General features: G+C 43.8%; 100 protein-coding genes and 1 tRNA gene (2 of these 101 cut by a window edge). 48 read left to right on the forward strand and 53 right to left on the reverse strand.

The window, feature by feature from the left end; translation table 11 throughout:
* Positions 1 to 438, reverse strand: partial view of an oxidoreductase gene (locus ACTJKG_RS03450; protein WP_440738361.1) — the 5' portion only. Its footprint begins 219 nt before the window's first position; 438 of the gene's 657 nt are visible here — the first part of the coding sequence; it begins with the start codon at positions 436 to 438; the stop codon falls past the left edge of the window.
* An 85-nt stretch (positions 439 to 523) separates the two neighbouring features.
* Here ACTJKG_RS03450 and ACTJKG_RS03455 point away from each other — a divergent pair, with 85 nt between their 5' ends.
* The 4 genes from ACTJKG_RS03455 (at position 524) to ACTJKG_RS03470 (ending at position 3682) form a co-directional block, all read left to right on the forward strand.
* Complete coding sequence (locus ACTJKG_RS03455; protein ID WP_440738362.1) at positions 524 to 1234, forward strand: pirin family protein; 711 nt, start codon at positions 524 to 526, stop codon at positions 1232 to 1234.
* Positions 1235 to 1327: 93 nt separating this feature from the next.
* Entirely contained in the window at positions 1328 to 2104 is a 777-nt protein-coding gene (locus ACTJKG_RS03460; RefSeq protein WP_172334229.1) for an MlaE family ABC transporter permease, read from the forward strand.
* Position 2105: 1 nt separating this feature from the next.
* A complete protein-coding gene (locus tag ACTJKG_RS03465; protein ID WP_172334228.1) occupies positions 2106 to 2897 on the forward strand; it encodes an ABC transporter ATP-binding protein in 792 nt (263 codons plus the stop codon).
* Positions 2894 to 3682, forward strand: a complete 789-nt coding sequence (locus ACTJKG_RS03470; protein ID WP_172334227.1) for an MlaD family protein — start codon at positions 2894 to 2896, stop codon at positions 3680 to 3682. The genes ACTJKG_RS03465 and ACTJKG_RS03470 overlap by 4 nt, the downstream gene beginning before the upstream one ends.
* Before the next feature lie 186 nt (positions 3683 to 3868).
* Here ACTJKG_RS03470 and ACTJKG_RS03475 read toward each other — a convergent pair whose 3' ends face one another.
* The 5 genes from ACTJKG_RS03475 to ACTJKG_RS03495 form a co-directional block, all read right to left on the reverse strand.
* Entirely contained in the window at positions 3869 to 4384 is a 516-nt protein-coding gene (locus tag ACTJKG_RS03475; RefSeq protein ID WP_172334226.1) for a glutathione peroxidase, read from the reverse strand.
* A gap of 43 nt (positions 4385 to 4427) precedes the next feature.
* The gene (ybeY, locus tag ACTJKG_RS03480; RefSeq protein ID WP_172334225.1) at positions 4428 to 4859 is read right to left on the reverse strand and encodes an rRNA maturation RNase YbeY; all 432 of its coding nucleotides are present in this window, start codon (positions 4857 to 4859) and stop codon (positions 4428 to 4430) included.
* Positions 4859 to 5284 (reverse strand): ATP-binding protein, encoded by a 426-nt coding sequence (locus ACTJKG_RS03485; RefSeq protein ID WP_172334224.1) that lies wholly within the window; start codon positions 5282 to 5284, stop codon positions 4859 to 4861. Before ACTJKG_RS03485 ends, ybeY begins: the two co-directional genes overlap by 1 nt.
* Before the next feature lies 1 nt (position 5285).
* A complete protein-coding gene (locus ACTJKG_RS03490; RefSeq protein WP_440738363.1) occupies positions 5286 to 8615 on the reverse strand; it encodes a DUF4175 family protein in 3330 nt (1109 codons plus the stop codon).
* A 454-nt stretch (positions 8616 to 9069) separates the two neighbouring features.
* Entirely contained in the window at positions 9070 to 10671 is a 1602-nt protein-coding gene (locus tag ACTJKG_RS03495; RefSeq protein ID WP_440738364.1) for a serine hydrolase domain-containing protein, read from the reverse strand.
* 180 nt (positions 10672 to 10851) lie between these two features.
* Between ACTJKG_RS03495 and ACTJKG_RS03500 the strand changes: the two genes are divergently transcribed.
* From ACTJKG_RS03500 to ACTJKG_RS03520, 5 genes are all read left to right on the forward strand, one after another.
* A tRNA-Pro gene (locus tag ACTJKG_RS03500) sits at positions 10852 to 10925 on the forward strand.
* Positions 10926 to 11469: 544 nt separating this feature from the next.
* The gene (locus ACTJKG_RS03505; RefSeq protein WP_440738365.1) at positions 11470 to 12411 is read left to right on the forward strand and encodes a hypothetical protein; all 942 of its coding nucleotides are present in this window, start codon (positions 11470 to 11472) and stop codon (positions 12409 to 12411) included.
* 15 nt (positions 12412 to 12426) lie between these two features.
* Positions 12427 to 15699: a hypothetical protein gene (locus ACTJKG_RS03510; protein WP_440738366.1), complete on the forward strand. Its 3273-nt coding sequence runs from the start codon at positions 12427 to 12429 to the stop codon at positions 15697 to 15699.
* Positions 15700 to 15730: 31 nt separating this feature from the next.
* Positions 15731 to 19387 carry a DUF6443 domain-containing protein gene (locus tag ACTJKG_RS03515; RefSeq protein ID WP_440738367.1) on the forward strand — a complete coding sequence of 1219 codons (3657 nt, stop codon included), beginning with the start codon at positions 15731 to 15733 and terminating at the stop codon, positions 19385 to 19387.
* Positions 19387 to 20046: a hypothetical protein gene (locus ACTJKG_RS03520; protein ID WP_440738368.1), complete on the forward strand. Its 660-nt coding sequence runs from the start codon at positions 19387 to 19389 to the stop codon at positions 20044 to 20046. Before ACTJKG_RS03515 ends, ACTJKG_RS03520 begins: the two co-directional genes overlap by 1 nt.
* Before the next feature lie 110 nt (positions 20047 to 20156).
* On the opposite strand, the gene ACTJKG_RS03525 is transcribed toward ACTJKG_RS03520, so the two are convergent.
* The 4 genes from ACTJKG_RS03525 to ACTJKG_RS03540 all read right to left on the reverse strand — a co-directional run bounded on the left by ACTJKG_RS03525 (position 20157) and on the right by ACTJKG_RS03540 (position 25747).
* Positions 20157 to 20678 (reverse strand): hypothetical protein, encoded by a 522-nt coding sequence (locus ACTJKG_RS03525; RefSeq protein ID WP_440738369.1) that lies wholly within the window; start codon positions 20676 to 20678, stop codon positions 20157 to 20159.
* Between the two features lie 177 nt (positions 20679 to 20855).
* Entirely contained in the window at positions 20856 to 21413 is a 558-nt protein-coding gene (locus tag ACTJKG_RS03530) for a histidine phosphatase family protein (RefSeq protein ID WP_440738370.1), read from the reverse strand.
* Positions 21414 to 21474: 61 nt separating this feature from the next.
* Positions 21475 to 22899 (reverse strand): hypothetical protein, encoded by a 1425-nt coding sequence (locus ACTJKG_RS03535; RefSeq protein WP_440738371.1) that lies wholly within the window; start codon positions 22897 to 22899, stop codon positions 21475 to 21477.
* 19 nt (positions 22900 to 22918) lie between these two features.
* Positions 22919 to 25747, reverse strand: coding sequence for a TonB-dependent receptor domain-containing protein (locus tag ACTJKG_RS03540; protein ID WP_440738372.1), 2829 nt, complete (start codon positions 25745 to 25747; stop codon positions 22919 to 22921).
* A gap of 337 nt (positions 25748 to 26084) precedes the next feature.
* Between ACTJKG_RS03540 and ACTJKG_RS03545 the strand changes: the two genes are divergently transcribed.
* The 11 genes from ACTJKG_RS03545 to ACTJKG_RS03595 all read left to right on the forward strand — a co-directional run bounded on the left by ACTJKG_RS03545 (position 26085) and on the right by ACTJKG_RS03595 (position 42184).
* Entirely contained in the window at positions 26085 to 26672 is a 588-nt protein-coding gene (locus ACTJKG_RS03545) for an RNA polymerase sigma-70 factor (RefSeq protein ID WP_440738373.1), read from the forward strand.
* A gap of 62 nt (positions 26673 to 26734) precedes the next feature.
* Positions 26735 to 27814, forward strand: coding sequence for a FecR family protein (locus ACTJKG_RS03550; protein ID WP_440738374.1), 1080 nt, complete (start codon positions 26735 to 26737; stop codon positions 27812 to 27814).
* Positions 27815 to 28037: 223 nt separating this feature from the next.
* Positions 28038 to 31379 carry a SusC/RagA family TonB-linked outer membrane protein gene (locus ACTJKG_RS03555; protein WP_440738375.1) on the forward strand — a complete coding sequence of 1114 codons (3342 nt, stop codon included), beginning with the start codon at positions 28038 to 28040 and terminating at the stop codon, positions 31377 to 31379.
* A gap of 11 nt (positions 31380 to 31390) precedes the next feature.
* A complete protein-coding gene (locus ACTJKG_RS03560; RefSeq protein ID WP_440738376.1) occupies positions 31391 to 32839 on the forward strand; it encodes a RagB/SusD family nutrient uptake outer membrane protein in 1449 nt (482 codons plus the stop codon).
* Between the two features lie 19 nt (positions 32840 to 32858).
* Positions 32859 to 33530 (forward strand): fasciclin domain-containing protein, encoded by a 672-nt coding sequence (locus tag ACTJKG_RS03565; RefSeq protein WP_172334209.1) that lies wholly within the window; start codon positions 32859 to 32861, stop codon positions 33528 to 33530.
* 83 nt (positions 33531 to 33613) lie between these two features.
* Complete coding sequence (locus ACTJKG_RS03570) at positions 33614 to 35308, forward strand: glycoside hydrolase family 28 protein (RefSeq protein WP_440738377.1); 1695 nt, start codon at positions 33614 to 33616, stop codon at positions 35306 to 35308.
* A gap of 115 nt (positions 35309 to 35423) precedes the next feature.
* Positions 35424 to 36845, forward strand: a complete 1422-nt coding sequence (locus ACTJKG_RS03575; protein WP_440738378.1) for a polysaccharide lyase 6 family protein — start codon at positions 35424 to 35426, stop codon at positions 36843 to 36845.
* A 15-nt stretch (positions 36846 to 36860) separates the two neighbouring features.
* Positions 36861 to 38915 carry a discoidin domain-containing protein gene (locus tag ACTJKG_RS03580; protein ID WP_440738379.1) on the forward strand — a complete coding sequence of 685 codons (2055 nt, stop codon included), beginning with the start codon at positions 36861 to 36863 and terminating at the stop codon, positions 38913 to 38915.
* Between the two features lie 118 nt (positions 38916 to 39033).
* On the forward strand, positions 39034 to 40461 hold the full coding sequence (locus tag ACTJKG_RS03585; protein WP_172334207.1) for an alpha-L-fucosidase: 1428 nt from the start codon (positions 39034 to 39036) through the stop codon (positions 40459 to 40461).
* A 3-nt stretch (positions 40462 to 40464) separates the two neighbouring features.
* Positions 40465 to 41265, forward strand: a complete 801-nt coding sequence (locus ACTJKG_RS03590; RefSeq protein WP_172334206.1) for a heparin lyase I family protein — start codon at positions 40465 to 40467, stop codon at positions 41263 to 41265.
* A 34-nt stretch (positions 41266 to 41299) separates the two neighbouring features.
* Positions 41300 to 42184 (forward strand): AraC family transcriptional regulator, encoded by an 885-nt coding sequence (locus ACTJKG_RS03595; protein ID WP_172334205.1) that lies wholly within the window; start codon positions 41300 to 41302, stop codon positions 42182 to 42184.
* Between the two features lie 520 nt (positions 42185 to 42704).
* On the opposite strand, the gene ACTJKG_RS03600 is transcribed toward ACTJKG_RS03595, so the two are convergent.
* The 10 genes from ACTJKG_RS03600 to ACTJKG_RS03645 form a co-directional block, all read right to left on the reverse strand.
* Positions 42705 to 43688: an NAD-dependent epimerase/dehydratase family protein gene (locus tag ACTJKG_RS03600; RefSeq protein ID WP_440738380.1), complete on the reverse strand. Its 984-nt coding sequence runs from the start codon at positions 43686 to 43688 to the stop codon at positions 42705 to 42707.
* A gap of 101 nt (positions 43689 to 43789) precedes the next feature.
* Positions 43790 to 44629 carry a hypothetical protein gene (locus ACTJKG_RS03605; protein WP_172334203.1) on the reverse strand — a complete coding sequence of 280 codons (840 nt, stop codon included), beginning with the start codon at positions 44627 to 44629 and terminating at the stop codon, positions 43790 to 43792.
* A 41-nt stretch (positions 44630 to 44670) separates the two neighbouring features.
* Positions 44671 to 44880 carry a hypothetical protein gene (locus ACTJKG_RS03610; RefSeq protein ID WP_440738381.1) on the reverse strand — a complete coding sequence of 70 codons (210 nt, stop codon included), beginning with the start codon at positions 44878 to 44880 and terminating at the stop codon, positions 44671 to 44673.
* Positions 44881 to 44923: 43 nt separating this feature from the next.
* Positions 44924 to 45385, reverse strand: coding sequence for a hypothetical protein (locus tag ACTJKG_RS03615; protein WP_440738382.1), 462 nt, complete (start codon positions 45383 to 45385; stop codon positions 44924 to 44926).
* Between the two features lie 170 nt (positions 45386 to 45555).
* The gene (locus tag ACTJKG_RS03620; protein ID WP_172334200.1) at positions 45556 to 46179 is read right to left on the reverse strand and encodes a response regulator transcription factor; all 624 of its coding nucleotides are present in this window, start codon (positions 46177 to 46179) and stop codon (positions 45556 to 45558) included.
* The gene (locus tag ACTJKG_RS03625) at positions 46172 to 48202 is read right to left on the reverse strand and encodes a tetratricopeptide repeat-containing sensor histidine kinase (protein ID WP_440738383.1); all 2031 of its coding nucleotides are present in this window, start codon (positions 48200 to 48202) and stop codon (positions 46172 to 46174) included. The genes ACTJKG_RS03620 and ACTJKG_RS03625 overlap by 8 nt, the downstream gene beginning before the upstream one ends.
* Before the next feature lie 171 nt (positions 48203 to 48373).
* On the reverse strand, positions 48374 to 48604 hold the full coding sequence (locus tag ACTJKG_RS03630) for a hypothetical protein (RefSeq protein WP_172334198.1): 231 nt from the start codon (positions 48602 to 48604) through the stop codon (positions 48374 to 48376).
* 77 nt (positions 48605 to 48681) lie between these two features.
* Positions 48682 to 49059 (reverse strand): response regulator, encoded by a 378-nt coding sequence (locus ACTJKG_RS03635; protein WP_172334197.1) that lies wholly within the window; start codon positions 49057 to 49059, stop codon positions 48682 to 48684.
* A 146-nt stretch (positions 49060 to 49205) separates the two neighbouring features.
* A complete protein-coding gene (locus ACTJKG_RS03640; RefSeq protein WP_440738384.1) occupies positions 49206 to 49835 on the reverse strand; it encodes an NAD(P)H-dependent oxidoreductase in 630 nt (209 codons plus the stop codon).
* A 108-nt stretch (positions 49836 to 49943) separates the two neighbouring features.
* Positions 49944 to 52190: a transglycosylase domain-containing protein gene (locus tag ACTJKG_RS03645; RefSeq protein ID WP_440738385.1), complete on the reverse strand. Its 2247-nt coding sequence runs from the start codon at positions 52188 to 52190 to the stop codon at positions 49944 to 49946.
* 117 nt (positions 52191 to 52307) lie between these two features.
* On the opposite strand from ACTJKG_RS03645, the gene ACTJKG_RS03650 reads away from it, so the two are divergent.
* The 3 genes from ACTJKG_RS03650 to ACTJKG_RS03660 all read left to right on the forward strand — a co-directional run bounded on the left by ACTJKG_RS03650 (position 52308) and on the right by ACTJKG_RS03660 (position 54542).
* A complete protein-coding gene (locus ACTJKG_RS03650) occupies positions 52308 to 53387 on the forward strand; it encodes an Mrp/NBP35 family ATP-binding protein (protein WP_440738386.1) in 1080 nt (359 codons plus the stop codon).
* Positions 53388 to 53513: 126 nt separating this feature from the next.
* Positions 53514 to 53792, forward strand: a complete 279-nt coding sequence (locus ACTJKG_RS03655; RefSeq protein ID WP_166095485.1) for a NifU family protein — start codon at positions 53514 to 53516, stop codon at positions 53790 to 53792.
* 60 nt (positions 53793 to 53852) lie between these two features.
* Complete coding sequence (locus tag ACTJKG_RS03660; RefSeq protein ID WP_440738387.1) at positions 53853 to 54542, forward strand: hypothetical protein; 690 nt, start codon at positions 53853 to 53855, stop codon at positions 54540 to 54542.
* A gap of 114 nt (positions 54543 to 54656) precedes the next feature.
* Here the strand turns inward: ACTJKG_RS03660 and def are convergent, their stop codons facing one another.
* Together def and ACTJKG_RS03670 are read right to left on the reverse strand one after the other, a co-directional pair.
* Positions 54657 to 55229: a peptide deformylase gene (def, locus tag ACTJKG_RS03665; RefSeq protein WP_172334193.1), complete on the reverse strand. Its 573-nt coding sequence runs from the start codon at positions 55227 to 55229 to the stop codon at positions 54657 to 54659.
* Between the two features lie 23 nt (positions 55230 to 55252).
* Positions 55253 to 56479, reverse strand: a complete 1227-nt coding sequence (locus ACTJKG_RS03670) for a M16 family metallopeptidase (RefSeq protein WP_172334444.1) — start codon at positions 56477 to 56479, stop codon at positions 55253 to 55255.
* Between the two features lie 153 nt (positions 56480 to 56632).
* Between ACTJKG_RS03670 and hpt the strand changes: the two genes are divergently transcribed.
* Positions 56633 to 57169, forward strand: coding sequence for a hypoxanthine phosphoribosyltransferase (gene hpt / locus ACTJKG_RS03675; RefSeq protein WP_440738388.1), 537 nt, complete (start codon positions 56633 to 56635; stop codon positions 57167 to 57169).
* Between the two features lie 123 nt (positions 57170 to 57292).
* Here hpt and mfd read toward each other — a convergent pair whose 3' ends face one another.
* On the reverse strand, positions 57293 to 60649 hold the full coding sequence (mfd, locus tag ACTJKG_RS03680; RefSeq protein WP_440738389.1) for a transcription-repair coupling factor: 3357 nt from the start codon (positions 60647 to 60649) through the stop codon (positions 57293 to 57295).
* A 283-nt stretch (positions 60650 to 60932) separates the two neighbouring features.
* On the opposite strand from mfd, the gene ACTJKG_RS03685 reads away from it, so the two are divergent.
* The 3 genes from ACTJKG_RS03685 (at position 60933) to ACTJKG_RS03695 (ending at position 62213) form a co-directional block, all read left to right on the forward strand.
* The gene (locus ACTJKG_RS03685) at positions 60933 to 61346 is read left to right on the forward strand and encodes a DUF4199 domain-containing protein (RefSeq protein WP_172334190.1); all 414 of its coding nucleotides are present in this window, start codon (positions 60933 to 60935) and stop codon (positions 61344 to 61346) included.
* On the forward strand, positions 61339 to 61647 hold the full coding sequence (locus ACTJKG_RS03690) for a DUF2752 domain-containing protein (protein WP_253952180.1): 309 nt from the start codon (positions 61339 to 61341) through the stop codon (positions 61645 to 61647). The genes ACTJKG_RS03685 and ACTJKG_RS03690 overlap by 8 nt, the downstream gene beginning before the upstream one ends.
* A 203-nt stretch (positions 61648 to 61850) precedes the next feature.
* Positions 61851 to 62213: a TM2 domain-containing protein gene (locus ACTJKG_RS03695; RefSeq protein WP_172334189.1), complete on the forward strand. Its 363-nt coding sequence runs from the start codon at positions 61851 to 61853 to the stop codon at positions 62211 to 62213.
* A gap of 129 nt (positions 62214 to 62342) precedes the next feature.
* Here the strand turns inward: ACTJKG_RS03695 and ACTJKG_RS03700 are convergent, their stop codons facing one another.
* Together ACTJKG_RS03700 and ppsA are read right to left on the reverse strand one after the other, a co-directional pair.
* Positions 62343 to 64001: a M28 family metallopeptidase gene (locus tag ACTJKG_RS03700; RefSeq protein WP_172334188.1), complete on the reverse strand. Its 1659-nt coding sequence runs from the start codon at positions 63999 to 64001 to the stop codon at positions 62343 to 62345.
* Between the two features lie 133 nt (positions 64002 to 64134).
* Entirely contained in the window at positions 64135 to 66585 is a 2451-nt protein-coding gene (gene ppsA / locus ACTJKG_RS03705) for a phosphoenolpyruvate synthase (RefSeq protein WP_440738390.1), read from the reverse strand.
* Positions 66586 to 66891: 306 nt separating this feature from the next.
* Between ppsA and ACTJKG_RS03710 the strand changes: the two genes are divergently transcribed.
* Positions 66892 to 67782 (forward strand): helix-turn-helix domain-containing protein, encoded by an 891-nt coding sequence (locus ACTJKG_RS03710; RefSeq protein WP_440738391.1) that lies wholly within the window; start codon positions 66892 to 66894, stop codon positions 67780 to 67782.
* Positions 67783 to 67921: 139 nt separating this feature from the next.
* Here ACTJKG_RS03710 and serS read toward each other — a convergent pair whose 3' ends face one another.
* Positions 67922 to 69193, reverse strand: a complete 1272-nt coding sequence (gene serS, locus ACTJKG_RS03715; protein WP_440738392.1) for a serine--tRNA ligase — start codon at positions 69191 to 69193, stop codon at positions 67922 to 67924.
* A gap of 129 nt (positions 69194 to 69322) precedes the next feature.
* On the opposite strand from serS, the gene rsmI reads away from it, so the two are divergent.
* From rsmI to ACTJKG_RS03730, 3 genes are all read left to right on the forward strand, one after another.
* On the forward strand, positions 69323 to 70066 hold the full coding sequence (gene rsmI / locus ACTJKG_RS03720; protein WP_172334184.1) for a 16S rRNA (cytidine(1402)-2'-O)-methyltransferase: 744 nt from the start codon (positions 69323 to 69325) through the stop codon (positions 70064 to 70066).
* Between the two features lie 256 nt (positions 70067 to 70322).
* Positions 70323 to 71951 carry an apolipoprotein N-acyltransferase gene (gene lnt, locus ACTJKG_RS03725; protein WP_440738393.1) on the forward strand — a complete coding sequence of 543 codons (1629 nt, stop codon included), beginning with the start codon at positions 70323 to 70325 and terminating at the stop codon, positions 71949 to 71951.
* A 142-nt stretch (positions 71952 to 72093) separates the two neighbouring features.
* Positions 72094 to 72288 (forward strand): hypothetical protein, encoded by a 195-nt coding sequence (locus tag ACTJKG_RS03730; RefSeq protein WP_172334182.1) that lies wholly within the window; start codon positions 72094 to 72096, stop codon positions 72286 to 72288.
* Positions 72289 to 72379: 91 nt separating this feature from the next.
* Here the strand turns inward: ACTJKG_RS03730 and ACTJKG_RS03735 are convergent, their stop codons facing one another.
* The 6 genes from ACTJKG_RS03735 to ACTJKG_RS03760 form a co-directional block, all read right to left on the reverse strand.
* Positions 72380 to 73234, reverse strand: coding sequence for a BadF/BadG/BcrA/BcrD ATPase family protein (locus tag ACTJKG_RS03735; protein WP_440738394.1), 855 nt, complete (start codon positions 73232 to 73234; stop codon positions 72380 to 72382).
* Positions 73231 to 73584: a response regulator gene (locus tag ACTJKG_RS03740; protein WP_440738395.1), complete on the reverse strand. Its 354-nt coding sequence runs from the start codon at positions 73582 to 73584 to the stop codon at positions 73231 to 73233. Before ACTJKG_RS03740 ends, ACTJKG_RS03735 begins: the two co-directional genes overlap by 4 nt.
* A gap of 95 nt (positions 73585 to 73679) precedes the next feature.
* Entirely contained in the window at positions 73680 to 74996 is a 1317-nt protein-coding gene (locus ACTJKG_RS03745; protein ID WP_440738396.1) for a TolC family protein, read from the reverse strand.
* 5 nt (positions 74997 to 75001) lie between these two features.
* Positions 75002 to 78127 (reverse strand): efflux RND transporter permease subunit, encoded by a 3126-nt coding sequence (locus ACTJKG_RS03750; protein WP_172334178.1) that lies wholly within the window; start codon positions 78125 to 78127, stop codon positions 75002 to 75004.
* A 138-nt stretch (positions 78128 to 78265) separates the two neighbouring features.
* Complete coding sequence (locus tag ACTJKG_RS03755) at positions 78266 to 79348, reverse strand: efflux RND transporter periplasmic adaptor subunit (RefSeq protein ID WP_440738397.1); 1083 nt, start codon at positions 79346 to 79348, stop codon at positions 78266 to 78268.
* A 34-nt stretch (positions 79349 to 79382) separates the two neighbouring features.
* Positions 79383 to 79817: a MarR family winged helix-turn-helix transcriptional regulator gene (locus ACTJKG_RS03760; RefSeq protein ID WP_440738398.1), complete on the reverse strand. Its 435-nt coding sequence runs from the start codon at positions 79815 to 79817 to the stop codon at positions 79383 to 79385.
* Positions 79818 to 80200: 383 nt separating this feature from the next.
* On the opposite strand from ACTJKG_RS03760, the gene ACTJKG_RS03765 reads away from it, so the two are divergent.
* Both ACTJKG_RS03765 and ACTJKG_RS03770 read left to right on the forward strand, forming a co-directional pair.
* On the forward strand, positions 80201 to 82003 hold the full coding sequence (locus ACTJKG_RS03765; protein ID WP_440738399.1) for a M61 family metallopeptidase: 1803 nt from the start codon (positions 80201 to 80203) through the stop codon (positions 82001 to 82003).
* 484 nt (positions 82004 to 82487) lie between these two features.
* Positions 82488 to 83813, forward strand: coding sequence for an APC family permease (locus tag ACTJKG_RS03770; RefSeq protein WP_440738400.1), 1326 nt, complete (start codon positions 82488 to 82490; stop codon positions 83811 to 83813).
* Positions 83814 to 83823: 10 nt separating this feature from the next.
* Here the strand turns inward: ACTJKG_RS03770 and ACTJKG_RS03775 are convergent, their stop codons facing one another.
* Positions 83824 to 84237 carry a hypothetical protein gene (locus ACTJKG_RS03775; RefSeq protein WP_172334174.1) on the reverse strand — a complete coding sequence of 138 codons (414 nt, stop codon included), beginning with the start codon at positions 84235 to 84237 and terminating at the stop codon, positions 83824 to 83826.
* Positions 84238 to 84638: 401 nt separating this feature from the next.
* A complete protein-coding gene (gene gltX, locus ACTJKG_RS03780; RefSeq protein ID WP_440738401.1) occupies positions 84639 to 86168 on the reverse strand; it encodes a glutamate--tRNA ligase in 1530 nt (509 codons plus the stop codon).
* A gap of 150 nt (positions 86169 to 86318) precedes the next feature.
* Here gltX and ACTJKG_RS03785 point away from each other — a divergent pair, with 150 nt between their 5' ends.
* Positions 86319 to 87539 carry a sensor histidine kinase gene (locus ACTJKG_RS03785; protein ID WP_172334172.1) on the forward strand — a complete coding sequence of 407 codons (1221 nt, stop codon included), beginning with the start codon at positions 86319 to 86321 and terminating at the stop codon, positions 87537 to 87539.
* Entirely contained in the window at positions 87517 to 88035 is a 519-nt protein-coding gene (locus ACTJKG_RS03790) for a DinB family protein (RefSeq protein ID WP_440738402.1), read from the forward strand. The genes ACTJKG_RS03785 and ACTJKG_RS03790 overlap by 23 nt, the downstream gene beginning before the upstream one ends.
* A 78-nt stretch (positions 88036 to 88113) precedes the next feature.
* Here the strand turns inward: ACTJKG_RS03790 and ACTJKG_RS03795 are convergent, their stop codons facing one another.
* Both ACTJKG_RS03795 and ACTJKG_RS03800 read right to left on the reverse strand, forming a co-directional pair.
* A complete protein-coding gene (locus ACTJKG_RS03795) occupies positions 88114 to 88488 on the reverse strand; it encodes a DUF6249 domain-containing protein (RefSeq protein ID WP_172334170.1) in 375 nt (124 codons plus the stop codon).
* Between the two features lie 236 nt (positions 88489 to 88724).
* Entirely contained in the window at positions 88725 to 89414 is a 690-nt protein-coding gene (locus tag ACTJKG_RS03800) for an SIMPL domain-containing protein (RefSeq protein ID WP_172334169.1), read from the reverse strand.
* Between the two features lie 316 nt (positions 89415 to 89730).
* Here ACTJKG_RS03800 and ACTJKG_RS03805 point away from each other — a divergent pair, with 316 nt between their 5' ends.
* Positions 89731 to 90312, forward strand: coding sequence for an RNA polymerase sigma factor (locus tag ACTJKG_RS03805; protein WP_172334168.1), 582 nt, complete (start codon positions 89731 to 89733; stop codon positions 90310 to 90312).
* Positions 90309 to 90818: a hypothetical protein gene (locus ACTJKG_RS03810; protein ID WP_440738403.1), complete on the forward strand. Its 510-nt coding sequence runs from the start codon at positions 90309 to 90311 to the stop codon at positions 90816 to 90818. Before ACTJKG_RS03805 ends, ACTJKG_RS03810 begins: the two co-directional genes overlap by 4 nt.
* A gap of 361 nt (positions 90819 to 91179) precedes the next feature.
* On the opposite strand, the gene dapF is transcribed toward ACTJKG_RS03810, so the two are convergent.
* On the reverse strand, positions 91180 to 91974 hold the full coding sequence (gene dapF / locus ACTJKG_RS03815) for a diaminopimelate epimerase (RefSeq protein WP_172334166.1): 795 nt from the start codon (positions 91972 to 91974) through the stop codon (positions 91180 to 91182).
* Between the two features lie 187 nt (positions 91975 to 92161).
* On the opposite strand from dapF, the gene ACTJKG_RS03820 reads away from it, so the two are divergent.
* Together ACTJKG_RS03820 and ACTJKG_RS03825 are read left to right on the forward strand one after the other, a co-directional pair.
* The gene (locus tag ACTJKG_RS03820) at positions 92162 to 93700 is read left to right on the forward strand and encodes a Do family serine endopeptidase (protein ID WP_172334165.1); all 1539 of its coding nucleotides are present in this window, start codon (positions 92162 to 92164) and stop codon (positions 93698 to 93700) included.
* A 174-nt stretch (positions 93701 to 93874) separates the two neighbouring features.
* A complete protein-coding gene (locus ACTJKG_RS03825; RefSeq protein ID WP_440738404.1) occupies positions 93875 to 95827 on the forward strand; it encodes a hypothetical protein in 1953 nt (650 codons plus the stop codon).
* Between the two features lie 370 nt (positions 95828 to 96197).
* Here the strand turns inward: ACTJKG_RS03825 and ACTJKG_RS03830 are convergent, their stop codons facing one another.
* The 4 genes from ACTJKG_RS03830 to ACTJKG_RS03845 all read right to left on the reverse strand — a co-directional run bounded on the left by ACTJKG_RS03830 (position 96198) and on the right by ACTJKG_RS03845 (position 100236).
* Positions 96198 to 97895 (reverse strand): STN and carboxypeptidase regulatory-like domain-containing protein, encoded by a 1698-nt coding sequence (locus tag ACTJKG_RS03830; protein WP_440738405.1) that lies wholly within the window; start codon positions 97893 to 97895, stop codon positions 96198 to 96200.
* 18 nt (positions 97896 to 97913) lie between these two features.
* Entirely contained in the window at positions 97914 to 98897 is a 984-nt protein-coding gene (locus ACTJKG_RS03835) for a FecR domain-containing protein (RefSeq protein ID WP_440738406.1), read from the reverse strand.
* Positions 98890 to 99477 (reverse strand): RNA polymerase sigma-70 factor, encoded by a 588-nt coding sequence (locus tag ACTJKG_RS03840; RefSeq protein ID WP_440738407.1) that lies wholly within the window; start codon positions 99475 to 99477, stop codon positions 98890 to 98892. The genes ACTJKG_RS03835 and ACTJKG_RS03840 overlap by 8 nt, the downstream gene beginning before the upstream one ends.
* 78 nt (positions 99478 to 99555) lie before the next feature.
* A complete protein-coding gene (locus ACTJKG_RS03845; protein ID WP_440738408.1) occupies positions 99556 to 100236 on the reverse strand; it encodes a DUF6134 family protein in 681 nt (226 codons plus the stop codon).
* A 272-nt stretch (positions 100237 to 100508) separates the two neighbouring features.
* On the opposite strand from ACTJKG_RS03845, the gene ypfJ reads away from it, so the two are divergent.
* The 4 genes from ypfJ (at position 100509) to ACTJKG_RS03865 (ending at position 102916) form a co-directional block, all read left to right on the forward strand.
* Positions 100509 to 101375: a KPN_02809 family neutral zinc metallopeptidase gene (ypfJ, locus tag ACTJKG_RS03850; protein WP_440738409.1), complete on the forward strand. Its 867-nt coding sequence runs from the start codon at positions 100509 to 100511 to the stop codon at positions 101373 to 101375.
* Positions 101376 to 101629: 254 nt separating this feature from the next.
* Positions 101630 to 101815 (forward strand): hypothetical protein, encoded by a 186-nt coding sequence (locus ACTJKG_RS03855; RefSeq protein ID WP_172334158.1) that lies wholly within the window; start codon positions 101630 to 101632, stop codon positions 101813 to 101815.
* 67 nt (positions 101816 to 101882) lie between these two features.
* Entirely contained in the window at positions 101883 to 102074 is a 192-nt protein-coding gene (locus ACTJKG_RS03860; protein ID WP_440738537.1) for a neutral zinc metallopeptidase, read from the forward strand.
* A gap of 8 nt (positions 102075 to 102082) precedes the next feature.
* Complete coding sequence (locus ACTJKG_RS03865) at positions 102083 to 102916, forward strand: N-acetylmuramoyl-L-alanine amidase (protein ID WP_440738410.1); 834 nt, start codon at positions 102083 to 102085, stop codon at positions 102914 to 102916.
* 16 nt (positions 102917 to 102932) lie between these two features.
* On the opposite strand, the gene ACTJKG_RS03870 is transcribed toward ACTJKG_RS03865, so the two are convergent.
* The 7 genes from ACTJKG_RS03870 to ACTJKG_RS03900 all read right to left on the reverse strand — a co-directional run bounded on the left by ACTJKG_RS03870 (position 102933) and on the right by ACTJKG_RS03900 (position 108583).
* Positions 102933 to 103193: a hypothetical protein gene (locus ACTJKG_RS03870; RefSeq protein ID WP_440738411.1), complete on the reverse strand. Its 261-nt coding sequence runs from the start codon at positions 103191 to 103193 to the stop codon at positions 102933 to 102935.
* Between the two features lie 124 nt (positions 103194 to 103317).
* Positions 103318 to 104976, reverse strand: coding sequence for a glutamine--tRNA ligase/YqeY domain fusion protein (locus tag ACTJKG_RS03875; RefSeq protein ID WP_172334155.1), 1659 nt, complete (start codon positions 104974 to 104976; stop codon positions 103318 to 103320).
* A 188-nt stretch (positions 104977 to 105164) separates the two neighbouring features.
* Complete coding sequence (locus tag ACTJKG_RS03880) at positions 105165 to 105599, reverse strand: VOC family protein (RefSeq protein ID WP_440738412.1); 435 nt, start codon at positions 105597 to 105599, stop codon at positions 105165 to 105167.
* Between the two features lie 111 nt (positions 105600 to 105710).
* Complete coding sequence (locus ACTJKG_RS03885) at positions 105711 to 105986, reverse strand: hypothetical protein (protein WP_172334153.1); 276 nt, start codon at positions 105984 to 105986, stop codon at positions 105711 to 105713.
* Positions 105987 to 105993: 7 nt separating this feature from the next.
* Positions 105994 to 106785: an SDR family NAD(P)-dependent oxidoreductase gene (locus tag ACTJKG_RS03890; RefSeq protein ID WP_440738413.1), complete on the reverse strand. Its 792-nt coding sequence runs from the start codon at positions 106783 to 106785 to the stop codon at positions 105994 to 105996.
* A complete protein-coding gene (locus ACTJKG_RS03895; protein ID WP_440738414.1) occupies positions 106773 to 107855 on the reverse strand; it encodes an NAD-dependent epimerase/dehydratase family protein in 1083 nt (360 codons plus the stop codon). Before ACTJKG_RS03895 ends, ACTJKG_RS03890 begins: the two co-directional genes overlap by 13 nt.
* 59 nt (positions 107856 to 107914) lie before the next feature.
* Complete coding sequence (locus tag ACTJKG_RS03900; protein WP_440738415.1) at positions 107915 to 108583, reverse strand: family 16 glycoside hydrolase; 669 nt, start codon at positions 108581 to 108583, stop codon at positions 107915 to 107917.
* Between the two features lie 206 nt (positions 108584 to 108789).
* Here ACTJKG_RS03900 and ACTJKG_RS03905 point away from each other — a divergent pair, with 206 nt between their 5' ends.
* From ACTJKG_RS03905 to ACTJKG_RS03925, 5 genes are all read left to right on the forward strand, one after another.
* On the forward strand, positions 108790 to 109158 hold the full coding sequence (locus tag ACTJKG_RS03905; protein WP_440738416.1) for a TM2 domain-containing protein: 369 nt from the start codon (positions 108790 to 108792) through the stop codon (positions 109156 to 109158).
* A 32-nt stretch (positions 109159 to 109190) separates the two neighbouring features.
* Positions 109191 to 110288 carry a Nif3-like dinuclear metal center hexameric protein gene (locus tag ACTJKG_RS03910; RefSeq protein WP_440738417.1) on the forward strand — a complete coding sequence of 366 codons (1098 nt, stop codon included), beginning with the start codon at positions 109191 to 109193 and terminating at the stop codon, positions 110286 to 110288.
* The gene (locus ACTJKG_RS03915) at positions 110288 to 111031 is read left to right on the forward strand and encodes a zinc ribbon domain-containing protein (protein WP_172334147.1); all 744 of its coding nucleotides are present in this window, start codon (positions 110288 to 110290) and stop codon (positions 111029 to 111031) included. The genes ACTJKG_RS03910 and ACTJKG_RS03915 overlap by 1 nt, the downstream gene beginning before the upstream one ends.
* 99 nt (positions 111032 to 111130) lie before the next feature.
* Positions 111131 to 111577, forward strand: coding sequence for a DinB family protein (locus tag ACTJKG_RS03920; protein WP_440738418.1), 447 nt, complete (start codon positions 111131 to 111133; stop codon positions 111575 to 111577).
* Positions 111577 to 111951: a DUF2809 domain-containing protein gene (locus ACTJKG_RS03925; RefSeq protein ID WP_440738419.1), complete on the forward strand. Its 375-nt coding sequence runs from the start codon at positions 111577 to 111579 to the stop codon at positions 111949 to 111951. The genes ACTJKG_RS03920 and ACTJKG_RS03925 overlap by 1 nt, the downstream gene beginning before the upstream one ends.
* On the opposite strand, the gene ACTJKG_RS03930 is transcribed toward ACTJKG_RS03925, so the two are convergent.
* The 5 genes from ACTJKG_RS03930 to ACTJKG_RS03950 all read right to left on the reverse strand — a co-directional run.
* Entirely contained in the window at positions 111948 to 113018 is a 1071-nt protein-coding gene (locus tag ACTJKG_RS03930) for a PA0069 family radical SAM protein (protein WP_172334144.1), read from the reverse strand. The genes ACTJKG_RS03925 and ACTJKG_RS03930 overlap by 4 nt on opposite strands.
* Before the next feature lie 29 nt (positions 113019 to 113047).
* Positions 113048 to 113692, reverse strand: a complete 645-nt coding sequence (locus ACTJKG_RS03935) for a response regulator transcription factor (RefSeq protein ID WP_172334143.1) — start codon at positions 113690 to 113692, stop codon at positions 113048 to 113050.
* Positions 113658 to 114488, reverse strand: a complete 831-nt coding sequence (locus ACTJKG_RS03940) for a sensor histidine kinase (RefSeq protein WP_172334142.1) — start codon at positions 114486 to 114488, stop codon at positions 113658 to 113660. Before ACTJKG_RS03940 ends, ACTJKG_RS03935 begins: the two co-directional genes overlap by 35 nt.
* Positions 114489 to 114539: 51 nt before the next feature.
* Positions 114540 to 115205 (reverse strand): hypothetical protein, encoded by a 666-nt coding sequence (locus ACTJKG_RS03945; RefSeq protein WP_440738420.1) that lies wholly within the window; start codon positions 115203 to 115205, stop codon positions 114540 to 114542.
* A 65-nt stretch (positions 115206 to 115270) separates the two neighbouring features.
* A protein-coding gene (locus ACTJKG_RS03950; RefSeq protein WP_172334141.1) for a hypothetical protein crosses the window boundary here: on the reverse strand, positions 115271 to 115343 show its final stretch. 293 nt of this gene lie beyond the right edge of the window; 73 of the gene's 366 nt are visible here — the last part of the coding sequence; its start codon lies beyond the right edge, outside the window; it ends in the stop codon at positions 115271 to 115273.

Raw genomic sequence — 115343 nt, forward strand, 5'->3', positions numbered from 1 at the left:
ATAAATATGCAACGAAGGAATACCGACCAACTGCATATCTGCTTCTATCTCGCCTTTTGTTTTAATATAAAACGTTGATGAAGCAGCATTAGCGCCAATAGAGGATACTAAATGATATTGCTCTACTCCATTCTTATGCGCCAATTGTGCCAACATCAAAGGATAGTCATGGTCAATTTTGCGGTAAACAGTTCTGTCTGGTGTTTTGTGCCGGGTTGTACCCAGACAGCAAAATATAGCGTGACCGGTTATAGCACTGGAATAACGCTCCAGCTGATCAAAATCCACTACCAATTGAGTCAATTTAGGATGTTGTATGGGTAATTCTTTTCTAACCAGAATTAAAACTTCATCATAAAAAGCCTCCCGTAGTAAAATATCCAATAAATTACTGCCAATTAGTCCACTTGAACCCGCAATAATAGCCTTATTTGACATGGTCTGCACAATTTTTTGCAAAAATACACATAAATAAATTGTGGAATAAAAATTGTGTGTTTAAACATATAAATAGGAGAACATCATGAAAACGATATTTTATCCCGAAAATGAACGTGGAAAAAATAACCTGGGCTGGTTAAAAGCCAACTTTTCATTCAGCTTTGCATCATATTATGACCCCAACAAGGTTAATTTTGGTGCATTAAGAGTATTAAACGATGATATTATTGCCAGCGGTACCGGTTTTGGGACACACCCGCATGATAATATGGAGATTATAACCATTCCGTTGGAAGGAGGCCTGGAGCATAAAGACAGCATGGGTAATACCGGTGTGATCCGTGCAGGTGAAGTACAGGTAATGTCGGCCGGAACGGGTGTTTATCATTCTGAATATAACGCATCACGTACAGAAGAGGCTAAAACCCTACAGATCTGGCTTTTTCCTAAAGAGCGTGACATACAACCACGCTATGATCAAAAGGATTTTAAACCACTTTTAAAAATAAATGAGCTCACTACACTCATATCCCCGGTAAAAGGGCCGGATACCCTTTGGTTAAACCAGGATGCCACTTTTAGCATGGGAGATTTTGAAGCTGGTAAAAGCTTAAATTATGATATAAAGACACCGGGAAATGGGGCTTATGTATTTGTTATTGAGGGTTCTGTTAAAATAAACAATATGGTTTTAAACAAAAGGGATGCGCTGGGTGTTTATGATACCAGTTCATTTACAATTGAACCCGAAGACTTTTCCCGTTTCCTGATCATTGATATACCAATGGCATAAACCCGCAAGCCGAACCTAAAGGTTGATTTTCTTGAACTGCAAAACAAATGAGTAAAATTTTGTTTTACTCCTGACAATTAGTTAACGTAACTTATGGCAGAACAAGCGATTACCGGATGGAGGAGATGGGCAGAAGGCATTGGTGAACAATGCGTTTTCTTTGCCAGGTTTTTCAGAAATATATTTGCCGGCGGCTTTGAATGGTCGGAATTTGTACGGCAGTGTTATGAAATAGGCTACCGCTCCATGATGCTGGTGGGTATTACCTCCTTTATCATGGGGCTGGTTTTAATTGTACAGCTCAGGCCATCATTAGTTGATCTCGGTGCTGCCAGTATGTTACCAAAAACCCTTACGGTTTCTTTTATACGCGAAATAGGGCCTGTTATCACGGCTATTATCTGCGCCGGCAAAATAGCCTCAAGTATTGGTGCCGAACTGGGCAGCATGAAGGTTACCGAACAGATAGACGCCATGGAAGTATCAGGCGCCAATCCACTGCAATATCTCGTTGTTACGCGCATTTTTGCCACCAGTCTCATGGTGCCCTTGCTTTCTATTATTGGCGATGCTATAGGCCTGTTTGGTGGCTTCCTGGCTCTGAATATTACGGATAGCATCAGCTTTTCACTGTATTTTAATAAATGTATCTCCTCTCTTGATTTTTCGGACTTTTTACCGGCTGTGGTAAAGACTGTATTTTTTGGCTTCGCGATAGGTTTTGTGGGCTGTTATAAAGGCTATCATTCCAACAAAGGTACCGAGAGCGTTGGTATAGCCGCCAATTCGGCTGTGGTTACTGCTTCCCTCTGGATATTTGTTATTGACGCTATCGCTGTTCAGATCACCAGTATATTATTTTATCATTGATATGAAAGCATCCGGCGAAAATAAAGAAATCAAAGAGCCCGCCTCATCAAAAAAGACTGAGGTAGTTATACATGCTAAAGGGATAGCCAAAGCTTTTGGTGATAAAGAGGTACTGAAAAATATCAATTTTGACTTGAAAAGGGGGGAGAATATGGTGGTATTGGGAAAGTCAGGTATGGGTAAATCAGTAACCATTCAATGCATTGTGGGTATGCTTAAACCGGATGCTGGTACATTGACAGTATTAGGCGAAAATGTTGCTGAAATGGGGGATGAAGAACTGAAACAGTTGCGAATGAAGATTGGCTTTCTGTTCCAGAGTGGGGCTTTGTATGATTCCATGACCGTACGGGAGAACCTGGAGTTTCCTTTAACCCGCGTGTTAAAGCTTACCGATCAGCAGGATATAGATAAACGGGTGGAAGAGGTATTGGATGGGGTGGGTTTGCTGGATGCTATTGATAAGCTGCCTTCAGACCTGTCTGGTGGAATGCGCAAACGGGTAGGCCTGGCCCGCACACTTATTGTAAAGCCCGAAATCATGCTGTATGATGAACCAACTACGGGGCTCGATCCGATCACCTCACGGGAGATCAGTGAGCTGATACTCCATATGCAGCAGAAATATAAAACATCATCTATCATTATCACACATGATATGGAATGTGCCCGCATTACGGCCGACCGGATTGTGGTGATGGATGACGGAGAATACATAGCCGAAGGCTCTTATAAAGAGCTGCAAAAATCGGATAATAAAATGGTTAGATCATTTTTTAACGAAACAACATGAAAACCACATCATCGCAAAAAATAAAAATTGGCCTGTTCACCTTCGCCGGACTGGTGGTGCTTGTATTGGGTATATTTTTTATAGGGAGTCAAAAGAGCCTGTTTAATTCCACTTTTAATGTTTATGGCACCTTTAAAAATGTGAGTGGCTTGCAGGTAGGTAATAATGTACGCTTTGCCGGGATTAACATAGGTGTAGTACAGTCAATTAACATTATTACGGATAGTTCGGTAAGGGTTGATCTGACGCTGAATAACAGCGTTAAAAAGTTCATCAAGACCGATGCGAAAATGAGTATTGGAAGCGATGGCTTAATGGGCGATAAGCTGGTTGTGATAGCCCCGGGAGGTATAACAAGTCAGCAGGAGGTACAGCCAGGAGGTCGTTTAGGATCCATTAATCCTGTTGATGTGGACAAGATCATCACCAAGCTTACCCGTGTTGCTGATAATGCAGAGACGTTGACAACAGATCTTTCACAGATTGTAGGAAAAATCAATAATGGAAAAGGAAGTATAGGACGCTTGCTAAATAATGATGCGATGGCTAAAAACATCGAAAGTACGGTTAAGCAAGCACAAACTACTATGAAAAAGGTACATACAACCACCAATACTTTAAATGAAGACTTGCAAGCAGCACAGCATAATTTTTTACTGAGGGGCTTTTTTAACAAAAAGAAAAAAGCTGCGAAGGCCAAACAGGATTCTATAAAAAAGGTACAAGAGCAGGCTCAAAAGGACAAGGAAAAAGCAGCCAAGGAGCAAGGCAATAAAGGGAATTAGCAAAAATGTTACGTGATAGTTTTGTAATATCTTTTTGCGATAAATCAACTAAATACAACTATATAGAATAACATACACCAACACTATACATTTAGCCCTAAAAAACAGGCATATTCGGTGAACAAAATGAACAAAAAAGCCGTAGGATACTATCCTACGGCTTTTTGCCTTTTTGAAAGTAAGATCTTAATTCAAATATTTAGTAATATCCGGTGATAATGGTGTTGTTTGTGATCTGAAACGATGTATCAGTTTACCATTTTCATCGATCAGGAATTTTTCAAAGTTCCATTTGATATCGCCTGTAAAATCAGGATTTGGTGCAGTGGTTAAATATTGGAATAATGGATCAATATCCAGGCCCAATACGCTAACTTTTCCGCTCATTGGGAAGGTTACTGAAAAGTTTTCTTTGCAAAAGGTTTTGATATCCTGATTGGTGCCAGGTTCTTGTCCGCCAAAATTGTTTGCCGGGAAACCCACCACTACTAATTTACCTTTGTATTGTTCGGATAATTTCTCCAGATCAGTGTATTGCTTGGTGAAACCGCATTTAGAAGCCGTATTTACAATAAGTACTTTTTTGCCTTTGTATTTGGCCAGGGTAAAATCTTTACCGTCAATACTTTTCAGCTTAAACTCATACACAGATGAGGGCGCTGCGATAAAAAGGAACGCGAATATTAAAGCGAGTAATTTCATTGTTTTTTATAATTGATGTTGAAACAAATTTCTTTGAGTAAAATTAACTATTAAAACTTCGTTTAGCCAAATACTCATCTTCTTTTTGTGTCATTTTCTTCTTTGTAACAACACTTTTATCTGTATAGCCTAAAAGATGTAAAGCACCATGGATAATTACACGGTGTAACTCATCGGTTTCTGTGATCTTAAACTTAGCAGCATTTTCACGTACGCGCTCAATAGAAATAAAAATATCACCTACAATTTCGCCCTCAGCCTCTGAATTATCGAAAGTAATAATGTCGGTATAGGTATCATGGTCAAGATACTGCTGGTTCATGGGTAACAAATACGCGTCTGAACAAAAAACGTAGGTAAGTTCTTTCAATTTAAAACCCTCGGCGATGATGGTATCTTTGATCCACTGGCGCACAAGGGTTTTATTTTTAAGTTTATAACTGATGTCTTCTTCAAAAAACTGAATAGCGGGCATTATATTTTAAAATGTAGTTCGATAGTATTGCCCGATGCATTAAAAATGCATTGGTCGGCCAAATGCTTGATAATAAAAACGCCTCTGCCGGTCAAATTCTCCAGATTCTCAGGAGAAGTTGGATCGGCCAGGTTTACATAATCAAAACCCGGGCCTTCGTCGGTAACGGTCCATATAATGCGCTTAGGCTCTACCTCGGCGTTAATAATTACTTTTTTTGTTTCGTCGAGCTTATTGCCATGAATAATGGCATTGATGGTGGCTTCGTTAAGGCAGGTCATCATGTTAGCGAAGGTATCCTCGGCTACATGATATTTATCAGCAATTTCTTCAATCAGCTGCTCAAGTTGCGCTATACTTTCCGTTTTTGACGGTAGTTGTAACGTAAACAATTCGCTGCTGGTATGAACATTTGCCTGTTCCATGTTATTTGGCATTAAGTTGATCAAAGTAAGATTTAATTTTTTGTTTATAATACAAATTAAGTGCCGGAGACACTGTTTTTATTTGCTCCGTTTGTTTGCTTTTTTGTTGCTGGTATCCCTGCAGTGCTTTTATATAACCAGGAGGTACATCCTTACCGGCATGGCTTTCTCTTTGCTGATCCTGTTCACGCTCCTGTTCTGCCTTTTCAGCCTCCAATAACCGGCTCCGGATTTGTTCCTGTCTTTTTAACGCTTCATCTGTAATCTTCCTGTTTACGAGATCATGCTCAGTTTGTTCCATTTCTTTAGAAATTTTATCCAAATTTCCTAATCCGCTTTTCCCGTCCTTGTTTTGCTCCCGGTTTATCTGTTCAAGAGATTCCCTGATCATTTGCTGCTGACGCGCCATCCGGGCCAGTTGTTCGCTCATATTACCCTGTTTGCCCTGTGCGCTTTTACCTTGGTTGCCTTGCTGTTGCATCTGCTCGCGAGCCTTCTGCATGTTTTGATTAAGCTGTTCCTGCATTTTTGCCAGTTGCGATACAGATTGCTTTTTACCCTTGCCTTTTCCGCCTTTATTCATCTGTTTTTGCAGTTGTTCCAATGCTTCGCTTAGCATCAGGGCAAGGTTATTCATGGCAGTCATGGCATACTGCTGATGACGGTTGGCCTCGGCTGTACGACGATCTCCCAGGTTATCCAATGCCTGGTCGATATGACTGTTTACACCACTGATCTCCTGGTTCACGGTCGACTGTATTTGAGGGATACGCCGGCTGATGGCATAAAGACTGTCCTCGGCTGTTTTCAGGTTATCCTTAATATCTTTTTGTTTTTGTGAAAGCGAAATGTAAGAAGGATCAGTAGGATTAGTACCTTTTAAGGTTTGCATCACCTTTTCCTGATCGAATGAACTGTTCACCAAGCTTTTTAATAACTCGCGCAGTTGCTGGGCATCAATAGCATTTTCTTTGCTTTCGCCCTCTTCATTATCCTGCGATAATTTGGCGGCCAATTGCTGCATTTGCTTGGCGGCCTGTTTTTGTGATTTTGAGGCACCATCTTTATTATTTTTTTGCAATTCGCCGGCGCTTTGATCCATTTGCTGATCAATGCTTTGCGTTTCTTTTTCGGGGTTTTGAAAATCCTGTTTGTGTTCTGCCTGTTCGTTGGTTTTTTGCAGATCTTCCAAGCCCTTTTTGATATCATGAAAATCATTTTTCAGATTTTCCTGTTCCTGCTGTAACGCTTTTTGATCAGCCCCCTGTTGTTTGGTTTTATCAGAGAGTTGCTGCTGCTTATCGGCCAGTTTATTTAGCTGATCAACGCTTTGATTCAGCTTTTGATCAAATTCAAGCTTTTTATAAAGCTCCAGCATGCGATCAAGCTCTTTTTTGAGCGATTTATTATCCATTTGCATTTTTGATAATTCATCGCGGGTAGCATCTTTTTGTTCCTGATCTAAAAGCTTTTGGAGGTTTTGCAGGAGTTCTTTTGTCTTTTGATCAAGCACATTATTAAACAGGTCTTCAATTTGTTTTTGCTTTGCTAGCAACTCTTCGTTTTGTTGCTGATTTTCTTTGCGGTTATACAGGTTTTTCTGGTTCTCGTCTTTTATTTCTTTTACCAGATTCTCCAGGTCCTGCCGTTTTTGCAGCAGATCTTCTACCTGTTTTTTTTCATCAAAGGATAGTGTGTTTTTATTGAGCAGTAACTGATTGAGTTTTTGCGAATCATGCTCAACCTGACCAGCTAATTTTATGGCCGACTGCATTTTTTGTTTTACCGCCTGGGTACCAGCATTCAATTGTTCATTAATGGCTTTGGCATCGGGCAAATTAAGTGTGCGCTCTGCAGTTCTGGCTCTTTTAGGTCCGTTTACTCCGTCGTTATCGGCAACCTCAAAAAAATAGCTTACACGTGCCCCTGGTTCTATACCCAACGCCTTCAAATTCCAGAAATAAAAGAAGTTTGACTGTGTTTGGTTCATCGCGGCATCAATTCGTTTGGTAAACGTTTTTTGAGGGGCCTTATTGCCAGCTCTTTGTACGCTATAATGAAAAATGAGTGATGAAAAACCATGGTCATCCTGCATTTTTCCGCTGAAATACAATGCGTTAGTGCTTACTGAATCCGATTTTTCCTCTACGGTAATGGTTGGGGATTCGTCAGCTATTACATTAATATGATAAGCAGAAGAGTCGCTGTGGTTAACCTGTGGGTTTACGGGGTTAAGTTTGTAAACGGCACTTTTAAAGATTTTTTCGTTATACTCAAACAAGTCAGTCCCGCTTAATTTGGCGCTATGCTTAATCCCATTTAAATAAAACTGCAGGCCAGAAGCATGTTGGGTGTGTAGGAGCCAATTTACCGTGGTACCTTCCGGAATTACCAGGTCGCCGGCATTGAGCAGTTTTTCTGCTTTTTTATGCAAATAGGCCGGATAGTTCAATTCTACATCAAAATGCAATAGAGCTGGTTTCTGGTTTACCCTTATTTCGTAAGGAACCGAAGCAAAGCCATTCCCCAGCAGCCGGAACGTTGTATTTTGCTGCAGATTGCTGAACAGGTAATGAAACTTGCTGATATTTTCCTTATCGAGCTTAAAAGTATTGTTGGCTGTTTCTATATAAACATCGACAGGCAGCCGGTTGCCATCGAGTTTAAGATCAAGTTTAAGGTCATCTCCTTGAACTACGGATAGGGTTTTATTTAAAATATGGAAACGAAAAGGAGCTACCGGGGCAAAGTATTCATTGTGCCTGATGAGTCTTTTTGTACTTTCGGTAAGTATAGATGGAGCGGCAAAAGCGATGACGATGATGACTGCAGCAGGGGCCAGCACCCATTTTAAGTATTTATTGTTTTCCCGGATATTGATAGCCGAAGGAAAACTAACCGGTTTTAGGGCTTCGATCTTTTGATCGATACTGGCCTCAATAAGAACCCGGTGTTTTTCGTCGGCAGCTGCCAGTTTTTTAAGCTGTAGTGTATTTAGCAATTTATCATTAACATCGTGAAAATGTTTACCGATGATCTCGGCTGCTTCATCATGGGTTAGGGAGTGACCCAGCTTGAGCCATGACAGAAATGGTGGTAAAATGAGCCAGCATACCAGCCCGATATTTAAAACTATAAAAAAGTAGAAAAGGATACTACGGAAAACGACGTTAAAATTGCCGAAATATTCGCTCAGCGTAATAACTACATAGGCTGTAAACAGGCCGGCACCCAAAAAGATCAGTCCGCGTAGAAAATTATTGAAATAGTACTTCCGGATAAAGATGTTGATCTTATCAATAAGCACGTCATAATTTTCAGCAGAATTCATATACAGGTGCAAAAATTCCCAACACAATATTAAACGAAAAAACAGAACAATATATATAATACCCCAATTAAGTTAATACGAGGAGGAATAATAAACAATATGAATAATTTAAAATCAAGCGACTGCTCTAAACTGTGGATGTTTTATAAATTACTTGTTTGTAAATAAGTTGTCATATTGATTTGGAATTCATGCCAATTTAAGAATAGAAGCAAAATATATTTTGCAATGGATGTGTACTTCTGTGTATCGGTATACTATTGTTTTTTAAGATGTTAAGGGGAACATCTTATCTGCATTAAATATTTGCCTTGGTAACGAATATATGGCTACTATGACTTTTTCTGAAATTGAGCTGATGTCAAAATATATAAATTGTTTTAACAACTTTTTGTTGAATTAAGTTATAAGATTGAAGTAAGGTAATAGACTGGTTGTCATTAGGTCTTATTCTTTACTTAACCAGTTCCCCATGTAACGTTAATTTATTTTTGCCATAATTAAAGCTATATTCCACATCGGCATTTAACTGCTGATTGTTGAAATGGCAGGTGATGATTTCTGTATGTGGACTTTCAATATATCGTAGCCTTAATTGTAATGTTTGGTTATCACTCCATCCGTAACTGCCCTCTACTTTGTAAGGGACCAATAATGAAAAATCTTCCCTACCACCTGTAACTAAACCAGGGCCTTGCCTGTCGGTTTCGCCAGGCAACCATTTGCCTGTTTCAAAATTGAGCGTATAGCTTGCCGAATCTTTTTTCAAGGTCACATGGCAAACCTTATTAACTATATTAAAAGAAATTGAACTGATATGGAGCGCATTTGGTTGAATAGAAAAGGTTTTGGTGAAGGTGCTGTTTGCATTGCTGCGGGTATCCGTATTAGGAGGTAAACTTAAATCTGCTAAATGTTTCTCGAGCTTAACATCACTGGTCTTATCAAGCGATAATGCCTTCGGATGCATGGCCGGCAGTAAATATTTCCATACCAGGTTAAGCTCTCCCTGCATGTCGCTTGTTTCCGAGGTGATCGCGATCACCGCATCCTGTTCTGGCATCACAATAATGTACTGCCCGAAAGCCCCATCGGCTCTGAATGCGTTATGGCGACAGCGCCAGAACTGATAACAATAACCCTGCATCCAGTCGCTCGAATCTCTTTTGCTTTGAGCTACGCCCGGTGCCTGGTCAATTTTAAAGGTGGTAGCTTCCTCAACCCACTCCTTTGGCAATAGTTGTTTTTCGTTCCATACACCCATTTGCAGGTAAAGCTGCCCCAATTTAGCCAGATCTTCGGTCTTTACACGCAGGCCCCAACCACCGGTATTAATGCCTTGCCTATTAATTTCCCAATCCATGCCTTTTATGCCCAAGGGGTCAAAAAGACGGGGTTTAAGATAATCAACCTCTTTTTGCCCGGTTACCTTTTGTATAATGGCCGATAGCATGAACGTAGCCATAGAATTGTATAAAAACTGGCTGCCGGGTTTATGCGCTATAGGCAATGCCAGAAAAGCCTTTACCCAATTATCCTCTTTGGATACAATGGCAAAAGTTGGGTCGATAGCTTGGCCTACACTCATCGTCAAAAGGTCTTTTACTGTAAGCGTTGCAAGGTAAGGCGGTATAGTATCTGGTAAGCTGCCCGCAAAAAAAGAGACCACCTTATCATTTACCGATAAGCGTTTTTCACTAACGGCAAACCCGATAGCCGTAGAAGTGAAGCTTTTGCTACAGCTGTAGAGGCTATGTCTTAAAGTTGACTGGTACGGATCCCACCAACCCTGTGCTATCATTTTGCCATGCCGCAAAAACATAAAACTATGAAATTCATGCTTGCTCTGTGCCACCGCATTCAAAAAACTATCTATCCCGGCTGCGGAAACACCTTCCGCTTCGGGCGTGCTGATAGGAAAGGAGCTTGTTTTTTGGGCGTAAATTGAACCATTAAATAACAGAAAGTATAAAACTACAGCAAACAATTGCTTTACGCATGACCCAAACCATGATCTTGTGGCAATTCGTCCAGGAGGTAAATGAAGAATAGGCATTCCGATAATTTTGAGGATTTATAATTAAAACTAAAATAAGCTTTTTCGTGGATAATAATTTTTATAAATGAAGGTATCCTTTTCGTGGAATAGCCAATATGGTTAGTGAATTAGCTCAACTTTTATACAAATCATTTTGAGATAAGTGTCTACTTATTATATTTGCCTTTCCAACCTTTTCGGGATGTAGCGTAGCCCGGTATCGCGCCAGCATGGGGTGCTGGAGGTCGTGGGTTCGAATCCCGCCATCCCGACGAAAAAATAATTACAAGAGAGCATATCTGAGCAGTTTTAGGACTGATTGGATATGCTTTTTTTGCTTTTGTTTCCCACTGTTTTAATCGTACTGTCTTAACAAATTAATGGCAGTGACCATAGCAATAGTTCTTAAAGCCAAACAAACGCTTTTACTTTTAATTACGAAAAGTTTAAGCTAATAGTACTGTACCCGTATAACTCCAGACTTTTTTAAATTATGTCTTACTGACAAAGTAGCGTCACCGCTTAAATAACTTTAACCAGAGATATTTGTATGTGTTGGTTTTAACTTCACTGACAAAGTAGTGCCACCATTCAAACCTTTTTAACCAGGTACATTTGTGTATATCTGGTTTTAAAAGTGTTGAGCAACATTTTTTGATAATCTGTTATGGCGTTAATCGCGCTCTAAATTCCACCCCAACGGTTCATCATAATAAAGCGAACCAAATAGTATCAGTTTAGTTCAAAAAAACCATTACCGAACTAATACAGGTGGCCAAGGATATATTCCTAAACAAATTTTTAACCCCTTATATCATGAAAAAATTCATCCTTTCATTATCGCTATTTTTAAGCATCTCGTCTTTCGTAAATGCCCAATGGACGACCAGTGGCGCTGTTACATCAACCACCAATTCTATTGGTATTGGAACGCAGACTCCCATTGGTAAACTAGATGTCAACGGGGCTCTTTCCATTAAGGGAATTAATGTAAATGATTCCTCTCCGATTGGTGTTCCAACGGATGGCACCTATGTTATCGCCAGCGGTTCACGAATAAAAGGGGCATATACACTTACTTTTGAAGCTGCCAACCGGGTACAAACGGTAGAGTTACATGTGAATGCGAATCAGTATGATGGAGCCAGCTCTATTTCTGTTTTGAGTAATACCTCATATGGAGGTAATACTATTATGTCAAATTTTCGTACCCTCTTTAATGGCGATATGTCTACTGTTTATCTCGTCTTTGATGTTGCCAACAGGAACGGCGGAACTGTAGTTACTGCCTATTTTAGTGGTACAGGCACATATAACCCCAACTGGGGAGGCACATTGCCAGCGAATACAACACCCCAGGGGTTTTATCCATTGGCAATAAACGGTGGAAACGTAGGTATAGGAACCTTAACTCCCAAAGAAGCCCTATCTGTAAATGGTAATATCCGCGCCAAACAAATAAAGGTTGAAGCAACAAACTGGCCTGACTATGTTTTCCAAAAGGATTATCAACTACCCACACTTCAAGAAGTTAAAGCCTATATCGATCAAAACCAGCATTTACCCGAAATTCCATCTCAGCAGGAAATCGCAGAAGACGGTCTGAATTTGGGAGAGATGAATAAACTGCTGCTGAAGAAGGTAGAGGAGTTGACGCTGTATTTGATTGAGAAGGATCAAGAGCAACAAGAGTGGAAAGTAATCAACGGTGAGTTAATCAATAGAATAAAAAAACTTGAACAAAGTCTGAAACACTAAAACTGAAATTACATTATGAAAAACAAAAAAACAATATTACTTTGTTATTTAATGGTTCATTGCTTAGCATGTTTTGCTCAGAATTTGAATCCAGTAACATTGACGAATATAACCCCTGCCACACCCGAAATAGGAAGCTTGGGTAAGTATATTGATATGCCGGTAGGATACTCAACTGGGGTTCCCGAAATATCGATACCATTATATACCCTGAAGCAACGGGATCTCGAAGTGCCGATAGGGCTAAGTTATAATGCCTCTGGAATTAAAGTCGAAGAAGGAGCCACCTGGGTCGGTACCGGATGGAATTTAAATACAGGCGGCAGTATATCCCGTGTAGTGCATGGCTTGCCGGATGATTTAGGAGGCTCTGCTTCTTATATGAATACCACCAAAACAGCTAAATATATCTTGTCCTTGCCAGCAAATAGTTCAGAGAAACAGGATTTACTTTATAATCAGGCAAACTTTGGTTTGCTTGACATTGAGCCGGATATGTATTTTTTTTCTATCATGGGATACTCTGGCCAGTTTTATTTTGATCAGGAATTGCATGATTTTGTATTGGCACCCTACCAGCATTTAAAACTAAATTGTATCCGAGATAGCGGTGGAGAAATTGCCGGATGGACGGTTGTCTTACCTAATGGAACATCCGCCTATTTTGGCACATCGGCGGATGGATTGAGAACGGGCAGGGAACGCTTTTTGAATCAGTCCGATGTGGCTGTTACGGATGGAATCGCATCAGGACCGCCAAACACGAGCACCCAGGCCGCGCACAACACAGCCTGGCAGGTAATGGATATAGTTAGCCTTACAGGCGGGAGTATTAAATATGACTACGATAGTAGTAATGTAATGGATTTTGGCAATGGCGGGGAAACTACAGATATACGTGGTGATTCGGGCTGCCCCGAGGCAGATGGTAAGCGGCACGGCTCTTTTTATAAAATGCTTTCCAGTAAACCTATCTTAAAAAAAATAAGCACAGACCTTGGAGATGTTTTTTTTATACAATCGTCTTTGCAAAGAGCCGACGTTATAGGTGCTCCCTTATCCAGTTCGAAAAGTCTTGACAGTATCATTATAAAACGCAAGGATGGCACACGCCTTAAAACTATTTCTTTCTCCTATGATTATTATACTTCTTCACCGGTAAATACCCCAGGTATGGACGTTAGTGATATTGCCAGCAAACGGTTAAGATTAAACCAGGTAAAAGATGGGGATGCTACCGGAGCGATATTTAAAACATACCAGTTACAATACAACACGACCCCGATAGTAAGCCGGTTATCCCCACAGCAGGATTATTGGGGATATTACAACGGAAAGCCAAGCAACCCGGGTTTAACGCCATCCATTAAGGTGGGGAATGGTGCGGGTAATGCATCCGGAGCCGATCGTACGGTTGACTTAACATATGCACAGGCCGGGGTATTGAAAAAGATTATTTATCCAACAGGAGGGAGTTCTGATTTTACTTATGAAAGTAATATTGCGAATATCAATAATCTTAATGGGCTTGGCAATGGATACCAATATTCTGGATTACAAAACAGGAATTACACATTTTTTAAAAGCAGTGTCTTTGTTCAGCTTAATCCACGTGTATATATAGATTCTCTGACGATAGCTGATATGAAGGAGCCGGGTACAATAGTATTTCAGATATCGGGATATTCAGGTCCAATTAATTCGATTAATTGCCCGGTACGGGTGGTGATTTCGGGAATTACAAATCCATCGTATACTTTAAGGCTGAATGATATTCAGACACCTTTTATTTTTCAACCCGGGAAGTATAAAATAACGGCAACCATACAAGCTACGATCGATTTTCCTGATGCTGATTTTACAGTAAGTATGAACTGGAAAGAAAATACGGATCTGAAAAATATTATAGTGGGGGGATTAAGGGTTGCAAAGATCGTTGACTCAGACCCTTCCGGAAATAAGATAGCAAAATCATTTAAATATACTTACTTTAATGACCCGACCGTAAGTAGCGGTACTCTGGTTAATCTGCCTAATCATAATCCCTTAATCTTTTGTGGCGATGCAGATCCGAATAGCTTCACACCTAGCGTCGCAAGAATTATCAGTAGCAGTACAGCACCTTTAACAACTATAGATGGTCAATTCATTAGATATGAAAATGTAACAGAATATTATGATGAAAATAAATCTTCTTTCAAAACCGAGTTAACCTTTTCAAATGATAATTTATTTCTAACCATACCGAATAACACTTATCCTATTCCCGCGAACACAGGGAGAGCTTGGAGGAGCGGAATACTATTGAATAAAAAAGCCTATGAACAAAAAAGTGATTTGAGCTATAATTTATTGACTGAAGAAAGGAATTATTATAGCAATTACCTGACAAATTACAAAGAAACTTTTGGAATAAAGATTTCGCCGAATGTAAGTCAATCACCCATAAAGACATTTTCATTTCAAGGGGGCAAGTTTGCCACAGAGTGGTATTTGTTGGATTCGACAATAACACTCAATTATATTAATGGCAATACTTTAAAAAACCAATCAGTTAACTATTATAATAATAACTACCTGCTTGCTAACACCAGGTTTAATAATAGTGACGGAAAGATCACGGACAATAAAACATGGTATCCCAGGGATTATAATAATGTTCTGGGATTTAATATTGATGCATTAGTACAAGCGCAGGCTATAAGTATCCCGATTAGGAAAGAAATTTCCGTAAACGGGAAAATTACGGGCGGTCAGGCTATTCAGTATAACACTGCCGCCCAGCCCTTAACGATGTATGCGTATGAAAATGCCGCATTGGCTGATACGGCATTGCATGATATTAATTCAATAATTGGACCTAATTACAATAACAAAACCGTAGTTACTTATAATGCACAGAATAACATTTCAACGGTTAAAAATAATGATGGAGTAACAACTGTATTTTTATGGGGATATATGCAATCATACCCGGTTGCTAAAATTATCAATAGTGACTATGCAACAGTTGCTAGTGTAATCACGCAAGCACAGATTGATAACGCTGTTACCAGAGGTGACGTCTCATTGAGAGCATTATTAAATACATTGCGAACCGACAGCCGCTTAAAAAACGCCCAGGTTACCACTTACACCTATGATCCCTTGGTGGGCATGACAAGCTCAACCGATCCTAAAGGCGAGACGACGTCTTATGAATATGACGGTTTTCAGCGCCTGATGAATGTAAAGGATAAAGACGGGAACATTGTCAAGCACCTGGATTATCATTATCAAGGGCAGTAATCCGAAGTATCAACCCATAAGACTTTATCACATGAAAAATATAAAAAGCTTGCTTTTTACTTGCTACTCTATGCTCCTGACGCTCAGCAGCCAGGCGCAGATACAGGTAACAGCACCGATGACGGGCACACCTGCCCTGGGCTTGTATTTTAGCTACAATAGCATCACGCTGAACCCCGGTTTCAGTTTTACGGCAGCACCAGGCAGTAGCCTGAGCTTATACATTGCCAATCCAGACTGCCAGCAATTTGCGAACAGTTTTAACCAGAACCAGAATTACATCGTCACCTCTGTACCTCGGGTAGGGGGTATGAGAACGGTAGGCTCAACCCCAAACTCCGGGGATTTTGCAAACAGGAACACCTGCGAACTGATGCAGATGGTACAATACTTTGATGGCCTGGGCAGACCCCTGCAAACGGTACAGGTGAAAGGGAGCCCTCTGGGTAGTGATGTGGTACAGCCGTTCGCCTATGACCAATTCGGGCGCGAAGCACAGAAGTATCTGCCCTATGTTACCGCGAGCAATAATGATGGAAGCTATAAAACAGGTGCACTGAGCGGAGCTCAAAGCCAGTTTTATACAGCGCCACCTGCAGGAGTTGTGACAACAAACAGTCCTTTTTCTATCACGAATTTCGAGCCATCGCCCTTGAATCGGATGATAGAACAAGGCGCGCCGGGAACCGACTGGCAGCCAGTAGCGAATAGTATGACTGGTCATACTCAGAAAATAGCCTATACGACGAATAATGTTAAGGACATAACAGATACGGCAAATACCATGTTGGTAGCGCTTTATACCACAACCATCAACGCTAACGGGAGTCGGACATTAGCGAGAAGTGGCAATTACGGAGCCGGTCAGCTATATGTGACGATAACTAAGGATGAAAATTGGAAAAGCGGCCGTGGCGGTACCATCGAAGAATATAAAGACAAAGAAGGTCATGTTGTGCTGAAAAGGACGTTTAATTATTTACCCGCTAAAAGTAACCCGACAGTTGCTGCCACTTTGCAGATCCTATCTACCTATTATGTATATGACGACCTGGGTAACCTGGCATTTGTGTTACCACCAAGAGCATTGGCTGATATTGCCTTACCCTCAGCGATATTGCTCAATAACCTGTGTTACCAGTACCGTTATGACGAACGGAACCGGTTGACCCAAAAGAAGATCCCGGGCAAGGGCTGGGAGTTTACGGTATATAACCGTCTGGACCAGCCGGTATTGAGCCAGGATAGCCTGCAAAGACAAGGAAACCAATGGACGGTAAGCAAATATGACGCGCTGGGCCGGGTAATTATCACCGGACTGTGGAACGCGGGCTCCGCTAAAACGTTAAAAAGTTTGCAGGATAGTATCTATGCCAAACCCCAATGGGATACCCGTGACCAGACGAATAATACCACGGCCAATCCAACAGGATACGTGCTGGGCAGTTACCCGGTGCTGACCAAGAGGTTAACGATAAACTATTACGATGATTATAATGTCCCTAATCTTCCGGCAGGTTACCTGGTAACCAATGGCGTGAGTACCATGACCAAAGGTCTGCTGACCGCGAGTTTGACGACGGTACTGAACACAATTGCCAATGACAAACCGGACACACTTTGGGATGTGAGCTATTATGATGATAAAGGCAGAAATATCCGAAGTTATAAACAACACTATCTGGGTGGTACGGTAAACGCAGGCAACTTCGATGTCGTGCTAAACACGTATAATTTCAATGACCAGGTGACCAGCACCAACCGAAGACATTTTACCGTGGCTACAGGCGGCACAGCCAAACTGACGATCATCAACCAGTACAGCTATGACCATATGGGGAGGAAGCTGACCACACGGGAGCAGATCCAGAATGGGGGCCAGGCAGCGGATGTAAACCCGATCCTGTCGAAAACAGAGTATAACGAACTGGGACAGGTATGGAGAAAGAACCTGCACAGTACGGATAGTACCAACTTTAAACAAACCATCACCTATAGCTATAATGAACGGGGCTGGCTAAACACGAGTAGTGCGCCGCTATTTGCCGAGCAATTGTATTACAATACGGGAACAAATAAACAATATAATGGTAACATCGCCTACCAGTACTGGGGCACACCAGGCAACTTGAATAAAAACTATGCCTATAGCTATGACCAGCTGAACCGGTTAACCGCGTCCACAGCATCGACAGGGAATTATGAAAATGGAATCACGTACGATCTGTTGGGTAATATCACGGCTTTAAACCGTTATCGGGGAGATACCATCATCGATCAATTGACCTACACTTATCCAACAGGCAGCAGCCAGCTACAAGCCGTTACAGACGCGACAGCCAGTGATGTGGGGCAGAAACACGGCATAGCCAGCTATGCGTATGATGGTAACGGTAACCTCATCAGTGACAACAGTAAAGGGATCAGTAATATTGCCTATAACCTGCTGAACCTGCCGCAGACGATCACGGGCAAGAGCACGACCTATACGTATGATGCTGCCGGACAAAAACTGTCCAGGTTAATCAGTACAGCCAAGACGGATTATATTGGTGGCATCCAGTATGACGGCACGGCGGCATCATCGACAATCAGTTTTATCCAAACGGAAGAAGGGCGAGCCTTAGCCAAAGATGCGGCAAGTTATAACTACGAATACACATTAACTGATCATCTGGGCAATAGCCGGGTAAACTTTGATACGGGCACGGGCATAGCCAGGCAGGTTCAGGTAGATGATTACTACCCATTTGGAATGGAGATCAGCACGAGTACAGCCAGCCCCAAAAATGAGTATCTTTACAACAAGAAGGAGCTGCAAGAGAACCTTCAGTTATATGATTACGGCGCACGGTTCTATGATCCGGTTATTGCAAGATGGACTATTGTGGATCCATTGGTTGAAGCAGGACAGGAAAGCACAACACCCTATGGTTATGTGTTTGGAAATCCGGTTAAATTAACTGATCCTGACGGAAAGGCTCCTTGTTGTGGCGGTTTTAGCGATAACATAGACTTGGTGACTGGTATAACCCATGCCTACCTGTCGGATGTAACTACAGGCAATTTGTCACCAGCACAATATGGCAATTCATCGGTCGGTGGTTTCGGAGAAAAGCTTGGTCACGTAATTGCCTTTGGGCAGGGAATAAGTGAAATGGGATCTGGAGGTACCGGGGCCGTAGCTGGAGCTATTGGAGCTCCAGAAACATTTGGAGCCTCTTTGGTTGTCGAGGCACCTTCAATTGCTTTGGCCACACATGGCGTATGGACATCAAAAAACGCCTTGGTGGGACTTCTTGGAGGTAATGGAGTATTAAACGCATCAAGTAGTCAACCTGTAAATGATCAAACGCCGAATAAAGAGCCTAATGGTAATTCTCTTTCAAGTCAAAAAGAGCAACATGGTTATACAATACGGAATAAAAAGACTGATGAAATATTAGAATTTGGCATAAGTGGACAGACTGCCAAAAGAGATGCTACGGGAGGGTTCAAATCATCGCCTCGTATTGAACAAAAATTGAGAACTAAATATAAAGGTAATTCAGATGTATATGGCAAATTTGAAGCTTGGATTAAAAATCGTGCAAAAGCAAGTGTGTGGGAGCAAAATAATGTAACAGATTTTGCCACTCAGAATGGCCGAGCCCCACAAAATCAATTTCGACCCAAACCCAAACTTTGATGATAAATTCAATATCTATACACACCACTTATCAACATACCTATCAATTACAGTTTAATAAACAATGTTGGTGCATACAAGAACAATATTGGCGGTATTTGCAAAAGTACAGAGCAGGTGTATATAGAAAAATAATTGTTGAAGTTGATGATAACATTAATTTAGATGATTTTGACAATAAAATTAGGGAATCAACAATAGATGTAATAGTAATTAATAAATACTTTCCTATTGCTAAATTTCTTAATCAAAGCAAGATTGATAGAAAAGTGGCAATCCTTGAATTATTACACGCTAGTATGCTTTATTTAGCCCAATATTTTGACTGGGATAAACAACCATTAGTTAATTCATATACTCAATGTATGGACAATCATCTGGAGTATAAATTTAAAATTAAGAATAAAAATTTCAAGTCACCCACAAAAGAATTTATTGGCTATATCGAATGTAATTGGGATATTGATGTTTTTAGTGCATATATAATAATTCTTTTAGCCAAGGAGAATAAAATTATTAAGGAACGAAGAATTGAATTCCAACCGAACTTGTCAGAATTTATATATTATGTGAATTGCAAATGGGAATCGAATACAATTTTTAGTATGGTTGCTAAAGATGGTAGGCGGTGGTCTGTTAATATACTTTCTTTAGTATAGCTTTCTACTCTCCCGCTGATCACATATTAGTGTGTAATACAGATTAAGCATTTCCACTGCGAAAAAAGCCCAATCACAACGGTTGGGCTTTTCTCGTCTATAAACTTATCTTATTTAGCCCCACCAAATAACCCCGTCAGTTTTCCTAATATGCCTTCGCCGCCTTCTGCGTTGTTACCGCCTCCGTGGAAAAGATTAAGGGCATCGCTCATGTCAAATTTGACATCGGCGCCGCCTAGTGAATGTAAAATGCTTTGGATATCAAAAGAGCTGTCGCCGGCGTCATTTGTTTTGTTGGCCAGTTGTCCTAAAACCTGTGGTATCAGGCTGCTTGCTGTTGATTGGGCCGCATCGCCGTCAACCCCATAATTATTTTGGAGTTTACCGCTAAATTGTTGTATAATCTGACTAACAATGGGATTGCTGGTCAAGTCGCCACCACCGCCTTTAAGTAATGATAGTACACCAGATAATCCACTACCACCAGATGATAAGTGACTGCCTAATACATCCGTGATGGATGAGGAAGCATCCTGTACCGCGGCTTCGTTGTGTTCGTTTGGAATTTGGGGATTGTTGGTAATTGCTGCGCCTGCATTGTTTTGCACCAATTTAAGTAATTCGTCAAACATGTTTTTCTGTTTTTAAGGATATAATTGATTGATAAATATACGGTGTGATCTAAGGAAGGTATATAAAGATACACAACCCATCCTTATCAAAAAAGAAAAAAGCAGTGATAAGCAAAATCTTTATCCATAAAAGTTGATAAGAGCAAGTAGGATAAGTACTCTGGGTGGGACAAAGATTTAAAAACCGCAATCGACGGAAGGATGGATGTTTTCTTTATCAAAAGCAATCATAGCATTTCCGTTTTTAAAAGTCACCACCCAGATGCTGTCATAATCGTCGTCGGGCCATTTTAGGCCGGTTTCTTTTACGCCTAAGGCTCTTACAATGGGCACAATATTGTTGTGTTCCCAAACCACCAGGACGGTACCGGCCCTGCTTTTAAGATCGGCAGCCATACCTAACGAATCTTTTTCCTGACGGCTGCTGTTAACTGTTAGGTTGTACTTTGCCGCTAAAGGAATAATAGTTTGAAACATGCGGGAGTGTTTGGTGGCTTCACCCAGGCCCATGGCTGGTACAAAAAGATAAGCGGGCACACCAAATTTGGCATTAATAACGGCCGGAAGTTTTAACGATCTGTTCACTCCCTGGCAAGTCAAGTTATCGCCCTTCACCGGTTTTTCGGCATGGCGTATCAATATGATCTTTAAGTCGGAGGATTGAGAGAACGCCTTTGTCGTTATAAAACAGGCGCAGATCAGTAATATAAAGCAGCTTTTGATGAGTAAATTCATTTTATAATAGAATTATAAAAGGCCGGCTGAACGAAAGTTCAGCCGGCCTTGGTAGTTAAAATTAGTGTTGATTGCCCGTACCGTTTAACTGATAGCAGCCAAGGTCGGCACCGGGAGGTGTCGCGTCAGAAAGGCCATAAATTTTATCCAGCGGAACGGTGATCAAAGGTTTTATGCTGGTGTTCCCTTTTCCGATAAGTGGCGAGCTTGCCTGCAGATGAAAATTGAAATTTCCAACAGCGCTGTATTGAGAAAGAGCATGACCTGTTGTAGGTAAAGGAAAATTCAAAAATGCAGGATTATTTTTCTGAACCACATCGCTACCATCATAAACAGATCCCAGCGGGTAATTGGTTGGGAGATATTTTGCCGAAGTGGTAATTGATGGAATATCGGTAGTTTGTGGTTGGGTAATATAACCAGTTGGATAAAACTGGTTGGCCACGCTCAGTGAATCGGCCCATTGGTAATTATTACCGTAAGAAAGATGCGCCACATCGGCAACAGGATTGCCAACTACCCGGTAACCAAACCGGCAGTTGATAGCTACGTTATTGTAATACATACCCGCGGCGCCTTCTTCATAATTGATACAACCACCACGTCCGCTTTGTTGTTGCCGGTATCCGCCGCTTACAAAGGTGTTATTATACATCACCAGGTTGGTTTGCGGCGCACCGATAGCCTGTCCTTTATTAGATGCTTTTTGACCGTTTGTCGCGGTACCTATAAAAAGATTATAAGCCATAGTACCTACAGTGCCACCTTTGGCATTTAAACAATCGCCGCCGTTGGCTCCGTTCTTTTCAAAGGTATTGCGAAAAATGGCCACTTTACCAGCCGATATGCGGATAGGATCATCCACACCCCCATATAACCAGGAATCTTCCATAATAAAACTCCCTTTGTAATTGGCGAATAGAATACTGTACTGGTTACCAGAGCCCGAACTGGCAAGTTTAGATGTCGCGTCGCCTTCGGTTAACCCGGCATACTCTATGTGGGTCCAACGCAATACCATCAGGTTACAGGTTGGTCCTGCAATAATACCTTTCCATTTACCCGAGTAAGCCGGATCGGCAGTAGGGGCAACACCACCCGGTGCATCGTTTTTGGTTATTCCGGGGACAGTTATCCAGTTGGGTTGATTTTTGGAACCGTTGCTCACCAAGGTACCCAAAACAATTAAACTACTGCCTGTGCCCATATTTAAAGTAACCCCAGGCTGCATCAATAAAGTATCCAAAGGATTAATAACCAGGTCGCAGCCGGCTTGTACGGTATAGGTTTTTCCGCTGAGCATAGTGCCCTTTACCGCGCTAACCGTACTGCCGCCACCGCAAGACAGCGGGGCTTTATCACTTACCGGGTTGGCTGCGGGTGGGGTATAATTATAGATCTCGGTATGTTCGCCTTTCCATTTTTGGCAGCCGGAGACTGATGCTAATAATATCAGGGAGATGATGGGGATTATATATTTTTTCATCGTTATAGTTTATTTGTTATTAGAGTTTATACCTGAACCCGCCAAGGAATAGTGTTTTGTAGTAATCGCTTTGAACCAGGGTTTGAGCGGCTATATCTTGTTTGCCCAAAAACTCCTGCAGCTGCGACTTAATTTTATCATGCGGATATTTCAGATATATCCTGGCAGCTGCATTGGTAAGGTTGTTGATCTTGCCGTAAAAAGAAAAATGTTTGGCAATCGTTTTTTCAAACGAGAAATCTAACTGACCATAAGCGTGCTGGTAAAAGTCGAGATTAGCGTATGCCGATACCTGGGCAAGGCGCTCACCGGTATATACATAAGCCAGCTGCATATCTAAGCCCAGTTTAGCGCTTTTAAATAATATAGATGCATTGCCCACATGATTTGCCTGACCCTGTAAGGGGCGTGTTTCATCTATAATGCTGTTCATTGGCTGGCCATTAGCGCCTGTTGGGGCGTACAGCAGCTTGGGTGTAGTAACACGGGAATGGGTATAAGTATAGTTAGCAGAGAAGCCAATGATGCCAAAAAACTTGGTTGCCAGGGCTTCAAAACCGTAATTGGTTGCGTTTCCAGGATCATTCTGAGGTTGGATAAGCAGATCGCTCGGTCCGGAGCCACGCACAACGTAATACTCAATAGGATTATAGATCTTTTTATAGAAAGAGCCCAGCAATAGCTGATCTGCCCCTCCCGGGAAAAATTCATATCTCAAATCATAATTATCAGCAGTGATGTGTTTTAAATTCGGATTGCCTTCCTCCTTATAATATTCCCCATCTATTTGGTAAGGAACCTGTTCGCCAAAGCCCGGGCGGCTGATAGAGGCGAAATACGATGCCCGGAGATTCTGCTCATCGGTTAACGCGTATTTTAAGTGCACGCTTGGCAAAACATCAGTATAAATATATTTTCCGCTTCGGGCAGATACGGTAATTGGCGATTGGGTAAGATAGGAGAGGTTGGTATTCTCGATCCGGACGCCACCTAAAACCTGTAGTTTAGGCAGCAGATCAAACTTGGCCTGCACATACTCCGCGTTATCGTTTTCGGTTATATGATAGTTGTTGGCTAAATTGGTGTTGCTGTTACCGGTACCATTAATAGGTGATGACAAGGTAAATGGAATAGAACTAAAATTATTGTTATACAGCGTAGAGCCTCCTTTTAACGTGTATTCCATATAGTACGCATCTCTTATTTTATGCCGGAATAAGCCACCGGTAGAAAACTCGACGGGCTTACCTGCAATTTTAGGGGTATAGATCAGGTTGGCGTAACCGCTGATATCCTGGTCCTTATTATTTTCCCAATGGTGGGTTAATACGGTATTGTTATCATACTCGTTGGTAACCGCCCCTGCGCTATTAATGGCTTTATTGGCATCGTAGGAGAACTCAGTTCTGTCGGGCATATTGCGGGTAGCCCTGGAATAAACCCCGTCCCAGGTAAATTTCCATTCATCACCTAATAAATGCTCGCCATGCAGGGTGGAGTTATAAATGGTTTGCTGGGTTAAGGTGCTCCTGTTTGATAAGGTGATCTGCTTGCTAAAGGCGGTTGAGTTTAAGCCCAGACCCAAAGTATCTGATGACAGGCGTGATTCGTATTCGTTTTGATGGATGTACAAATTGTATAACGAGATCTTGTTTTTGTTATCAAACACATAATCAATTTTGTTATGGATACCTAAACGTTGTGTTTGCGTAGAATAGGTACGGTCATAAGAATCAGAAAATTGGGGTGAGTTTGGTAAAGGCTGAAAATCTGGCTGGGCGTTTGGTATTAATCTTTTGGAATTAGAGCCCCGGTAGATATTCTGGTAACTTGCCGAAACAATTACCCCCAGCTTATTATCCAAAAAGCGATCGCCAATAGTTAAACCAGCTGTTGAACTAAACGGGGTCGACATATTCTTATCGCTTGTGATCGCTGTGTTATTAAAATCACTATAGGTGGCTGCATAACTATTACCATGGATGCTTGCCGGCGATTGCCCGTTGACGGATGGGTTAAATGCAACAAATGGCCTGCCGGATGAGAATAAAGAAGAAAAACCACCGGATACATTGGCGCTAAGAACAAACTGATTTGGGGCACTTTTCATCACCAGGTTCATAACCCCGCCAATAGCATCGCCGTCCATGCTGGGTGTAAGGGCTTTAATTATCTCCAGGCGGTCAAGCATTTCTGACGGAAATATATCCATGGGCACAAATCGATAGGCTGGATCTGGGCTTGGTATCTTGATTCCGTTTACCAGTGTGGAGTTATAACGTTGCTCCATACCGCGTATAATGGCGTAACGCCCCTCGCCGCTTGGCGAACGCAGGATGCTTACACCACTTACCCGTTGTAATGCATTGGCTACGGTTACATCGGGTAAAAGCTTGATGGTATTTGCCGAAAGGATGTTTTGAATCATGCTGGCATTTTTCTCGATGCCCCGCGCCGCGCGATCGGTTTCTTTATTTCCCTGCCCCGTAATTTTAACTTCTGCTACCTGTGTACTTGCATCCTGCAGATCTATATTGATGATCTTTATTTCGTCGGCTGAATTAATGTTTCCCTCATACGTTTGCAAAGATTTGTAGCCTATAAAATTTACCTGAATTTTATAAGGCCCGGTGCGTACGTTTTTAAAGATATAAGCCCCGTTCAGGTTTACGGGAGCAATTTTATTTACGCCCTGTTGTGTTAAATGTACTGTTGCTCCGGCCAGGGGCTCGCCGGTTTTATAATCATCAACTTTACCTTTTATGGTCTGCGCTACAGACGAAAAAGCAAACAGGAAGATTAAAGAAGATAACAACAATAACCTGTTAAGGAAGTAGGAGTGTTTCATGGACTACGGATTTTTGATTTTCCGCAAAGAAACCTGTGGAATACTGGAGAAAAACTGAATAATTAAGTCCTAACAGATTCAATAACCGAAACTTAACATTGGCTTAATTTACCGGGTTAAATAGTTATGCCATGGGCAGTTATATGTTGATACATACATGATTGAGCCAGAGTCATTACAGAATGATAGTTAGGCGATCATCTTTGATAAAATTGTAAATACAAGTTAGTATTTAGTCAATATAGTTTATTTCTGCGCTGTTTTTCAGGCCTAAATTAGGTTAACCAATTACCAGCATTTCTCCAACGTAAATGCACCAGTCCAAACCTGATTATACATGTTAAACATTGACCTTAAGGAGCTATTGGAAAAAATAGCGCGTGATAGTGATCTTGTCGCTTTTCAAAAGATCTACTTTTTGTATTATGAGCGCCTCTTGAAACTGGCTTGTTCTTTTGTAAAACTAACGGAAGTAGCCGAAGAAATTGTTGACGATGTATTTGTAAAAGCGTGGGCAAACCGGGCCAAATTAAGCGAGGTAAATAACTTAACGGTTTACTTGTACGTAGCTGTAAAAAACCAGTCGCTTAACTATAACCAGGCAAACCGTATCGTATATGTCGACATTGAATCTGTTGGGTTTGAATTAAAGGATATTAATGCCTCTGTTGAAGATGTACTGATCACTGCCGAGCTTGCTAAAGTTATTAATGAGGCCATACAGCGCTTACCCGAACAATGCAAACTGGTATTTAAGCTGGTCAAAGAAGATCACCTGAAGTACAGGAACGTAGCAGAAATACTCAATATATCCTCCAAAACGGTAGAATACCATATGGGCAATGCGCTTAAAGCTATAGCCGCAGCAATTTCAACTTCGCCTGGCCATCATAAAAAAGTATTCAAAAAGGCATCGGCCAATTAATTTTCATTTTTTCACTGGGGTGTTTTCATTTTTCCCTGTCCTTGTTACTGAAGCTAAAAACAATGGACCAGGAAACTCTTTGGATACTTTTAGGAAAGAAACTGAATAACGAAGCTACTGCCGACGAGCTTCGGCAGTTGGATATATTACTTGCTCAACCCTGGGCCGATGCATACTCCATACAGGTTTTGGAGGCCCTGTGGAAACAAAACCCTGATCGGCCGCCCCGCTTTATTTCGCACAAATTACAGGAAAAATGGGACCGCCTGGAAAGCAGGTTGGAAGTGGATGGTTCACATACTGATAGTTTTCAGGGGCCGGAAGATAAAACAGATACCCCGGCAAAAATGAAGAACATCTGGCACAATCCGCTCTGGTTATCCGCGGCGGCAGCATGTTTGGTATTTGGCCTATTGTCACTTTTTTATTGGCGAAATTTTAGCGGGAATAACTCGGGTAAAACTTACCAGATAGCGGCTCCGCTGGGCGGCATCAGTAAAATAATATTACCCGATGGTTCCAAAGTATGGCTAAATGCCTGCAGCGAAATATTTTATGGAACAAACTATGGCAATAAATATCGCGAAATACGCCTAACCGGCGAGGCCTTTTTCGACGTGGTAAAGGATAGTGAGCACCCCTTTATTGTAAATACCACAACCATGCAGATAAAGGTTCTGGGTACCGCGTTTAATGTGCGGGCATATGCCAATGATAATACTTCCGAAGCCTCATTGATCAGGGGGAGGATAGAGCTTACCCCGGTATCAAACCCCGATCATAAGATCATCTTAAAACCCTCCGAAAAACTAACATTACCCAATAAAAATGTGCACAGTAACGGTGATAATAACACCCTTATAACACTAAGCGCCTTGCATCATGAGCAAAATGATTCGTTACCGGCCGAGGCCCAATGGCTAGAAAATAAGCTGGTATTTGATGATGAATACTTTGATGATGTGGCCAAAAAAATGGAGCGGTGGTACGGTGTTTCGATCACCTTTAAAAACGAAGAGCTAAAACAGAAAAAGTTTAGCGGAAAGTTTACCAAAGAATCACTGGCCACAGCCCTGGATGCGCTTAAGGCCACCAGCAATTTTAACTTTTTAATTGATAACGATAAAGTGACTATTTATTAAACCCCATTAACCTTAAAACAAAGCGCATATGATTAAAACCGATACATAAAACACCTTAAAACCAAAAAGCGGAGAATGTTGACGCATCCCCCGCGGTTTGGTCCTTCAAAATTACGAGTCGTCTTAAAACCAATAATTCAAGTAACCTAAAGACTAAATTATGAAAAAAAATGCTTGCCGCATAAGCCATATGCGGTTGCAATGCCTTATAAAAATATTCCTCATGACAAAGTGTACCCTTATCCTGATCGTGATATCATCCTTTCAGGTTTTTTCAAAAGGCTACGGGCAGGATAAGATCAATATTAACCTGCATAATGTTTCGATAAAGAAAGCACTTGCCGAAGTGGAAAAGGCAAGCAGCTATCGCTTTGTTTATAACGATGATGCTTTGAGCTCAAAGCTCATTGGTAAGGTTGATCTGAGCAATGCCTCCATTGTTGAGGTGATGGAAATGTTGTTGTCACAAACAAATCTTACCTACAAACTGAACGGAAATAACCTGGTTATCATTACCGATAAAAGGCTGCAATCAGCACCGATTTCCATATCCGGAGTGGTGAGCGACTCCAAAGGCCCCTTGCCCGGTGTAAGTGTAAAAATAAAAGGTACGCAGATTGGCGTTCTTACTGACGGTAATGGAAAGTTCCTGATCAATGTGGCCGACAACAATGCGATACTGGTGTTTTCGTCGGTTGGTTATGTTGCGACAGAGATTCCTGTAGGCGATCGTAAAACCATTAATGTGACATTAAAAGAGTCGGCGACCGATTTAAGTGAAGTTGTTGTAACGGGTTATGGTCAGTCGGTAGCCAAGCGCGACCTGACCGGAGCCATATCGACAATAACCGCCAAGCAGATCGAAGAGCGCCACCCGATCAATCTGATAGATGCCTTGCAATCACAGGCATCAGGTGTGCTGGTTATCAATGATTCAGGCGAACCGGGAGCGACAGGCTCTATCCAGATCCGCGGCGGATCAACATTTTCGAGCGCGGGCAACGCACCGTTATTCGTGATCGACGGTATTTTAAGTCAAAGCGCCGATAATGTAAACCCCAATGATATCCAATCCATCGAGGTGTTAAAAGACGCGGCATCGGCAGCTATTTATGGCTCGCAAGCGGCAAATGGTGTTATCCTGATCACTACTAAACGGGGCAGGGCAGGTAAGCCTCTCATCAATGCCCAGTATGCCCGCATCTTTGGCGTAATGGCGCACAAACTGGAGCAGCCAAACTCCAGGGACCTGCGTATTGAGCGGAATTTATATAACGGAGCAAGTCCCGACAAACCCACAACCACCAATGATTCACTAAACGTTGTTTTTAACTCCGATAACGACAACCAGGATGTAATCACCCAGACAGCCAAGCGGGATATCCTTGACTTTGGTGTAAGCGGGGGCGAAAAAAGTGTGCAGTACTATTCCAGTATCCGGTACATTAATGATCAGGGGCTTATCGTTAACAGCTACGCGAAAACATTGCAGGCTCGGTTTAACCTCGATTACCAGGTATCCCCCCGATTTAAATACAGTAACCGCCTGTCATTCGGGTATAATACCAATAACAATATCAACGAGGGGAATACCATTAACCAGGCCTTCCAGCGACCGTCAAACTTAGCTTTATATTATCCCGACGGCACTTTAACGGGTTACATTAGCGGACGGCGTAACCAACTATCGGTTGCTTTGCTCGAGATTAACCAAACCAATACGTATAACGGCGACCTGTTTAACCAGATCGATTATACAATAACCAAAGATCTGCGACTGACCAATAATTTCGACTTTGGTTTATCAACACCGCATAATGTGTTTTTTGATCCTAAGTTGCTAAGCAGCGCCAACCCTTTGGTTAACTCGGGCAGGGAAAGTTTTGCGGTTAATACCAACTGGGCCTACCAGGGCTTTTTAAATTATGCTAAAACAATCGGCAATCATAATATTACCGCGGTTGTGGGGGTAAGTGCAGAAAAAACGCAGAATAACAGTTTTAAAATAGCGGGTTCAAACTCTGCCAACGAAACCATATACACCTCCAATGTTTATGGTACTATTGACCAAACCAATACCGGTACCGATGCCGGCTCAACCAGTCGTGAATCACTTTATGCCAGGGCAACCTATAATTATAAAAGCCGCTACCTGTTTAGCGCGGTTTACCGTAAAGATGGTTCATCAAGGTTTGGGAAGGATAATAAATATGGTGATTTCTATGGCTCATCCGCAGCCTGGCGATTTACCGATGAACCATTTATGGCCTGGTCCAAAAAGATGCTGAATGATGCCAAACTCCGGTTAAATTATGGTGAGGTAGGTAACGATCGTATCCCATCCAACTCTAATTTGCTCATTTATACTTTTGGTTCTTCCTTTTACAATGCGGTAAATGGCGTGGTACTAAGCAACCAGTTTGGCAACTCGCAGTTAAAATGGGAAAGCAATATCCAGAAAGGCCTCGGGCTTGATCTGCAGTTTTTCAATTCAAGGCTGAATGTAACCGCCGATTATTATCAAAAAACAACCAAGAACCTGCTTTACCAACGTAATATCCCTGTTGAAACAGGCTTTACCAATGTATATGTGAATGTGGGCGATGTTACTAATAAAGGTTTTGAACTCTCTATAAATGCAACACCCATTGCCAGCAAAAACTTTAACTGGAACATTGGAGCCAACCTGACCATCGAACGTAACCGCATCAAGAGTTTGTACAATCACCAGCCATTCCTGGCCACTTCGGGCGGGGCTACTTACCTGGTGCAGGAGGGCGGAAAGATCGGCGATTTTTATGGCTACAAAGGGCTGGGTGTTTACCAGTATGATGCCTCAAACGCCTACGATGGCAATTGGAACAGGCTAACACCTGTGGGCGTATCTGCCGATGGTAAAACCGCACAAAAATATACACTGAACGGGCAAACCTACAGTGGAACCATACACCATATGTATGCGGGCGGTGCTTTACTGCTTGGTGGCGACATGATATTTGATAACGTTAAAAAAGACAGTGTTATTGACGCCAATGACCGCCAGGTATTAGGCAACGCGCAGCCATCATTTTATGCCTCTATCATCAATACCATAAACTATAAACAATTTACCTTATCATTTACCTTGAATACTACCTGGGGAGGCCAGATATATGATAGTCCACGGCAAACGCTGGATAATCTGGCCACCTCGGGTATTGTGGCTGATAATAATACCACCTATAATTCATGGAAAAAGCAAGGCGATATTACCGACATACCTTACATGGGCCGCAAAAACTCCACCGCTAATTTCCCCGGAACACAAACCCGGTTCCTGGAAAACTCCTCGTTCATCAGGCTGAGTTATGCCAAGCTTACTTATAATCTGCCCGCCAACCTGGCATCGCGGTATAAGCTCAAAAACATAGGGGCCTATGTATACGGCGCCAACTTGCTTACCTGGACAAATTATACATGGTATGATCCTGAATTTTCTTCCAGCTCGGCGCTTACACCGGGTAATGATAATGGCCGCTATCCGCGCAGGCGCGAGGTTGGGTTTGGTATAAATGTTAATTTCTAATTCATCGAGATATGAAAAAAATATTAAGCGTTACTTTTTTAACCTTGCTGATCACCGTATCGGGCTGTAAAAAGCTGTTGGATCAGCCCCCTAAAAGTCAGTTAGGAAGTGATAAATTCTGGAAAAACGCCGATGACGCCAAAGCAGGCGTTGCGGGTATATATGACGGTATCCAGGATATGTTCAACAGCCAGTTCATTTATTGGGGCGACGGGCGGAGCGATAATCTCACTTTTCACCCAACGTATAATGACGCCCTGCCGTTGGCGATCAACGTGCTAACACCCAGCACAAATGGGGCCGACTGGACCCTGATCTACACCACTATCAGTCGGGCCAACTTTGCTATAAAATACATCCCGACTATTCCGGTAATTGATGCGGCTACCTCCAATGATCTGCAGGCCCAGGCATTGAGTATCAGGGCTTACTGTTATTTCTGGTTGATACGACTTTGGGGCAATGTTCCACTATGGACACAGCCCTACGAAGATCTGAGCACCGATCCCTATAAAGGCGTAACCCCGGCGGCTGATATCATGAAAAATGAGATCCTGCCCGATCTGTTAAAAGCTTATGACTTGTCTGATAAAACCGCAGCGGTTGTCTGGAACGTGAATTCGGGAGGCATAGCAGCCATGCTGATGGATGTTTATATGTATAACCATGATTATGCCAATGCTTTATCATGGTGCGATAAGCTGCTGGCATTAAAACGCTACAGCCTGGAGCCTACAGCCACCTGGAAAAACAGCTTTACATCGCCCACAAATTCTAAAGAAGATATCTGGAGTTTGAACTGGGATTTTACGGTTGATGGCGGTAATAAAACATCGCAGGAAATAGGGGCTGGCGATACCAACAGCGATTTTGCCGTTGACCCGGCATTGTGGACCTATTTTACAACCACCACTGCCGATATACGTGGCGCCCAGAGCATTGATTTTAAAGTGAACAATCACGATAAAATATGGAAGTATTACGCCCCTAATCTGGATAAGAATGGCAACCAGATCTATCCTAATTCGCCGCAGGCCAACTTGCTGTTCCCGCTGTACCGCCTGGCGGATATCTACCTTTTACGGGCCGAGGCCTTAAACCGGACAGGCGACCTGGCCAACGCGCTCGTTTATTTAAACATGGTGCATACCCGGGCAGGTTTACCCGCCTATCAGGCAAGTGATTTTGCCAGTGCCGATGATATGTTATACGGCAACCCGGTAAATGGAAACGGCATTCTGCGTGAGCGCCAACTGGAATTATTTTGCGAAGCCAAACGCTGGTTCGATCTGCAACGTAACGGTATTATCGTTTCGACCATGGATCCTTTAATTAAAATACGGCAAACGTTAAAAGGATTTCCGCCAACAGGTTTTGGCGATGTCCGCAAAATATACTGGCCTATAAACCAAAATGTATTGAATGCCAATACCAAGCTCACTCAAAATCCACCTTATTAATTTATAGCAAATGAAAACGATGAAACAAGCAATTGTATGGCTTGCATGTATGGGCCTTTTAATAAGTATGGCTGGCTGTAACCTGGCCGGATTAAAATTGCAGGAAAATGCCGATTATCACCCCTATGTGCTCGATCCGCATATCAATAAAACCGCCTGGCAGTATATCAAGGAGCGCAGCTACAACTTTGCCGGGAAAGATACGGTGTTTAAGCTGATGCGCCAGGCTATCGAATACTCCGGTATTGATACCAATTTGTATATCAAAACCGATTGCACTTTTATATTTCTGCATAACGACGCCGTTTACAGGCTATCAAACAAGGTGATCACTGCCGATTGTTACTGGGGTAAATACCTGGTAAACGGCAAACCGGCCACCAAATGGAGCGATTACCCCAAGGAACAGGTAAAAAATTATCTGTTGTATTTAATAGTACAGGGGGCGTATTCATTTAACAATTTAACACCTACCAATGTGGTAGCCACAACGCTTCAGCCGTTAAATTACGATCCGCTGAACCCCACATCGATCATGACCCTGCGGGTTAATAATGATCAGAACTTTACCATGCGGTTAAATGATTTTTCCAATTCGGTAGCTTATGTGAGTGTGCGCACCAGCAACATTTTGGCCTTAAACGGGGCCATACAGGTGATAGACAGGGTACTTTTTTATCAAACAAAATAGTACGTGGTTTAATTGGTTCGCCGGTCGCGACGGGGCTCCCTGTTGCGGCCGGCTCTTTTTAAACACACTGAAAATGAAAACAAATGGCAAACACACATGACAACTCCGTATCCCGCCGAAACTGGCTGGGCACTATGGGCAAGATCTCGCTAGGAACCGGACTAACAGCAGTCGGTGCAGGATCATTTGGCGCCGAACGCCCCGGACAGGTAAAAGCAACCAATAATGACATTGGAGCACGGGTATATAACATTCGCGATTTTGGGGCCAGGGGCGATGGCAAAACACTGGATACCGCAGCCCTGCAATCGGCAATTGATCTATGTAACAAGGAACAGGGCGGAACGGTGCTGGTACCGGCAGGTGTATTTGTTATCGGCACGGTGGAGCTGAAAAGCAATGTTACACTGCATATTGCCGCACAAGGAAAACTATTAGGCAGCGCTGATGGTAAACAATACCATGCCAGTGAAGCTATTCCATTGGACGTTGGCTGGACCATGAACGATGGTAACGTAGGTTTGATATTTGCCGCCAATGCCGAGAATATCACCATTGAAGGTAATGGCAGTATTGATGGACAAGGCGCGCAATTCCGCAGTGATACCAAAGGTGTATTGCCACCGGCGGGTATCTCAGGAAATCACCGCCCATATCATTTGCTTTTTTATCAATGTAAAAATTTAACGGTGCGCGATATTTCGCTCTACAACAGCGCCTATCATTCCATCAGGGTTTGTATGTGTACATTGGGGAAATTCGAAGGCTTATACATCCGCAGCAAAGTGATCCATAATAATGATGGCTTTCATTTTATCGGTAGTAGCTATATGCATGTTTCCAATTGCGATGTGCACTGCCAGGATGATGCCTGCGCCTTGTTTGGCAGCTGTAAATTTGTAACCGTTTCTGATTGTTCGTTTAGTACACGGTGGTCCGTATTCCGGTTTGGCGGAGGTGAGGCCGAGAACATTACCGTTTCTAACTGCATTATTTATGAAACCTATGGCTGCCCTATAAAGATGCGTTGTTCACCTGGTTCTCGGTTTGAGAATATCTCGTTTTCAAACCTGGTGATGAAGGACGTAACCGGACCTATTTCCATTGGTTCGGGCAACGGGAAATCATCCGTTAATACCGTCGCGAATTCCCAGGCGATTGTACGCAATATTTCCTTTAATCATATCCATGCAACGGTGGTAAAGCCGGTGCAGCTTCGCGGCTCGGAGTTTACAAGCAAATACAATCCCGGCGAAATATTTTCATGCGTTACACTGAATGCCATGGACGATATCTTTTTGGAAAATATCAGTTTTAATGATGTTCATATCACATTTCCTGGTGGAGGCACGGCAGAACAAGGAGCGGTGCGCGATGTGCCAAAAGTAGCCGCGGAGTATTACCAGATAGGAGTAACACCCGCATACGGTATATATGCCCGGAATGTACGCGGCCTAACCCTCCATAACGTACGACTGACCATGGACAGCCCAGATCTGCGCCCGGCTGTTGTACTCGATAATGTGGAAGACGCTGCACTGAATGGACTGAGCGCACAGGGCCAAAAAGGTTCCGAATCATTACTCCGCTTCATCAATACCCGGGATGTTTTGGTAAGCGCTCTAAGGGTACTAACACCCGTAACCAATTTGCTGCAGGCCGAAGGCAAGGCATGCGCCAATATCATTATAGACGGAGGTGATACCACAAAGGCGGACAAGGTGCTGGTATTAACATCGGGCGCATCCGCACAAGCGGTAAAGCTGAGGGGTTTGTAACAATAACGATAGGCCAATGGAGTGTATTAATTAGCTTATTGGTGCAAATGAACCGCTAAAAAATAAACCGATGTTAGTCAGATCATACTTTTTATCTTCCTAAAAACCGAGCATCATGTACAAAAAAAAGTTTTACATCTATTTAAAAAACAACATGGGTGGCCTGACTATTGCGTGGCTTGTTTTATTAGTATTGCCATCCCAAAACATATTGGCGCAAGCGGTTACCGTATCGTCTGTTACCGACTTACAAAAGGCCATTGATAAGGCAAAAGCGGGCGACCAGATCCTGCTGGCCGACGGGGTTTATACTACCACCGAAGATATCGCTGTGCGTGGAAAGGGCACCCACGAAAAACCGATCACCATTGCAGCGCAACATACAGGTGCTGCGGAAATTACGGGCAAAGGCGGTTTTAGCCTACAAAGCCCGGCGGCATTTGTGATCATCCGCGGATTTAAATTCACCCATGCGGCATCCAAAGCCAAAACCGGAATAGGTACCACTCACTGCCGTTTTACGCAAAACATATTTGAAAACCAGGGCGATGGAGAAGATTTAACCGTTGCCGGCAGCGACCAGGAAGTGGATCATAATACTTTTCAGAATAAAAACGCCATGGGCAGGTTCATCGCCATTCGCGGCGAGGGCAAGCAAATAGCCGAACGGCTGTACATCCACCATAACTATTTTAACAATTTCGCCAGCCAGGGCGGTAAAAACGGAGCCGAGGCATTGCAGTTTGGCTTAAGCGGCTTCAGCTTATCATCCAGCAATAGCATTGTTGAATATAACCTTTTTGAGCGCTGCGAAGGGGAAAACGAGCTCATCTCGGTTAAAGCATCGGCCGTAACGCTTCGGTATAATACTGTTCGTGATTGTCCTGCACAATTTACCCTGCGCCATGGCAACAAAAGTTTGGTATATGGCAATTACTTTTTCAATACGCCGGGCTTAAGGATCTTTGGCGACGATCACATTATCTACAGTAATTACTTTGAAAACTGCAGCCCGGCCATTGTGATAGGCAATGGTGATGGAGAAGTTGCCGATGGGGCCCAACTTACCGCGCATGACAGGCCCGACCGTGTGATTATCGCTTACAACACGCTGGTTAATAATAAAGAAAACATCATCCAAACCGGCCGCAAAAACGGAATGGGCGCTACTTATATCACGGTAGCCGATAATATCATCCAGGGTGGCGGACCGGCAGCTACTATATCCGGGCCATACACCAATCCGCAATGGGCGCGCAATATATTGTTCCAGGTAAAGGATGCCGGTAATATACCTGCGGAAGGGTATACTACAGTCGATCCTAAATTGGCAAAAAACGTATCAGGAACATATCATATACAGGCGGGCGGTCCCGCTATTGACCACGGAACGACCGTGTATCCTGGTATGACTACAGATATGGATGGCCAGCTACGCGTCCAGCCTTTTGATATCGGTGCCGACGAATTAAGTAATGCGCCTGTAAAAGCACATGCGCTTAGTCCGGCAGAGGTCGGTTATCAGGCTAAAAATTAAAACGATCTTATCAACATGAAAAACAGTTGTGTATTTATATTATGCTGGTTCATTGCAGCCAGCACATTTGCGCAAAAAAATAAAAGTCAGTGGGTATACCGGGGCAAGGATGGCAAACTGGTTTACAAAACCACACCCACCGGCGACAGGATCATGGATTTTTCAGCGGCCGGCTATATGGGCGGTGGCGTGGCATTGCCGACAGTTCCCATAAAACGAGTAGTAAAACCATCGGGGAATGATGATACCCAGGCCATACAAAGTGCTATAGATGAGGTGTCGGCGATGTCTTTGCAAAATGGATTCCGGGGGGCGGTAGAGCTTGCTCCGGGTACATTTACCTGTTCTGGCCCAATCCTCTTATCAACAAGCGGCGTAGTATTACAGGGTAACGGCAGCGGTGCAAATGGTACTACCATCAAAATGGTCGGCGATCATCATACTGCAATAGTAATTGGTCGGGGAAACACCAATGTGTCTTTGGGGAGAACAGAAAGAGGGGATAGTAGTGCCGTTAATACTGCTAAAACCACTATCTCGGATGCCTATGTACCATCGGGCAGTACATCTTTTAGTGTTGCCGATGGGTCCGTATTTGCCATTGGTGATACTATAGCGATCAACCGCCCGGTAACCGAAAGCTGGGTGCACTTTATGAGAATGGACGACATGTGGCGCGATGGTAAAAAAGAAACCTGGCTCAAAGCAGGTTCACGGGGTGTTATCAAAAGAAAGATAGTCGGCATAACAGGTAATAAACTCACTATTGATATTCCCCTGGCCGACTCTTATGACGCGCAGTTTTTAAATTCTCCCGGTATCGTCATCGTCAAAGCAAAGCCGGTATCGCGGGTTACGCAGGCAGGTATCGAAAATATACACATCCAATGCCCGCCGCTCGAAATTGACTATGGTCATGCTCCTTATGCAGGCATCCGTGTTGGCGGCGATGACTGCTGGGTAAAGGATGTGTATTGCGAAGAAACCATGAACACCACGGTGCTTGCCGGTAACCGCATCACCATGGAAAAGGTGATCGTGAAACACACCTACGCTAATTTGGGTGCATCAAAACCAACAGATTTTAGTTTGGAGGGAGGCCAAAACCTGATCGACCGTTGCGAGATCACCGGCGGCAACATGTATTTTGTGTGGACCTCATCCTTAATTGCCGGCCCCAATGTTTTACTCAATTGCACCTTTAGGGGTACACGCAGCCGGGTGCAACCCCATCAGCGGTGGGCGACCGGGCTTTTGGTGGATAACTGTACCGTGCCCGATGGCGGGATAGATTTTATGAACCGGGGTATCGCAGGCTCGGGTCATGGCTGGACGATGGGCTGGGCCGTAGCCTGGAATTGTATCGCCAAAACATATGTTATCCAAAACCCGCCGGGCGCGGTAAACTGGGCCATCGGCTGTATTGGCAAACGCGAACAAACCGCACGCTTATTTGACAGCGCCCCTGTTTTGCCCGACGGCAATTTCGATTCGCATGGCTCGCCTGTAGAGATCCAAAGCCTTTACCTGGCCCAGCTGGCCGAACGTTTAGGCGCAAAGGGGCTTAAAAATATAGGGTACACAGGCAATACTGTGGATATGTTCCCGAATAAACAGGTAAGCCTGTTGCCGCTAAAAACACAAAGCGATAAACTCGGCTTTAATGAGGCCATTGACCGCCCGGTAAATACCAGCGATGTAAAAGGAAGCACCCGCGAATTTGGCGGCGAAAAAGCGATCGACGGTAACCCGGCCACATACTGGCGCACCAACGATGGCGTAACCAAAGCGACGCTCGAGGTGGACATGGAAGGCCCTGTAGCAATAAACACCCTGCAGATCAACGAACAAGGCGAGCACATAAACGCCTATAAAGTCGAGGCCCAGCTGGATAGTGATTGGAAGCTGCTGACACAAGGAACCACCATCGGGAAAAACCTGGTCGTAAAATTCCCGGCAACTATTGCCTGGAAGGTTCGCCTGACTGTATCAAAAGCCAATGATTATGTGGGCATCAATAATTTCGGGCTGTATATGGAAAGGGGGAGAAGCCCGGGCAGTAAGATCTGATTCGAGCGAAAACGATTGCGTAGATTATTCCAGAGAAATGTGGTACCAAATGCCACGCGCATTGTATAGTAGTATTATAAACCAGGGTGAGTATTGTACTTGCCAAAATAAAAACCTGATGAAGAAACTTTTTATAGCATGTTTGCTGTCCGTCTTTTTTATACATAGTGTTTTTGCTCAAAAAGAGCTTTCGCGCGATGAGCGCATGAAATGGTGGCGAGAAGCCCGTTTCGGTATGTTTATTCACTGGGGCGATTATGCCCAGCTGGCCGGTATGTACAAAGGGCATGAAGTGGGGCGTGGTGGCGAATGGATCATGAACCGGGCCAAGATCCCCGTAGCCGAATACCAGGAGTTTGCCAAAAAATTCAACCCCGTAAAATATGATGCCGATGCCTGGGTAAAACTGGCTAAGGAAGCTGGTATGAAATATATTGTGATCACCGCCAAACATCACGATGGCTTTGCCATGTTTAAATCAAACGCCAGCAAATGGAACATCGCCGATGCTACTCCATATGGTAAAGATGTTTTAAAACCTTTGGCTGCGGCCTGTAAAAAATATGGTATCAAGCTGGGTTTTTATTATTCGCAAGCGCAGGACTGGAATAATCCAGGGGGCGCTGCTGCCCGCAAGGTGAGCAGCGAAGGCTGGGCAAACCCCGATTCGGCCAAAATAGATGCCTATACAGCCGAGCACACCGGGCATTGGGACCCTGCACAAACCACTTCAACCATGGCCGAGTATATCGACCGGGTAGCCGTTCCGCAGGTAAAAGAATTACTGACCAACTATGGCGATGTGGCCGTGATCTGGTGGGATACCCCAACCAACATGACCGATGAGTTTGCTCAAAAATTGAACGATGTATTAAAACTGCAGCCCAATATCATCACCAACGATCGTTTAAAACGCCCCAACTTTCCCGGCGACTATAAAACACCCGAGCAAAAGATCCCCAACCTAAGTGAGCTTGATGGTAAAGACTGGGAAACTTGCATGACCATGAATGGTACCTGGGGCTATAAAAGCTATGACCATAAATGGAAATCGCCCGAAATACTGATCCATAACCTTATCGATATCGCGTCAAAAGGGGGTAACTACCTGTTAAACGTTGGTCCAAATGCCGAGGGCGAGTTTCCGCAGGAAAGCATAGCCTCACTAAAAAAAATGGGCGAATGGATGAAGGCAAACGGCGAAGCCATATATGCCACCAAGGCAAGTCCGCTGCCTGCACTAAGCTGGGGGCGCTGCACGCTTAAACCCAATGGTAAAAATACCACGCTGTATCTATCGGTATTTAACTGGCCAGCTGATGGCAAATTGGTTGTTCCCGGTTTAAAAAACGAGATCCTTAGCGCAAAAATGCTGGCAGGCGGAGCGGCTTTAAAAACCGAAGCCTCTGGCGACGGAACAACCATAAATGTACCGGCTAATGCCACAGATAATATAGCTACCGTAATTAAAGTGGAAGTGAAAGGAGCGGTAGCTTCCCAAGCAGCAAATCAAAATGGTAAAATGAAAACCGGAGCATTGGACTAAGCCATGAAATTGAATAATCCCCTATGTTTAATTGCCGGCGTGCTGCTTACGGGCGGCACGCTCAAGGCGCAGGTTGTGCTGAAAGCTGATGGCAGCAGCGACGCCTATAAGCAAATATCGCGCGTATTAGGAGGGAGTGCCTGCGAAGTGCCGGATTGCGCCCACCCAGTTAAACATATTACCGAGGCGTTTGATAAACAGCTGAACGAATATGTGTTTGTTTTTCACAGTCATGTTAAGGAAGATAATGACCGCTGCAAAAATTTCGACCGGGAGCGGGTGGAGATCAAAACCTATAGCCCCTCTGCCGCTAATTTGAAAGGAGAGCAGGGCGAAACGGTTGAATACAAATGGAAATTTAAAATAGACAGCGGTTTTAAAGCTCAGCCCACATTTACCCACATTCACCAGATCAAGGCCGGCGATGGCGATGCCGGCGCGCCGATCATCACCTTTACGCCCCGGTATGGTCAGCCCGATCTGTTGGAGGTAATCCATACCGGGGCGGTAAAAGAAACCTCGCAGGGTGTTTTGACAAAAGTGAACCTGGCCGATTTTAAAGGCACCTGGGTTGAAGCGACTGAAACCATGCATTACGATACCCATGGCAGTTATTCCGTTACGATTAAACGGGTGGCCGATGGCAAAGTATTGTTGAATTATACCAATAAGGATATCGATCTGTGGCGAAAGGGCACATCATTTTGCCGGCCAAAATGGGGCGTATACCGGAGCTTAAAAAGTGCAGAATACATCAGAGATGAGGACGTTTATTTTGCCGATATCTCTATCAGGGAGCAATAGTTTTTGTTTTAATAACCAATTAAAAACCAATTGAATGAAGCCACAATTACTCAAAGTATCAGCAGGCCCTGCTCAGTCTTTTAGTGCAAGGCAAGACCTCATTCCGTGTATCAACAACAGGTGGCATTATCACCCCGAAATTGAACTGATCCATTTTAAAAAAGGAAGCGGAACTCAGTTTGTGGGCGATAATATCAGGCCGTTTAATGCCGGGGATATGGTGATGATAGGCACTTACCTGCCGCATTACTGGCGTTTTGACGAGGCGTATTTTTCAACAGAAGATACAGCGCCGGTTGATATCCGTGTGGCTCATTTTTGTGAGAATTTTTGGGGAAACGGGTTTCTGCAATTGCCCGAAAATAAAATGATCAAGACCGTATTGGAGAAAGCTAAACGGGGGATACAAATTACCGGTAATGCAAAGAAAGTGATTGCCGGCATTATGGAAGATCTGCTTACTGCCGAGGGTACAAAACGGATCATTTTATTGATGGAGGCGCTCAACATTATTGCGGGCAGTGATCAGGCCGAGGTTTTATCTTCCATTGGTTTTAGTCCGAATATTGAAAAATCCGGTAACGATTGTATCAACGTGATCTACGAGTACTCCATGGCCAATTTCAAAAACAAGATCCACATGGATGAACTGGCCGATCTGGCGGGCATCAGTCCCAACTCCTTTTGCCGTTATTTTAAATCGCGTACGCGCAAAACCTATTCTAAGTTTCTACTGGAGATCAGGGTGGGCCATGCCTGTAAACTGCTGATCGAAAACAAGCTGCCCCTGAAACAGCTTTGCTACGAAAGCGGGTTCAATAATTTTACCAATTTCCATAAGTATTTTAAGCAAATAACCGGTAAAAGCCCATTGAATTACCAAAGAGAGTTTATCCACACCAAAACAAGTTCCTGGTAAGGGAGAGCATCGAAACAAGTGCGGTAAAAACCCACAGACTAAAGGATGAAAAGAAAAACGCCTATTCAAGCGTCCTCGCTTGAATAGGCGTTCACGCTTGAACGGGTATAGTTTTTATCTATACTCAGCTGTCTGCGTTTTTTAATATTCACGTCATTGCGAGCGCAGCGTGGCAATCCCCTACTTACAGAGCGGACCTTCTTATTGGGGATTGCCACGTCGTTCCTCCTCGCAATGACGCGTCGAGAGAAGAGACTTACGGCCCCTCTATGCGCGAAGCGGAGAGAGGGGTGACAAGTGCAGCGATGTCGGGGGAGAGTCAATCTCGTGCGATCGATCTTTTACAGCCCCCTTATATTGTTAGGCCGGAAGCAGATTCAGGAACCCCTAAAGAGACCAAAAAGTGGGTTTACATGTAAACCCACTTTTTGAGACAAAATTTAGTTTAATGCATTGATTTTCAATAAACTAAATCAATGTAAATCATAAAAAGTGTAAACCCATGTAAACCCACTTTTAGCTACTCAACCGGGTAGGGGCCTTGTTCAAAAACGGTATCATGGTAGCCTTTGCTGCCTACATCCCGAGATAAACGGCTTCTGAAATCGATGCCCTCGCTCAGGCATTGCAGTACATAGGCAAAATCATATTTGGGTTGCCAGCCCAGCTCGGCCCGGGCACGACTGTTCACATAAACACGGTCTATATGCGGAAACATCGTCCATTGCTGAAAGGCAAAAAGTTGTTCGTAATCCGGGAAGAGCCGTTTTACCACTTCCGGGGCGTTGGTGTGGAGCATCGCCAGGTCATCCCTGGTAAACGGTGTTGTCGCCGAAATGATATAACGTCCAAACCCGATTGCCTTGGCCTTTTCAACTGCCAGGATATGCGCATCGACAACATCTTCCATTTCTACCCGGCGATACAGCAGCTCATTTGCCTGTACATTGGGCGCGCTGTATTTTCCGCGCACGGCGGCATCGTCATCCGCCTCGGGGAAAAATCGGGATGTCCGTAAAATCACTATGCCCAGGTTGTGTTTGCGGGCAAACATTTCGCACAGGTTTTCGGCCGCTATTTTGGTTACACCATAAATGTTTTTGGGAATGGGGATTACTTCTTCGGTGATCCAGGCTGCCGGCTCGCCAGCTGCAGGATTCATGGCCGCGCCAAATGTGCTGGTGGTACTGGTATAAACAAAGGTGTTTATACCGGCAGCTACGGCCTCTTCCAGTAATACCAGTGTGCCCGAAACATTGGTGTCGATAAAGTTTTGATTGCTATGCGTAGCGATGTGAGGTTTATGCAGCGTTGCCGTATGGATCACGGCATATACATTTTTCAGGCAGTTGCTTACAAATTCCCGGTTGGTTATAGAGCCCACATGATCTGTAAACGCCGATGCTTTGATATCCACACCCCTCGCTTGAACGCATTGTCCCTTGAGGCTGCGCAAAATAGCTTCGCCCAGGTGACCGGCGCTTCCGGTTACAAGAATACTCATGCAACAAAAATATCCGGTTTGCTTTAGAAAAACCAATTGCTCACAAAAAAAGACGCCTGGTGTTAGGCGTCTTCTGCAAATACAAACAGGGTTAAGGCAGGCTATATTCTGGGGAACAACCGCTGTACACTTTCCTTGGTTAAATGCCTGGGATAGGATACCTCCGCGAATTGTTCGCCATGCATAACGGAGATCTCCGACGGAAGCTTTGATCTGAAGATAGCATGAAGTTGAGCGTACGTATAATGAACGTTGTTGTTGAGCTCATACACCGCCGTAGTAAGCCCGGCATAAGCCGCATTGAGGCGTTGCTGCGGCGTGCCATGATGTTGTGGCGAGTTATAGTAATAATCGCCGGAAGCATATATGGCCGAGTAATAGGTTTTGATCTGTCCCCAAAGCCATTGTTTGGCCAGGCCCATATAATAGCCCGAAAAGAAATCGGCTTCCAGCTCCCGCTCTGATGGTTGTGCATAGTCGTTCCAGCCTACGGTAAATTGTACCCGGTGCCCCCACTCATGCGCCAGTACGCCATCAACCGGTAAGGGTGATAAAGTATTGGTATTGGGCAGCTTGCTAAACGAGTTAACCAGGTAATAAAACATCTGGTAACCGAATAAAATGCTACCATCCGGACTGGCATAGGCGTTTTTATAGTCGGCAGTGGGCTCATACAATACATGCACTTCTGCAGGGATACCCAGCCAAAAGTTACGCTGATTGGTAACCTCACCAGCAAAGAACTGGTTGTTCTGCGCTATTTTAAAATCAAAGGTATTTGCAGGGCCAATGGTACCGGAGTTGGAGTAACCGGTAGCATAGCCCAAACAGCCGGCCATATCTTTTACGCTGGCATTTTTATCGGGAGCGGGGCTATTGTCTTTTTTGCAACTGCCTAAGCCAATAGCAGCTATTGCAAGAAGTACTATTATTTTTTTCATACGATCAGTTTTAAGAAACAGCTGTTTGAATACAAAGCAGGTTATCCATATTGAAACACATACCTTTGACTCCGTTGCCGCGGGCGGTCCTTTTTGCCCCGCCGTGTTTTAGGGTAAGGCGGCTGGTCCTTGTACCATCGCCCAATGGCAATGGTATAGGCGGGTAAGGACAAAAGATCGCCGGGTTGGCTGCCCTTCGTCGAGCTATCCATCAATGCAATACCTATGATCAGTAATAGGAGGCTTTTCATTTAATGGGAGTAAAACATCAGGGCAAACCAGGTTAACCACATCTTAGTAAATAAATTTAGTTTTGGTTTTATCGTCGAGTACGATGGTTTTGGCCTCGCCCGTTTTTAAAACATAGGGGTTGGTATTGGTGCCATCGCCCAATGACATCACCTGGCTTACGAGGTATTGTTTTAAAATGGAATTGTAGTTTTTATAAAGAACAATACAGCTCTTAAACTGGGGATCAATAGTGAGCGCGGCTGAGGTTTGACCCTTAGGAAGCGGGCCTATCTTATAGGTTTTATGGCTATCGGGTGATTTATCACTATTGATCTGATCAATGGTGGTGCCTTTGAACACAGCGATATACAGTGTATCAATAGCTATTGTAAAGTTTGAGGAGCTTTGTACAGAAATGCTTGTTCCTTTATTGGCGGGGGGATCAACACCATTATCGTTTTTCTTGGAGCACGCCGCGGCAAAAATCGCTGTTGCCAACAGCATCATAATTGATATCTTTTTCATGATAATAGATTTTACCCCAAAGTAAAAGCATGCCTAAAAGCCTATCAATCGCAGAAAATTGGTGTTTTGCTTTCTACCTGTTTTCAGGTAGAAAGGGGGGTATACGAGTCATCAATAACGGTGTTCTGTACAGACGCATATTTGCGTCTCTACAATAAAAAGATAATGGCTCAGATCAACCCATTTTCAAGCGCAAGCTTGATGAGCGCAGCCGAATTGCTTACCTCAAACTTCGTCATAATGTTCCGGCGATGGGTTTCGACCGTTAAATGACTCAGGAAAAGCGTATCTGCCATCTGCGCGGTTGTTTTACCTTCGGCAATGAGGGCGAGCACCTCTTTTTCGCGCCGGGTAAGTTTGGGCAGCGAGATTGATCCAGGCGAAGCCAATTCCATTTGTATCTCATCGCCCAGGTAAATATTGTTGGTGTAAACGGCTTGTATTGCTGCCAGAAGCTGTTTCCTGTCGGCGCTTTTTGACAGGTAGCCCGATGCCCCGTTCTGGATCATGCGGGTGATGCCCGATCGTTCGGTATGAGTACTCAGCGCAATTACTTTCACAACCGGGTATTTCTTTTTGATGAGTTTGCACAGCTCGTAACCATTCATCCCCGGCAGGTTAATATCCAGGAGGATAACATCGATATTATTGTTTTCCAGAAAGCTTAAAGCATCGGTACCGTTGGTAAAAGCACCCTTGACGGATACATCCTTACTTGTGGCCAACAAGGCCCGCAAGCCCTCCAGCACCATGGGGTGGTCATCTACCAACAACAAGTTTATTGTTTTATCCATTGTTCACTTTCAAATCAATATTCACAGTGGTACCCACTTCTTTTGATGATTGAATGTCCATTGTTCCCTGCAAATATCGGGTACGGTTTTGAACATTAAATAACCCCATGCCGCTTTTATCCATGGTTGTATCCACATCAAAGCCATTGCCGTTATCCTCAACAGTAATGCTAAAATGGTTTTCACTCTGGATACATTGTACCAGGATCTCGGAGGCATTGGCATATTTTAACGCGTTGCCCAATAACTCCTGTATAATGCGGTAAATGGTTAACTGCTCCTGCTGCGACAGGTGTTTACTTAAATTAGTGGCGTAAAAATTAATAACAGTAGCCGGTGTTTGCAGGTTTTCGCACAGATCAGACACCGCCGCTTCCAGGCCAAAACGCAACAGGTTCTCGGGCATGGTATTATGGGCTATGCGGCGGAGTTCTTTAACGGCATCGGCCATTTGCTCAATAATGGGCTGCAAGCCGGGTTGCTGTGTTTGGTTGGCCTGACTTTGCAAGTGTAATTTAATACCCGCCAGCGTGCCGCCCAGGCCGTCATGCAGGTCGCGGGAGAGGCGGGTGCGCTCTTTCTCCTGTCCCTCCAGCATAGCGTTGAATGTTAATAATTGCTGCTCGCTTTCTTTTTGTTTAAGTTGCTGCTGATGCAGTATTTCGTTCTGCTCAGCGGCTCGTTTTCTGTTTTTGGCGATGGTAAAATAGGTAAGCAGCAGCAATGTCAGGATAATAAGCGCGCCCAATAAAAGCACCAGGAACAGACGATTTTTGTTAAGACTAAGCTGTTGTTCTTTTGCCTGGTTTTGCAATTTTAAGATGTCCTTTTCTTTTTTAGCCGCCTGATACTTTTCTTCCAGTCCGTTAAATTTTAGTTTCTCGTCGGTTTTGTTGATGCTATCGGCAAGGGCCGAATAGTGTTCCATCCAGTTTAACGCGGCGGTGTTGTTTCCGGTTGCTTTTTCTATCTCGTACAGTATTTTATAAATGCCAATACGATCGAGTTTTATCGTATCTTTCAGTTGCCGGTTGAGGTTATAGATCTGGTAGGCTACAGGTTTGGCAGCAGTGTAATTCTTTTGCGAATACAACACATCATATTTACCAAAAAGGATGTTGATAGAATTATACTGATCGCCAATTTGTTTGGCAACCGCCAGGGCTTCGTTGTAATTAACCAGGGCCTGATCATGCTGTCCTTGTTTTTGATACCAGTTGGCATTGCCGTAATAATACTTAAGCCAGGGGTACGATTTGGGGTAGGCCTGCAGTATCTTCAGCGCCGAATCTAAATAAGGTTTGGCTTCCTTTAATTTACTCTGTTCGGTTAAACAAAGGGCCAGCCTACTATAGTCGATCGCAAAATAGCTTTCCGTTTTTGGGCCCTTATAATCAATCAGTTCTTTTTTATAGTAATATACCGCTTTTTCGTACTGTTTAAAATTCAGGAAAGTGGTAGCCAAAGAGGCATTGGTGAACGCGATATTGCGCTCGTCTTTTGCGGCCTCGTAAAACGGAAGAACTTTTTTGATCAGGATATCGGTTGACTGTACCATGTTGCCCTGATCGTCATATATGGTAGCTATCTGGTTCCATATAGTGCCCAACAGTTCGTTTTTCCGTTTGATGGTATCGCTGATCGGAGTATCCTTTGCAATATTTAATGCCGATAATGCCAGCGGAAATTTACGGAGCGACATATAGGCTGTCCCCTCTTCAAATTTAGCCCAGGCCATGCCATAACCATTCTTTGCCTTAGAAAATATCTGATAGGCCTCTGTAGAATATTTTATAGCCGGCTCATTATGCCCGTCATTCAATCTTAAATAATTATCACTTAGCCGGAGCAGGGTAAAGCCCCTGCTGGTATCTGTTTGTGTTTTTAGCAGGCTGGTTAAACTATCCCGCCGTTTAATAAGAATGGGTACCTGAGCAACAGCATCGTCAGTGCACAAGAAGAGGCTTAATGCAAGCATTAAAAAATTAACGGTAACCGAAAAAGTTGCTTTAGGTGAAAACATGGGTTAATTGTTCTTTAACCAAGATATGCATAATATGTTTAATATATAAACAGGCAGATAGCTTCGTAATGAGCCGTCGTTTTTTGGCAAAAGCTTGTATTATACCGAAAAGGAGAAATATGTAGAGTTTATTCTACATATAATAACCGGGAAGAATAACAAAAACAATAGTTACATCCGGAATCGTAAAGAGATGGACCGTCCCAATGCCTGGGCCAGTTCCGGGTCGATCAACGGGCCCTCGCCTTGTTGTATCCATGCTCCGCGAACATCTTTCTGAATGATTATTTTTTCGCCGTTTAACAATATTTCAAGCTCTGTAGTTGCCTTGCTGATTGGCGTGGTGTTTATCTGGTAAACGTGATCTGTATCGTTATAAGTTATGCGTAGTGGCAGGCCCATCTTTTTCTCCTCGGGGGTAAATATACAATTGTTGATGATAAATCTGGTATTTTAAAGAAAACTGGTGTACGGATTGTTCATGCAGCCAGCTGATGGCTCACAATTTCTATCAGGTTATTCATCCCAAAAGGTTTGTGCAGTACACCATCTGGGGCGCCTTCCTGTTTTAAATAGGCTTCGGTATCATCGCTGTCAGTACAAATAATTACGGGGAGTGTTTGGGTTTCTTTGTTCCATTTCAGCAGGCGGCATACATCAATGCCATCTATGCCTGGTAAAACAGCGTCGAGAATAACGAGATCCGGGTGATCTTTACGGATGCTGCCAAATATATGTTCGGCACTATCAAGCGTTACCACATCATAGCCATTATTGCCCAGTATATATGACATTACTTCGGTCATCAGGCCATTGTGGTCAACAATTAGTATCTTTTTTGCCTTTATCGTTTCCATCTCTGGGTAAATATGCAAAGGCCATGCCACTGATTAACTTGATGTTACGGGGAGGGTGCTAAGAGTCAAGATATTAAGCGCCAGGAATCAAGAAAGGACTGTCCGGTACAGTCTTTAACTCTTGTTTCCTGGCCCTTGCTTCTTAATTAAATGTGGATAAACAATTCTTCTTTTGGACGGCGCACTTTGATCATTTGGCTATAACGATCATCATCGGCGCGGAAACCGACGGCGGCGATAACTGAAGCAGTTAGACCTTTTTCTTTTAATCCCAGTATTTCATCAAATTTTTCGGCATCAAAACCTTCCATTGGTCCGGCATCAATACCTTGATCAGCAGCGGCGCTTAACAATACACCCAATGCAATGTATGCTTGCTTGTGCGACCAGGCTATATTTTGCTCCCTGGTACGGCCGTTCAGTGCTCCTAAAACAACCTGCTCATAACCTTGTAGGGTTTCACGGGCAACATTACGGGTTGAAGCAACGAGGTCGATGAATTTTTTGCCAAAATCATTGTCAAGATTAGTTACCGACGCAAAAACAAACAAGGCAGATGAATCGGTGATTTGCGCCTGATCGTAACCAGCGGCGCGCAGCTTGGCTTTAGTTTCGGCATCCCGAATAACAATTACTTTGTATGATTGCAAACCATATGATGATGGTGCTAATTGCACCGCACTTAACAGGTTATCTAATTGGTCGGCTGTTAGTTTTTTAGCGGGATCGAATTTTTTGATGGCAGAGCGCCATTGTAATTTATCTATGAGTGACATATCTTTTTTTATTTGTTGGAACAAAATTAGATGTTCAAACAGTTAGAATAGTCACCAACGTGTCAATTGGGTGTTTAAACACCTAATTGACACGTTAACCTGATCTGCTTATAAATTGGCCTTCTGCTTCAGCTCATCCTCTTTCTCATCCTGCTCTTTCCTCAGGCGGCGTTTTTCCTGTCTTATATCTTTCCGGGTTTTGCCGGCGGTATCAATATTGTCTATTTTTAGCTTGTACTCTTGCTTAAGGGCTTCAATTTGCTCTTTTAGTTTTTCCTTAGCGGTTTTCTCTTTTTGCTTTTCCTGCTCCTCAGCTTTTTTAGCGGTAGTATCTTTTTTACCGAAGAGACGCTGGAAGAAGTTTGGTTTCTTTACCGGGTCTTCCAGTACAGGCATTACCTCATTGTCATCACTTTGTTTCATCAGGCTGTCGGCAGTGGCGGTATCCACCGGCGCGATGGCCCGGCGCAGGCTTTCGCGCAGACGAACGCCATAAAAGCCATAAGCATTGGTATCGCGGGCCGTATAGCCTTTTTGCGCCATTAATTTACCAATCAGGTTAAAATATCCATGCAAACCAGGACGGAGCGTTCCATCGGGCTGAAAAGCATATAAGCCACCCTTTGGATATGGTACAATGCTGGCCAGATAAATACTTTCGCCCAGGGTAAGTTCTGCCGGTGATTTGCCAAAATAGTAATGTGAGGCCTCAGATATGCCATATATGCCACGGCCCCATTCAATAATATTAAAGTAAACCTCCAACATCCGGTTTTTGGTCATCACCCGGTTATTCTCGATGATCCAAACAATCAGGATCTCTTCAATTTTACGGGCAAGCGTTTTTTCGCGGCTTAAAAAGGCGTTTTTTACCAGCTGCATAGATATACCGCTGCCTCCCCGTTTAAACTTTTTGGTTTTAAAATCGGTCACCAATGATTTGCGCAGAGCTTCTTCAACAAAACCGTGATTGGTGTAAAAGGAAGGATCTTCTGCGGTCATTACTGCATTGCGCAAGTTGGGCGAAATCTGCTCAAGCGGTGTAAATTCCGGGTTTTCGGGGCCAATCACATGCGGCGACATGGGCTTGCCTTTTTCATATGGCGTGTATACAAAAGTGCTGTTTAGCTTGGTGAGGTCGGTTTTGCCATACTTCACTATCCTGAAATTATCCTTGCTCAGGCGCGAATCAAATTGCAGATCATCGGGCTTGGATGAATCCATATAAAAGTTAAGCGCGTAGTTGAGCTTGCCCGCAACCTGTATGCCGTCCAAAGCGTCAAACATACCGGATGGGAAAGAGTCGAAGATATCAGGGGCATTTAACCAGCCGGTATTGATCTTGAGCTCATAAATTTTTACCGGGTTCAGCGTGTATTTGATAAAGGGACGAGCTGTAAGCTTTTTGATGTGAATGAGCGATGAACTATCAACAGATACATAATTGCTGCCCACAAACACATTAGCATCAATAGAAGCATCGGGGAAAACAATATTATCTGATGATATGCCCGGGTGATTGATGAGCAGGTTATGTACAGCCCATGAACCATAAATTTTTGTTTCGCCGCCGCTATGCTCCACCTTGGTAAGCTTGGTGCTGATGGTATCGAAATTCAACACCAGCCTGAATTTTTTTTGTATGATGGGCAACTCCACTTTTTTACCATCGGCATACAGTTTTACATCGATGTCTTTATCAGAGGGGTGCATTTTACCGGCTATATGCCAGGTGGCTGTGCCGTTATCCACATCAATGGTTGAGGTAAGGTTTCCGTCTTTGATCAGTGCGGTTTTAGCCAGCAGTTTTAGGCGCGTGCTGTCGTCTCTAAAACTGATTGAAAAATTATTCAGGTGCAGGTTATCCGGTATCTTGTAAAGCACTTCGTTCACCAGGTGATCGGCCAGGTCGGCCAGGTCAACCTTATCATGCGTTGCGGTAGTATCTTTTTTCTTTTTGAACAGGAAGTCGAAGTTTTTAACCCCTTTTACGCTGGTGAGGTTAATAAAGCCGTCCTGCAGGGAAACATCGGCCAGTTTGATATCGCCGACAATAAGCGGCAGCAGCTTAACACTTACAACCAGGCTCTTGATATTCAGTAAACTATCGCGCTGCTCGGGCACTATCGAGATGTCTGAAAATGCTACTGTGCTGGAGCCTGTAAAGTGGGCCGAGCCTATTTTTACATCTAAATTATAATCCCTCCTGGCTTTTGCTTTAGCTTTGCTGATGGCTTTTTGAAGCAAAGCCTCGCGTTTTGAATAGGCAATGTAGCCACCTATTAAAAGGATAAGCAGTAAGGGTATCAGTATAAATGCGGCTATGCGTATGTATTTAGGATTAAGACGCTTCATGTGTAAATTTTTCCAAAACTAAACTAAATCTTATCCCCTGCAAACGGTTGTTTCTGCAAATTGTTTCTTTAACAAACGCAAATCAACGGCCTGTTTTCATAAATTTGCCATAATATTATGATAATTACCAAAGAACAAGTTTTACAAGCCCTGGGCAATGTGGAAGAGCCGGATCTGAAAAAGGACCTGGTTACCTTGAACATGATACAGGATATTCATATAGATGGCAACAACGTTAGCTTTTCGGTGATACTAACCACGCCGGCCTGCCCGCTGAAAGCAATGATAGAAAATGCATGCCGTAACGCTATCAGTCACTTTATAAGCAAAGAGGCTGTGGTGAGCATTAACATGACCTCGAGGGTTACATCGCAAAAAAATACCGGCGTTCCCGGTGTTAAAAATATTATAGCGGTAGCATCTGGCAAAGGAGGTGTTGGTAAATCAACCGTGGCTGCAAACCTGGCATTGGGATTGGCTAAAGCCGGAGCTAAGGTAGGCTTAATCGATGCAGATATTTATGGCCCATCTGTCCCTATTATGTTCGGACTGGAAGGGGCCCGCCCGCAAGCCAGCGAGGTTAATGGCAAAACACGTATTGAGCCGATTGAAAAATATGGTATCAAACTGTTGTCCATCGGCTTTTTTACCGATCCAAATCAGCCCGTACCATGGCGCGGGCCGATGGTATCAACCGCGGTAAAACAACTATTTAATGATGCCGACTGGGGCGAACTGGATTATTTAGTGATAGACCTGCCGCCAGGAACCGGCGATATACATATTACGGTTACACAAACCTTCCCGGTTACAGGAGCGGTAATTGTAACTACGCCGCAAAACGTGGCATTGGCCGACGCTAAAAAGGGGATAGGCATGTTTTTAATGCCGGCCATAAATGTGCCGATACTAGGCGTGGTCGAAAACATGTCGTACTTTACACCTGCCGAATTGCCGGAGAATAAATATTATATTTTTGGTAAGGGTGGCGGGCAAAAACTGGCCGCGCAACTGGATGTACCATTTTTAGGTGAAATTCCGTTAGTAAAGGGTATAAGCGACTCTGGCGATGCGGGCAAGCCAACCATACTGGAAGAAGATGGGGTAATGACCCAGGCATTTTTAGAGATGGCCCGCCGCGTGGCGCAGCAGGTAGCTATTTCAAACGCGAAAGCTGTTGGTTCATTAGTTCAATAATTCAAGGTTTATTGGTGCCTTGTCATTAATTAGGTAAGATTACATGGTTAAGACCAATGAACTAATAAACTGATGAACAAATAAACAAATTGTTGTAACTTTACTTTATATTATAATTTAGTTAAAATGAGTTTATTAAGTCAAGTAGAGACAGCCTTAGATACCATCCGCCCGTATTTGGAGGCTGATGGCGGGAATGTTTCGATTGAGGAGATCACCCCAGAAGGTGTAGTTAAATTAAAATTGTTAGGTTCATGCGGGTCATGCCCCATGAGCATCATGACGCTTAAAGCTGGCATTGAACAGGCTATTAAAAAAGCTGTTCCGGAAGTGACCGGGATTGAGGCTATCAACCTGACAGACATTGACGACCCTAACGCGGTGCTTCCTGAAAATTTGAGATAATGTTAAGTATTGTTAAAATGCCAGCCTTATTTACGGCATTAACGTACTTTTGTTAAAGTTTTGAAACTTTTTCCGGGCATAGCCTGTAATATATCCGGGGAGGGTGATTGGTATATGAAATATCTGATAGCCATATTATTTTTATTTGCATCAATTGGCGCCTTTGCACAAAAACATGACGACAGGCCCGTTGTGCAGTTTACGGGTGTTGTACATAACGCCGATAGTGCCAGTGTGATCGTTCCTTATGTTACCATTACTAATACTTCGGCGCATAATTCGGCAGGGCAATCAAACTATAAAGGTTACTTTTCATTTGTAGTTCACGAGCAGGATACCCTGCGCTTTACCTGCGTTGGATACGGACCTGTAACGGTTGTTATACCTTCCAATGTGCCTAATAAAAGCTATACCCTGCAAGTTAACCTGAAAGCACAGATCATTAATCTGCCTACGTTCCATGTGTTCCCATGGGCTACTACAGATGAGTTTAAGAAAGACTTTTTAGCTGTAAAACTGGCCGATGATGACCTGGAGATAGCGCGTAAAAATATTAACCGTACCACCTTAGTTGCTTTAGGAAACGTATTGCCCCGTGATGCCCAGGAAATACAATCGGCTACCGCCCAAAGCATGCATAACACCATCCTGAATTCGCATTCACTAACACCAAACCCATTACTTAATCCGTTTGCCTGGGGAAGCCTGGTTAAACAGATAACCGATGCGGATAATAAGAGCAGTAATTAATTCTGAAGCTCAGAGTTTGAAGTCATAAGTATTTTTATAGGCAAAGTCTTTATAGGCTCGGAAACATATCCGTTTCTTGACTTAGAATAAAAGACCCCAGACTTACGATTTAAACTATCGTCCCTTTTTAACAGCAGGGAATTTCATTTTGTAGTCAACGTCAACCATGCCTTTTGAAATATCGTTCAGTTTTTTCTCGATGAGACGTTTGCGCAGCGGACTTAGCTTGTCGGTAAACAATTTACCTTCAATATGGTCATACTCATGCTGTATCACGCGCGCAGCAAGACCTTTGAAGCTTTCTTCGTGATGCTTCCATTCTTCGTCATAATAAGATAGTTTTACAACGGGTTTGCGGTATACATCCTCCCTGATATCGGGTATGCTCAGGCAGCCCTCATTAAAGCCCCATTCTTCGCCGGTTTCTTCTAATATGGTAGCGTTGATGAATACTTTTTTAAAGTCTTTCAAATCAGGCTCATCATCGCTAAAAACAGAAGCGTCAACCACAAATAATCGCATAGACATGCCCACTTGAGGGGCTGCTAAGCCAACACCGTGCGCGGCGTACATGGTTTCAAACATGTTTTCAACCAATTCTTTGATATGAGGGTACTCGTCTGGTTCAATGGCTGTTGCTTTTTTCCTTAAAACAGGATCTCCGTAGGCGATGATAGGATACTTCATTTTACAAAAATACAGGATTATTCTTATTTAGGTTCAAATTTCAGTGTAATTAGCTTGTCAATATCAAAAATTTCGTTGCTTATTTCTAATAATTGATCGGCTGTAACGGCATTTATTTTGGCAAAAACATCTTCCAGTGTATCAATATGATTAAAATCGAGCAAACTTTTTGCCATTGATATAATCAGGCTCATGCGGTTTTCCTCGGCCAGGGCAATCTGCCCTATAAATTTTTCTTTGGCCTGGTGCAGCTGCAGTGTACCTAGCTTTTGCTCTCGCAGTTTTTTTAATTCTTTGTGTACCAGGCGCGATGCTTTGTCGGCTTTCTCGGCATCGGTGCCAAAATAAATAGAAAAAATACCGGTATCGGTAAGCGTAGTATAGTTCGACTCAATAGTGTAGGCAATACCATACTTTTCGCGGATCTCCAGGTTCAACCGGCTGCTCATACCCATGCCTCCCAGCAAGTTATTAAGCAGTAATAAACCACTTTTGTGCTGATGTGAGGAGGAATAGGCCTGGTTACCAATAATACAATGCGTTTGCGATATCGGTTTTTTAACAATATGAATGCCATTTTGATTGGCCTGCGGAACTATCCTGTTTTTTTGAGGATGATGCGCAGGGATAGCCCCGAAGTATTTTTCGGATAACTTGATGATCTTTTTAAAATCATAATTGCCATGAACGGCAAATATCATTTCGGAGGTGCTGTAATTGGCCCGGATAAAGGCCCGGATATCATCGCCGTTCATCCGCCCAACAGATTCGGTTGTACCTAAAATGTTGTTGCCGAGGGTGTGGCCTTTAAAAAGGAGTTCTTCAAAATCGTCCTGTATGGCTTCTTCCGGCTGATCGAGGTAGGAGGCTATCTCATCCAGGATCACACCTTTTTCTTTTTCCTGCTCATCCTCTGGAAAGGTGGAGTGGAACAGGATATCCTCAAACAGGTCCATCGAGCGCTCCAGATGCTGGTTAAGCAACGACGCGTGTATACAGGTGTACTCTTTGGTGGTATAGGCATTCAGATCGGCTCCCACCAGTTCCAGGCGGTTTAAAATTTGATTGGTATTGCGCCTTTCGGTTTCTTTAAACAGCAGGTGTTCAATGAAATGCGCGAGGCCCTCCTGTTGCGGAGCCTCATCGCGCGAGCCGGCATTTATAATAAAACAGCAATGGGTTATGGCAAAGGGGGCATGTTTATATAATATGCGGATGCCATTGGGTAAAGTGTATGCCTGGTAGTCGATCATGGATGGCAAAGATACATTATATGCGGTATAATTATTTTGATGCTATTGTAAGCGATTTATACTATTTTAGGGCAAAAATCGTAATGCGTATGTACCTGCTCAGCATACCATAGTTAGAAATGCCCCAAACATTAAAGTAATCCCCCTCGTATGAAAATTAAAATTGCCGATCTCGAATTTGAACCCCTCATTAGCGAAAAAGTAATAGTTGAACGCACTAAAGCCATTGGTCAGCAATTAAATGCCGATTATCAGAACAGTATCCCGGTATTTGTTGGCGTACTGAACGGCAGTTTTTTATTTATAGCCGACCTGATCAAAGAAATTGATCGCCCATGCGAAATTGCCTTTACTAAACTGGCCTCGTACTATGGTGGCACTACCAGCAAGCTGAAGATCCGCGATGATATTGATTTGATCATGGATATTAAAGACCGTGATGTAGTAATTATTGAGGATATTGTGGATACCGGCAATACTCTGCATTACCTCATTGATAAACTAAAACAACGTAACCCTGCATCCATAGCTGTATGCTCTTTATTACTAAAGCCGGAGGCATTACTTAGCCCTATTGAGGAGCTGAAATATGTAGGTTTTGAGATCGAGAATGAGTTTGTTGTAGGTTATGGCCTGGATTACCAGGAAATGGGTAGAAATTTGAGAGATATTTATAAGAAAATATAGCCCCAACGTCATTGCGAGGTACGAAGCAATCCCTAACGTTACAGAGCGACTTTGCATATTTGCCCTGCTAATCGGGGATTGCCACGCTGCGCTCGCAATGGCGATTGTTATAGAAATGGGTGCCTAATCAACCCCAACCATGCCCGCAATCTCACTCAGGAACAACACGGCCTGATCAATACTGTTTACACCTTCAATGCTGAGGCGCAGGGTGTTTTTTACTTCTTTGAGGTTGGTACGACGCATGTTTGATTGCACAAAAGTGAGCACATTGCGGAAGGCGTCTGTCTCGAAATATGCCGATTGCTGGTCGCTGATAAAATAGCCGCGCAATACATTCTTTTTTAGGGAGATCTTTTCAAAGCCAATAGCTTTGCCCAGCCATTGCATACGCATGGTGTTCAACAAGTCGTTAACCTGCGGCGGTACTTTGCCAAAGCGGTCGTGTAATTGTTGTTGAAACGCTGCCAGTTCCACCTCATTTTCCAGTTTGGATAGCTCGGTGTACAGGTTATAACGTTCGGATATATTGGTTACATACTCATCGGGGATCAGGATCTCCAGGTCGGTATCAATTTGGGTAAAAGCGATAAACGGACGCGGTTTTTCGTCGGGGAAAACGCCTTTAAATTCATCGTCCTTGAGTTCTTGTATGGCTTCGTCCAATATCTTATGATACATATCAAACCCGATCTCGGCAATAAAGCCGCTTTGCTCGGCGCCCAGCAGGTTGCCGCTGCCCCGGATGTCCAGATCGCGCATGGCCACGTTAAAACCACTGCCCAGGTCACTGAACTCTTCAATCGCACTCAGGCGTTTGCGGGCTTCGCTGGTTAAGGTAGACAATGGCGGACTTAGCAAATAGCAATACGCCTTTTTATTGCTCCGCCCTACACGGCCACGCATCTGGTGCAGATCGCTCAGGCCAAACATGTGAGCGTAATTGATGATGATGGTATTGGCATTCGGGATATCCAGGCCGGCTTCAATAATGGTAGTGGCCACCAATACATCATACTCGTGGTTCACAAATTTCAGCATCACATCTTCCAGCGCGTCACCTTCTAACTGTCCGTGGGCAATACCCACACGGGCCTTAGGCACCAGCTTGTGGATCATACCACCCAGTTGCGGGAGATCGGCCACGCGATTATGGATAAAGAATACCTGTCCGCCACGTTCCAGCTCAAACTCTACCGCTTCTTTGATCAGCGTATCGTTAAACACATGCAACTCTGTAACTACGGGCTGCCTGTTGGGCGGTGGTGTGGAGATGATGGAAAGATCACGTGCCCCCATCAACGAGAAATGAAGCGTACGCGGAATAGGCGTGGCGGTAAGCGTTAACGTATCCACGTTGGCACGCATTTGTTTCAGTTTTTCTTTGGTTGATACGCCGAATTTTTGCTCCTCGTCGATGATCATCAGCCCCAGGTCCTTAAATTTCACATCCTTGCTCACCAGCCGATGTGTACCGATGATGATATCCACCTTGCCTTCTTTCAGCTTCTCTAAAGTATCCTTGATCTGCCGGCTGGTTTTAAACCGGTTGATATAATCAATATTAGCCGGGAAGCCTTTGAGCCTGTCTGTAAATGTTTTGTAGTGCTGTGCCGCTAAAATGGTGGTTGGTACCAATATAGCCACCTGTTTGCTATCGGCTACGGCCTTAAATGCCGCGCGAACGGCAACCTCGGTTTTGCCAAAGCCTACATCTCCGCAAATGAGACGGTCCATCGGGTGCGGCGATTCCATGTCCTTTTTAAAGTCGGCGGTGGCTTTTTCCTGGTCTGGCGTATCCTCGTAAAGGAAGGAGGCTTCCAGCTCGGTTTGCAGGTAACTATCGGGCGAAAAGGCATTACCCTGCTGGGCCTTACGCAGAGCGTAAAGCTTGATCAGATCGCGGGCTATGTCCTTAACTTTTTTTTTTGTTGTTTTCTTCAAACGCTCCCAGGTATCGGTGCCCAGCTTGTTCATCTTAGGCACCGTGCCCTCTTTACCGCTGTATTTAGATATGCGGTTAAGCGAGTTGATGTTTACATACAGCAGATCATTATCGGCATAAATCAGGCGGATCATCTCTTGCTGTTTGCCGTTAACCTCCACCTTTTCCAGGCCTGCGTATTTGCCTATACCGTGGTCAATATGGGTAACGTAGTCGCCGGGTTTCAGGTCGCGCAGTTCTTTCAATGTGATCGCCTGCGAGCGCTGGTAACCTTTTTTGAGCTTGTATTTATAGTAGCGGTCAAATATCTGGTGATCGGTATAGCAGGCCAGTTTTTGTTCATGGTCTACAAAACCTTCACGGATAGAAACGCTGATGGGGGTGAACTTTACGGTTTTATCCAGATCATCCAGAATTGCATATAAACGCTCTACCTGCCGGGCCGAGTCGGTGAGGATAAAATTCTCGATCTTATCGGCCTCGTTGTTTTTAAAATTGTGAATCAGCAGCGTAAAATCCTTATTGAAAGATGGCTGCGGCCGCATATCAAAATTGATAGACGTCGTAGGCTGATAGAAAAACTGTTTGCCAAATTCTACCACAGGGAAATCAAATAGCTGATCGGCTATCAGTTTCTCGTCGGTGAAACCAAATTTAGGGTCTATCCATTCGGGGTTCTGCGTTTTTTCTTCAGCAGATAGGGCCTTCCATAGGTTTACCGCCTTTTTAAAGCCGGTTTGGATAATGTCAAGCGTAAACTGTACGTCTTTGATCCATACCTGGGTGCCGGGTTCCACATATTCCAGCAGGGAAATATTGCTTTCGGTTAAAAACTTGGATTGTACATTGGGTACAATGGTGATGCTTTTAACCTGCTCAACAGACAACTGGCTTTCAATCTCGAATGTACGGATCGACTCAATAAAATCGCCAAAGAACTCTACCCGGTAAGGGAGGTTATGCGAAAACGAGAAGATATCAACAATACCCCCGCGAACAGAGAATTGCCCGGGCTCGTACACAAAATCAACCCGGTCAAAATCATACTCAATTAAAAACTCGTTAATAAACTCAATGCTCAGCTTGCTGCCAACGGCTATTTCGAGCGTGTTTTTTTCGAGCGATGAGCGGTCGATTACTTTTTCGGCAAGGGCCTCGGGGTAGGTTACGATCAATTGACCAAACTCGGTAGAGTGGTTAAGCTCATTCAGTACCTCGGCGCGTGCCAGTACATTGCTGCTATCGGGTTGGGTAAATTCAAAGGGCTTGCGGTAGGAGGAAGGGAAAAGCAGAGCTTCCTTACCGGTAAGGTTTTCCAGGTCGGCCTGAAAATAACCGGCTTCTTCCCGATCGGGCAGTACAAATACCATGTGTTTGTGCTGCAAAAAATACAAAGCTACCGCCATGGCCGAATCACTTGATCCGACTAAACCACGTAGCTGTATCCTTGGATTTTTGGAAGCGTTTAGCGCAGTTGCCAACGCTTTTATCCTGTCATCAGCTTTATATCTGTCTAAAATATCACGGATGTTCAAAACTGCGCAAATATACGGAAAAAGATGATAGGACTTTTGGGGACTATTGGATTTTAGGAATAGGAGACTTTTAGCGTATATGACTTTGGAATTATAAGGTTTTGGGGATTACAGTTCAATCATACTAAGGTCCAACGATCCAATCATATCACAGTCCATAGTCCTTACTCCAAAAAACTTTGTTCCAAAATGAAACAATCTCTATGAATTATTACTTTTTAATAGTAAATTGAATAAACTTATCATTATAACCTACCTATTGTTTTAACCTAATTTTATAACCATGAAGAATGCAATTATTTGGGGTATTGTCATTGGCGTATTAAGTGGAGCTTGGATGTTTGTGATGCACGGTTCGGGCATCTCACCAACCGACGAAAAGGTGGCCACACTGGAGTACTTTTCATTTCTGATTCCGGCCCTTGGGTTACTTATAGGGATCTACAACTATCGTAAAAACGACTGTAAAGGACAGATGGGCTTTTTGGAAGCCTTGATACAAAGTTTTAAAATATTAATTGCAGGAGGTATTGTAACCATTTTTGCCACCATATTATATTTTAGCTATGCGCATGTATCTATGAGCAACGTAATGGAGGCCTCGTCGGGCCGCATATTCGGGGCTTTGTTGGTGGGCGTATTACTGGCCTTTGCCGTATCTTTGTTGTATCATAACAAAGCGAACAAGGTTGATTAAAAGGCTCTTTTCAAAATATTTTGAACTGTTTTTCTGGGTAGCGGCTATGCTTGCCCTGGCTTTTAGTACGCCGGGCGCTGAATCGCATTTTACACTGTGCCCCTTAAAACTGATGGGCTTTAAATGGTGCCCTGGCTGCGGACTGGGACATTCCATCATTTACTTGTTCCACGGCGATATCCCCAATTCCTTTCACGCCCATTGGCTGGGCATCCCTGCCGTGGTCGTTATTTTTCACCGGATTTATGTTTTGAGCGTAACTCGTGTTACGCGGTTCGGGGAGCGGGATTCGGGTTTTTAAGAAGGAGTAGCATAAAAACATCGTACAACGCATAAGTCCTGAACCTCGATCCTCGCTCCATGATCCCGGCTCTATATTTTCACCGCCAAAACTTCCCCGCTCACCGACATGTTCCTGCTGCTAACCAGTTTTCCATAGGCTCGTTTTGCTTATCGTAATACCTTTATATCATCAAACAAACGATAACCTTAAACGCTACGAAAATGAACACTTACCCAAATCCATATATGATGTTTGAAGGTATTACTCCCGAAGAGTTTTCCTTTTTACAACAGGCATTAGCCTCATTAACCGAAGATCAGCAACGGTATTTTATAGGTATTTATGGCAACAAAAGAAGAAACCCACAGGATATTCTGCTGGCCACGCTGCTTGGATTCCTGGGCGTATCGGGAGTACAACGCTTTATGACCGACCAGATAGGCATGGGCCTGGTTTACTTTTTTACCGGTGGCTTTTGCCTTATCGGTACTGTTGTAGACCTGATCAACTATAAAAACATAGCCACCGATTACAACAAACAAATGGCTATCGAAAGCTTCAACATTGCTAAAATGAGCAACTAAACAAGCCCTTCGGGGATGATAGTTTCACTATATATATATATCAAAAAAAATCCACCTTCTGTTACGGGGTGGATTTTTTTGTTTGTTCATTGGTTAATTGACCATAGTCGATAGTCCATGGACCATGGTCTATCGACCATTGACTGCCTTATCTCTCACAGCCTTAAATTCCGAATGCGGTTTCCAGCCGGGAAAGGTGGTTTCGTTACTGAGTTTGGTGCCTATACGGTAAAGGATATCAGCAATCTGGGCCATGCCGGTAGCGTCCATATCGGCACTGTAATTATCAGCCGGTTGGTGATAGCGCTGCGAGTTATATTCCTTTTGCTTGTCTTCGCCGTAAGTAGCTCCCTGTGTTTTGCTGATGCTGCCATTGTTAATATCCAGTGCCGGAACACCCAGTTTGGCAAAATTAAAATGATCAGACCGGTAATAGCTGCCCGCGCCCGGGTGACGGTCGCCTACGGTGGTGAGGCCATCCTCTTTGGCTATATCGGCCACATAATCTTCCAGATCGTTTTGACCCTTGCCGGTGATAGCGATGTCTTTGGTTTCGCCATAGCTGCCCAGGGCGTCCATGTTCAGATCGGCAATGGTTTTGTTGAGCGGATAAACGGGATGAGTGGCATAATACTCCGAGCCCAGTAAACCCTGTTCTTCGGCAGTTACCGCTAAAAATACAATGGAGCGTTTGGGTTTTTCTTTGGCCTGTTGAAATGCTTTGGCTACGCTGATGATAGCGGCTACACCACTGGCATTGTCAACAGCGCCGTTATAAATGCTGTCGCCTTTGGCATCGGGTTTGCCAATGCCCAGGTGATCCCAGTGAGCGGTATACAAAATATACTCACCTGGCGATGTACTGCCTTTGATGGTGCCAATAACATTATGCGAGGTTGAATATTTAAGCTTATTGTTGATAGTTAAAGAAACTGAGCGGTTAAGCGGAACAGCCTTAAAGCTTTTGCTGCGGGCAATAGCGCGCAGATCGCCGGTGATACCGGCATCAGCAAATAGTTTTTTAGCGGCGTCTTCCGTGATCCAGCCTTCCACCTTGCAGCGGGACATATGTTTGTCTGCCTGGGTAAGGTAAAGTTTAGCGCCCGAATTACTGTTGGATACCACTTCCCAGCCATAACTGGCAGGCTCGGTTTGGTGCACAATGATCACGCCGGCGGCACCCTGGCGGGCGGCTTCTTCAAATTTGTAGGTCCAGCGGCCGTAATAGGTCATAGTATCGCCTTTAAATATGGTAGGATCGCCGCTTTTAAAGCCGGGATCATTCACCAGCACAACTACGGTTTTGCCTTTTACATCCAGCCCGGCATAATCATTCCAGTGAAACTCGGGGGCGACAATACCGTAGCCGGCGAAAACAAGCGGCGAGTTTTTAAGTTGTACCGAATCAACCTCGCGGCGGCTAAAGGTTACAAAATCCGTGAGTTTATGCAGGCTCATTGGCGATTTAGCACCGCTGATCTCCATGGTTTCGGATGGTTGGCTGGTGATCTCCACCATGGGCACATCCTGTAAATAACCACCGTTATTGCCGGGTTCTAATCCGGCTTTTTTAAATTCCGATGAGATATAAGCTATGGCTTTGTTTTCACCGGGAGTAAAAGGCTTGCGCCCTAACAGTGAATCATTGGCCAGCACCGCGATGTGCGATTTGATCTCGTCGGGAGTTATGGCTTTGAGGGATTCCTGATCTTCCTTTTTATTTTGACTGCAGGCAGCAATCAATATGCTGCCGCTTAACCCCAGCAGGTAATGGTATTTGTTCTTCATATGTGTAAACGTGTTTATCCCAAATGTAGTTAAAGGAAATGCTTAGTGCAAGCAAAGACATACTCTGATAATAACAAAAAGCGGCTTCTTCAGGGCCGCTTTTATTGTTATTTGTCGGTACTATATAAAAATGTCAGGCAATCTGCTTTACTTGATAGGTAGCCTGGTCTTCTATTTTCTTGATCGCCTCAACGGTTTTCAGAAACGAATCGGGAGTTATGGAGATACTGTCGATGCCTTCTTCCACCAAAAACTGGGCAAAGTCGGGATAATCTGATGGTCCCTGGCCGCAGATACCCACCTTAATGCCGGCCTTTTTCGCTGCCCTGATCAATTGTGAGATCATCATTTTTACCGCTTCATTGCGTTCGTTATAGATCTCCGCTACCAGAGCCGAGTCACGGTCGAGCCCAAGCACCAGTTGGGTGAGGTCGTTTGATCCGATAGAGAACCCGTCAATATACCGGGCAAACTGATCGGCCAGGATCACGTTGGATGGAACTTCAGCCATCAGGTATACTTCCAAGCCGTTTTCGCCGCGAACCAGGCCATATTCCTTCATGGTTTCGTAAACCCGCAGCAACTCGTTGATGGTGCGACAAAAAGGGATCATTACCACCACATTTTTGAGTCCCATGGTTTCGCGCACTTTTTTGATGGCGCGGCATTCCATACCAAATGCTTCCTTATAAGCAGCAGAGTAATAGCGGGAAGCTCCCCGCCAGCCAATCATTGGGTTTTCCTCAGATGGTTCAAAATAACTGCCGCCGGGCATGCTGGCATACTCGTTGGTTTTAAAATCAGAGAACCGTACAATCACTTTATGCGGATAAAAAGCCGAAGCTATTTTACCAATCCCGAAGGAGAGCTTGTCTATAAAATAAGTTTGCTCATCGGCATAACCCTTAATGGTATCTTCAATCAGCGCGGTAAGGGCCTCGTCTTTCAGCTCCCGGTGTTGTAGCAAGGCCTGCGGGTGTATTTTAATATAATTGCTGATGATAAACTCCTCGCGCGCCAGGCCAACACCACGATGCGGATAACCGGCCAGCTTAAACGCGATATCTGGCGAGGCCACATTCATCATGATGGGGGTATCAACAGATGGGAGCGTACTCAGATCATACTCCTGTATTTTAAACGGAATATCTCCGGCATAGATGTAGCCGTTTTCGCCCTCGGCGCAGGATACGGTTACCTGCATACCTGTGCTCAATAATTCGGTAGCATTGCCACAGCCCACAATGGCCGGTACGCCCAACTCGCGTGCCACAATAGCGGCATGACAGGTACGCCCGCCTTTATTGGTGACTATAGCCGCCGCCTTTTTCATCAAGGGTTCCCAGTCGGGGTCGGTCATGTCGGTTACCAATACATCGCCTGGCTTAAAGTTCAGTTGCGCCAGGGAAACGGTATCTACGTTGTCCAATAAGTGTACCTTTCCGGATGCTATCTTGTCGCCAACGGCAATACCCTGTAATAGCAATTGCGTGCTCTTGGCTTTGACATCCATGGTAAATACCTGCAGGGTTTGCTGCGCTTTGCGTGAGTGAATGGTTTCGGGCCGGGCCTGTACAATGTAAAGCTGTCTGGTTTCGCCATCAACTGCCCATTCCACATCCATGGGGCACCAGCGGCCTTTAAGCGCGGTGTAGTAATTTTCGATGGCAACCACCCAACTGGCCAGTTGCAGGGCCATATCATCAGTTAGGCAAAAATGTGCCTTTTCGGGTTCGGTAGTAGGCACTACTTTTACACGCGGCTCATTAGCTTCGCCATAAACCATCTTACTATCCTTAGTGCCTAATTTTTTTTCGATTAAAGGGCGCAGACCCGGTTTGCCCAGCAACGGTTTAAATATGGTAAACTCATCGGGCTTTACGGCTCCCTGAACAACCATTTCGCCCAGGCCGAAGGCGCCGTTGATCACCACCATGTCTTTAAATCCACTCTCTGTATCAAGCGAAAAAGCTACGCCGGAGGCGCCGATATCCGAACGCACCATTTTTTGTACACAAACCGAAAGCCCGATACGGAAATGATCGTACCCAAAGCTTTTGCGGTAACTAATAGCCCGATCGGTAAACAGCGATGCAAAACAATCACGTATGGCATTCAGCAGATCATCGGTGCCGGTTATATTTAAATAAGTATCCTGTTGTCCGGCGAAAGAAGCATCGGGCAGATCTTCGGCAGTTGCAGATGATCGGACGGCCACATCAACATCTGTTTTATCATAGTAGGCGCATAAGGCGGTATAAGCACCGGCAATTTGCGTTTTGATATCTTCAGGAAATTTTCCATCGCGGATAAGTCCGCGGATAGTGCCACCGCATTTTTTAAGTTGTTCCAGATCATCCACATTGGTTTGGGCGATGATGGTGCTGATAAACACATCGAGCTTATTGTATTTTATGAAGCTATAGTAAGCATCGGCAACCACAATAAACCCAAAGGGAATGTCGATACCCAATAGTTTCAAATTTTGAAGCATTTCGCCAAGCGACGCATTTTTGCCGCCTACGCGGTCGATATCATTAATGCCAGCCTCGTTGAGTTGCAAAATATAGTTTGTTGTTTCCATCGCTGAATAATTTTGAATTAGTGGGTTAGTGAATTAGTGATTTTTTACATGCCTGGTGTGTCTTAAAAAATCGGGACTAATTCATTTGCATTTTTTTTCTACAAAACTATCGGATAGCTCATTTGGAAACAGGAGGTTTTATACAATAAATAATACTATATTAACCAATTATATCTATTTTTGATATAAAACAGTGTACATAATATAATTTATATAATTGAATTAGGGTTTTAGAGCAAGGAGCAAAGATCAGTATGAGCGATAAAAAATCAATAATTCACTAAATCACTAATTCAATAATTACCAATGCGTGCGCGGTTAAAAAAGTTGAGTACACCGGCTAACCAGTCGTTTAGTTTGGAGCTTACCGGGCATTATCATTCTTATAATGAATTGCATTATCACCCCGAAATTGAGCTCATTTATATTATGGAAGGGCGTGGCGTGCTGCTGGTAGGCGATAAAATAGAACCTGTTGCCGCCGGCGATCTGTTGATGCTGGGAGGAAATCTGCCGCATTTATTCCGGTTTGATACCCATACCTTTGAATATCCTTTGCAAAAGCAGGGGAGGATAAAGCTGCCGGTACAATTGCTTACCCTGCATTTTAACCCCGATATATTTGGCGCGCAGTTTATCAGCCTGCCCGAAAATGAATACCTGCGCATAGTGATACGCCGGGCCGCGAACGTGCTCGCGTTTCAAGGCAGTCTGCGCACGCGATTAAAAGTTTTGTTGAGTCAGTTACTTAGCGCCACAGCCAGTGAACGCATACCTTTATTGATGCAATTACTGGCGCCCATAGCCAATGAAAAGGAATATCGCCCTATAAATCCGCAGATACAGCAGCATACCTTTAACGCGGGTGATGAAACCCGGCTCACCAAAATTTACCTATACACGCTGAATAATTTTCACCGGGTGATCACCCTAAAAGAGATATCGGCTGTTATTTACATGAGCCCGAATGCTTTTTGCCGGTATTTTAAATCGCGGGTGCAGAAAAGCTATTTTGATTTTTTACTGGAAGTGCGCATTAATAATGCCTGCAAACTACTGAAAGAGACGGACTATAGCATGGTGATCATCAGTTACGAATCGGGTTTCTCCAACCTTTCCAATTTTAACCGGCATTTTAAAGCGATTACCGGGAAGAAGCCTTTGGCGGTTAGGAAGGAGTTTCGGCAGTATTTGTAGAAGGGGGCGAGTTTAATTAACAACGTCATTGCGAGCGTGGCAATCACTAACTATACAGAGCGGCTCTGCAAATAGGGGATTGCCACGCTACGCTCGCAATGACGCGTGGAGTATGGGAGTATAAGTTTAGGACGATGCTTTAATCAATCCACTCAAATTTAGTATATGGTACCAGTACCTCCGGTATCCGGATGCCTTTTTCGGTTTGATTGTTTTCCAACAGGGTAGCCACAATACGGGGTAATGCCAGGGCGCTGCCGTTAAGCGTATGAGCCAGCTGGGTTTTACCTTCGGTATTGCGGAAACGCAATTTAAGGCGATTGCTCTGGAAGGTTTCAAAGTTGGATACGGATGATACTTCCAGCCAGCGTTGCTGCGCGGCGCTCCAGGTTTCCATATCATAGGTTAAGGCAGATGCAAAACCCATATCGCCACCGCAAAGGCGCAGTACGCGGTAAGGCAAACCTAGTTTTTGCAGCAGGCCCTGTACATGGGCGCTCATCTGTTCCAAAACCTCGTAAGAGCGGTCGGGTTGTACCACCTGAACGATCTCTACCTTATCAAACTGGTGCAAACGGTTCAGTCCGCGTACGTGTGCGCCGTATGAACCAGCCTCGCGACGGAAGCATGGCGTATGCCCGCAGTTTTTTACCGGCAGGTCTTCGCCCTTCAGTATCACATCGCGGTACAGGTTGGTGATGGGCACTTCGGCAGTTGGTATCAGGTATAAGTTATCAACACCAACATGATACATCTGTCCTTCCTTATCCGGCAGTTGCCCGGTGCCAAATCCCGATGCTTCGTTTACCATCAGGGGTACGCTTACTTCGCTGTAGCCTGCTTTTTCGGCTTCGTCAATGAAGAAATTGATCAAAGCGCGTTGCAGTTTAGCGCCTTTATTTTTATATACCGGGAAACCGGCACCGGTTATTTTAACACCCAGTTCAAAGTCGATCAGGTTATATTTAGCGGCCAGTTCCCAATGCGGCAGGGCATCGGCAGGCAGCGTGGGTTTTGAGCCGTTTTCCAGCACCACTTCGTTTTCTTCGGGGGTTAAGCCTTTGGGCACAGAGCTGTGGGGCAGGTTAGGCAACAGAACCTGCTTTTGATATAGTTCTTCTTCAATAAAAGCCAGCTGCTCGCTTAGCTTTTTGATATCCTCTTTCCATGCGCCGGTTTTGGCTTTGATGGTTTCTGCTTCGTCTTTTTTACCCGCGCGCATCAGGTCGCCAATTTGTTTGGCGGCTGAATTGGCCTCGGCCGAAACGTTATCCATACTGGTTTGTGTTTGACGGCGTTTATCGTCTAACTGAATTATTTCATCAACCAGCTCGGTCTGTTTAAAATTTTTTACAGCCAAACGTTCTAAAACCTGTTCCCGGTTATCGCGGATATAACTAACTTGCAGCATTATTTTATTTTTAGGCAAAGATATAATTAGTTCATAGTTTATGGTTCATAGTTCATGGTTTTTCGTTTATGGTTCATAGTTGATTTGCAAAAACCATGAACTATTATCCATGAACCATGATCCCTAACCATGAACTATGAACCATCAACCATGAACGAAAAAGGTAAACTTTACTTAGTACCCACCCCAATTGGCAACCTGGAGGATATTACCTTGAGGGCCATACGTGTTTTGAAGGAGGCCGACCTGATACTGGCCGAGGATACGCGTACGTCGGCGCCATTGCTCAAGCATTTCGATATTCATCAGAAAGTGTTTTCGCATCATCAGCATAACGAGCATCAATCATCTAACGAGATCGTGAAATTTTTGCTGGAAGGGAAAAATATCGCCCTGATATCTGATGCTGGAACACCAGCCATATCCGATCCGGGTTTTTACCTGGTTCGTGAGGCGTTGAAGTTTGATATCGCGGTAGAATGCCTGCCTGGTGCTACAGCTTTTGTGCCTGCACTGGTAAATTCTGGTTTCCCTACAGATAAGTTTTGTTTCGAAGGTTTTTTGCCGCTGAAAAAAGGCAGGCAAACGCGTTATAAATTTTTGGCTGCCGAGGAGCGTACGATCATACTGTATGAATCGCCGCACCGTTTACTGAAAACACTGGACGAAATGGCGACTTATTTTGGGGCCGATCGCCAGTTATCCGTATCGCGCGAGCTTACCAAAATGTTCGAAGAAACTGTTCGCGGTACCGTAATCGAGGTAAAGCAATATTATGAAACACACCCTGCAAAAGGGGAGTTTGTGATCTGTGTGGCCGGTGCCGAAGCCAAAACATCAAAGAATAAATATAAAGACGACGAAGAGGAATAAAAACAGGGACTGTCACCCTGAGCCTGTCGAAGGACGCGCGCAGAGGCCTGCCCACCATGCTTCGACGGGCTCAGCATGACAGCCTGGGAAAGCAAATAAAAATAAAAAACATATCATTGCGAGGCACGAAGCCTCACCCAACCCTCTCCAAAGGAGAGGGCTTTAAAATGCTTTTTTGAAGTCTCCCTTTTTTGGGGAGATTTAGAGGGGGCTCTTGCTTCGCACCTCGCAATGACGATTGGGATATATTAAACAAATGAAAAAAAACCTTCCTTTAGCCATACTTTCCGGATTGTTGCTGTGGATAGCCTGGCCGCCTACACCTTATACTACCTTTTTGCTGTTTATTGGTTTTGTGCCGATGTTGCTGGCGATAGAAAACATTATTCAATCAACCTCAGCCAAAAAAGGGAAACAAGTATTCACCCTGGCTTTTATCGGCTTTTTTATCTGGAATACAGCCTCCGTTTACTGGGTGTACAATGCCCTGAAAATGGTGGGCGAACTGGTGGCTATTCCCATTACGCTGATCCCATACGCACTGGGGCCATTGCTGATGGCTTTGGCTTGCTGGCTGTATTACCGCTTAAGGTTAGTAACCGGCCGGGGCTGGAGTTTGGCAGGCCTGGTTTGCCTGTGGATAGGCTACGAATACCTGCACCAGAGCTGGGATCTGAATTTCCCGTGGATGACTTTGGGTAACGGCTTTGCGGTGAGCCACCAATGGATACAATGGTATGAGTATACGGGTGTTTATGGCGGTACTATTTGGGTATGGGTAGTAAACATACTGGCGTTTTTAATTTATATAGGCTTACGCGAAGCACAGGCAAAAAAGCTACGCTTGAAATTAATCAGTGCATTTGTGCTGACTATTCTGCTGCCGATCAGCTTTTCGTTATACACCTATTATAACTATACCGAACAGAAAAACCCATCGAATGTGGTGGCGGTTCAGCCCAATATCGATCCTTATGAAAAGGAGGGGAGTATCCCCGCCAATCTGCAGATCGATATCATGATCCACCTGTCGCGAAGTGTAGCCCAGCCGAATACCGAGTTTTTTTTATGGCCCGAAACCGCCATTCCGGAGTATATGAACGAGGATGGCATCAACAGTAATATTTACTTTAAACAGGCCCAATATTTTTTACGCAAATACAAAAACAGCACCCTGATTACCGGGGGTGAAACCTACCGGTTTTATAATAACAGGGCGACCCCAACAGCCAGTCCTACACAACAGCCTGGTGTATTCGCGGATAATTTTAGTTCGGCACTGGCTATTGAAAATAGCGGCAATGTACAGATCTATCATAAATCGAGACTGGTACCAGGGGCAGAATCGCTGCCATTTGGGAATGCGTTATCCTTTTTAAAACCTGTATTTGAACATTTGGGTGGTGCTACGGGGGCTTATGGCAGCCAGCCTGATGCGGGTGTTTTTTACTCACAAAGTGGTATCGGTGCCGATCCGGTGATTTGTTTCGAATCTATCTGGGGCGAATATGTGGCGCGTTCGGTACGCAAAGGCGCCCAGTTTATCACTGTTATTACCAACGATGGCTGGTGGGAAAATACATCGGGTAAAGATCAGCACCTGGATTATGCCAAGCTGCGGGCCATTGAAACCCGGCGCTGGGTGGCGCGTTCGGCCAATACCGGTATCTCGGCTTTCATCAACCAGCGCGGCGACATTGTACAGCAAACCAAATGGTGGACACAAGCTGCCATAAAACAGGATATCAACCTTAACTCCGAACTGACCTTTTATGTAGAGCATGGCGATTATCTGCCTAAAGCCGGGAGCTTTATTGCTGTTTTGCTGATTGGGTTTGTGGTGGTGAAAGGGAGGTTTAGGAAGAAGGCGGTGGCAGCGGTTTAAAGCAGTCTTTTTAAAAAGTTTGTCATCCTGAGTGGAGCGAAGGATCTATTTGCCGGTAGGCATGGCGTATACCCGCTCTTGGCCGCGGGAGGGCCAGTTACTTTTGTCGCCACAAAAGTAACCAAAAAGGCTGTCAGCAGAAATGCTTCTGTGCGCTCATGGCCTTTGCCCTGCAAATCAGGCAGAACCAGGGCTGCTAACCCTTACCTCCACTTCGTTCGCGCATTATCCCACGCTTCAGGCAAGGTTCGCTATGCCCTTGCAGCCGCACCGCCCACCATTGTTCTGCCCGCTTTCGCCCGAAGCTTATCTGCTGACGGGAAAAGGAAGAAAATAGTAAGTACATAATTTGGGCAAGCTACTAATATGCCAATCCGTTTGATGGGCACCAATAAAGTAATGAGCCACTGAACCACTGAACAAAGATGCTACTCCTCGTTTCTCTTCAAAATAAAAGCCATCAGATCATTGATCGGTTGTTTGATCACCTTGCCGGTTTTTACACCCTGCTGATGGCAAAGCGTAGTTAATTCCTCCGCAAAAAAATAAGCGATGGACCCTACAAAATGACATTTATAGCGGTGATATTCCGGGTACGATTTGATGTTGCTGTCAATAAATTCCAATAAACCTTTTTCCAGCAGTTCCTGCCCGTATGGTGTGGTTTTTATTTCGCTTACAAAACGCGAGAACGAGGCCAGGTAGGTATTGGCATTGGGCCGTTGATATACGTTCTTGATCACGATTTCTTTATTCAAGCCGTAGGCTTTGTTAAATGCCTCGTTGATATCGGCGGGCATGTTGCCGTACAGAAAATCGGTGATGAGGGCTTTGCCAAACCAGGTGCCCGAGCCTTCGTCGCCCAAAACAAAACCCAGGCCATGCTGCCCGTCGTGTATGTTTTCCCCGTCGAAATACGAGATGTTTGACCCCGTGCCCATTACACAGCAAATGCCTTTTTCGTGCCCGCAGGTGGCATAAGCGCAGCCTAAAAGGTCGCTGTCGACACTTACAAAGGCTTTGGTGAACAACTGGCTGATAGCGTTTGAAACGATCTCATGCCTGTCTGGACTGGAGCAACCGGCTCCGAAAAAATATATTTCGGCAATATCATTGGCATAGGCTACCATATCTGGCGCCTGGTCCTGTATTATTTTAGCTATTTCTTTTTCGGTTAAAAAGTATGGGTTTAAGCCGGCGGTTTTGAATGATATTGGTTCCTGCTGTGGGATACTGAGCAACCAATCTGTTTTTGAAGATCCGCTATCGGCAACTAAGATCATGGACAAATTTCTTCGAGCGCTTTAATGGTTAATGGCTTATGTATAAATTGGGTAATATACTTGTTTCCTACCGACTCTTTCATATCTGTTGGGTCAAGGGAGGAGGAAAGCATAAATATTTTAATATCTTTTTTATTGATCGATAACTTATCGTATTCCTGTAAAAACTCAAAACCGCTCATCAAAGGCATACGCACATCTAAAAAGATAACATCGGGTTTTATTGTGCCTTCCCGGAGCGAATTAATGGCTTCGGCAGGCGATTGTCTTACGATGATCTGCTCGGCAAAGTTACTATTCTCCAAAATCCTGCGTGTTACAAAGTTGTCGATGTAGTTATCATCGATCAACAAGCATGTTTTGTAGGGGGTTAACATCGTGTTCCAAAAATAGCTTTTTAAAGCAAATTAAGAAACATACCCCATAAATAAATACTTATTAGTACTTAATTAATATTAATACTGCTGGTTATCTGTTTTAAAGTTACCTCCGCGAGTTTTGATTGATACTGAGCGGCAAAGAACTTGGATTGTGCATCCAGGTAATTGCGCTGGGCTTCTCTTATCTCTAAAGGTGTAATATTACCAAGCTTATATTTTTCTAATGATATATCCAGGTTCTTTTTAGCTATAGTTACGTTGGCCTGCCCGAGTTTGATCAGATCAAGTCCCGACAGGTAGCTTACAAAAAAGTTATTGATCTGCGCTTCTACATTCAGCCGGGTTTGTTTGGCGCTGATATTGGCGTTATCGATCTGTATTTTGGCGTTCTTTTCGCGGCGGTTCTGGTTAAAGCCGTCAAATATATTGATGCTGGCTGTTAACCCATAGTTTAAACCATGCACGTTTTGCGACAGCGTAAAACCCGCCGGTGTTTTGCTGTTGGAAAAAGTATAGCCCGAGGTTAAACCCACCTGCGGATACCGTGTTGAGCGCACCTGCTTCAGGTTAATTTCGGCCAGGCGCTTGTTGATCTGTGCCGATAAAATGGCTGGGTTTTGCAACTGCGCGCTGTTGATGATCTCGGCAAGGGTTAGCTTATCATCAATCAGGATGGTATCGCCTACCGCGAAATCGGTTTGCAGATCGCGGATCAGGAGCTGGTTAAGTTGTATTTTGATTGCTTTAAACTGTTGGTATTGTGTAACCAGGTTGGCTGTATCGGTATTGAGGTTAACCTGCGCGTTCAACACATCCAGGCCCGATGCCCTGCCAACCTTGTACTTGTCGTTAGCATAACGCAGCTGTGTGCGCGAAATATCTATGGCCCCTTTGAGTGCTTTGATCTGCTCGTTTTGGTTGATGAGGTCATAGTAAGTAGTGATCACATTGGCTACGGTAGTTTGAATGGTATCCTTGAGCCGGATAGCGCTTAAGGTATCAACGGTTTTTAACTGATCATAGGTGGCAAACATATTAAAACCATCAAAAATGGTCCAGTTAAGATTTACGCCATAACTATTATTGGAGTTATGGGCGTTGATATTATTCACCGTGCCATCGTTACGCGTTTGCTTGGTGTTTTGCCTGCTGGCATTTGTAGCAAAGTTGCCCGTAAGCTGCGGTAAAACACCCGCGTTGCCCAGGGTAACATTATTAGCGGCAATGGTTGAGTTGTTTTGCGACAGCTTGATATTATAGTTGTTTTTAAGCGCGATCTCCACGGCCTCTTTCAGCGTAAGCAAAGGCGCATCCTGTGCCCAGGCCGTTATGCTAATAACTATGCTGCAAAAAATAAGGAAAACTATTTTTTTAATCATCATAAGGGTTACAGGTTTTCAATCAATAGAGGTTTTTTAGTCTCATCCAGTTCCGCGTCTTCCGGTTCATGATCAGGATCGCGGCGGGTTTTGGAGGCGAAAATCACATACATCAGCGGAATAATGTACAGGGTAAGCACCAGCGAAAACAGCATCCCGCCCATAATTACTATACCCAGCGATACACGGCTTTTGGCACCCGCGCCCAATGCAAAGGCGATAGGCACCGAACCCAGCACCACGGCCAAACTGGTCATTAGTATGGGGCGTAAACGGGCAGTGGCTGCCTCAATGGCGGCTTCATATTTAGCCACGCCATGCTCCATGCGCTGATTGGCAAATTCCACAATAAGGATCCCGTTTTTGGTTACCAGCCCCACCAGCGTAATAATACCGATCTCGCTGAAAATATTGAGCGTTTGGTTAAACAGCCATAAGGATAAAAACGCGCCCGAAATAGCCAGTGGCACAGTGAGCATCACAATAAAAGGGTCCATAAAACTCTCGAACTGCGCCGCCAGTACCAGGTATATCAGCAACAGCGCAAAACCAAAGGCGAACAAGATGTTTGATGAACCTTCGGCATAATCCCGTGATGGGCCGCTCAGAGCGGTGCTGAAGGTGTCGTCCAGTATTTCTTTGGAGATGCGGTCCATTTCTTTAATACCATCACCAACGGTACGCCCCGGGGCTAAACCCGCCGATACCGTAGCCGATTTATACCGGTTAAAGTGATAAATAGCCGGTGGTGTTGCGCCTTCGGTTACTTTCACTACGTTATCCAGCTGTACCAGGCCGCCTTTGGTGCTGCGCAGGTAAACGGATTTCAGATCGAGCGGCTGATCGCGGTTGGCCCGATCTACCTGGGCAATTACCTGGTATTGTTTGCCGTTGATCAGGAAATAATCCAGTCGGCCGGCGCTATAATACAATTGCAGAGTTTGGGCAATATCATCAACAGATACCCCGAGGTCGCGGGCCCGGTCACGGTCGGTAATTACCCTTAACTCCGGCTTGGTAAATTTCAGGTTGACGTCCGTTCCCTGGAATACCGGGCTTTTGGATACTTCGGAGAAAAACTTGGGCAGGGCCTTGCGAATTTTTTCGAAGTCCTGGTTTTGGATCACATATTGAACGGGTAACGACGTACGGGCACCGCTACCGCCGCCGCTGATGGTTTGCTCCTGTATCACAATAGCGCGGGCATCGGGCATGCGGGTGAGCTTTTTGCTGAGCCAGTCGGCCAGTTGCTGTTGGCTCCGGCCACGTTCGTCCGGGGCGACTAGACCGATACGGCCAAAGCCCGAGTTGGCCGAACCGCCACCAAAGGATGGCGAAACGATCTCGAAATTAACCTTCGCCTCCGGAATAGAATCTTCTACCAGTTGCGATACCTTGTCCATGTACTTGGTCATGTACTCATAAGTGGCACCCTCAGATCCGGTAACGCTGTAACGCAACAAGCTGCGGTCATCCAGCGGAGCCAGCTCAGATGGGATAACCCGCACCAAAACACCAATAATGAGCAGCGATACGGCCAGGATCACGAAAGATACCCAGCGCACTTTCATAAACTTAACCAGCGTTTCGGTGTAAGAGTTGGTCATGTTCACAAAAAAAGGCTCGGTACGCTCGTAGAACTTTGATTTTTTGTTGCTCTTGCGGATCAGTTTTACGTTCAGCATGGGGGTTAACGACAGTGACACAAATGCTGATATCAGTACCGCACCGGCCACCACTACCGCGAACTCGCGGAACAAACGGCCTGTAAAGCCCTGTAAAAACACAATGGGTAAAAACACGGCTGCCAGTGTAACCGAGGTAGACACTACCGCGAAAAATATCTCGGCCGAACCTTCAAAAGCCGCTTTGCGGATAGCCATGCCGGCCTCTACCTTTTTATAGATATTCTCGGTTACCACAATCCCGTCATCCACCACCAGGCCCGTTGCCAGTACAATGCCCAGGAGGGTTAATATATTGATGGAGAAACCAAAAATATACATGATGAAAAACGCCCCGATCAGGGATACCGGGATATCAATCAGCGGACGGAAGGCGATGAGCCAATCGCGGAAAAACAGGTAAATGATAATTACCACCAGCACAAAGGATACAATAAGGGTTTCCTGTACTTCGGTTATGGATTGGTTGATGAACCGTGTATTATCCAGTGCCACATTTACCTTAATATCCGGCGGAAGATCTTTTTTGATCTGCTCCAAACGTTTGTAAAAATCTTTGGCTATCTGTACATAGTTAGCGCCAGGCTGCGGCACAATGGCCAGGCCGATCATCGGTACGCCCGATTCCTTAAAAATGGTTTCCTCATTGGCCGATCCTAAAACGGCATAGCCCACATCGCGCAGGCGCACCACCCGGTTACTGTCTGACCGGATAATGAGATCGTTAAAATCTTTTTCGGTGGATAATTTACCCAGCGCCCTGATGGTCACCTCGGTATTGTTACCTTCAATTTTACCGGCAGGCAGCTCCACGTTCTCTTTGGATAAGGCCGTTCCAATGTCACTTGCGGTAACACCCTGGGCGGTAAGCTTATTTGGGTCTATCCATAAACGCATGGCGTATTGGCGCTGGCCTTGTATGTTAATGGTACTTACGCCTGGAATGGTTTGCAAACCTTCCTGCAAAACGTTTTCGGCATAATCATCCAGTTGATTAATGTTACGGGTATTACTTTGTACCTCCAGGGTAATGATCTGGTCGGCGCTGGCATCGGCCTTGGTTACTACCGGCGGCGCATCAATATCCTGTGGCAGCTGTCGTTGTGCCTGACCAACCTTATCGCGCACGTCGTTGGCGGCGGTTTCCAGGTCGGCATCCAGGTCAAACTCCACGGTAATGTTGCTGGAACCCACCGAACTGGTCGACGACAGATTACGGATCCCCGGAACACCGTTGATGGCCTTTTCCAATGGCTCGGTGATCTGCGATTCAATTACATCGGCATTGGCGCCCGCGTAACTGGTGGATACCGAAATGATAGGCGGATCGACCGAAGGAAAATCCCTCACCCCTAAAAATTTATAACCGATAATACCGAACACCACAATGGCTACCGACATTACCGTGGCCAATACCGGCCGCTTTATACTGACTGAGGATAAACTCATATAGTTTTTTATTAAGAGTTGTTGTTAAGAATCAAGAACCGGGAGTCAAGAATCAAGAAAAAAAGCAGGCCGATCTTTATTGTAAATAAGCTTTTGTTCTTATTCCGGCTCTTGATTCTTGACTCTTATCTCTTGCTTCTATTTAATAACTTTAGCAATTTTTAAAGGAACCTTTGGCCGCATTTGTATAATGCCCGATACTACCACGCTGTCGCCGGGTTTCAGGCCATCAATGATCTGTATTTTGGTGTCGGTGCGCATATCAGTTTTAACCGGTTTGCTCATAGCTACGCCATTATGATAAACATAAACCAGGCTGCTTTTCAGGTCGGGAATAACGGCCTGGGTGGGCAGCAAAATGGTTTTAGGTATCTGGTCGAGCGTTAAATTAATTTTGGCGAAAGCGCCTGCCGTCAATAACCCTTTTGGATTTGGCGCTTTGGCCCTTACAGTAAGCGTACGCGAGTTCACATCAATAGCGGGATCGATGGCATACACCGTAGCCGTGAAATTTTCCCGCGAGCTTTCGGTAGTGAACCTGATCTTACTGCCTGGACCAATGATAGACAGGTATCTTTCCGGAACAGAGAAGGTAACCTTTGCCGGATCGATATTCACCAACTGTGCGATAGAAGTTTGTGGTGATAAATAGCCACCCGGACTCACATTGCGTAACCCGATTGTGCCCGAAAACGGCGCCCTGATCTCAGTGCGGGTTATTTGCGCTTTGATCATATCGCCCTGAGCCCTTAATGAGTTTAAGGAGGTTAATGAAGTATCATATTCCTGCTGGCTGATAGCTTCTTTTTCTAATAATACTTTATTGCGGTATTCATTTTGTTTGGCCAACGCTACCTGGTAGTTTACCTGTTTGAGCGAGGCTTCCAGATCCTGATTATAAACCTTAACCAGCAATTGTCCCTTTTGTACTTTGCTGCCCTCGTTAAAATAAATGCCCGTGATATTACCGGCGGTTTGGCTTACCAGGTTTACCTTTTCATTGGCATCAATGGAGCCGGTTACATCGATGATATTGTTGATAGCGGTATCCTTTACAATCATAATGTTAACGGAAACAGGACCGTTCTTTTTTTTGCCGCCTTTGCCCCCGGCAGCTATAGCAGCAGCAGATTCCTTGGCGCTTTTACTAAAAAACTTGTTGTAAATTAGGTAGGCAACCAGCAAAGCCAGCGCGGTGTAAATGATATACCTTGTTCTCATATTAAATGGATCATTTTTGTGATTTAGTTTCTGATCAGGTTGTTATTAAGGGTTTGATGTTGTTTTGCATTTGAAGTAATACGCGCTCAAATACTTTCATATCATCGTCTGATATTCCATGAGTGATGTCGGTATTGATGTTTTTAATTGAAGCTACAATCTGCGGAACCGCGAGCTTTGCTTTCTCGGTAACTTTTAACAATTGTTCGCGACGGTCGTTGGGGTTGTTTTCTCGGTACACAAATCCTTTGGCGGTAAGCAGATTAATGATACTTACCATAGCCGATTTGTCTTTATCCAGTATTTCGGCAAGTGCTTTTTGCGATAATTGCCCATCGTGATGATAGATCAGCGATAGCACATAGTGATAGCGGTTTACGTCAAGGTGTTCTGTACTTTTAGCGAGCAGGCTTTGGTACAATTTACCCAAACGTATCAGTTTGCGGGATATAGGTTCAATTAACGACATTATAAGGTTGCACAAACATAAACAGTATACAGTAGAAATGGTTGTATGTATCAACCATTTTACAAGGTTAATTTTAGGTTAGGGAATGGGGAGGAGAACCTGCACCGGGCGAAGTATGGCGTAGCCAACTCACCCCGGCATCGCTGCGCTCGCCGACCCTCTCTTCGCCTGCGGCGGAAAGAGGGCTACTGCTCTCCGCGCGTCATTGCGAGCGCAGCGTGGCAATCCCCGATAAGCAAAGCCGCTCTGTAAGTAGGGGATTGCCACGTCGTTCCTCCTCGCAATGACGCGTGGAGAATAACCACTCACTCTCGTGCCCCTTTGCAAACAAGCGCAAGTAGAATGACGCTGCAGAGAAATACATAAATTTTTTAACTTGCGGCATGAAACCATTTAAACATATCATTACTTTTTTATTAATCATAGCTTATATGAGTCCATCTGTCAGTGAAGCGCAAACTACGGCCAATATATCTTATACCGTGTCTTTCCCCGAGGCACAGGCGCATTATGCTGATATCGAAATGCATATTTCGGGCTTAAAACAAAATACGCTCGACCTTAAAATGCCCGTATGGACACCCGGCTCATACCTGGTACGTGAATTTGCCAAAAACATCGAAGCTTTTAGCGCCGATGCAGGCGGCAAAGCGGTGCCATCGCCCAAGATCAATAAAAATACCTGGCGCATTGCCACCAAAGGCGTATCAACCGTAAATATTAAATACCGGGTTTATGCTAATGAGATTTCGGTACGTACCAGTTATATCGATGCGTCGCATGGTTTCCTGTCAACATCCGGCATATTTATTTACCCGGCCAATATGCTGCATGCACCTTCAACCATCCACATTAAACCTTATAAAGACTGGGCCAAGGTTTCAACCAGTCTGGAAATGGTGAATAACGATCCTTTTACCCGTGTATCGCCCAATTATGATATCCTTTTTGATTCGCCGATAGAAGTGGGTAACCAGGATGTTTTTGGTTTCGATGCCGCCGGAGTAAAATATGAGGTGTGTATGTACGGCGGCGGCAATTATGATAAAGAACGCCTTAAAAAAGACCTGCACAGTATTGTTGAACAGGAAACCGCCATTTTTGGCGAAAATCCCAATAAGCATTATGTGTTTATTGTGCATAATCATTTACGCGGTGGCGGCGGTCTGGAACATTTAAGCTCTACCGTTTTAGGCGCTTCGCGCGATAACTATGCTACAGAAAAAGGCTATCAAAGCTTTTTGAGCCTGGCCGCGCATGAGCATTTCCACTTATGGAATGTAAAACGCCTGCGCCCGATAGTATTGGGCCCGTTTGATTACGATAACGAGAACTATACCACCAATTTGTGGATAGCCGAAGGCTTTACCGAATATTACCAGGAAATAGCAGTTCGCCGTACCAATTTGTATTCGCCAGAAAATTACCTGGGCCAGATAGCAGGAGAGTTTAATATATTGGAAAACCTGCCGGGCAGAAATGTACAAACCGTAGCCGAATCGAGCTTCGATGCCTGGATAAAAGCTTACCGCCCTAACGAAAACTCCAACAATACCACCATATCCTATTACAACAAAGGGGCCATTATTGGGATGATGCTTGATCTGGAGATCATCAACAGCAGCAAAGGCAAATATTCGCTGGATGATGTAATGAAGTATATGTATACCGAATATTACAAAACTAAAAAACGCGGCTATACCGATGCGGAGTTTAAACTGGGCTTTGAAAAATTCGCCGGTAAAAAGCTGGACGATTTTTATAAAAACTATATCAATGGTTTAACCCCTGTTGATTACAATAAATACCTGGGCTATGCAGGCTATAAAATAGTGGATGAACTGGCTGATAACAACGATCCGGCTTTTGGCGTAGCTACCGCTGTTACGGCCAATAAAAAACTGATCGTAACCAGCGTTGTCCGTGGCACATCGGCCTATATAGATGGCATTAATGTGAACGACGAATTGGTAGCCATTGATGATAACCCGGTTACCGACGCCGCAACCATGCTGAATGGTAAAAAAACGGGAGACAAAATAAAAGTGGATGTTATCCGCGACGGACTACCGCTTACACTACAGGTTACCTTATTGAAAAGCACCCGCGTTAAATACAAAATTGTACCTGTAGGCAACGAAACAGCACAGCAATTGCTGGTGCGTAAAAAGTGGCTGAGTATCTGAATCAGAATTAACAGAATTTAAGGATTCTCAGAATATAAAAATGCATTCGGCTAATTTTAAAATTATCTGAATCAGGATTTTCAGAATATAAAAGCTCATTCTGTTAATTTTAAAATTCTGTGAATTCTGATTCAGACGGTTTTTTTTTCGTATATTTAAGTACATAAACACCATGGCCCTGCTTACTTGAAAAACGTAAGCAGGGCCATTTGTTTAAAGGAACAAAATGAGGTAAAAAGATGAGTAATTTTTACTTAGTTCATTGAATATTAGCTTTATAAAACTTTTTAAAGTTTTTAAAACCCACCAAAAATTTGTTAAAAAGTGTTAAAATCGATGTTTTTGAATCAGTTTTGAAATGTTTTCGATTCATTTTACCCGCTTTTCGCATCGAAAAGTGTTAAAATCGGGCTTTAAAAAGTATTTTAAAAAGGATGAATTGTTTGATTTTTGTAACGCGGGTTAAATTGTATTTTTATAACCTATGCCATCAGCCGCAGCCTTAAAAAAAATCAGACCGATACAGCTTGTCGCTGTTATTTTCTTTACCGTATCCGGCGGTCCCTATGGTCTGGAACCTTTGCTGAATTATGCCGGCGATCATGGTGCGCTGCTGGTCCTGTTGATAACCCCTTTACTTTGGGACGTACCCGCCATATTCACTGTACTGGAACTTAACAGTATGATGCCCATTACCGGGGGTTACTATAAATGGGTAAAATATGCCCTGGGCACACGCTGGGGCTTTTACGAGGGCTGGTGGACCTGGCTCTACACCTTTGTTGATCTGGCTATATACCCGGTTCTGTTTGTGCAATACGCGTCGTTCTTTTTCCCGGTTTTGCTGCAGTACCAGGTGCCGGTATGCCTGCTTATCATCTGGGCATCGGCGGGGTTAAATATACTGGGGATAGTGCCGGTAGGTAAAGTATCGCTGTTTTTGAGCGCGGCCGTGCTGGCGCCGGTTATTATTTTGATAGTACTGGCTATTCATCATCATAGTGGCAGTTTGAGTATCCCTTCGCCATCACTAAAAGGAATTACTTTTCCGTCCTTCGGCATGGCGCTATATACCGTCATGTGGAACTGCCTGGGCTGGGATAATATTACCACCTATGCCGAGGAGGTCGAAAAACCGGTCAAATCGTACCTGGTATCCATGATCATTGCTTTTGTCCTGGTAATGGTGGTTTACTTTTTTATCACCTGGATAGCTCAGCAATCGGGCATTAATCACAATACGCTTACTAATGATGGGTTCCCGGCTTTAGGGGTACTGGTGGCCGGCAGATGGCTGGGAATTGTGATAGCGGCGGGTGGTATGGCCAGTACACTGGGTATTTACGCAGCGGTATTATTATCGGTATCGCGGGTGCCACAGGTTATGTCCGAAGATCATTTACTGCCTGCCGGGCTGAACAAATTGCACAGGCGTTTTAAAACGCCTTATATATCTCTTATCATTTGCTCCTTAGTAGTAAGCTTTATGGTGCTGTGGACTTTTGCCGATCTGCTCATCATTGACGTAACAGTTTATGGTGCGGGGTTATCCCTGGAATATATTGCCCTGGTAAGGCTTCGGTTAAAGGAGCCGCAGAAGGCCCGGCCATTCCGGATACCATTAAATGTTATCGGCCTTTGTCTGATATTGGTTTTTCCTTTTGTGGTATATGCCGTGGCTTTGGGTGGAGCATTATCATCAACCCCAGAGGCGCTTAAAGCCGCGATATTTGCCTTAACCGCATTATTGAGCGCAGAAGTAGCCTGGCGGATCATTCTAATCAGCAGGCCACATTTAAAGATAAATTAAAGGGAACGATTTAGTTTGAGGCTTTGGCGAGCAGATTGGTAATGGGGGCATCAAAAATACTGGATAAAACGGTCGCGATATTTTTGCTTTCGGCGGATTTTTTAAAATCTTCGGAATAAAAGATATGATCAACCCCCAGCACTTTTAACAGACTATCGGTTTTGGTATGGGCCGTGGTTTTATAGCAGCATATTCTTATTTTGCTGTAGGCCGGATTAGCACTGATACGGCGCAGGATCTTTTCCATGTCCTTGCTTAGGTGGTCATAATCAAATATAACCACATTGGGCTTAATTTCATGTATGGTGGGGAAGATGCTGCCCGCAGCCGAAATATGCCTGAACGTGTTGTTGTTAGGCAGTAACTCAGCCGAAAAAGTATCGGCAGCAACCAATAGTACATTTTTAGATCGTATGCGGATCATGACCAATTAATTAAGGGGGCTCATAAAATTAGATTTTAAATATCATTTCTACAAAATATTATCGCCAATTGTAATAATATTGATACAAAAAAAGCGTAATCGGTGCTGATGGTAAAATTCTGACAATCAGTATTTTCTAATATAATAAATAAATTTCCTTGAAAGTAAAATGATGTCAATTGTCCCCGAGAATGATTAAAATAATAAAGTATTATTCTTTTTCTGGCGGATTGACCTTATTACGATGCCAGGAGTGGGTTTGTTTCAATATTTTTAATGTACCGCCATGTAAATAAGTGCATTATATGGAGTACCGTCTGGAGTTTTGCAAAACAGCCATTGCCTGGGCTGGCAATGGCTGTCAAAAACTATATTGATGCGGTTACGGAACCGGCAGATCTTTAAGCCGGACTGCTAAACGCGTCTAATGCTTTAGCTATCCTGCTGATGGTTTCTTGTCTGCCCAATATCGCTGCTATATCAAACACATGCGGGCCAAATTTGCCGCCAACCAGCATAATGCGGAAGGGCAGCATCACATCGCCTGCTTTTAATGCTTTTTCTTCCATCAGGGCTTTAAACGCTTCCTCAAAAGAATGAGCTTCCAAATCTGCTGCGGAGCTATTTAGCAAGGCTGTAAGGGCATTAAAGAAATCAACTTTAGCATCGGTCCATTTGGGTTGTACCGCGTTGAGATCATATGTTTTGGGCTGTTCGAAAAAGAAGCCAGCCTGCTGATAAAAGTCGGGCAATAAAACGCAGCGCTCTTTCACAAGGTTGATAACCGACAGGAGTTTTGCATCATCGGTAACAACAATACCTTTTTCGGCTAAAATTGTGCTGACATCTGACTTTAGACTTTGGGCTTCCGACTTCTTGATCCACTCGGCATTGAACCATTTGGCTTTTTCAAAATCAAATTTGGCGCCGGCTTTACTTACCCGTTCCAGGGAGAACTTTTCGATCAGTTCATCCAGCGTAAACAGTTCCTGGTCGGTACCATCGTTCCAGCCCAGGGTAGCCAGCAGGTTTAAAAACGCTTCGGGCAAAAAGCCCAATTCGCGGAAACCAGGTGTAAGTTCGCCTGTTTTGGCATCAAACCAATTCATTGCGTATACCGGGAAACCCAAACGGGCACCATCGCGTTTGCTAAGCTTGCCATGGCCGTCGGGTTTTAGTATTAAAGGCAGATGCGCCCATTTCGGCATGTCAGCTTTCCACCCCAGGTAGTCCCAAAGCAGTAAATGCACAGGAGCTGATGGGAGCCATTCCTCACCGCGGAAAGCGTGCGAAATTTTCATCAGGTAATCGTCTACAACCACAGCTAAGTGGTAGGTAGGGATACCGTCGGCCTTTAGTAATACCTTGTCATCAACCTGGTTGGTTTCAAAACTTACATGCCCGCGGATCAGGTCATTGAAACTAATGGTTTCATCGGCAGGCATTTTTATTCGGATAACATGTGGCGTGCCGGCATCAAGCAGGGCATCAACCTCATGTTGTGGTAATGAAAGTGAATTGCGTAAACCATCACGATAAACCTGGCCGTATTGAAAATTAGGAATCTCTTTACGGTTCTTATCCAGCTCCTCGGGGGTGTCAAACGCGTAATAGGCATGGCCCTGCATCACCAGGCGTTCGGCATATTCGCGATAAAGGGCTTTGCGCTCACTTTGACGATAGGGGGCATAAGGGCCGCCAACCACCGGACTTTCATCGGGTTGCAGGCCGCACCATTTCAAACAATCTAAAATATATTCCTCGGCACCTTCCACATAACGGGTCTGGTCGGTGTCCTCAATTCTTAAAACAAAATCGCCATGATGTTTTTTGGCGAATAAATAGTTAAATAATACGGTACGTACGCCACCCAGGTGCAAACCACCGGTAGGGCTTGGCGCAAAACGAACTCTTACTTTTTTATCGGTCATGATGGGGCAAAGATAGTTTTTTTAAGATTTGCAGATGTGCGGATTTTAGATGTGCAAATGAAAAATGACGGACAATCAATTATCTGCACATCCGCACATCTGTAATCTGCACATTTGAAATAATTTTACGTTATTTGGACTGTGCCCAGTATGAACCCATACCAACAGAAAAAGCGCTGGAAATATTTTCTGCTCGCGTTTGCCGTAGTTATTGCCTTTGGCTCCCTGTTTTATACCCGTTACCTGGTAAAAAATATAGCCCGGTCTGAGCGTACCCGCGTTCAGGTTTGGGCCATGAGCATGCGGCAGATATTTAACTCTGATGATGACGACTTTTTGCAATTTACAACGGCAGTGCGTGATAGTTTAGCCGTGCCGGCCATTGTTACCGATGAAAAGGGTGATATTTTATATGCGCGTGGGTTGGATACTGCTAAGGTCTTTGTGAAACTTCAGGCCGAAGGAAGTAAGACAAAGAAATATGATCCGGAATATTTTAAGGCGGAGCTGGAATATATGAAAAACCAACACGCGCCTATTAACCTTAAGCTGAAAATGTTGGGCGAACAGTGGTTTGTTTACTACAAAGATTCGCCTTTGCTGCAGCAACTGCGTTTGTTTCCTTATGTGCAATTAACGGTGATCGCTATATTTTTACTGATGGCTTATACCGCCTTCAGCTCTTCACGAAAATCGGAACAGGACCAGGTTTGGGTTGGCTTGGCTAAGGAAACGGCGCATCAACTGGGTACGCCTATATCATCATTAATGGCGTGGATTGAATTGATGAAGGAAAAGTTTAATGCCGAAGATGATACCCTGGTAGCCGAAATGGAAAACGATGTAAAACGACTGGAAATAGTGGCCGACCGTTTTTCGAAGATAGGATCGAAACCGGTGTTGGAAGAACATGCCGTTTATGCCGTGGTAAAAGATTTTGTTGATTATTTTAAAGTGCGGGTAAGTAAAAATATCAGCTTTGAGATGACGGGTAACCCACACCTCAAAGCCGGACTTAACATCCCCCTGTTTGATTGGGTGTTGGAGAATTTGTTAAAAAACGCGGTGAATGCCATTGATGGCAAAGGGGGTATCCATATAGAAATTGGGGGTAACAAGATAAAGAACCAGGTTTTTATTGATGTGACAGATACCGGCAAAGGCATACAGCGATCTAAATTTGATACCGTTTTTCAACCTGGTTATACTACACGTAAGCGGGGCTGGGGCTTAGGTTTGTCGTTAACTAAACGTATGATAGAAAATTACCATAATGGGCAGATTTTTGTAAAAGACTCCGAAATAGGTAAGGGTACAACATTTAGGATCATATTAAAAAACACGCGTAATGATAAGCAAGCCATCTCCTGAAGAATATTCGCCATTTGCAGCCGGCTATGTAGGCCTTGTTCCGGATACCCATGTTATTGAACTATTGGAACGTCTGATGGAATCAAGCTATCAACTGTTCAGTAAGCTTACCGATGAGCAGGCCGCTTATGCCTACGCGCCCGGGAAATGGACAGTTAAACAAGCGCTTGGCCATATGATTGATACCGAACGCACCTTTGCTTACCGGGCCCTTGTTTTTTCGCGAAATTATATTGAATTGCCGGGCTTTGACCAGGACGTTTATGTAGATAATGCCGATTTCAATACCCAAAGTATACAGGACCTGGCGGCGGAATTTAAAGCAACACGCTTATCAAATATTTATATGATCAAAGGGTTTAGCGAAGAACAATTATTGCGTACAGGTATTGCCAGTAACCACCTGTTTTCGGTAAGGGCTTTTGTGTATATGATGGCCGGGCACGAGTTGCATCACCTTCGGTCTTTTAAAGAGCAATATCATATAGGGAGCTAAAGACGAGTCATACCAAACGCCGAAAAGCCCCTGTTAACACAGATGCTTCTTATCGACGGAGAGAGCTTTCCCTGCTGATTATTTTTGCAGCGCAAGCTCATCTTTATCCAATACTTCCTTTTTTTCTATCCGGTAAGAGAGCACTAAGCCGGCACCACCAAATATCGCGATCAGGGCTACGTAAAGGAAAAAGGCCTCATCATCCATAGAACGGAATATGGTATGATCTAAAATAAAGGCCAGGAATAAACCAACACCCGAACCGATAAGTAGTAATCCCCACTTTAAGTTTTGATAAGGAGCTGATTGTGGTTTGTAACTACGTGGATCCATACCACGTTCAATCATTGATAATTTTTCGCGCTTGTTCAGATAAACGATCCCGAAGATCATGGCGAAGAAGCCGAGGGGTACTAAAATTCCAGCTAATACACCCAGTTGAGCAGTTTCCATATTATTTCAATTTTAATAAGTTAATTAATTTTTTTTCTTGTTTCTAAATCACCAATGCGGTGTATTTGTAAGCTATGACCACACTGTTTTTAAACAGGTTACACCCTTAGTAAAAAAAAGATGGTTGAAGGGCTAAAGGTCAAAGGAGAAAGTTTTTTTGAAAAAATAGTTCAATAAAAAAGGCGAAAGATTTATCACCTTTCGCCTTTTACCTTTCGGCTTTTATCTTAAAAGCCTTATTTTATTTCAAACGTAGCTTGTATCTGGAAGCTCAGTTTTATTTTTTTAAAGTCGATATCAGATTCAGCCGGGCCGGCAGCATCTGCGGCAGCTGATTTAAACATCATCATAGTACGAGGCTGCGGAAAGCTGCTGTTATCACTTTCGCTGATACTTATTGCAGAGCCCAATTTATCACCCAGGCCGTTTACCAGGAACGCGGCTTTATCACGGGCCGATAATAATGCTTTTAATTTCAAGGTGTTTTTCAACTCATTGATCTTGGAGTAGTCATAGCTCTGAATATTGGTTGATTGAATACCTTTTGGGTCAACCTTGGCCAGTATCTGGTTAAATTTATTCAGGTCGGTAACTTTAACCAGGTATTGTTTGCCGGCCAAAAAATCAGGAGCTTTTTTCTTTTGATAGGTGTTGTTCCAGGCCGAAACATCGTTTATGGTAAAATCCTCTTTAGGGATTCCGGCGTCTTTTACACCTTTTTCCAATTGATTTTCCAAAACATCAATAGTAACCCGGTTTTTACCGTTCATATATTCCTGTAGTGAAATAGAAACATATATAATGTCGGGGGTAACTTCCTGTTCGGCAATGCCGGTAACGTCAATTTTGCGGCGCAGATCAACCGTTTGCGCGAAGGTTCCATAAGTAGTCATAATTAGTGCTGCAAGGATAAGTAGCTTTTTCATGGGGTAAGTTGTTTTTAGATTGCGAAACTCTCCAGAGCCGCATTTGTGTTTGTTGGGCGGCTCATGAAAGGTTTCATGTGATAGTTATTTTATAAATATTATATGTTATGTGACTATGATAACGTACCAAAAGTTTAATATGTAACAGGTGTTATAATTTATTTGTGCCTTGGCTTAGTTATCAGGATTATATAAAGCTACAGCTTTTGTTTTGAATTTTAGGCCAAAACAAGATAGGGGTGGGGTTAAATTTTTACTAAATTTACGTAACCATGTAACCTGATTTAAAACCACGGCGTCAGAGAGGTTGTAACACATGCAAAGCAAGCTTTCAGATATCGAACTTATAGAACAAAGCCTGGCGGGTAACCAATCGGCCTATGCCGACCTGGTTAAACGGCACCAGCGGTTTGTATTTACTTTAGCTTTGCGTTTTGCAAAAGGGCGTGAAGATGCCGAAGAGATTGCCCAGGATTGTTTTATAAAAGCGTACCGCTCGCTGGCATCGTTCCAGGGGCAGTCGAAATTCAGTACATGGCTGTACAGTATAGTTTATACTACTGCCATGACATTTTTAAGAAAAAAACGGGTAGCAACAGATTCCATCGATGATGAAAATACCTTTATCCAGGTTGAAAGCCAGGAATCGGGTTATGATACCAACAATATCGAGAACAAATCAAGGTCGTTTTACCTTAACCAGGCCATAGCACAATTGCTGCCCGATGATGCTACCATTATCACCCTTTTTTATAAAGGGGAGCAATCACTGGAAGAAATTGCTCAGGCATTGGGGATGGAAACAAATACGGTTAAGGTTAAACTATTTAGAGCACGCCAGCGTTTGAAAGAGAAGCTGGAGCAAAATTTAAAACAAGAGGTGAAAGAACTGATATGAACACGATTGAGGAAAAACTCTGGAATTATATTGATGGCACCTGCAGCCCGATTGAGCAGGATGCCACAGCCCGGCTTATTGAGCAGGATAAGGCGTACGCTCAAAAGTATCAGGAACTACTGGCGCTTAACCAGGAGTTTGCCGCTATGGAGCTGGATGAGCCGCCTATGGCCTTTACTTATAACGTAATGGAAGCCATCCGTACCGAGAATGCCATGCAGCCGCTAAAGGCCAATATCGATAAGCGTGTTATCCTGGGCATCGCCATTTTCTTTGTATTTACCATATTGGCACTATTGGTAGTTGTTTTTGCCAACGTTCATGTTTCCGGAATTAACATCAGTGCAGCGGATATTAAACTACCTGCCGGTGTAAAGCTACCCAGCACCAACAGTGTTTTTAGCGGCCCGCTTGTAAAGTGGTTTTTGATATTTGATGTAGTGTTGGCTTTGTTTTTAACAGATGCCTATCTGCGTAGAAAAAAGACCACCAGGCAGTTACAATAAGTATGTGGTGTGTCTGCCAAAACCGACAGGTGACCAAACAATTAGTCAGTTATGTAATCCGGGTATCAGATTTTAGTGTAAGTTAAAGTATTTTACATTACATAATCATAAAATTTACAACCCGTGGTAGTTTTGGTATAGTAATTGTATAATCTTACATGAACTGGTAAACTTACCGGTTTAATTGTGATAAGGTTTAGGTTGAAAGTCCCCCGGAGCAAGTCTGGGGGGCTTTTATTTTTTTAGGCTATTTAATTCCCTAAAGGGGAACTATTGATTGGCATGATCACCAGGTAAAAAGGCAAAAAAATGCCCCACTATCATAGCATAGCTTCAGGATCATAGTTTAAAGACTTCCCCTTCAGAGGGCAGGAGGACTCACCTCGCCACTGAATACCTGCACCGCTGGGCCCTCTAAAAAAATATCAGTAAATACTTTGCCATCGTAATTAAAACGGATGTTCAGATCGCCGCCTAAAACTTTAATAGGGGTAGTGATGTGCCCGGTTTTGTTGTTATGGCTGGCCATGGCCAGGGCTACCGCGGTAACACCTGTTCCGCAGGCAAAGGTTTCGTCTTCAACACCACGTTCAAAGGTGCGTACAAAGTATCCGTCGGTAGTTGGTTCTACGAAATTTACATTGATACCTTTTTCGCGATAAGTGGCATTATTGCGGATGGCTTTGCCTTCCTGGTATACATTCCTATGCTCCAGGTCTTCTACCTGTTTTACATAATGGGGTGATCCGGTATTGAGCACATAAGCGTCGTTATCGGTATTAATTTGATCAACATTGATCATTTGCAGACTCACCCAATCGCCGCTATCTGAAATTTTGGCATGATGTGGGCCGTCGACCGCCAAAAATTCAGTCTCGGAATCGATGATACCCAGGAACTTAGCAAAGGCTACAATACAACGCCCTCCATTGCCGCACATGCTGCTGGGCGCACCATCGGCGTTGTAATAAACCATTTCAAAATCAAAGCCTTCCTTGTTTTGCAAAAACATCATCCCATCGCCGCCGATACCAAAACGACGGTCGCAAAGCGAAGAAATGAGTTTGGGGTTGGTATGATCTATCTTAGCTTCACGGTTGTCAACCAGTATAAAATCGTTACCTGCGCCCTGGTATTTATAAAATCGTATATTCACAATAATGTCATTTAATATCAGCTATTTAGCATTTACCAAACTAAGGGCCATAATTAAAATAGCAACGGTAATTAATTTAACAAATTTTAACAAAAAAACCTTTAACTAATGGTTGACTATGTAGTCTATATGGTATTAAATTTGGGTTGTTAAATTATATAAACAAAATAAAGAAAGGCAAATATAAATGAAAAAGATAGGTTTAACACTATTAACCGCTTTTGTAGGAGGTGCACTTGCTTTAGGCGCATACAAGGTTATCGAGAATAAATACTCAGATAACATGAGCTTTGAAGAAAAGCAAAAAGTATATTTTACCAGTAATAAATCCACCCCGATCGTATCATCAACAGGGTCGCTCGATTTTACCGAAGCGGCAGCAGCGGCGACCCCCGCGGTAGTGTATATTCGTACTACGTACAGCAGTCAATCGGGCGGAGGCCAGGACATGATGGAGCAAATGTTTGGCGATATGTTTGGTCAGCGTTCGCCGCAGCGCGGTCCGCAAATGGCATCTGGCTCAGGAGTAATTATTTCGCCCGATGGTTATATTGTAACCAACAATCACGTGGTTGAAAAGGCTGATAAAATTACTGTAGCCACCAATGATCACCGTACTTTCCAGGCTAAGGTTATTGGTACCGATCCAAGCACCGACCTGGCCCTGATCAAGATCAGCGCTAACGACCTGCCCATTGTTAAACTGGGTAACTCTGATGAAGTGAGAGTAGGCGAGTGGGTATTGGCCGTGGGCAATCCATTTAACTTAACGTCAACCGTAACCGCGGGTATTGTGAGCGCCAAAGGCCGTAATATAGGCATCATTGGCAGCCAGGATAATGGCGATGATGATAATCCGTTTGGTCGTACCCGCAATCAGCAAGGCGCTCCAAAACTGAATAAAGCTATCGAATCATTTATCCAAACAGATGCGGCTATTAACCCGGGTAACAGTGGTGGAGCCCTGGTAAATACCAAAGGCGAATTGGTGGGTATCAACGCGGCTATCGCGTCGCATACGGGCTCATATGAAGGATATGGCTTTGCCATCCCGGTTAACCTGGCCAAAAAAGTACTGAACGATATTAAAAAATACGGTACCGTAAAACGTGGCTTTGTAGGCGTAAGCTTTACCGAACTTAACCCAGATGTTGCTCAGAAACTGAACATTACCAATAACAATGGTTTATATGTTAATGACGTGGTAGAAGGCGGTGGTGCCGAGCAGGCCGGTATTAAAAAAGGAGATATCATTACCAAAGTAGAGGGTACACCTGTTTATGAATCATCAGACCTGCAGGAGCATGTTGGCCGGATGCAGCCAGGTGATAAACTGAATGTAACTGTTTTGCGTGATGGTAAGGAGAAAGCATTTGCCGTAACCCTTAAGGCTGATGCTACACCAACAAACCGTACCGCAGCCGTTTCAAAATCGGCCGAGGAGCTGTTTAACAAATTGGGTGCAAGTTTCCAACCATTGAGCGGTGCCGAAAAAGCGAAGTTCCATGTAAACTCAGGTGTAAAAGTAACCCAGGTGCGTGAAGGCCGTTTGTTTGATAACTTTGAGATCCCGGTTGGATCGGTAATCACCAGCATCAATAAACAGCCTATCAACAGTGTGGCCGATATCGACAAAGCCATCACCAACCTGCGCAATGGCAACCTGGTTATCTCAGGTTACTATCCGGATGGAACAAACTTTAACAATATGTTCCAGGTGCAATAAGAAAGTTTAAATAAAGTGATTGTGTAAGAAGACCCGGCTATAATGGCCGGGTTTTTTTGAAAGAAGTTAGGGGTTCAAGCAGAGAATATGGAAGGAATTAAATTATATAACAACCACAATAAACCAATTTGGAAAAATGTTATATCTAAACAATCCTTAACCTAAAAATACATCATGCCAACAACACCAAACCCCATTTCAGGATCTATCAATACCATTGCAGATCTTACAAATTATCCAGGTACTACAGACAAACAAACTATTGAGTTATTGGGCTATTATGCCGTGAATGACGGAGGAGGAGGGGAATTTTATTGGGATAGCTTAAGTACCGAAACCCAGGATGGCGGAACAATAATCCAAACCACCGCTGCAACCGGCCGCTGGAAAAGGATAGTTACAGATGTGATCAACGCAAACTGGTTTGGCGCTATTCCCGGATCTACTGATTATACAGGCAATATTACTAAGGCGCTTACCTATTGTAATGTTAAAACCAAGTCATTGCGTTTTCCGGCAGGTAGTTACATGTATAGCGGATCTGGCTTTAACTTTAACAATCCCCGGTTGTTTATTTCGGGGGATGGAGCTGGTGTAACCACCATATCAATTAGTACATCTTCGTATTTTATTGATACTGCAGGAGGTAAAACGGACATGTTAATTGAAAACATCACATTCTCTGGGGGATTAGGAGCATTCAGATCAACATTTCCGGGAAGTAACGGATCTAACTTAAAGGCATTTCGTTTTTGTAATTTTTTCGAATATACAGAATGTGCAATCCAAAGTAATGGAACAGATGAACCCTATTGGAGAATCAGCAACTGTGTTTTTAAGGCTTCGGCCAATTCTGCGGATCCACTTAACCCAATTAATCCAATTGGTGTGGCAATCGGCAATAATGCCGACAAAACCATTATTGAAGGCTGTAATTTTCTATCAAACCGGATCCACATTAAGATAAGAGGCGGCGGCATAAGTTCAAATATATGGGGGAACGACTTTATCCAGTTTACAGGTGGCGACGGAAAATCAAGGATGAGCGTTTGGATAGTTCCGAATGCTAACGCCACAGTGCCGGGCACCGGCTTATTCATTGAGGGGAATAAGTTTGGTAACGAGAACCAAAGCAGCATAGATTATAGAATTGTATACGCAGATGAGTTGTCCGGAACATATAATGGTGACCGTTTACCTAATCTGCAAAATGCATCAAGCGGATATATTACCGGGCATTTGATAAAATCAAATAAAGTGAGCGGTTCGGTGAGCATCTCTTTTATATACACTACAACAACAAACGTCAGGTTGTGCACGATTTCGCAAAACGTATTTGATGGCATATCTCCATCTTTTTTGCTGAACTTTTTGAACGCCCCGACACCGAATTACAGCAATCAGGGAAACTTGTTTGAAGACAATACTGGCCTCGATTACGGCATTTTAACCATGCCGCTAAATATATCAAATGGTTTGGGTGTGGGGATATTAACGGATTCGCTTTCGCAATATGACGGTAATCCGGTTAACATTCATACTTATACAGGGGGTGGCCAGGATTATGCCGGGTTTGTACAACTGTATAGCTCTATAACTACAGGGGCTTTGTCTGTAAACGGGGGGACTACCATCGTTGGATCTCTTACCGATGCTACGGGTGGAACGGAAGCCAGGCAATATAATATACCGGGAGGGAGTTTTGCCTTGGGATATCTTTCTAATAGCAGTGTTATCAAAGGAAGTCCAAGTTGGATAGAATTTGATCTGGTAAAAGCCGGGGCAACACCATTACAAAACATCGTGGTACAAATACAGTATAACGGAGGCGCTGTCCATTTTCAAAGGATATGTATGGTTCCTGATTCATGGCAGCGATTTAGATTCCCCTTTGTTTTTAGGGATAATGCGGTTCAGCTTAATGTTAATTTCGCCGGGTTGAACAGCAGCTCCGGAACCGTAGCTATTGGTAGGGTAAGAGTTTACCATGCCAGAGAACCCATTGCATTTGGCCGGTTGAAATTTGAACAGTTTGATTTATCGCTTTTGCCAACTTCGGCAACGGGCCTAAATCCCGGATCAATATGGGTTGATACCGCTAATGGTAATGTATTAAAACGGGTATAACGCCAGGGACTTTTATTTTGAAAACAGCAAAAAAGAGGGTTTACACTATTTTGTGTTAAATTGATGTAATGTGTTGATTGTCAGTGATATAATTGCACGTTAACCCAAAAAAGTGTAAACCATGTAAACCCACTTTTTAGCAAAATGGTGGGGCTTTGGGTATAACATCAGTAGACAGAAGATAAGAATCGGATGCGAGGTATTGACTCACTCCGGCGTCGCTGCGCTCGTCACCCCTCTCTTCGGCTGCGGCGGAAAGAGGGGTTTTTTAATTTTTTACCCTCTTTGCGGCAAAGCCGAAGAGAGGGTGGTCCAGCAAAGCGTGGGCCGGGTGAGCCGGCTATGCTTCATGCTGGTCAGGGTAAATCCATCAAAAGAAACTCACCCCAACCGTCCAGCCAACCCAACCGGTCCAGCTGTTGCTGTTGTTGATAAAGCTGTGATGCAGGTCCTTGACGTAAGCATATCCATTGACTGCGTTGCGCTGGTCGGAATAAAAAAGATTAAGCGACGGCCCTGCATTAATAGAAAATGCTTTAGCAACATGATAGGTTAAGGAAGCATCAAGCCTGCCCAGCAGGTTGGTACGGGCCCAGTTGCCCTGGTAAACATATTGTTCGGTTATTTCGGGATTAAAGGCCAGGTGCTTACCCATGCCCATTTCGCGACCGAAACCAAAGCCGAATGCGTATAGTTTACTGTTGTCATTTACACGGAGGCCACCTGTCCATATGGTGTACAGGTTTTTGCTGCCGGTTTTGAGGCCAATATTGGCGTTCAATGTTTCGTTGGATGACAGGGCTAGTTTATGATAGCCATAACGTACAATGTTGATAAGCCCGATACTGTAACCCGATGAAGTATCGGCCACATTGATGAGCCCTAATTGTACGCCACGCAGGTTATGGGTATAATTAAACAATCCGGCTATTTGCATGCCGCTATATTTTTGCCCGGCAATATTGCCCAGAGCCGCCAATTGTATACCCCTTACCGAACCCCGCGTGTGATTATATAGCCCGGCTACTTGTATGCCGTTCAGATCGCGTTTCACTCTGTTGTGCAGTAACGAAAGCTGTATGCCCCGAACGCTGCCCAGTACATTATTGTAAAGACCGCCAACCTGTATACCATTCACATTACCGCCTACTACGTTGAATATCCCGGCAATTTGCACGGCCCCTACGTCTCCTTTATCCAGATTAAAGATCAGGCCCAGTTCAAAGCCGTCTACGCCTGCATTATAGCCACCAACCGCGTTCAGCGAAACGGCGTTGACTACCTGGCCGCTAAACTCGGCGTGAGTACTTACACCCGGAATGGCCGACGCCTGGAAGGGGGCCTGCGCAATAAGTCCGTGCAGATTGGTCGCTCGTACCTTTTGCCTGGCAGATGTGAAAAGACGGCCCAGAACGGTGCGCTCAATGCCGTCATCATCATTGCTGATCATGTAGCCGTCCTCGTCAAGCTGCGATTGGTTGGAGTTTACCGTAACACCAGAAAGAAAGGTGACCGTGGTATCCCGGTAGTATTCTTTACTTACGGTAAGTATTACAGGTTTGCCGTTATTTTTGAGGTGGAGTTCAAACCGCCCGTCCTTACCGGTGAGGGTTGATTGCAGCAGACTGCGTTCATACACGCTGGCATTTTCCAGTTTTTTACCGCTACGGTCGTCGGTTACAAAGCCGCTGATGTTGTATTCTCCGTCTTCGGTTATGGCTTTTTCGGTAGTTAGGGATAACTGTAAGGGAGCGTAGCGCAGGATCACAAAATTGCGGGTTTCCTTGTACTCAAAACGGTTCAGGAGCATTTGATCAAGCACTTCCTTAATGGTCCAGTTATTGACATTGAGAGTTACCAGGCTATCTGTTTTAACGATGTTGCTGTTGTAGGAGAAGGTAAAATTTCCTTTTTGCTCGATGGTTTTTAACACCGAACCCAAACGCATGTTGCTTACGTGAACAGAGATGTTTTTGGCCAGGATAGATTCACCTTCTGTGGCCCGGCTAACGAGGGGGAGCGTAAATATGATCAGGAAGAGAAGCACATGTCTTCGTAAACTATCCATGGTATAAGGTAGAAGTTGCTATTTAAAAACGATCTGCTGGTTATTTCGAATCACGGTGATCTTAAATGTACCGGAAATAACATCCAGAACTTCATCAAGCGACTGGCCTTTAAACGTAGTGGTGATCGGCAAATTCTCCAACGATTTATTAGCTATCACAATGTGCGTACTGTATACTTCGTTCAGCGTACTTACTACCTCACTTAGCGGAGTTCTGTCACAAACCAGTTGTCCTGTGAGGTAATAGTTATACAATTTGCCCCTGCTCTGTTGTTTGGCTAATAAGGCCTGATCGTTGGTTACTGTTACCTGTTCGCCCGGGTTCAGGTCAATGCTGTTTTGCTTTTTGCTCACCTGTACAATACCCGTTTCTACAATCACTTCGGTTTTGCCATTACGGCTCTTGATATTGAATGACGTTCCAACTACCCTAACCGTTACATCATTCACCTTAATTATAAATGGCTTTGTTTTATCTGGGCTTACTTTAAAGAAGGCCTCTCCCTGTAAACTTACCGGGCGAATGTTGCCGGTAAACCGGCCCGGGTACACAATAGTTGATCGGGTGTTGAGGGTGATCACCGACCCATCGGGAAGGGATTGGGTTTGCACTTTATCTTTACTATCTATCCGTACAAATGAAACCGAACCATTATCGTAAACATGATTAAAAGTTAACCAGAGTACCGTACATATTAAAACTAATGATGCAGCTATTCCTATCCACTGTTTGCGGCTCAGTTTTTTGATCACAGCCTCACGCCGGGGGGCGGCATTACTGTCAATACGCTTTTGCAAACGGATAAACGCGTCATCTTCACTTACATTCCGATCGGTTACCGGGCTTTGATTCCATATTAGTTTAAAATCGGCAAAAAGCTTTTTGTTGGTTTCACTGGCGGCCATCCAATCCTCTACCTGTTGGCGTTCAGCAGGCGTAGCTTCGCCGGCCAGGTATTTCACCAGCAGATCATCATCCATATGTATATTGGCGTTACTCATTGTGTAGCCATCGGGTTAATAAAAATAAAATAATGGGTAAAAACTCCGCCAGTTTCTGGCGCATTATCCGCAGTGCCTTGCCCATCTGGTTCTCTATGGTTTTGATAGAAAGCCCTAGATGATCGGCAATTTGCTGGTACTTGAGCTGCTCAAAACGGCTGAGCTGAAAAATAGTACGGCATTGCTGTGGCAGCTCGCTCATGGCCTCTTCTATACGTTGTTGCAGCTCGATGGTCATTACTTTGGTTGATGCCTGTTCTTCTTCGTCCTGCTGCAGCTGCCCGGCATAATATACGCCGAAGCTGGCCTTTACTTTTTGATGTTTTAAATAGTTCAAACTTTCGTTATGCACAGCCCGGTAAAGGTATGATTTGAGCGAACCATCGGTTTTAAGATTATCGCGTTTTTCCCAGATCCGGCAAAATACATTTTGTACAATTTCTTCGGCCATTTCATCATCTTTTAAAAAAGTATAGGCATAGGCGTGCAGGCTTTTAAAGTGTTCTTTAAATAGCCATTCGAAAGCCTTTTGACTGCCTTGTTTGAGTAAATTGATGACCGAGCTATCGCTATATTCCACTTTAAAAGGGTGAAAGTTTGCGTTAAAGATAGCTTGTTTGGCAGTCAAATTCACGGACGAAGAGCGTAATTGTAAAATTCAGGCCAGTTGTATTTGAATGGTGTACAGCGAGTGGTGAATATCAACCTTACTGCATACGCCGTTGGTGTAGGAGTAAAAATTGTAGTTACCATCGGGCAGATCAATACGGTACACATGCGGCGATACCTGTTTTATTTGCAAAAACTGCTGAAAGTTGTCGCAATAGATCTGCGCGTTATTATCGGGCTCGCGGCAGTATAGCAGCATTAAGTTCTGACTGATCTGTTTTTGGCCAAGTTGTCCGCTCTTGCCATCGTTTAGCGTCTGGTAGCAATCTCCACAAGCTTTGGTTTGACGACTGGCTTTCTCTTTGCCATTCACCTTGCGGCAAATGCTGGAGCTGATGAGCTTACCTTTCTGAAAAACAGACTCCTCATGGATATCTACCTGGATGCTCATGATGAAACGCATTTTTACCTGCGATATCATTTTCAATGACAGGTCATCGCCCTCGCGTTTTTGGTAAAGGTCCATATGACCTACTATTTTGCCGCTGTGCAATACATTGTATTTAACAATTTGCTCCTGCGCTATTAGTCCCGATGAAAAGTAAAGCAGTGCCAGCAGGGTCGCCACTTTTTTTAAAGGCGCGATGAAAGTTAAGGGGCTAATATGTTTATCCTTTAAGACCGGGGCCAGGTACTTTTTGAAGAGCCAGATGAGTAGGGCAGGTATCATGGTGGTAAAATTTAATAGAAATGAAACAACTGTTAGTGATGTTAACTACAGCTATTACAACATATTAAAGATTTACCCCTACGTGATTTCATAATATATTTACGAATATATAAAAAAAGACTATCAGTTTAGTAGTTTTTATTTTTTTTCTATTCGATTCCAACGACACTTCGCTGGACTCCAATCAAAAAAGGGTAAACAATAAGTCCAATAATTTGTAACTTGTACTACAGAAAATTAAAATACCCCCTTTAGGGGGCTGGGGGCTTAATATGCAATGGCTTGGAAGACGCGAAAGCGACAATGTAGAAGATAACCGGGGTGGTGGTGGAGGCGGCGGTGGCCGTTTTGCCCTGGGTGGTGGTATTATAAGTATCATAGCGCTGGCTATTTACTATTTTACCGGGGTTGATACCTCGCAATTGTTGAACCAGGTTGCCAGCAATGGGCAGGTGCAAACCGAACAGCAGGCCAGGGATCCAAACGCACCCAAAGATAATGCCTCACGGTTTGTGGGGGTGATATTGGCCGATACCGAAGATATCTGGACGAAGATCTTCAGCGATATGGGCAAAACGTATGAAAAACCTCATTTAAGCTTGTTTAGAAATTATACCGAATCGGCCTGTGGTAATGCCAGTGCGGCAACCGGGCCGTTTTACTGTCCGGCAGATTCTAAAGTGTATATCGATCTTTCTTTTTATGACGAGCTTAAGAACCGTTTTGGTGCTGGTGGCGATTTTGCGCAAGCCTATGTCATAGCCCATGAGGTTGGTCACCACGTGCAGAATCTATTGGGAACCTCGGCCAAAATGGACGAAGCCCGTAACCGCCTTAGCGAAACCGCGTACAACAAACTCTCCGTAAAGCTGGAACTCCAGGCCGACTTTTATGCTGGCGTTTGGGCTCACTACGAGCAAAGCATGAAAAAAGTGCTCGACGCGGGCGACATTGAAGAAGCCCTCACGGCAGCCAACGCCATTGGTGATGACCGTCTGCAAAAACAAGCCACCGGCCACATAGAACCCGATAGCTTTACCCACGGAACCAGCGCCCAACGCATGTACTGGTTTAAAAAAGGCTACGAAACGGGAGATATTAACCAGGGTGATACTTTTGGAAATGGAGATTTGGAGTAACCGTTATAAACGCCCCCGTTAGTTGTTATGTTAAGTAATTGGTCTGTTTTACAGCAAGCAAATTTACCCATAAGTGATTCCATAAATTTTTACGGGGTTATAAGAAATACCAGAAAATGATAGTGTTTTTTATTTTTGAGAAATCGGTTAAACAATTGATAATGTTAATTCATATGTTTAATTTGGAATCTCTCTAAAAACAATCACTGCTATTTATGAGGGTCATTAGAGGGATAACCTTAAAACACTGTATTATGGAAAAAAAAGAAAGCAAACTGGAAAAATTTAAAGAATTCGAAATCAAAGACCTGGGAAAAATTAAAGGCGGCCTTAAGTGGAAAGGACGTAGAGAATCGGACAATGTGGATGATTGTCGCCCTTATGCTCGTCTTGCCCGTCCTTGGGAATGCCCAATTGCGAATCCTGGATTTGGTTTTTAAGTCCAATAAATGAAATTCACAATCGGTTCAAAGGGTCAGTATGTAATAAACCATCTGTAAAGCTTTAATCCGATTTTTAACCGGTGTTTGGGCACATTTAGAGCAAAGTCTCAAAAATGTGCTCGACCCGGGTGATATCGAAGAGCCCTTTAATGCTGCCAATCCCATTGGTTATGAACCAGCTGAAAAAACAAGCCATGGGCAACATAGAATTCATTTAAAACGCTTTCCCTCCTCGTGTGTTATTTGCTTACATTAGCAATCCGCATGAAAAACTACCTTTACATCATATTTTCCATAGCTGCATTGGCGGCTTTGAGTTCCTGTTCGCCGAAAGGGCCTTATGCTTTAACCAATAAGGTGTATACGAGCAAGACAGATTCGGTTGTAAAAGTGATCGAACAGACACAGGTGCCTATGCTGGTGGATAGTGCGGGCGCTAATATTCCCGGCGAGTGGGTGGGCACGGTGAATTTTAACTTGCGTAAACCCAACTATGTGATCATTCATTTTACCGCGCAGGATTCTATACAGCAAACGCTTAAAACATTTACTTTGGTAAAGCCACAGGTGAGCGCCCATTATGTGGTGGGTAAGGATGGTAAGATATATCATATGCTGAATGACTATCTTCGGGCCTGGCATGCAGGCATCAGCCGTTGGGGTAGTATCAGCGATATGAACAGTTGCTCCATCGGTATCGAGATCGATAATAATGGGCACGAACCATTTAATGATACCCAGGTAAAAAGCCTGCTGGCCTTGTTAACACAGCTTAAAAAAGTGTACGGTATCCCAACAAGTAATTTTATTGGGCACCAAGATATAGCCCCGCTGCGTAAGCCCGACCCTGGACCCTTCTTTCCCTGGAAATTGCTCGCCGATAAAGGCTTCGGCTACTGGCGCGATTACCTGCTGGAGGTTCCACCCGATAATTTCGACTATGCCACGGCCCTCAAACTCATCGGCTATGATACCCGCGACCTTACCGCAGCCATCGTAGCCTTTAAACGTCACTTTGTTCAAACAGACGAAACTCCAACCATGACCGAATTCGATCTGAATATCCTATACAACGTATACAAAAAATATACTCCCTAATTCCTTAAGAGAGGAGTCATTGACGTGTAGGTACCGGCTTTGTTGACCCATAAGGTGCAAATCCATGATCCATTTTGTATAGCTTACCGTCTTTAAAATAATAAAATTCGGTGGTCTGATTATCCTGGTAAACGGTTCTGTAAACGGAGAGTTCTACACGAGTAGCAGTAGGGTGATCCCGGGTGAATTTTTGCTCGGATAAGCCCAATGATATTTGTTGCGTTTTGCAGCTCATCAAGAATACGAGCATTATGATGGATAGCATTAACTTTTTCATAAAACCATGACACCTTAATGCGTATATACCCTTACTCCGAAAACAAGAAAAGCCCGATTCCTGAAAACCGGGCTTTAAAAAATATGCCAATCAAAAGCCCCCTTTTAGAGAGCTGGGGCTTCGTTTATTTCTTCACCCAGCCATCTTTCAATGTCACGGTGCGGTTAAACACGAGATGATCTGGAGTAGAATATTTGTCTAAGGTAAAATAGCCTTTACGCATAAACTGTATGGCTTTACCTGGTGTGGCGTTGGCCAGATCGGGTTCTATATAGGCCTTCGGTAATATTTGCAGGCTGTTCGGGTTCAGGTAATCTTTAAAGTCACCATCCTCGTTTGATGGATCTTCAACCTGAAACAGGCGGTCGTACAATCTCACTTCGGCAGTTTTAGCATGTGGTACGCTCACCCAGTGTATGGTGCCTTTTACGTTGATACCGCTGGTATCATTGCCTGATTTTGACTCGGGCAGATAAGTACAGTGGATCTCGGTCACGTTTCCATCTGCATCTTTTATAAAGCTGTCGCAGCGGATGATATAGGCATTTTTCAGGCGTACCATTAGGCCAACACCCAGACGGAAGAATTTCTTTGGTGGCTCTTCCATAAAATCCTCGCGCTCAATCCATAGTTCGCGGCTAAACGGAAACTCACGGCTACCATCGCCACCCTCAACCTCGGGATTGTTTTCACCATGCATAATCTCGGTTTCACCTTCCGGGTAGTTGGTCAGGATACATTTGATCGGGTCAAGTACAGCCATGCGGCGCCAGGCGGTTTTATTGAGATCCTCGCGGATACAGAATTCCAGCAAACCAACGTCGATCATGTTTTCGCGTTTGGCTACGCCGATGCGGTCGCAAAACTCACGGATACTGGCGGGCGTATAACCACGGCGGCGCAAGCCACTAATGGTAGGCATCCGCGGATCGTCCCAACCTTCCACATGTTTATCCTCTACCAATTGCAACAGCTTACGCTTGCTCATTACAGTATAGTTGAGGTTTAACCGGGCAAACTCATATTGTTTTGACGGGAAAAGATCGAGCTTTTCAATAAACCAATCGTATAGCGGACGGTGTGGTACAAACTCCAGTGTACAAACAGAATGAGTGATCTTTTCGATAGCGTCTGATTCGCCATGGGCAAAATCATACATCGGATAGATACACCATTTGTCACCCGTGCGGTGATGATGTGCGTGTTTAATGCGGTACATCAGTGGATCGCGCAGGTGCATGTTTGGCGATGCCAAGTCGACCTTGGCGCGTAGCACTTTGGCTCCATCCGGATATTTACCGGCTTTCATATCGGCAAATAACTGCAGATTTTCTTCAACAGAACGGCTACGGTACTGGTTTGGCGTACCGGGTTCGGTTGGAGTTCCTTTTTGTTTAGCTATCTCTTCGGCGGTGCTGTCATCAACATAAGCCAAATCATTTTTGATCAGGGTTACGGCAAACTCATATAGCTGGTCAAAATAGTCAGAAGCATACAACTCTTCGGCCCATTCAAAACCAAGCCATTTGATGTCTTCTTTGATGCTGTCTACGTATTCAGTCTCTTCTTTGGTGGGATTGGTATCGTCAAAACGGAGGTTGGTTTTGCCGTTGTATTTTTGTGCCAGTCCAAAGTTCAAACAAATGGATTTGGAATGCCCTATGTGTAAATAACCATTAGGTTCTGGCGGAAAACGGGTTAATACCCTACCGCCGTTTTTACCGGCAGCTATATCTTCTTCAACAATTTCTTCTAAAAAATTCAGTGATCTCTCTTCGCTCATAAATAAAATAGCAATAGTTACAAAAGTAACAAAAAATTTGCCCCCTAACCCTCTGAAGGGGGAAGTTTTGACCAGATTGATGGAAGGAAATGAGAAAAAAGGCTGTTTTAAATGGGACTGCCTCTTTTTTGGTATTATAGTTTCTGCGCACACAACGTACATGCGCCAACGAAAGGGTGCTGGCTGCCTTACCCGTTATAACCTGGATCGAACTCTACAATCCATTCAATGCCATATTTATCCCTGAACATTCCGGCATAGGTACCCCATGGGCTGTCGCCAATGGGCCCTTCCACTTCTCCGCCTGCAGATAATCCGTTAAATATTTTATCTGCCTCTTCAGGGCTTTCGGCATTCAAATATATTTTAGAACGGTTTTCATTTTCGCTTACCCGCCCCATGAATCCGGGAATATCGTTGGCTATTAAAACATTGTTTTTGCCAAGCGGCAGGCCAATGTACATTATTTTACTTGCCTCATCTTCGGCTACGTGAAATTCAGGGCCTGATAAGTCTTTAAAACGGATGATTTTTGTAAACTCGCCGCCAAAAACTGATTTGTAAAAAGTGAATGCTTCTTCGGCATTGCCATTGAAGTTGATCCTGGGATTAATTGCTCGCATGATTTTTATTGTTGGTTTATTTTGTTTCCTTAATTATTAGATGAAGCAGCGAACAAATTGTCCTGTTTTTTCCAATAACAATGTAAAATAGGCTAGTCAAAACCTTTTCCTTCAGGGGGCTGGAGGGCTCGAAATAATATTGTGGCTCATTAGTATCCGCATAAGTACATCTACAGAAATATCACGGGTAATGTCGATACAAAGGCTAAAACGCCCGCAGATCTTTACCTGGCAAAAATTATAATGAAACTCCAGGATCAATCCACGCAAACTGCCCGAGTTAACAATAATGATCTCATCATCAATTACCTCGCAGGTATTGCTGGTGCGGTTAAAATAGCTGCGCAAATTTTTGATAAGTCGGTATATTGGTAACGATAGGATCATATTCAATTCACGATACTAAAATAGTATTTAATCTTCGTTTGATAATATTATCTTTTATATAAGCAGGCAGTAAACTGTTTAATAAAACCAGTAAGCGGTTAACTACGCCGGGGATGATCTCTTTTTTGCCTTTCAACAGTCCATCAATGGCTATACGGGCAACCTGTTCGGGCTCCAATACGGTAGCTTTGGATATTCCTTTCAGGGTATTGTTCATCACCAGCAACTCGGGTTTGGTATTAATACCGCCAGGACTCAGCAGACTGAGTTTTACGTTTGATCCGTACAATTCCAACTGTAAACACTTGGTAAAGTAGCGGATAAATGATTTGGTGGCGCCATAAACCTGCTTCTTCGGCACCAAGAACAAACCACCTAAACTGCCCACATTTAAAATATAAGAGGTAACAGATGCATCGGCCTGGGCTAGAAACAAGCGGGTAAGCAGCACGGGCGTAATCACATTCAGCTCAATCTGCATTTTATAAAAAGCGATGTTTTTATCCTCAAACCACGACCAATTGCCCAGCCCGGCATTGTTGATGAGCAGATGCGCTGTGATGTGCTGCTCTTTTAGCCAGGTAAAAATTTCAGCGTAGCTTTCGGTATGTGTCAGGTCGATCTCTAAATGATGAACCGTCACCGCGAAGTTTTTACGGATAAAGGAGGCCAGTTCTGGTAACCCGGATCCGGGTAAAGCAACCATTACCAGGTTTATATTCCTTCCTGCTAATTCAATAGCAAATGATTTTCCGAGGCCTTCACTTGCTCCGGTTACAATGGCGGTTAGTTGTTGCATAATTGCGCAGGTTGATTGAGTTCTGAACCCTGATGTATGGGATTAATAGAGTCTCTTGATTCGTTGTCTTTAATCCCAAGGTCATTATTCTTTAATCCTCTTAAATAATTAGCCGTTTTGCTCAAACCTTCGGCAAATGGGGTTATCCTGTAATCTAATTGGGTTATCGCTTTATTGCTGCTATATTTTTGGTCGTATTTAAGCCGGTCGGCAAATTCGGGTAAAAATACAGGGGCAATACCGGTGAGCCTGGTTTTGAGCCATTCCAACTGGCTGTAAAACTGTATGAGTTTTAGTGGTATGCGAACCATGTCCAGCTTTTTGCCTGATAGTAGTTGTAATGTTTCAAAAAAAGTATTAAAGCTGATATCATGGCCACCCAAAATATAACGTTCGCCCATGACTCCTTTGCTCATGGCAGCTATATGGCCGGCAACTACGTCATCTAAAAAAGCATAATTGGCCACCTGTTCTCCATTACCGGGAATAAAACGCCAAGTTCCTTTTAAATAGCCCGATACCATTTTACCAACAGTATTACTGTCGGTCATGGGTCCTTCACCATACACCCGGGAAGGATTTACGATAACAACAGGCAAGCCTTGTTTTACAAATTGCAAAACCTCCAACTCGGCCAGGTATTTGGTACGTTCGTAAGCGATGGGGAAACCGGTTATACGCGGGTCGGTTTCGGTCATTGGGTGTTTTATAGTTGGCCCCCATACGCCGCAGGTGGAGGTATATACCATTTTTTCTACATCACAACTTTTGGCTGTTTCCAGTACGTTACGGGTTCCGGTAACATTGGTTTCATGATAGTCGTCGGGGTTGCGGCACCACATTTTGGCCATGGCGGCGGTATGATAAACCTGTTCACATCCATCCATGGCCCTGGCCAATGTTTGTTTATACAGGATATTGCCCAATACAGGTTCAATGTTGGGATGTGTGATAAGGTAAGGATGATCTGTATCGCGACATAAAGCCTTTACCTCGTGACCTGCTGTTGCCAATGCGAGGCATAATTGCCTGCCTATAAAACCAGTTGCTCCGGTAACTAATACTTTCATACCCGTATTACACCCGGATAATCATTTACCCCTACGTCTGGCTGTAAATTTTTATCTATTTAAAAAAAAGTAACTTTTAGGTTGGCAAATGCACCGTCAGAGCTATCGCCTACCCATAATCCAAGTTTTCCACTTTTACGGTCGCTCAATTGCTTAATGCTTAAACAAGGTGTTTTTTGGCCATTGATAAAAGCCGTTACCTGGGGATATTTTATTTCTATCCGGATGTGGAACCATTGATTGGGATCCGGGGGCGAAGTAATTGCTTTTTCATACTGCGCGTTAAATTTATCGCGCAATACAAACCAGGGAAATTGCGGATGAGATATATACTGTACCATGTGTATATGACGAACAGAATCAGTTGTCAAAAAATTAAAAGGACGAAAGTATACCGCATCAAGAGTTTTGGCATCTTCCGCATGAAAAGCTACCCCTAAAAAGCTCTTTTGATACACATCTTTTCCGCGGATGTCCAGCTCAATAATGCCGTTGCTAAAAGTTACATCATTGATCAAGGCTACACCGTCATCATCATTGGCCGATAACATGATCCCGTTTTTTTCATGATTAGGCAATACGGCAGCCTCCCGGTTGCTGATGCTGAGCTGATGTGCTGAAAGCAATTTCGACAGATCATAACTAACGGTATGCTGTTGGCAGAAGGCGCTTGTTGATCCTAATAAAAAGGCTAAAATGATAGAGCCTATGATTATTTTACAATTCATGCTAAGAAGCCGTTGGTTTTAAAGTGAATGCGAAGGGTGGATATATTTATACAGACGCGTTTACCCGGTAAAAGTGACATAATTACAATTATAAATTTTACAGATAAAGTTTCATAAGTGACCAGGCAAATTACCGCGGCTAACTTATAGGTTTATATCATAAAATATTTATTTTTGAAAAAGCACTCACCACAAACCTTAATAGTATGAACATACACCAGGATCCCTACATGAACTTTGCCGATATGGGCCCCGAAGAAATGGGTTTCTTGCAGCAAGCTACCAGGGAGCTTAGCGAAGACCAGAAGAAATATTTTTATATGGTTTATAGCGGTAAACGCAAGAATGCGAATGAAATACTCATTTTTACATTGCTTGGTTTAGTGGGTGTTTCTGGAATACACCGCTTTGTTTTAGGACAGATAGGTATGGGTATCCTTTATTTTTTAACTGCCGGTCTTTGTTTAATAGGTACTATTGTTGACCTGGTGAACAATAAATCGCTTACTTTAAAGTATAATAAGGAAATGGCTTATGAAAGCCACCGGATGGCCATTCTGAATAATCAGAAATAAAGGATAAATCGGCCATATTACAAAATCTATTCATGAAATTAGCTGTATTTACCGCATATTTAGAAAGCCTGGCCCCTTTGGTGTACCAGGAAGATTATGATAACGCGGGTCTTATTGTGGGAAGCCCCGAACAGGAAGTTACCCAGGCATTACTGTCTCTTGATTGTACCGAAGCTGTGGTTGATGAGGCCATTGCCACTGGTTGCCAGGTGATCATATCTCACCATCCCATAGTTTTTAAAGGACTTAAAAAGTTTAACGGCAAAACATACGTGGAAAGGGTAGTAGAGAAGGCCATTCGCAGCCGCATTGCCATTTACGCTATACATACCAACCTGGATAATATCATGGAGGGCGTAAACCAGCGTATTTGTGATACCCTGGGGCTGAAGAACTGCCGCATTTTATTACCTAAGCATAACCTGTTGAAAAAGTTGGTAACTTTTGTACCAGGCAGCCATGCCGATGCCGTGCGCGATGCTCTATTTGCTGCCGGAGCTGGAAATATTGGTAATTACAGCGAAACCAGTTTCAATACCGAAGGTAAGGGGACATTTAAAGGTAACGAGGTTACCAATCCCTATGTTGGGGAGCCGGGTAGTCGTCATCAGGAAAATGAGGTACGTATCGAGACTGTGTACCCAGCTAACCTGGAAAGTAAAATACTGATGGCGCTGGTGCTGACTCATCCGTATGAAGAGGTGGCTTACGATCTGTTTCCGTTGACCAATCAACATCAGCAGGTAGGAGCGGGTATGATCGGTGAATTGGAGATACCGCAGAACGAAGAATCTTTCCTGTTTCATGTAAAAGATAAGATGCGCACCCATGTGATCAGGCATACGGCATTAACCGGTAAACATGTGAAAAGAGTTGCTGTTTGTGGTGGTGCCGGAGGCTTTTTATTAAAGCATGCCATATCGGCAGGTGCCGACGTTTTTATCACTGCTGATTACAAGTATCATGAGTTTTTTGATGCTGAAGGAAAGATAGTGATCGCAGATATCGGACACTTTGAGAGTGAACAATTTACGGCGCAATTATTGTATGAAATAATAAGGAAAAAATTTCCTATCTTTGCCGTCCGTTTAACAGAAGTAAATACAAACCCCGTCAAATATTTTATTTAATGGAACAAACCGTAGAACAAAAGCTTAAAGCTTTATACGAACTACAAACCATCCACACCAAAATTGATAGAATTCGCCAGGTAAGAGGTGAACTGCCAATGGAGGTTGCAGATCTGGAAGATGATGTTGCTGGTCTTGAAACCCGCATTCAAAAGATCAAAGCCGAGCTGGATGATGTAGAAGATGAGATTGTAACCCGCAAAAACCTGATCAAAGAAGCTCAGGCCAATATCAAAAAATACGAAGCGCAACTTAACGAAGTTAAGAACAACCGTGAGTATGATGCCATATCAAAAGAAATTGAGATACAAGGATTAGATATTCAGGTAAGCGAGAAAAAAATACGCGAGTATGGTTTTGAGATCACTTCAAAAACCCAGATATATGAAAAAGCACTGGCCGATCTGGATTTGCGCAAGAGTGATCTTGATGCTAAAAAAGAAGAACTAGGTACCATCACAGCCGAAACTGAAAAAGAAGAGACAGAACTGGTTGCCCAGGCAGAAAAAGCTACCGGAAATATCGAAGAGCGTTTATTAACCGCCTATAACCGCCTGCGTCAAAACGCAAAAAATGGTTTAGCTGTGGTAACTATCCAGCGCGATTCATGTTCAGGTTGTTTTAACCAGATCCCGCCTCAACGTCAGTCTGACATTCGTCAGCGTAAAAAGATTATTGTTTGTGAGCATTGCGGACGTATCCTTGTTGATGAGCAAATGGCTCTGGAAGCAGAAGAAGCATAAACGTTAGTTTATAAATATTAAAAAGGGCGCCCCAATCAGGCGCTCTTTTTTGTTACCTGAATAATTAACTATCTTGCCATAGCCAATAAACAATTATCCATGTTACTATCTATCCTGAAAAAACTATTTCTGCGCGATCTGGAAAAACTTAAGACAGAGTTGGAGTTATATCAGCAGGAGCAAAATATCTGGATTATTGATAAACAAATTGCCAATACGGCCGGTAATCTTTGCTTGCATCTGATAGGCAATTTGAATACTTATATCGGGGCAGAACTGGGCAAAACGGGTTATATCCGCGATCGGCCGTTGGAGTTTTCATCAGGTCCTATTCCAAGAGTCGAACTTTTGAAGCGTATAGATGAGACTTCACGGATGATAGCTGGAACGCTTGATAAACTAAATGAGGAGCAAACGGCTGATGAATATCCTCAGGATGTGTCTGATGGAAAAGTAAGTACAGGATATTTCTTAACGCATCTGGCTACTCATTTGTCATATCACCTGGGGCAGGTTAATTACCACCGAAGGTTACTGGATAATTAATGGACAGGTTAAGGGTAACATATACCTGTCTCATTGTTATCGCCATTAGCTCAGGCCTGCTATCCCGTCATTTTTCTTTTATTCCATTATTTATAGGCGATATCCTTTGGGCCTTGATGGTTTACTTTATTATGCGGTTTCTGTTTATTGATAAGCCTGTTAAGCTCATTGTTATAACCAGTCTGTTGTTTTGCTATATCATAGAATTTAGTCAATTGTATAAAGCGCCCTGGATAAATAATTTAAGGCACACGCTGTTTGGTCGCCTGGTTTTGGGCGAAGGATTTTTATGGAGCGATCTGCTCTGTTATACTATTGGAATTGTTTTTGGTGTTTGGATTGATAGGTTAATTCAACAGCACAGTACAACCTAAAACATACTCGTCTGTTTACCTTTCCTGGGCACAAATAAGGTATAGTCGTATTCGGGCATCTCCCGACCCGCCATAAAGCGATTGCAGGCCATCCGGAACATCTGGTGGATGGATTGTGCTATTTTGCCTTCGCCGCTCATACGGCGGCCAAAATCGCTATCATTTAACTTGTCGTCATGGCATGAGCGTATCATGTTGAGCACTTTCTCTGCACGATCAGGAAAAGCCTTGTATATCCAGTCGCTGAATATCTCGGCTATACTGCCATTGAGTCGTACAATGGTAAATCCTGCGGCCAACGCGCCCCGGTCGGCAGCGGCCTTGATAATGCTGGGTACTTCGTTACTGTTAAGTCCTGGGATAATAGGAGCTGCCATTACCCTCACAGGGACCCCTTTTTCGGATAGTTTCTGTACCACGGCCAGCCTTCCGGTAGCCGTCACGGTCCGCGGTTCCAGTTTTTGACGCAGCTGCTCATTCAATGAGGTAATAGAAACGTTTACATGCACCAGTTTCATAGAGGCTAGTTCGGTAAGAATGTCCAGATCGCGCAGGATCACATTGTTTTTGGTGATGATGCTTACCGGGTTTTTATACTTCAAAAAAACCTCCAGTAGTCCACGGGTGATCTTTAAGCGACGTTCTACAGGCTGGTAACAATCGGTATTGCCCGAAAGCATGATAGATACCGGCCGATAGTTTTTCTTGTTAAAATACTGCTCCAAGAGCTCAGGGGCATTGGGTTTGATGATGATCTTGCGTTCAAAATCAAGCCCAGCGCTAAAACCATAATATTCATGACTGTTGCGGGCATAACAATAAATGCAACCGTGTTCGCAACCCTGGTAAGGATTTATAGAATACATGTGGCTCAGATCTGGACTATTAGATTCACTTACTATCTTTTTGGGTGTTTCCTCAAAAAGCTGTGTGGCGGTATTTTCCAATAAAGGCTCGTCGATCCCCTCGATGTGCTCGGCGACATATTTATTCTTTAAAAATTTGTTGTGGGTATTTAGCTGCGCTCCCCGACCTTTAAAAAAGCCGGTATTATCATCCTGTTCCATTTAACAAATTTGCTAATATTTTTAGCAAATCACAAATCGATCAGTTTGTTTTTTATGCTGTATAATACCAGGCCAACGCGGCTCTTAATGCCCAGTTTTTCAAAAAGCTGATCGCGATAGCTATCAACGGTACGCACGCTGATGCACATGGTGTCGGCAATTTCTTTATAGGTGAGTTCGGTTCCGGTTAAGCGTAAAAATTCAATTTCCCGGGGATTTAACTTTACAACGGCCGTTTTATCGTTATTGAAATTATTTAATAAATGCTTAGTAACAAAATCCGGATAGTAAAGATCTCCTTCTGTTACTTTGAGCAAAGCAGCCTCAAACTCATGTGGTTCAGCATCTTTAAGAAGATACCCTTTTACACCCATTTTAACCATGGTGAGTACCTTTTCGGCGTCTTCAAACATGGATAGGATAATAGTACGGATAGATGGTTGGAACTTTTTAAGCCATTGCGCGGTTGAAATGCCGTCCATTATCGGCATATTAATATCCAGAATAACAATATCTGGAACTAACCCCGAAGCTATTTTGTCAACCAATTCTTTACCATGCGCGGCTTCAAATAGTATGTTGTAGCGGTTAAAGCTCTCCACCATAGAAGCAATGCCGCTTCTGAAAAGGCGATGATCATCAACCAGGGCTATTTGAATAGGTTCCGTTAACATAAGTTTCTTGTATGAGGGGGTTGAGTGAAAGGTTAATGCTGCAGCCATTGCCTGGTGAACTATTAATAGTTGCTTCGGCTCCTATTAAGGCGGCCCTGTTCACAATGTTACGCAAACCCGAGCCCCCCTTATCTTTAAGCAATTCAGGCTCAAAACCAACACCGTCATCTTCGATGGTTAAATTAAACATTTGCTCCTTATAATACAAACTCATTTTAAAGTTATCGGCTTGCGCGTATTTTAAGGCATTATTTAAGGCCTCCTGAAAGATCCTGAATAATACCAGCTCCCGCTGTTCGCCAAGTGTGTAATAATCACCATCAACCAATAACGATACGTTAATGATACCACTTCTGTTAACACGTTCGGTTTCTATTTCCAGCGTTTTTATGAGGCCCATTACACTGATATGTTCAAAACTAAGACTTTTGGAAAGGTTTCGCAGATCACTTATGGATTGGGCAATAAGTTCGCGGTTGTCATTTACCCGGGCCTTTTCATGTTCGCCCAGGTTTCTGCCCAACACGCCCAGGTTAAGTTTTACAAATGATAGCACCTGGGTAATATTATCATGCAACTCGCGACTAATATGATTTAGCGTTTCTTCCTGAATTTCCATGCGGGTTTTCAGCAATTCCTGTTGAAAGGATGATTTCAGTTGCTCCTTTTCCAATACATTTTTATTTTGTTTGCGTTGGTATAGCAACAAAAAGCTGACGATAAAAACCCCCAGCAGCATCACTATTGCGGTGCCTGCAATTATCAATAAAATGATTTCTTCATCCTTAAACAGCATATTTGAATGGGCTGATCATATTAATGGTTTGGATATAGATAAAAGATGTTACTATGTTTTTATAACAGCGGCAATAGATTTTGCTTTTTTATACTGATATATAAATGCAACAGACAGTAACGAATATAAAATAAGACAAGCAATATTCGGTATAACCTGAGCCAATATAAAGAACTTATAATTTTGTTTGTAAGCCATGTAACTGAAAGCTATGTAATAAAACAGAAAAGCAAGCGTATAAAATAATATTCCCGCAGTGGCCCAAAATGGCGGGTGACGTATAATATCGAGGCTTTCATCAACATTGTTAATTAATTTAAAATAATACAAGCACACCAACACAGTAAGCATGCTGTATTGAAGTACTATGGCAATGGTGTTTAGCATAAAAAAGCCCTGAATAAAGATCATGTCTATAAAAGAAAACAGGACTATTATGAAAAGCACAATATTTACCCTTTTTTTGTATGATCTTCTTGTATCAAGAGCGCTTATAAAGCGGGTGTAAATAACTATTTCAATAATTGTTTCCAGATTGCTGCACCAAGCATTGGTATGGTGCCATAGCGTCCAATATTTAAGGTTCGCAAACTCATAAATTACGATAAACGCCAAAAAAGGAAGGAATACCTTAAAGTTACGATCAAGCTTTTTGTAGGTGTATAAACAAACAAAAAACGCAAAAAGCTCAAAATAAAAATAGATATAATCAAGCATAAGATTACATTAAAGCATTTGCCTTTTGACGAATATGGCCTTACAAAAATATTTTAAAGGATTGCTTACGATGGGCAAAGTGGAGGGCATGTTCTGCCATTGTTAAAAGGCCCCATTGGATCTTCAGTGCCCAATGGC

The sequence above is a fragment of the Mucilaginibacter sp. 22184 genome, from assembly GCF_052045695.1.
Lineage (GTDB): Bacteria > Bacteroidota > Bacteroidia > Sphingobacteriales > Sphingobacteriaceae > Mucilaginibacter.

Bases quoted from the DNA above. Each gene is read 5' to 3' on its own strand.
- ACTJKG_RS03455 (WP_440738362.1), top strand. From the start codon at position 524: ATGAAAACGATATTTTATCCCGAAAATGAACGTGGAAAAAATAACCTG.
- ACTJKG_RS03460 (WP_172334229.1), top strand. From the start codon at position 1,328: ATGGCAGAACAAGCGATTACCGGATGGAGGAGATGGGCAGAAGGCATT.
- ACTJKG_RS03465 (WP_172334228.1), top strand. From the start codon at position 2,106: ATGAAAGCATCCGGCGAAAATAAAGAAATCAAAGAGCCCGCCTCATCA.
- ACTJKG_RS03470 (WP_172334227.1), top strand. From the start codon at position 2,894: ATGAAAACCACATCATCGCAAAAAATAAAAATTGGCCTGTTCACCTTC.
- ACTJKG_RS03475 (WP_172334226.1), bottom strand. From the start codon at position 4,384: ATGAAATTACTCGCTTTAATATTCGCGTTCCTTTTTATCGCAGCGCCC.
- ybeY (WP_172334225.1), bottom strand. From the start codon at position 4,859: ATGCCCGCTATTCAGTTTTTTGAAGAAGACATCAGTTATAAACTTAAA.
- ACTJKG_RS03485 (WP_172334224.1), bottom strand. From the start codon at position 5,284: ATGGAACAGGCAAATGTTCATACCAGCAGCGAATTGTTTACGTTACAA.
- ACTJKG_RS03490 (WP_440738363.1), bottom strand. From the start codon at position 8,615: ATGAATTCTGCTGAAAATTATGACGTGCTTATTGATAAGATCAACATC.
- ACTJKG_RS03495 (WP_440738364.1), bottom strand. From the start codon at position 10,671: ATGCCTATTCTTCATTTACCTCCTGGACGAATTGCCACAAGATCATGG.
- ACTJKG_RS03505 (WP_440738365.1), top strand. From the start codon at position 11,470: ATGAAAAAATTCATCCTTTCATTATCGCTATTTTTAAGCATCTCGTCT.
- ACTJKG_RS03510 (WP_440738366.1), top strand. From the start codon at position 12,427: ATGAAAAACAAAAAAACAATATTACTTTGTTATTTAATGGTTCATTGC.
- ACTJKG_RS03515 (WP_440738367.1), top strand. From the start codon at position 15,731: ATGAAAAATATAAAAAGCTTGCTTTTTACTTGCTACTCTATGCTCCTG.
- ACTJKG_RS03520 (WP_440738368.1), top strand. From the start codon at position 19,387: ATGATAAATTCAATATCTATACACACCACTTATCAACATACCTATCAA.
- ACTJKG_RS03525 (WP_440738369.1), bottom strand. From the start codon at position 20,678: ATGTTTGACGAATTACTTAAATTGGTGCAAAACAATGCAGGCGCAGCA.
- ACTJKG_RS03530 (WP_440738370.1), bottom strand. From the start codon at position 21,413: ATGAATTTACTCATCAAAAGCTGCTTTATATTACTGATCTGCGCCTGT.
- ACTJKG_RS03535 (WP_440738371.1), bottom strand. From the start codon at position 22,899: ATGAAAAAATATATAATCCCCATCATCTCCCTGATATTATTAGCATCA.
- ACTJKG_RS03540 (WP_440738372.1), bottom strand. From the start codon at position 25,747: ATGAAACACTCCTACTTCCTTAACAGGTTATTGTTGTTATCTTCTTTA.
- ACTJKG_RS03545 (WP_440738373.1), top strand. From the start codon at position 26,085: ATGTTAAACATTGACCTTAAGGAGCTATTGGAAAAAATAGCGCGTGAT.
- ACTJKG_RS03550 (WP_440738374.1), top strand. From the start codon at position 26,735: ATGGACCAGGAAACTCTTTGGATACTTTTAGGAAAGAAACTGAATAAC.
- ACTJKG_RS03555 (WP_440738375.1), top strand. From the start codon at position 28,038: ATGACAAAGTGTACCCTTATCCTGATCGTGATATCATCCTTTCAGGTT.
- ACTJKG_RS03560 (WP_440738376.1), top strand. From the start codon at position 31,391: ATGAAAAAAATATTAAGCGTTACTTTTTTAACCTTGCTGATCACCGTA.
- ACTJKG_RS03565 (WP_172334209.1), top strand. From the start codon at position 32,859: ATGAAACAAGCAATTGTATGGCTTGCATGTATGGGCCTTTTAATAAGT.
- ACTJKG_RS03570 (WP_440738377.1), top strand. From the start codon at position 33,614: ATGGCAAACACACATGACAACTCCGTATCCCGCCGAAACTGGCTGGGC.
- ACTJKG_RS03575 (WP_440738378.1), top strand. From the start codon at position 35,424: ATGTACAAAAAAAAGTTTTACATCTATTTAAAAAACAACATGGGTGGC.
- ACTJKG_RS03580 (WP_440738379.1), top strand. From the start codon at position 36,861: ATGAAAAACAGTTGTGTATTTATATTATGCTGGTTCATTGCAGCCAGC.
- ACTJKG_RS03585 (WP_172334207.1), top strand. From the start codon at position 39,034: ATGAAGAAACTTTTTATAGCATGTTTGCTGTCCGTCTTTTTTATACAT.
- ACTJKG_RS03590 (WP_172334206.1), top strand. From the start codon at position 40,465: ATGAAATTGAATAATCCCCTATGTTTAATTGCCGGCGTGCTGCTTACG.
- ACTJKG_RS03595 (WP_172334205.1), top strand. From the start codon at position 41,300: ATGAAGCCACAATTACTCAAAGTATCAGCAGGCCCTGCTCAGTCTTTT.
- ACTJKG_RS03600 (WP_440738380.1), bottom strand. From the start codon at position 43,688: ATGAGTATTCTTGTAACCGGAAGCGCCGGTCACCTGGGCGAAGCTATT.
- ACTJKG_RS03605 (WP_172334203.1), bottom strand. From the start codon at position 44,629: ATGAAAAAAATAATAGTACTTCTTGCAATAGCTGCTATTGGCTTAGGC.
- ACTJKG_RS03610 (WP_440738381.1), bottom strand. From the start codon at position 44,880: ATGAAAAGCCTCCTATTACTGATCATAGGTATTGCATTGATGGATAGC.
- ACTJKG_RS03615 (WP_440738382.1), bottom strand. From the start codon at position 45,385: ATGAAAAAGATATCAATTATGATGCTGTTGGCAACAGCGATTTTTGCC.
- ACTJKG_RS03620 (WP_172334200.1), bottom strand. From the start codon at position 46,179: ATGGATAAAACAATAAACTTGTTGTTGGTAGATGACCACCCCATGGTG.
- ACTJKG_RS03625 (WP_440738383.1), bottom strand. From the start codon at position 48,202: ATGTTTTCACCTAAAGCAACTTTTTCGGTTACCGTTAATTTTTTAATG.
- ACTJKG_RS03630 (WP_172334198.1), bottom strand. From the start codon at position 48,604: ATGGGCCTGCCACTACGCATAACTTATAACGATACAGATCACGTTTAC.
- ACTJKG_RS03635 (WP_172334197.1), bottom strand. From the start codon at position 49,059: ATGGAAACGATAAAGGCAAAAAAGATACTAATTGTTGACCACAATGGC.
- ACTJKG_RS03640 (WP_440738384.1), bottom strand. From the start codon at position 49,835: ATGTCACTCATAGATAAATTACAATGGCGCTCTGCCATCAAAAAATTC.
- ACTJKG_RS03645 (WP_440738385.1), bottom strand. From the start codon at position 52,190: ATGAAGCGTCTTAATCCTAAATACATACGCATAGCCGCATTTATACTG.
- ACTJKG_RS03650 (WP_440738386.1), top strand. From the start codon at position 52,308: ATGATAATTACCAAAGAACAAGTTTTACAAGCCCTGGGCAATGTGGAA.
- ACTJKG_RS03655 (WP_166095485.1), top strand. From the start codon at position 53,514: ATGAGTTTATTAAGTCAAGTAGAGACAGCCTTAGATACCATCCGCCCG.
- def (WP_172334193.1), bottom strand. From the start codon at position 55,229: ATGAAGTATCCTATCATCGCCTACGGAGATCCTGTTTTAAGGAAAAAA.
- hpt (WP_440738388.1), top strand. From the start codon at position 56,633: ATGAAAATTAAAATTGCCGATCTCGAATTTGAACCCCTCATTAGCGAA.
- ACTJKG_RS03685 (WP_172334190.1), top strand. From the start codon at position 60,933: ATGAAGAATGCAATTATTTGGGGTATTGTCATTGGCGTATTAAGTGGA.
- ACTJKG_RS03695 (WP_172334189.1), top strand. From the start codon at position 61,851: ATGAACACTTACCCAAATCCATATATGATGTTTGAAGGTATTACTCCC.
- ACTJKG_RS03700 (WP_172334188.1), bottom strand. From the start codon at position 64,001: ATGAAGAACAAATACCATTACCTGCTGGGGTTAAGCGGCAGCATATTG.
- ppsA (WP_440738390.1), bottom strand. From the start codon at position 66,585: ATGGAAACAACAAACTATATTTTGCAACTCAACGAGGCTGGCATTAAT.
- ACTJKG_RS03710 (WP_440738391.1), top strand. From the start codon at position 66,892: ATGCGTGCGCGGTTAAAAAAGTTGAGTACACCGGCTAACCAGTCGTTT.
- serS (WP_440738392.1), bottom strand. From the start codon at position 69,193: ATGCTGCAAGTTAGTTATATCCGCGATAACCGGGAACAGGTTTTAGAA.
- rsmI (WP_172334184.1), top strand. From the start codon at position 69,323: ATGAACTATGAACCATCAACCATGAACGAAAAAGGTAAACTTTACTTA.
- lnt (WP_440738393.1), top strand. From the start codon at position 70,323: ATGAAAAAAAACCTTCCTTTAGCCATACTTTCCGGATTGTTGCTGTGG.
- ACTJKG_RS03730 (WP_172334182.1), top strand. From the start codon at position 72,094: ATGCTTCTGTGCGCTCATGGCCTTTGCCCTGCAAATCAGGCAGAACCA.
- ACTJKG_RS03735 (WP_440738394.1), bottom strand. From the start codon at position 73,234: ATGATCTTAGTTGCCGATAGCGGATCTTCAAAAACAGATTGGTTGCTC.
- ACTJKG_RS03745 (WP_440738396.1), bottom strand. From the start codon at position 74,996: ATGATGATTAAAAAAATAGTTTTCCTTATTTTTTGCAGCATAGTTATT.
- ACTJKG_RS03750 (WP_172334178.1), bottom strand. From the start codon at position 78,127: ATGAGTTTATCCTCAGTCAGTATAAAGCGGCCGGTATTGGCCACGGTA.
- ACTJKG_RS03755 (WP_440738397.1), bottom strand. From the start codon at position 79,348: ATGAGAACAAGGTATATCATTTACACCGCGCTGGCTTTGCTGGTTGCC.
- ACTJKG_RS03760 (WP_440738398.1), bottom strand. From the start codon at position 79,817: ATGTCGTTAATTGAACCTATATCCCGCAAACTGATACGTTTGGGTAAA.
- ACTJKG_RS03765 (WP_440738399.1), top strand. From the start codon at position 80,201: ATGAAACCATTTAAACATATCATTACTTTTTTATTAATCATAGCTTAT.
- ACTJKG_RS03770 (WP_440738400.1), top strand. From the start codon at position 82,488: ATGCCATCAGCCGCAGCCTTAAAAAAAATCAGACCGATACAGCTTGTC.
- ACTJKG_RS03775 (WP_172334174.1), bottom strand. From the start codon at position 84,237: ATGATCCGCATACGATCTAAAAATGTACTATTGGTTGCTGCCGATACT.
- gltX (WP_440738401.1), bottom strand. From the start codon at position 86,168: ATGACCGATAAAAAAGTAAGAGTTCGTTTTGCGCCAAGCCCTACCGGT.
- ACTJKG_RS03785 (WP_172334172.1), top strand. From the start codon at position 86,319: ATGAACCCATACCAACAGAAAAAGCGCTGGAAATATTTTCTGCTCGCG.
- ACTJKG_RS03790 (WP_440738402.1), top strand. From the start codon at position 87,517: ATGATAAGCAAGCCATCTCCTGAAGAATATTCGCCATTTGCAGCCGGC.
- ACTJKG_RS03795 (WP_172334170.1), bottom strand. From the start codon at position 88,488: ATGGAAACTGCTCAACTGGGTGTATTAGCTGGAATTTTAGTACCCCTC.
- ACTJKG_RS03800 (WP_172334169.1), bottom strand. From the start codon at position 89,414: ATGAAAAAGCTACTTATCCTTGCAGCACTAATTATGACTACTTATGGA.
- ACTJKG_RS03805 (WP_172334168.1), top strand. From the start codon at position 89,731: ATGCAAAGCAAGCTTTCAGATATCGAACTTATAGAACAAAGCCTGGCG.
- ACTJKG_RS03810 (WP_440738403.1), top strand. From the start codon at position 90,309: ATGAACACGATTGAGGAAAAACTCTGGAATTATATTGATGGCACCTGC.
- ACTJKG_RS03820 (WP_172334165.1), top strand. From the start codon at position 92,162: ATGAAAAAGATAGGTTTAACACTATTAACCGCTTTTGTAGGAGGTGCA.
- ACTJKG_RS03825 (WP_440738404.1), top strand. From the start codon at position 93,875: ATGCCAACAACACCAAACCCCATTTCAGGATCTATCAATACCATTGCA.
- ACTJKG_RS03830 (WP_440738405.1), bottom strand. From the start codon at position 97,895: ATGGATAGTTTACGAAGACATGTGCTTCTCTTCCTGATCATATTTACG.
- ACTJKG_RS03835 (WP_440738406.1), bottom strand. From the start codon at position 98,897: ATGAGTAACGCCAATATACATATGGATGATGATCTGCTGGTGAAATAC.
- ACTJKG_RS03845 (WP_440738408.1), bottom strand. From the start codon at position 100,236: ATGATACCTGCCCTACTCATCTGGCTCTTCAAAAAGTACCTGGCCCCG.
- ypfJ (WP_440738409.1), top strand. From the start codon at position 100,509: ATGCAATGGCTTGGAAGACGCGAAAGCGACAATGTAGAAGATAACCGG.
- ACTJKG_RS03855 (WP_172334158.1), top strand. From the start codon at position 101,630: ATGGAAAAAAAAGAAAGCAAACTGGAAAAATTTAAAGAATTCGAAATC.
- ACTJKG_RS03865 (WP_440738410.1), top strand. From the start codon at position 102,083: ATGAAAAACTACCTTTACATCATATTTTCCATAGCTGCATTGGCGGCT.
- ACTJKG_RS03870 (WP_440738411.1), bottom strand. From the start codon at position 103,193: ATGAAAAAGTTAATGCTATCCATCATAATGCTCGTATTCTTGATGAGC.
- ACTJKG_RS03875 (WP_172334155.1), bottom strand. From the start codon at position 104,976: ATGAGCGAAGAGAGATCACTGAATTTTTTAGAAGAAATTGTTGAAGAA.
- ACTJKG_RS03880 (WP_440738412.1), bottom strand. From the start codon at position 105,599: ATGCGAGCAATTAATCCCAGGATCAACTTCAATGGCAATGCCGAAGAA.
- ACTJKG_RS03885 (WP_172334153.1), bottom strand. From the start codon at position 105,986: ATGATCCTATCGTTACCAATATACCGACTTATCAAAAATTTGCGCAGC.
- ACTJKG_RS03890 (WP_440738413.1), bottom strand. From the start codon at position 106,785: ATGCAACAACTAACCGCCATTGTAACCGGAGCAAGTGAAGGCCTCGGA.
- ACTJKG_RS03895 (WP_440738414.1), bottom strand. From the start codon at position 107,855: ATGAAAGTATTAGTTACCGGAGCAACTGGTTTTATAGGCAGGCAATTA.
- ACTJKG_RS03900 (WP_440738415.1), bottom strand. From the start codon at position 108,583: ATGAATTGTAAAATAATCATAGGCTCTATCATTTTAGCCTTTTTATTA.
- ACTJKG_RS03905 (WP_440738416.1), top strand. From the start codon at position 108,790: ATGAACATACACCAGGATCCCTACATGAACTTTGCCGATATGGGCCCC.
- ACTJKG_RS03910 (WP_440738417.1), top strand. From the start codon at position 109,191: ATGAAATTAGCTGTATTTACCGCATATTTAGAAAGCCTGGCCCCTTTG.
- ACTJKG_RS03915 (WP_172334147.1), top strand. From the start codon at position 110,288: ATGGAACAAACCGTAGAACAAAAGCTTAAAGCTTTATACGAACTACAA.
- ACTJKG_RS03920 (WP_440738418.1), top strand. From the start codon at position 111,131: ATGTTACTATCTATCCTGAAAAAACTATTTCTGCGCGATCTGGAAAAA.
- ACTJKG_RS03925 (WP_440738419.1), top strand. From the start codon at position 111,577: ATGGACAGGTTAAGGGTAACATATACCTGTCTCATTGTTATCGCCATT.
- ACTJKG_RS03930 (WP_172334144.1), bottom strand. From the start codon at position 113,018: ATGGAACAGGATGATAATACCGGCTTTTTTAAAGGTCGGGGAGCGCAG.
- ACTJKG_RS03935 (WP_172334143.1), bottom strand. From the start codon at position 113,692: ATGTTAACGGAACCTATTCAAATAGCCCTGGTTGATGATCATCGCCTT.
- ACTJKG_RS03940 (WP_172334142.1), bottom strand. From the start codon at position 114,488: ATGCTGTTTAAGGATGAAGAAATCATTTTATTGATAATTGCAGGCACC.
- ACTJKG_RS03945 (WP_440738420.1), bottom strand. From the start codon at position 115,205: ATGCTTGATTATATCTATTTTTATTTTGAGCTTTTTGCGTTTTTTGTT.